General features: G+C 64.8%; 85 protein-coding genes. 19 read left to right on the forward strand and 66 right to left on the reverse strand.

Annotated features, from left to right (window positions below; translation table 11 throughout):
* Together CHB96_RS24790 and CHB96_RS24795 are read left to right on the forward strand one after the other, a co-directional pair.
* Nucleotides 1-648 (forward strand): cytochrome c oxidase subunit I (locus CHB96_RS24790; RefSeq protein ID WP_176444494.1); only part of this gene is annotated, 648 nt, incomplete at its 5' end.
* A gap of 144 nt (nt 649-792) precedes the next feature.
* Complete coding sequence (locus tag CHB96_RS24795) at nt 793-1,677, forward strand: HAMP domain-containing protein (protein ID WP_245866152.1); 885 nt, start codon at nt 793-795, stop codon at nt 1,675-1,677.
* On the opposite strand, the gene CHB96_RS24800 is transcribed toward CHB96_RS24795, so the two are convergent.
* The 6 genes from CHB96_RS24800 to CHB96_RS24825 all read right to left on the reverse strand — a co-directional run bounded on the left by CHB96_RS24800 (nt 1,663) and on the right by CHB96_RS24825 (nt 9,300).
* Nucleotides 1,663-2,175: a metallophosphoesterase family protein gene (locus CHB96_RS24800; protein ID WP_089251349.1), complete on the reverse strand. Its 513-nt coding sequence runs from the start codon at nt 2,173-2,175 to the stop codon at nt 1,663-1,665. The two genes, CHB96_RS24795 and CHB96_RS24800, sit on opposite strands and share 15 nt — an antisense overlap.
* A 17-nt stretch (nt 2,176-2,192) precedes the next feature.
* On the reverse strand, nt 2,193-2,951 hold the full coding sequence (locus CHB96_RS24805; RefSeq protein ID WP_089251351.1) for an iron ABC transporter ATP-binding protein: 759 nt from the start codon (nt 2,949-2,951) through the stop codon (nt 2,193-2,195).
* Nucleotides 2,948-3,961 carry an iron chelate uptake ABC transporter family permease subunit gene (locus CHB96_RS24810; RefSeq protein WP_245866154.1) on the reverse strand — a complete coding sequence of 338 codons (1,014 nt, stop codon included), beginning with the start codon at nt 3,959-3,961 and terminating at the stop codon, nt 2,948-2,950. Before CHB96_RS24810 ends, CHB96_RS24805 begins: the two co-directional genes overlap by 4 nt.
* Entirely contained in the window at nt 3,948-4,916 is a 969-nt protein-coding gene (locus CHB96_RS24815) for an ABC transporter permease (RefSeq protein WP_089251355.1), read from the reverse strand. The genes CHB96_RS24810 and CHB96_RS24815 overlap by 14 nt, the downstream gene beginning before the upstream one ends.
* Nucleotides 4,917-4,973: 57 nt before the next feature.
* A complete protein-coding gene (locus CHB96_RS24820) occupies nt 4,974-5,924 on the reverse strand; it encodes a siderophore ABC transporter substrate-binding protein (protein WP_245866156.1) in 951 nt (316 codons plus the stop codon).
* Between the two features lie 97 nt (nt 5,925-6,021).
* Nucleotides 6,022-9,300: an error-prone DNA polymerase gene (locus tag CHB96_RS24825; protein WP_089251357.1), complete on the reverse strand. Its 3,279-nt coding sequence runs from the start codon at nt 9,298-9,300 to the stop codon at nt 6,022-6,024.
* 138 nt (nt 9,301-9,438) lie between these two features.
* On the opposite strand from CHB96_RS24825, the gene CHB96_RS24830 reads away from it, so the two are divergent.
* The gene (locus CHB96_RS24830; RefSeq protein ID WP_089251359.1) at nt 9,439-11,568 is read left to right on the forward strand and encodes an MMPL family transporter; all 2,130 of its coding nucleotides are present in this window, start codon (nt 9,439-9,441) and stop codon (nt 11,566-11,568) included.
* A gap of 284 nt (nt 11,569-11,852) precedes the next feature.
* Nucleotides 11,853-13,853 carry an SDR family oxidoreductase gene (locus CHB96_RS24835; protein WP_089251361.1) on the forward strand — a complete coding sequence of 667 codons (2,001 nt, stop codon included), beginning with the start codon at nt 11,853-11,855 and terminating at the stop codon, nt 13,851-13,853.
* On the opposite strand, the gene CHB96_RS24840 is transcribed toward CHB96_RS24835, so the two are convergent.
* From CHB96_RS24840 to imuA', 3 genes are read right to left on the reverse strand one after another with little or no spacing between them, the layout of a single operon-like run.
* Nucleotides 13,854-14,381 (reverse strand): hypothetical protein, encoded by a 528-nt coding sequence (locus CHB96_RS24840; RefSeq protein WP_089251480.1) that lies wholly within the window; start codon nt 14,379-14,381, stop codon nt 13,854-13,856. It abuts the gene before it with no gap.
* A 20-nt stretch (nt 14,382-14,401) separates the two neighbouring features.
* Entirely contained in the window at nt 14,402-15,955 is a 1,554-nt protein-coding gene (locus tag CHB96_RS24845; protein WP_089251363.1) for a DNA polymerase Y family protein, read from the reverse strand.
* Nucleotides 15,952-16,800: a DnaE2-dependent mutagenesis accessory factor ImuA' gene (imuA', locus tag CHB96_RS24850; protein ID WP_245866158.1), complete on the reverse strand. Its 849-nt coding sequence runs from the start codon at nt 16,798-16,800 to the stop codon at nt 15,952-15,954. The genes CHB96_RS24845 and imuA' overlap by 4 nt, the downstream gene beginning before the upstream one ends.
* 216 nt (nt 16,801-17,016) lie before the next feature.
* On the opposite strand from imuA', the gene CHB96_RS24855 reads away from it, so the two are divergent.
* Nucleotides 17,017-18,234, forward strand: coding sequence for a serine/threonine-protein kinase (locus CHB96_RS24855; RefSeq protein ID WP_245866160.1), 1,218 nt, complete (start codon nt 17,017-17,019; stop codon nt 18,232-18,234).
* 63 nt (nt 18,235-18,297) lie between these two features.
* On the opposite strand, the gene CHB96_RS24860 is transcribed toward CHB96_RS24855, so the two are convergent.
* From CHB96_RS24860 to CHB96_RS24870, 3 genes are all read right to left on the reverse strand, one after another.
* Complete coding sequence (locus tag CHB96_RS24860; RefSeq protein ID WP_089251366.1) at nt 18,298-18,945, reverse strand: response regulator; 648 nt, start codon at nt 18,943-18,945, stop codon at nt 18,298-18,300.
* A complete protein-coding gene (locus tag CHB96_RS24865) occupies nt 18,942-20,237 on the reverse strand; it encodes an ATP-binding protein (RefSeq protein ID WP_089251368.1) in 1,296 nt (431 codons plus the stop codon). The genes CHB96_RS24860 and CHB96_RS24865 overlap by 4 nt, the downstream gene beginning before the upstream one ends.
* A 63-nt stretch (nt 20,238-20,300) precedes the next feature.
* Complete coding sequence (locus CHB96_RS24870) at nt 20,301-20,969, reverse strand: NADPH-dependent F420 reductase (protein ID WP_089251370.1); 669 nt, start codon at nt 20,967-20,969, stop codon at nt 20,301-20,303.
* A 134-nt stretch (nt 20,970-21,103) separates the two neighbouring features.
* Between CHB96_RS24870 and CHB96_RS24875 the strand changes: the two genes are divergently transcribed.
* Nucleotides 21,104-22,480, forward strand: coding sequence for a PspC domain-containing protein (locus CHB96_RS24875; protein ID WP_089251482.1), 1,377 nt, complete (start codon nt 21,104-21,106; stop codon nt 22,478-22,480).
* The gene (locus tag CHB96_RS24880; protein WP_089251372.1) at nt 22,473-22,733 is read left to right on the forward strand and encodes a hypothetical protein; all 261 of its coding nucleotides are present in this window, start codon (nt 22,473-22,475) and stop codon (nt 22,731-22,733) included. Before CHB96_RS24875 ends, CHB96_RS24880 begins: the two co-directional genes overlap by 8 nt.
* A gap of 9 nt (nt 22,734-22,742) precedes the next feature.
* Here the strand turns inward: CHB96_RS24880 and guaA are convergent, their stop codons facing one another.
* The 4 genes from guaA to guaB all read right to left on the reverse strand — a co-directional run bounded on the left by guaA (nt 22,743) and on the right by guaB (nt 29,032).
* A complete protein-coding gene (gene guaA, locus CHB96_RS24885; protein ID WP_089251374.1) occupies nt 22,743-24,332 on the reverse strand; it encodes a glutamine-hydrolyzing GMP synthase in 1,590 nt (529 codons plus the stop codon).
* Nucleotides 24,333-24,365: 33 nt separating this feature from the next.
* On the reverse strand, nt 24,366-26,108 hold the full coding sequence (locus tag CHB96_RS24890) for a GMC oxidoreductase (protein WP_089251376.1): 1,743 nt from the start codon (nt 26,106-26,108) through the stop codon (nt 24,366-24,368).
* Nucleotides 26,109-26,318: 210 nt separating this feature from the next.
* Complete coding sequence (locus tag CHB96_RS24895) at nt 26,319-27,458, reverse strand: GuaB3 family IMP dehydrogenase-related protein (RefSeq protein WP_089251377.1); 1,140 nt, start codon at nt 27,456-27,458, stop codon at nt 26,319-26,321.
* A 50-nt stretch (nt 27,459-27,508) separates the two neighbouring features.
* A complete protein-coding gene (gene guaB / locus CHB96_RS24900) occupies nt 27,509-29,032 on the reverse strand; it encodes an IMP dehydrogenase (RefSeq protein ID WP_089251379.1) in 1,524 nt (507 codons plus the stop codon).
* Between the two features lie 289 nt (nt 29,033-29,321).
* Between guaB and CHB96_RS24905 the strand changes: the two genes are divergently transcribed.
* Nucleotides 29,322-29,726 carry a DUF5319 domain-containing protein gene (locus CHB96_RS24905; protein ID WP_089251484.1) on the forward strand — a complete coding sequence of 135 codons (405 nt, stop codon included), beginning with the start codon at nt 29,322-29,324 and terminating at the stop codon, nt 29,724-29,726.
* Between the two features lie 80 nt (nt 29,727-29,806).
* Here the strand turns inward: CHB96_RS24905 and CHB96_RS24910 are convergent, their stop codons facing one another.
* The 3 genes from CHB96_RS24910 to CHB96_RS24920 all read right to left on the reverse strand — a co-directional run bounded on the left by CHB96_RS24910 (nt 29,807) and on the right by CHB96_RS24920 (nt 32,373).
* Nucleotides 29,807-30,832 (reverse strand): anti-sigma-D factor RsdA, encoded by a 1,026-nt coding sequence (locus CHB96_RS24910; protein WP_089251381.1) that lies wholly within the window; start codon nt 30,830-30,832, stop codon nt 29,807-29,809.
* Nucleotides 30,825-31,403, reverse strand: a complete 579-nt coding sequence (locus tag CHB96_RS24915; protein WP_068432163.1) for a sigma-70 family RNA polymerase sigma factor — start codon at nt 31,401-31,403, stop codon at nt 30,825-30,827. The genes CHB96_RS24910 and CHB96_RS24915 overlap by 8 nt, the downstream gene beginning before the upstream one ends.
* Before the next feature lie 88 nt (nt 31,404-31,491).
* Nucleotides 31,492-32,373, reverse strand: a complete 882-nt coding sequence (locus CHB96_RS24920; protein WP_089251383.1) for a hypothetical protein — start codon at nt 32,371-32,373, stop codon at nt 31,492-31,494.
* A 719-nt stretch (nt 32,374-33,092) separates the two neighbouring features.
* Between CHB96_RS24920 and CHB96_RS24930 the strand changes: the two genes are divergently transcribed.
* The 3 genes from CHB96_RS24930 (at nt 33,093) to ahpF (ending at nt 35,929) form a co-directional block, all read left to right on the forward strand.
* A complete protein-coding gene (locus tag CHB96_RS24930) occupies nt 33,093-33,386 on the forward strand; it encodes a WhiB family transcriptional regulator (protein WP_089251387.1) in 294 nt (97 codons plus the stop codon).
* Nucleotides 33,387-33,645: 259 nt separating this feature from the next.
* Nucleotides 33,646-34,209, forward strand: a complete 564-nt coding sequence (ahpC, locus tag CHB96_RS24935) for an alkyl hydroperoxide reductase subunit C (protein ID WP_089251485.1) — start codon at nt 33,646-33,648, stop codon at nt 34,207-34,209.
* A 133-nt stretch (nt 34,210-34,342) separates the two neighbouring features.
* The gene (ahpF, locus tag CHB96_RS24940) at nt 34,343-35,929 is read left to right on the forward strand and encodes an alkyl hydroperoxide reductase subunit F (RefSeq protein WP_089251389.1); all 1,587 of its coding nucleotides are present in this window, start codon (nt 34,343-34,345) and stop codon (nt 35,927-35,929) included.
* Between the two features lie 70 nt (nt 35,930-35,999).
* Here the strand turns inward: ahpF and groL are convergent, their stop codons facing one another.
* The 3 genes from groL to CHB96_RS24955 form a co-directional block, all read right to left on the reverse strand.
* Nucleotides 36,000-37,613, reverse strand: a complete 1,614-nt coding sequence (gene groL, locus CHB96_RS24945; RefSeq protein WP_089251391.1) for a chaperonin GroEL — start codon at nt 37,611-37,613, stop codon at nt 36,000-36,002.
* A 95-nt stretch (nt 37,614-37,708) separates the two neighbouring features.
* Nucleotides 37,709-38,008 (reverse strand): co-chaperone GroES, encoded by a 300-nt coding sequence (gene groES / locus CHB96_RS24950; protein ID WP_008718149.1) that lies wholly within the window; start codon nt 38,006-38,008, stop codon nt 37,709-37,711.
* A 274-nt stretch (nt 38,009-38,282) separates the two neighbouring features.
* A complete protein-coding gene (locus CHB96_RS24955; RefSeq protein ID WP_089251393.1) occupies nt 38,283-38,822 on the reverse strand; it encodes a potassium channel family protein in 540 nt (179 codons plus the stop codon).
* Nucleotides 38,823-39,052: 230 nt separating this feature from the next.
* Between CHB96_RS24955 and CHB96_RS24960 the strand changes: the two genes are divergently transcribed.
* Nucleotides 39,053-40,711: an Hsp70 family protein gene (locus CHB96_RS24960; protein ID WP_089251395.1), complete on the forward strand. Its 1,659-nt coding sequence runs from the start codon at nt 39,053-39,055 to the stop codon at nt 40,709-40,711.
* A gap of 5 nt (nt 40,712-40,716) precedes the next feature.
* Here CHB96_RS24960 and tsaD read toward each other — a convergent pair whose 3' ends face one another.
* From tsaD to glmS, 8 genes are all read right to left on the reverse strand, one after another.
* A complete protein-coding gene (gene tsaD / locus CHB96_RS24965) occupies nt 40,717-41,760 on the reverse strand; it encodes a tRNA (adenosine(37)-N6)-threonylcarbamoyltransferase complex transferase subunit TsaD (protein ID WP_089251397.1) in 1,044 nt (347 codons plus the stop codon).
* Nucleotides 41,757-42,236 (reverse strand): ribosomal protein S18-alanine N-acetyltransferase, encoded by a 480-nt coding sequence (gene rimI / locus CHB96_RS24970; protein ID WP_089251399.1) that lies wholly within the window; start codon nt 42,234-42,236, stop codon nt 41,757-41,759. The genes tsaD and rimI overlap by 4 nt, the downstream gene beginning before the upstream one ends.
* On the reverse strand, nt 42,233-42,895 hold the full coding sequence (tsaB, locus tag CHB96_RS24975; RefSeq protein ID WP_089251401.1) for a tRNA (adenosine(37)-N6)-threonylcarbamoyltransferase complex dimerization subunit type 1 TsaB: 663 nt from the start codon (nt 42,893-42,895) through the stop codon (nt 42,233-42,235). The genes rimI and tsaB overlap by 4 nt, the downstream gene beginning before the upstream one ends.
* A 32-nt stretch (nt 42,896-42,927) precedes the next feature.
* Entirely contained in the window at nt 42,928-43,434 is a 507-nt protein-coding gene (gene tsaE, locus CHB96_RS24980; RefSeq protein WP_245866162.1) for a tRNA (adenosine(37)-N6)-threonylcarbamoyltransferase complex ATPase subunit type 1 TsaE, read from the reverse strand.
* Nucleotides 43,427-44,467, reverse strand: a complete 1,041-nt coding sequence (locus CHB96_RS24985) for an alpha/beta fold hydrolase (RefSeq protein WP_089251405.1) — start codon at nt 44,465-44,467, stop codon at nt 43,427-43,429. The genes tsaE and CHB96_RS24985 overlap by 8 nt, the downstream gene beginning before the upstream one ends.
* Nucleotides 44,464-45,672: an alanine racemase gene (gene alr / locus CHB96_RS24990; RefSeq protein WP_089251407.1), complete on the reverse strand. Its 1,209-nt coding sequence runs from the start codon at nt 45,670-45,672 to the stop codon at nt 44,464-44,466. The genes CHB96_RS24985 and alr overlap by 4 nt, the downstream gene beginning before the upstream one ends.
* A gap of 46 nt (nt 45,673-45,718) precedes the next feature.
* Entirely contained in the window at nt 45,719-47,158 is a 1,440-nt protein-coding gene (locus CHB96_RS24995) for an NAD(P)H-hydrate dehydratase (protein ID WP_089251409.1), read from the reverse strand.
* Between the two features lie 86 nt (nt 47,159-47,244).
* A complete protein-coding gene (glmS, locus tag CHB96_RS25000) occupies nt 47,245-49,107 on the reverse strand; it encodes a glutamine--fructose-6-phosphate transaminase (isomerizing) (RefSeq protein ID WP_089251411.1) in 1,863 nt (620 codons plus the stop codon).
* Nucleotides 49,108-49,228: 121 nt separating this feature from the next.
* On the opposite strand from glmS, the gene CHB96_RS25005 reads away from it, so the two are divergent.
* On the forward strand, nt 49,229-50,083 hold the full coding sequence (locus CHB96_RS25005) for a dienelactone hydrolase family protein (RefSeq protein ID WP_089251413.1): 855 nt from the start codon (nt 49,229-49,231) through the stop codon (nt 50,081-50,083).
* Here the strand turns inward: CHB96_RS25005 and CHB96_RS25010 are convergent, their stop codons facing one another.
* Genes CHB96_RS25010 through CHB96_RS25020 form a run of 3 tightly spaced genes read right to left on the reverse strand, consistent with a single transcriptional unit; the run spans nt 50,084 to nt 52,415 of the window.
* A complete protein-coding gene (locus CHB96_RS25010; RefSeq protein ID WP_089251415.1) occupies nt 50,084-50,329 on the reverse strand; it encodes a hypothetical protein in 246 nt (81 codons plus the stop codon). It lies immediately after the preceding gene.
* Complete coding sequence (locus tag CHB96_RS25015; RefSeq protein ID WP_089251417.1) at nt 50,326-52,125, reverse strand: hypothetical protein; 1,800 nt, start codon at nt 52,123-52,125, stop codon at nt 50,326-50,328. Before CHB96_RS25015 ends, CHB96_RS25010 begins: the two co-directional genes overlap by 4 nt.
* Nucleotides 52,122-52,415, reverse strand: coding sequence for a hypothetical protein (locus CHB96_RS25020; RefSeq protein WP_141136553.1), 294 nt, complete (start codon nt 52,413-52,415; stop codon nt 52,122-52,124). The genes CHB96_RS25015 and CHB96_RS25020 overlap by 4 nt, the downstream gene beginning before the upstream one ends.
* A 144-nt stretch (nt 52,416-52,559) precedes the next feature.
* Here CHB96_RS25020 and CHB96_RS25025 point away from each other — a divergent pair, with 144 nt between their 5' ends.
* On the forward strand, nt 52,560-53,600 hold the full coding sequence (locus CHB96_RS25025) for an LLM class F420-dependent oxidoreductase (RefSeq protein WP_089251421.1): 1,041 nt from the start codon (nt 52,560-52,562) through the stop codon (nt 53,598-53,600).
* A gap of 9 nt (nt 53,601-53,609) precedes the next feature.
* On the opposite strand, the gene glmM is transcribed toward CHB96_RS25025, so the two are convergent.
* The 8 genes from glmM to eccCa form a co-directional block, all read right to left on the reverse strand.
* A complete protein-coding gene (gene glmM / locus CHB96_RS25030; protein WP_089251423.1) occupies nt 53,610-54,944 on the reverse strand; it encodes a phosphoglucosamine mutase in 1,335 nt (444 codons plus the stop codon).
* Between the two features lie 113 nt (nt 54,945-55,057).
* Nucleotides 55,058-55,531: a 30S ribosomal protein S9 gene (gene rpsI / locus CHB96_RS25035; protein WP_371829051.1), complete on the reverse strand. Its 474-nt coding sequence runs from the start codon at nt 55,529-55,531 to the stop codon at nt 55,058-55,060.
* A gap of 74 nt (nt 55,532-55,605) precedes the next feature.
* The gene (gene rplM / locus CHB96_RS25040) at nt 55,606-56,049 is read right to left on the reverse strand and encodes a 50S ribosomal protein L13 (RefSeq protein ID WP_089251427.1); all 444 of its coding nucleotides are present in this window, start codon (nt 56,047-56,049) and stop codon (nt 55,606-55,608) included.
* 187 nt (nt 56,050-56,236) lie between these two features.
* On the reverse strand, nt 56,237-56,584 hold the full coding sequence (locus CHB96_RS25045; RefSeq protein WP_089251487.1) for a TraR/DksA family transcriptional regulator: 348 nt from the start codon (nt 56,582-56,584) through the stop codon (nt 56,237-56,239).
* A gap of 74 nt (nt 56,585-56,658) precedes the next feature.
* The gene (locus tag CHB96_RS25050; protein WP_089251429.1) at nt 56,659-56,949 is read right to left on the reverse strand and encodes a WXG100 family type VII secretion target; all 291 of its coding nucleotides are present in this window, start codon (nt 56,947-56,949) and stop codon (nt 56,659-56,661) included.
* Nucleotides 56,950-56,997: 48 nt separating this feature from the next.
* Nucleotides 56,998-57,306: a WXG100 family type VII secretion target gene (locus CHB96_RS25055; RefSeq protein ID WP_089251430.1), complete on the reverse strand. Its 309-nt coding sequence runs from the start codon at nt 57,304-57,306 to the stop codon at nt 56,998-57,000.
* A gap of 163 nt (nt 57,307-57,469) precedes the next feature.
* Complete coding sequence (locus tag CHB96_RS25060) at nt 57,470-58,981, reverse strand: type VII secretion-associated protein (protein ID WP_141136554.1); 1,512 nt, start codon at nt 58,979-58,981, stop codon at nt 57,470-57,472.
* Nucleotides 58,978-62,964: a type VII secretion protein EccCa gene (gene eccCa / locus CHB96_RS25065; protein WP_176444497.1), complete on the reverse strand. Its 3,987-nt coding sequence runs from the start codon at nt 62,962-62,964 to the stop codon at nt 58,978-58,980. The genes CHB96_RS25060 and eccCa overlap by 4 nt, the downstream gene beginning before the upstream one ends.
* 280 nt (nt 62,965-63,244) lie before the next feature.
* Here eccCa and CHB96_RS25070 point away from each other — a divergent pair, with 280 nt between their 5' ends.
* From CHB96_RS25070 to mycP, 3 genes are all read left to right on the forward strand, one after another.
* On the forward strand, nt 63,245-64,234 hold the full coding sequence (locus CHB96_RS25070; protein ID WP_089251491.1) for an LLM class flavin-dependent oxidoreductase: 990 nt from the start codon (nt 63,245-63,247) through the stop codon (nt 64,232-64,234).
* Nucleotides 64,235-64,326: 92 nt separating this feature from the next.
* Nucleotides 64,327-65,748, forward strand: a complete 1,422-nt coding sequence (gene eccD, locus CHB96_RS25075) for a type VII secretion integral membrane protein EccD (protein ID WP_089251434.1) — start codon at nt 64,327-64,329, stop codon at nt 65,746-65,748.
* Nucleotides 65,745-67,196, forward strand: coding sequence for a type VII secretion-associated serine protease mycosin (gene mycP, locus CHB96_RS25080; protein WP_371829052.1), 1,452 nt, complete (start codon nt 65,745-65,747; stop codon nt 67,194-67,196). Before eccD ends, mycP begins: the two co-directional genes overlap by 4 nt.
* Here mycP and eccB read toward each other — a convergent pair.
* Nucleotides 67,138-68,589, reverse strand: coding sequence for a type VII secretion protein EccB (eccB, locus tag CHB96_RS25085; RefSeq protein WP_089251438.1), 1,452 nt, complete (start codon nt 68,587-68,589; stop codon nt 67,138-67,140). The genes mycP and eccB overlap by 59 nt on opposite strands.
* A gap of 130 nt (nt 68,590-68,719) precedes the next feature.
* On the opposite strand from eccB, the gene eccE reads away from it, so the two are divergent.
* Nucleotides 68,720-70,402 (forward strand): type VII secretion protein EccE, encoded by a 1,683-nt coding sequence (gene eccE, locus CHB96_RS25090; RefSeq protein ID WP_245866164.1) that lies wholly within the window; start codon nt 68,720-68,722, stop codon nt 70,400-70,402.
* Here eccE and CHB96_RS25095 read toward each other — a convergent pair.
* The 9 genes from CHB96_RS25095 to infA form a co-directional block, all read right to left on the reverse strand.
* Complete coding sequence (locus tag CHB96_RS25095) at nt 70,390-70,959, reverse strand: NADPH-dependent FMN reductase (protein ID WP_089251440.1); 570 nt, start codon at nt 70,957-70,959, stop codon at nt 70,390-70,392. The two genes, eccE and CHB96_RS25095, sit on opposite strands and share 13 nt — an antisense overlap.
* Nucleotides 70,960-70,981: 22 nt before the next feature.
* Entirely contained in the window at nt 70,982-71,872 is an 891-nt protein-coding gene (truA, locus tag CHB96_RS25100) for a tRNA pseudouridine(38-40) synthase TruA (protein WP_089251442.1), read from the reverse strand.
* Nucleotides 71,873-71,879: 7 nt separating this feature from the next.
* Entirely contained in the window at nt 71,880-72,452 is a 573-nt protein-coding gene (gene rplQ, locus CHB96_RS25105) for a 50S ribosomal protein L17 (RefSeq protein WP_089251444.1), read from the reverse strand.
* A gap of 34 nt (nt 72,453-72,486) precedes the next feature.
* Nucleotides 72,487-73,551 carry a DNA-directed RNA polymerase subunit alpha gene (locus CHB96_RS25110; RefSeq protein ID WP_089251446.1) on the reverse strand — a complete coding sequence of 355 codons (1,065 nt, stop codon included), beginning with the start codon at nt 73,549-73,551 and terminating at the stop codon, nt 72,487-72,489.
* A gap of 128 nt (nt 73,552-73,679) precedes the next feature.
* Nucleotides 73,680-74,285 carry a 30S ribosomal protein S4 gene (gene rpsD / locus CHB96_RS25115; RefSeq protein WP_089251448.1) on the reverse strand — a complete coding sequence of 202 codons (606 nt, stop codon included), beginning with the start codon at nt 74,283-74,285 and terminating at the stop codon, nt 73,680-73,682.
* A 21-nt stretch (nt 74,286-74,306) separates the two neighbouring features.
* Entirely contained in the window at nt 74,307-74,720 is a 414-nt protein-coding gene (rpsK, locus tag CHB96_RS25120; RefSeq protein ID WP_089251450.1) for a 30S ribosomal protein S11, read from the reverse strand.
* The gene (gene rpsM, locus CHB96_RS25125; protein ID WP_068432265.1) at nt 74,720-75,094 is read right to left on the reverse strand and encodes a 30S ribosomal protein S13; all 375 of its coding nucleotides are present in this window, start codon (nt 75,092-75,094) and stop codon (nt 74,720-74,722) included. Before rpsM ends, rpsK begins: the two co-directional genes overlap by 1 nt.
* Nucleotides 75,095-75,293: 199 nt before the next feature.
* Nucleotides 75,294-75,407, reverse strand: a complete 114-nt coding sequence (gene rpmJ, locus CHB96_RS25130; protein WP_025347279.1) for a 50S ribosomal protein L36 — start codon at nt 75,405-75,407, stop codon at nt 75,294-75,296.
* A gap of 109 nt (nt 75,408-75,516) precedes the next feature.
* Complete coding sequence (gene infA / locus CHB96_RS25135) at nt 75,517-75,738, reverse strand: translation initiation factor IF-1 (protein ID WP_005140011.1); 222 nt, start codon at nt 75,736-75,738, stop codon at nt 75,517-75,519.
* Nucleotides 75,739-75,962: 224 nt separating this feature from the next.
* Here infA and dtd point away from each other — a divergent pair, with 224 nt between their 5' ends.
* Entirely contained in the window at nt 75,963-76,400 is a 438-nt protein-coding gene (gene dtd, locus CHB96_RS25140; RefSeq protein ID WP_089251454.1) for a D-aminoacyl-tRNA deacylase, read from the forward strand.
* Nucleotides 76,401-76,559: 159 nt separating this feature from the next.
* Here the strand turns inward: dtd and map are convergent, their stop codons facing one another.
* The 15 genes from map to CHB96_RS25215 all read right to left on the reverse strand — a co-directional run.
* Entirely contained in the window at nt 76,560-77,357 is a 798-nt protein-coding gene (gene map / locus CHB96_RS25145) for a type I methionyl aminopeptidase (RefSeq protein WP_089251456.1), read from the reverse strand.
* Entirely contained in the window at nt 77,357-77,911 is a 555-nt protein-coding gene (locus CHB96_RS25150) for an adenylate kinase (protein WP_089251458.1), read from the reverse strand. The genes map and CHB96_RS25150 overlap by 1 nt, the downstream gene beginning before the upstream one ends.
* Nucleotides 77,908-79,230 (reverse strand): preprotein translocase subunit SecY, encoded by a 1,323-nt coding sequence (secY, locus tag CHB96_RS25155; RefSeq protein ID WP_089251460.1) that lies wholly within the window; start codon nt 79,228-79,230, stop codon nt 77,908-77,910. The genes CHB96_RS25150 and secY overlap by 4 nt, the downstream gene beginning before the upstream one ends.
* 332 nt (nt 79,231-79,562) lie before the next feature.
* On the reverse strand, nt 79,563-80,006 hold the full coding sequence (gene rplO / locus CHB96_RS25160; protein WP_089251462.1) for a 50S ribosomal protein L15: 444 nt from the start codon (nt 80,004-80,006) through the stop codon (nt 79,563-79,565).
* Nucleotides 80,007-80,008: 2 nt separating this feature from the next.
* A complete protein-coding gene (gene rpmD / locus CHB96_RS25165) occupies nt 80,009-80,188 on the reverse strand; it encodes a 50S ribosomal protein L30 (RefSeq protein ID WP_019663565.1) in 180 nt (59 codons plus the stop codon).
* Nucleotides 80,188-80,850: a 30S ribosomal protein S5 gene (rpsE, locus tag CHB96_RS25170; protein ID WP_089251464.1), complete on the reverse strand. Its 663-nt coding sequence runs from the start codon at nt 80,848-80,850 to the stop codon at nt 80,188-80,190. The genes rpmD and rpsE overlap by 1 nt, the downstream gene beginning before the upstream one ends.
* A gap of 31 nt (nt 80,851-80,881) precedes the next feature.
* Nucleotides 80,882-81,295: a 50S ribosomal protein L18 gene (gene rplR, locus CHB96_RS25175; RefSeq protein ID WP_089251466.1), complete on the reverse strand. Its 414-nt coding sequence runs from the start codon at nt 81,293-81,295 to the stop codon at nt 80,882-80,884.
* 1 nt (nt 81,296) lies between these two features.
* Nucleotides 81,297-81,836, reverse strand: coding sequence for a 50S ribosomal protein L6 (gene rplF / locus CHB96_RS25180; RefSeq protein WP_089251468.1), 540 nt, complete (start codon nt 81,834-81,836; stop codon nt 81,297-81,299).
* Between the two features lie 14 nt (nt 81,837-81,850).
* A complete protein-coding gene (gene rpsH, locus CHB96_RS25185) occupies nt 81,851-82,249 on the reverse strand; it encodes a 30S ribosomal protein S8 (protein WP_089251470.1) in 399 nt (132 codons plus the stop codon).
* A 447-nt stretch (nt 82,250-82,696) separates the two neighbouring features.
* Complete coding sequence (locus tag CHB96_RS25190) at nt 82,697-82,882, reverse strand: type Z 30S ribosomal protein S14 (protein WP_019663559.1); 186 nt, start codon at nt 82,880-82,882, stop codon at nt 82,697-82,699.
* A gap of 4 nt (nt 82,883-82,886) precedes the next feature.
* Entirely contained in the window at nt 82,887-83,450 is a 564-nt protein-coding gene (gene rplE, locus CHB96_RS25195; protein ID WP_089251472.1) for a 50S ribosomal protein L5, read from the reverse strand.
* 1 nt (nt 83,451) lies between these two features.
* On the reverse strand, nt 83,452-83,769 hold the full coding sequence (gene rplX, locus CHB96_RS25200; RefSeq protein ID WP_068432297.1) for a 50S ribosomal protein L24: 318 nt from the start codon (nt 83,767-83,769) through the stop codon (nt 83,452-83,454).
* Nucleotides 83,770-84,138, reverse strand: a complete 369-nt coding sequence (gene rplN, locus CHB96_RS25205) for a 50S ribosomal protein L14 (RefSeq protein WP_068432300.1) — start codon at nt 84,136-84,138, stop codon at nt 83,770-83,772. It lies immediately after the preceding gene.
* A 155-nt stretch (nt 84,139-84,293) separates the two neighbouring features.
* Complete coding sequence (locus tag CHB96_RS25210; RefSeq protein WP_089251474.1) at nt 84,294-85,214, reverse strand: glycosyltransferase family 2 protein; 921 nt, start codon at nt 85,212-85,214, stop codon at nt 84,294-84,296.
* 242 nt (nt 85,215-85,456) lie between these two features.
* On the reverse strand, nt 85,457-86,308 hold an 852-nt coding region (locus CHB96_RS25215), incomplete at its 5' end, for a glycosyltransferase family 2 protein (RefSeq protein WP_089251476.1).

Raw genomic sequence — 86,308 nt, forward strand, 5'->3', positions numbered from 1 at the left:
GCCAGCCCGCCGATCGATTTCCATGTCACCGACACCTACTTCGTGATCGCGCACTTCCACTACGTGGTGTTCGGCACGGTCGTGTTCGCCACCTACGCCGGTATCTACTTCTGGTTCCCGAAGATGACCGGCCGGATGATGGACGAACGCCTCGGTAAATGGCATTTCTGGTTGACGTTCCTCGGTTTCCACGGCACGTTCCTGGTGCAGCACTGGCTCGGTAACGAGGGCATGCCGCGCCGGTATGCGGACTATCTGGCCTCGGACGGGTTCACCACGCTGAACATCATTTCCACGATCGGTGCGTTCGTGCTCGGTGCTAGTACGTTGCCGTTCGTGTGGAATGTGTTCAAGTCCTACCGGTACGGCGAAGTCGTGACGGTCGACGATCCGTGGGGCTACGGCAACTCGTTGGAGTGGGCCACCTCCTGCCCGCCGCCGCGGCACAACTTCACCGAACTGCCGCGGATCCGGTCCGAGCGTCCGGCGTTCGAGTTGCATTACCCGCACATGGTCGAGCGGATGCGCGCCGAAGCCCACGTCGGGCCCGGCAGCCACGGCGGACACACCACCGAAGTACTCGAACAGACTCGCAGGGCGCCACTGAGTACCAGCGACCACGAACATTCGGGAGATCCCGACGCGTAGGGCTCGCTCTCAGATGGCTCTCAGCAGCAGGGGCGATACTCGATCGATGTCCGATCACCCCGCGCCGAACCTGTCGGCATGCCGATAGCCCGGCGCGGGCGGCCCTTGAACTTCTCATTGCACAGTCGCATCCGCATCCTGATCATGAGTGTCGCCGCACTGGCCGTGGCGGTCAGTGCTCTGGCGATCTACGCCGTCACCGAGCAAGCGCTCCGAGCACAGGTCGCCGACCGCGTCAGTCGGAACGCCGACGCCCTGATCGCCGGTGCGACGTCCGGTGTTCCGTCGACACTGTTCGGATTCGGCGTCGGCAACACCGAAGGTCCGGCGATCAAAGTCGCTCTCGTCTCCGCTGACGGTGAATTGATCACGTTCACCGCGGAGTCCAGGCCGTTCACCGGTTCGGGCGGCGTACTCGACGCACCCGAACAAGCGGTCGCCGACGGCACGACGGACACGTCACTCCGAGAAGTGCGCGGCTACATGATCTCTGCGAAACGCACGGTGTCGGGCGAAACGGTCATGGTGGCCGAATCACTTCAGACCAATGCACCGCTGCTGGGAAAGCTAACTCTTGCGCTCGTCATGATCGGAGCATTCCTCGTCGCACTCGCCGGTATCGCAGGCGCAGCCGTCGCGAGGACCGGTCTCCGCCCGGTCAAGAGACTCCGAAGTGCCACCGAACGCGTCGCCCGAACCGGTTCCCTCGAACCGATCGCCGTGACGGGTGACGACGAACTCGCCTCACTCGCCACGAGTTTCAACGAGATGCTGCTCGCGCTCGACAAGTCAGGCGCGCGCCAGAACAAACTGATCACCGACGCGGCCGAGGAACTGATGGAGCCGCTGAACACTCTGCGATCGAAGATCGACGTCCTGATGGCCGTCGACACGCAGAATCCCCCGCTGACTCCGGCGGACCACGACGAGCTTCGCGTCGGAGTCATGGCCGAGATGGACATGATCATTCGGCTCGTTCAGGAACTCGTCGATCAGGCCCGAGAGGTTCCCGAGTCAACGAATTCGTGAGTCTTTCTCGATCCGATGCACTTCGACGTCGGCGAGAACACCATCGGTGATCGTCGCAGTCATATAGGTGCAGAATGGCTGGCGGCGACGGTCGGTCAGCGATCCAGGGTTGAGCAATCTCAGACCGGAATCCGCCACCGTGTCCCACGGAATGTGGCTGTGCCCGAACACCAGGACATCGGTGTCGGGGTACAGCGCGGCCATCCGTTTGTCGCGTCCTGCTGCCGCACCGGTCTCGTGGACGACGGTGAACTGCAGCCCGTCGAGTGTCACATCGGCTCGCTCGGGCATCCGTGTGCGTAGGTCGTCGCCATCGTTGTTCCCCCAACACGCGATCAAGCGGGACGATCGGGCCTGCAGCGTCTCGAAGAACTCGAGGTCCACCCAGTCGCCGGCGTGAATCACCACATCTGCAGCGTCGACGGCCGACCACACCTCGGCGGGCAGGTCCTTCGCGCGTTTCGGGATGTGGGTATCGGCGAGGATCAGCAGCTTCACGTACCCAGTGTGCCCCGTCAGCGAACGTAGACAGCCGTTTTGCGGCCCTCGATCGTGTGCACACGAACCGGAGTGTCGAACACGTCGCTGAGAATGTGGTCCTGCATCATCTCGTCGGCGGTGCCACCCGTGACGATGACGCCGTCGCGCAGCGCGATGATGCGGTCGGAGTACGCAGCGGCGAAATTGATGTCGTGCACGATCAGCACGATGGTCTTGCCGAGCTCGTCCGCAGCGCGGCGCAGTTGCTTCATCATCAGCACCGAGTGCTTCATGTCCAAGTTGTTCAGCGGCTCGTCCAGCAGAACATACTTGGTGTCCTGCGCGAGAACCATTGCGACGAAGGCACGTTGACGCTGGCCACCCGACAACTGGTCCAGAAACCTGTCGCCGAGCGACGTCAGATTGAGGAACTCGAGGGCAGTGTCGACGTGAACGGCGTCGTCGGGTCCGAGGCGCCCCTTCGAGTGCGGGAAACGACCGAACCCGACGAGTTCACGGACCGTCAGTCGCGCGGTGATGTGATTGTCCTGGCGCAGGATCGACAGATGCTTGGCCAAATCCGCCGATTTGGTCGTGCGAATGTCCATGCCGCCGACCGTAACCGTGCCCGTCGTGGGATCGAGGAGTCGTCCGATGACGGTCAGCAATGTCGACTTGCCCGCACCGTTCGGCCCGACGAGCGACGTGATGCCGCCGTCGGCGATCGTGCCGGAGACCGGCCCCAGCACACTGTGGTCCTGATAGGACTTGGTTACATCCGAAAAATTGATCACAGCTTGCCTTTACGGAGAATCACGGCGAGAAACAGAATGCCGCCCACGAATTCGATGATGACGGTGAGGAATCCACCGGCGTAGAAGATGTGCTGCATGACGAACTGCCCGAGGACGAGCGTCAACAATCCCAGCAGGAATGCCACCGGCAGAACGTAGATGTGCTTGTAACTACCCGTGAATTGGTAGGCCATGGTGGCGACGATGAATCCGAAGAACGTCATCGGCCCCACGAGCGCCGTCGAGAACGCCACCATCAATGCGATGAGGACCAGCATCAACGTCAGTTCACGCTTGTGCGAGACACCGATTGCCATGGCCGCCTCACGCCCCAGCAGCAGGGCGTCGAGGTGGTGTCGGCGTGTCCACAGGATCACTCCGACCACGATGCACACCCCGAACGCCAGCGGAAGGTAGTCCCCCTTGACTGCACTGAGGCGCCCGAACAGCTCGACCGACAACATGTCGTACTCGGTCGGTGACAGCAATCGTTGCAGGAATGTCGAAATACTGTCGAACGCAAGGCCTATGACGACTCCGACGAGAAGCATCAGGAACAGACTGCCGGTCTTGCCGGAGAACATCCACCGATACAGGATGGTGGCGAAGACGACCATCAGCGCCGTCTGCGCGAGCAGTTTCGGTATGCCTTCGGTGTTGGCGATGACCGTGCCGCCGAAGACGAACACCATCAGTGTCTGCATCAGCGTGTACAGGGAATCGAACCCGATGATCGACGGTGTCAGGATGCGATTGTTGGTCACGGTGTGGAAGACAACGGTTCCCACGCCCTGGGTGAACGCCGCGATCACCATGGCGCCCACCATGTTCAGGCGTCGGGGAAACGCGAACGAGAACGATCCCTTGACGAACAGGAACAGGAAGCAGATCGTCGCGACGACACATGCACCTGTGAGAAGTGCGATGCGCATGCGCGGGGACAACGACGGCCGAGGGATCCGACGCGACGCGCCCTGCTCCAGCGTGGCGCGTGAATCAAGCACTGACATAACGACGCTGCCTCACGATCAACACGATGAATACGACGGCGCCCACCACACCGAGAATGACAGATGCTGGAATCTCCATGGGCGCGACGACGATTCGACCGATCAAGTCACAGATGAGCAGTAGTCCCGCGCCGATGACGGCAACCCACGGGAGATTCTTGTGCACGTCGTCGCCGAGAATCATCGACACCAAATTGGGGACGATGAGCCCGAGGAACGGAATGAAGCCGACGACGACCGTCGTGACGCCGGTGGCGATGGCGACCATCGTGACACCGATGAAGACGATCTGCTCGTAGCGCAGTCCCACGTTGGTCGCGAGATCCTTGCCGAGGCCTGCGACGGTGAACCGATTCGCGAGAACGTAGGCCAGAATCGCGATGATCAGCACCGCCCACAGGGGTTCGTAGAAGCCTCGGACCACGCCGCTGAAACCGCCCGAGCGCCAGGCGGACATCGATTGCAGTAGGTCGAAGGTGCCGGCGAGGAACGTGGTGATCGCGCCGATGACGGCGCCGAGCATGATTCCGACGAGCGGCACGACGAGGGACGATTTGACGGAGATCCTGTTCAGCACAGCGATGAACACGAAGGTGCCGACGAACGCGAAACCGGTGGCGACGACCATTTTCGCCAAGGGGGTTGCCGCGGGAAGCACGATGAACGTGAACAGCACGCCGAGCCCCGCCCACTGCGCGGTTCCGGCCGTGGTCGGTTCGACGAACTTGTTCTGCGTGATCATCTGCATGATGACGCCCGAAATGCTCATCGCCATGGCGGCGAAAATCAGTGCGAGAGTGCGGGGTACACGCGAAATCAGGAACATGTTTCGCGCTTCTGGATCGCTCATCAGCGTGTCGAGCGTGATGTCGTAGCCGCCGACGAACAACGAGACCACGGCGAGAACGCCGACGGTGACCGCTATCGATGTGAGCAGCAGGGTGCGGTGAGCCATGATCGAACAGACCACTGCGCCGGGAGTCGAGTGCCGACCCCGGCGTCAGAGATCTTCCTATGCGGCGTTCGCGAACGACGTTGCGATCTGCTCGAACGCCTCGGTGTACGCCTGGATGCCCTCGCGTGTGTAGAAGTACGGATCGAGGTAGATGATCTGATCCTGCGTCACGAAGGTGGTGTTGGCGAACGCTTCCTGAGCATCGATCACGGCCTTGGCGGGCGATGCACCTTCTTCGCCTGCAGCGGCGTCGCGGTCGAGGACGATGACCCAGTCGGGGTTGGCCTGCGCGATGGTCTCCGGCGCCAGGCCCGAATCACCGTGCACATCACCGGCTTCGCCGGCGAACACGTCGGTCAGAGTCAGAGGTTCGAGCAGTCGCCCGATACGTCCGGCCCCGTTGTCGATCTTGCCGCCGCTGACGTTGGCGAGGAACACCGTCTGCCCTGTCGTCTGTGCCGCAGCGTCACTTTCGGCGGTATCGAGCGCCGCGATGATGTCCGCAGCCTGTTCTTCCTTGCCGAAGATGGTGCCCAGCGTCTCGGTCTGAGTCTTCATCGTCTCGACCCAGTTCTCCTCGTCCGGAGCGATGTCGATGGTCGGCGCGATCTGGTTCAGCTCGTCGGTGTACTCCTGGAATCGGTAGCCCCCGATGATCAGGTCCGGCTCCGCTTCGCTGACGAGTTCGAGGTTCGGCTCACGGTGTGTCCCGACATCGAGGATGTCCTCGTTCGCAATCCAATCCTCGAAGCCTTCGTCGGGCATGATCGGCTTCGGCAGAGCGACGGGTTCGATGCCGAACGCTTTCAGGGTCTCGAAGGACGTGTTGTCGAGTGCCGCGATGCGCACCGGGTTCGCCGGGATCTCGACGGCACCGTTGGTCGTCTCGACGGTGACCGTGTCCGAGGACGATGCCGCGTCGGTGGACGATTCACCACACGCCGACAGGACAAGCATCGAGGCGGCGGCGCTGGCCACGACCAGCATCGACGTACGGGAAATCTTCACGCGGTTGTCCTCACCAGGTTTGTTTACGAACTCTTTAGTTGACGAGAAAAGTAGCGGTTCAGGTGAGGCTAGGCAAATCTAAGAACGGTGACACCGGTCACTGGAAGTCTCGGGACTTCGACCGCACACGAAGATCCATCAGTTGCAGGTGATCGGCCACGACCGTCACCGCCCCTTCGGCGTTCTGGACCTTGCCGCGCACGAACAGGGCAGGTGCTGTCAGAGCAAGTTTGCGGAACTTGGCCCACAACCCCACCGAGCAGACGACGTTGACCATGCCCGTCTCGTCCTCGAGGTTGACGAACGTGACGCCTCCTGCTGTCGCCGGCCGCTGCCGATGCGTCACGGCGCCGCCGACGAGAACACGATCCCCGTCCGGCACCTGAAGCAACCTGTTCGCCGGGATCACGCCCATCTCGTCGAGTCTGTCCCGAAAGAACTGCGTCGGATAGGAATTGGGCGACACGCCCGTGGCCCAGACATCCGCCAACGCAAGGTCGAGATCGCTCATCCCCGGCAGCACGGGCGCCCGCGTCGATGCACCGAGACCCGGTAGCAGGTGCGCTCGTTCACCCGCGGCGGCGCCTGCCGCCCACAGAGCTTCCCTTCTGGTGACGCCGAAACATCCGAGAGCACCTGCAGTGGCAAGAGATTCGGCTTGCGACGTCGACAGTTCCACTCGTCCGGTCAGATCCACGAACGACGTGAACGGGCCGCGCAGAACTCGTGATTCGACGATGCGCTCGGCGAGATCCTGCCCGATGTGTCGCACGTCGGCGAGACCCATTCTGATTTCGAGGCCGCCGCCGGTGAGGTCGGCGTACCAGGAACTGGCGTTGACGTCGGGTCCGTGGACTTGGACGCCGTGGCGACGCGCATCGGCGACGAGTGACTGCGGCGAGTAGAAACCCATCGGCTGCGCCCTGAGCAGACCGGCACAGAATGCCGCGGGATGATGCAGCTTGAACCACGACGAGTAGAACACCAACGACGCGAAGCTCTGCGAATGGCTTTCGGGGAAACCGAAATTCGCGAACGCCGCGAGTTTCTCGTAGATGCGGTCGGCGATGTCGCCGGTGACACCGTGCAGGTTCTTCATACCGTCGTAGAACCGCTCGCGCAGCAGGTCCATCTTCTCCGGAGACCTCTTGGAACCCATCGCGCGACGCAACTGATCCGCTTCGGCGGCACTGAAGCCAGCGACGTCGATGGCCATCTGCATCAGCTGTTCCTGAAAGAGTGGCACGCCGAGGGTGCGCTCCAGAGCCTTCTTCAGAGACGGGTGATCGAACGTGACGGGTTCGAGTCCGTTGCGGCGCTTGATGTACGGATGCACCGAACCACCCTGGATGGGTCCCGGCCTGATCAGGGCGACCTCGACCACGAGATCGTAGAACTCGGACGGTTTGAGCCTGGGCAACGTCGCCATCTGCGCACGGGACTCGACCTGGAACACACCGACCGAATCGGCACGCTGCAGCATGTCGTAGACGGCCTTCTCGCTCAGATCGATCTCTGCGAGATCCACGTGAACGTTCTTGTGTTCGGCCACGAGATCGATCATGTAGTGCAACGCCGACAGCATGCCGAGGCCGAGCATGTCGAACTTGACCAATCCCACTGCAGCACAGTCGTCCTTGTCCCACTGCAGCACACTGCGATCGGCCATCGTCGCCCATTCCACCGGACACACGTCGGCGATGGGCCGATCGCAGATGACCATTCCGCCCGAATGGATTCCGAGGTGGCGCGGAAACCCTTCGATCTGCTGCGCCAGGTCGAGTACGGACGTCGGAATCTCGCTGTCCTCCTGGTCCCCTACCTTGGACCACCTGGTGACCTGTTTGCTCCAGGCATCCTGCTGCCCTTGCGAGAACCCCAACGCACGAGCCATGTCTCGCACGGACGACTTGCCTCGATAGGTGATCACGTTGGCGACCTGAGCCGCGTACGAGCGGCCGTACTTCTCGTAGACGTGCTGAATTGCCTCCTCCCGACGATCGGACTCGATGTCGATGTCGATGTCGGGCGGCCCGTCTCGCTCCGGTGCGAGAAATCGCTCGAACAGAAGCTTGTTCGCCACCGGATCGACGTTGGTGATGCCGATCGCGTAACACACTGCAGAGTTGGCGGCCGATCCCCTTCCCTGACACAGGATGTCGTGTGTCTTGCAGAAGTCCACGATGTCGTGGACGACGAGGAAGTACCCGGGGAACTCGAGGCGCTCGACTATCTCGAGTTCGTACTCGATCTGTGCGTACGCCGACGGATGCGACTGACGCGAACCGTACCTGCGCGCCGCGCCGTCCATCGCGAGTGCGCGGAGATAACTGATCTCGGTGTACCCCGCCGGAACGTCGAACGGAGGAAGTTTCGGTGCGATCAAGTGCAGATCGAACGCGCACTCACGCCCGAGGTCCACCGCTCCGCGCACAGCGCCGGGATGGTGCTCGAACAACCGCGCCATCTCCGTACCGGAACGCAGATGCGTCCCTCCCGTCGGCGCAAGCCATCCCGCGGCGTCGTCCAGGCTGCTGCGCGCGCGGACCGCCGCCATCGCCATCGCGAGACGGCCGCTCTCCGGCGTCGCATAGTGCGCAGCCGTCGTCGCCACGATCGGTAGCGCATACCGCCTGGCCAGCTGCGCCAGGTCGTCGTTGCGCTCGTCGTCCTCGGCGATGCCGTGGTGTGTGAGTTCGACGCTGACTCGATCCGCACCGAATCGATCGACGAGATCACCCAGCGCGGCATCCGCTGCAGACAGTCCCCCGGTGTCCAGAGCTCGTCGGACATGGCCTTTTCGGCAGCCCGTGAGAATCTGCCAGTGACCGCCCGCGGCGTCGGACAGCCGATCGAAGTCGTACTGCGGTTTGCCCTTCACTCCTCCTCGCAGATGCGCCGCGGCAATCTCGCGCGACAACCGCCGGTACCCCTCCTGTCCCCGCGCCAACACCAGAAGATGGGAACCGTCCGGGTCCAACTCCCCCGCCCGCGAACGAGCCGTACCCAACGACAACTCGGCACCGAAGATGGTTCCGATGCCGAGAGTCCGCGCAGCCTCGGCGAAGCGCACGACGCCGTAGAAACCGTCGTGATCGGTGATCGCGATGGCTTCGAGCCCGAGACGTACCGCCTCCTCGACCATCGCCTCCGGCTGGCTCGCGCCGTCGAGGAAACTGAATGCAGAATGGGCGTGCAGCTCGGCGTACGCCGTCGTCGGCTCCGACGGACGCGACACCTCCTTCTCGTACGAAGCCCGCTTACGGGACCACGCCGGACTGTCACCCCCGTCGCCGACGACCTCCGGACGCGCCGGACGGCCCGACAGGACACGCTCCATCTCCGACCACGTAGGTGGGCCGTCGTTCCAACCCATGGCCACCTCCTGAATGTTTCGAACGTATGTTCCCATTACACCTCGAGCCACCGACACGAATCAATCGCCCGCTCGTGGCACCGATAGGCTCGCCCGGAACGAATGCGCATCCCCTTCGACAAGAGCCGGAGATCTCGAGTGACACGTTGGGCCTCTTTCGTCGTCGCGAGGAAACGATGGGTCCTCACCATCGCCGTGGTGCTCGTCGCACTCAGCGGCATCTGGGGTCTCGGAGTGTTCGGCAAACTCAGCGAAGGCGGGTTCGTCGACCCCGGTAGTGAAGCGGCGCAGGTCAGCTCGCTCGTCGCGAACCTCGGCCAGCAGAGCCCCGACATCGTGGCCATCTACACACCGCCCGAGGGCAAGACCGTCGACGACATCGCCCCCGACGTCGAGGCCGTGCTGAACGACTTCCAGGGCGACTACACGGTCGAGAACGTCACGTCGTACTGGACGGCGAACGAAGCCGCCAAGCCGTTGCTGCTCTCGAACGACGGCACCAAGGCCCTCGCCACCGTCACGCTCGGCCCGAACTCGGGCGTCTCCTTCGCGACGTTCGGTCAGCTCCTCCCGCACCTCGAGGTACCCGGCGTCACCTCTCAGTTCGCAGGCGGTTCCGTCGTCGGCGTCTCGTTCAGCACGACCCTGCAGAACGATCTGGTCCGTTCCGAGGCCATCGCGATCCCCATCACGCTCGTGCTGCTGATCGTCATCTTCGGCGGTGTCGTCGCCGCAGCAGTTCCAGTGTTCGTCGGAATCCTCAGTGTCGTCGCCGCACTCGCGATTCTGCGCGTGCTGACGACGTTCACCGAGGTGAGCTCGTTCTCCATCAATGTCGCCTCCCTCCTCGGACTCGGCCTCGCGATCGACTACGGCCTGTTCATCGTCAGCCGCTTCCGGGAAGAAATGCGCGAAGGCAAGAGCCCCGCCGACGCCACCGTGCGCACGGTGCTGACCGCCGGACGGACGATCGTCTTCTCCGGCCTCCTGCTGATCTGCGCCTTCGCCGGGATGCTCGTGTTCCCGCAACCGGTCGTCAAATCGCTCGGCTTCGGCGCGATGGCCGCCGTCGCAGGCGCAGCAGTTCTGTCATTGACGGCCGTACCCGCCCTGCTCGCGATCCTCGGACCCCGAATCAACTCGTGGACCTGGAGCAAGACCGCGTCGGATCGCGGCGACGCGCGCGCACGGAAGTTCTGGGGAGGCGTCGTGACCCGGGTGATGCGCAAACCCGGAATCGTCGCCACCGTCATCGTCGCCGGACTACTGGTGCTGTCCGCACCGATTCTGAAGGTGGCACTCGGCGAAGTCGACTACACAGCACTTCCCGCGGACGACCCCGCACGCGTCGCCGTCGAGACACTCAGCAGCGAATTCCCGACGACGGGCGACGGCGCGACCGTCGTCCTGCGCGGCACGGACGGCACCAAACCACAAGGCAGCCCGATCGCCGACGTCACTCGCCAAGCCGGAGACGTCGCCGGAATCGCCAGTGTCGAGTTCCGTGGTTCGTCGGACGATTTCGTCGTCCTGCAGGCGTCGTACAGCGAACCGAGCGACGGAAGCACCGAGGCCGAATCGCAGAGCTCCGCCGTCCGAGGACTCCGCGACATCACGCCGCCGGACGGCACCGAGATACTCGTCGGCGGCAACAGGGCACTCACCGACGACGGCAACGCCGCGATCGCAGCCTGGCTACCCGCGATGATCGCGATCATGGTGACCTCCACGCTGATCCTGCTGTTCCTCGCGTTCGGTTCGATCGTGCTGCCGATCAAGGCAGTTCTCATGGCCGGACTCAGCCTGGGCGCCACCTTCGGCGTACTCACGTGGGTGTTCCAGGAAGGACACGGCGCGGGTCTGCTGGGCGTGACACCAGCTCCACTCGAAGCGACGTTCGTCGTGCTCATCCTCGCCGTCGTCTTCGGCCTCTCGACCGACTACGAGGTGTTCCTGATGTCCCGCATGGTCGAAGCTCGAGCAGCAGGTGCGACGACGGAAGAAGCCGTCGTCATCGGTGCCCAACGCACCGGACGGATCGTCACCGCGGCAGCACTGATTCTCATCGTCGTAACCGGGGCGTTCACCATCTCCGAACTGTCGATCATGCGATTCCTCGGCCTCGGCATGATCGTTGCGCTGATCGTCGACGCCACCATCATCCGCATGCTCCTCGTGCCGTCCCTCGTCAAGCTGATGGGCGAGGCGAACTGGTGGGCTCCCGCCTGGATGAAGAAGGTGCACGACAAGGTGGGTATCGGGCACTGAGTGGGTCTGGGCTCGCTGCTCCCGAAGTGACCGAATGTCACCCTCGCTCACTCTGAGTGACTGAATGACGCCCTCGCTCACCCAGCCCACCCCGCCAAGTGACCGAATGTCACCCTCGCTCACTCTGAGTGACCAAATGACGCCCTCGCTCCCCCAGAGTGACCGAATGACGCCCTCGCTCACCCAGCCCACCCCGCCGAGTGACCGAATGTGACATTCGGTCACCCCAGGAAGGGACCGAACCGGACTGGCCGCGGAACTTACCAAGGAGTAAGTTGTCGACCATGGCGAACTACATCGTTACCGGCGGTACGGGTTTCCTCGGGCAGAACGTGCTGCCGTTGCTGTTGGACCGCGACCCGTCGGCGCAGATTCACGTTCTCGTTCGCCCGCACTCGATCGGGAAGCTCGAGCAGCAGGTCGCCGGCCTCGACGGTAAGGATCGGGTACATCCGATCGTCGGCGATCTCACCGAACCCGAACTCGGTCTACAGGACACCCCCGAGGGCATCGACCACATCGTGCACCTCGGCGCGATCTACGACATGACCGCAGGCGACGAGCAGGCGGCAACCAACGTCGAGGGCACACGTGCGGTCGTGGAACTCGCGGTACGGACCGGCGCTCGGCTGCACCACGTCTCGTCGATCGCCGTTGCCGGTGACCATCGGGGCACGTTCACCGAGGACGATTTCGACGAAGGACAAGGCTTCCCGACGCCGTATCACCGGACGAAGTTCGAATCGGAGGCGATAGTTCGCGAATCCGCGACGGATTGGCGGGTATACCGGCCGTCGGCAGTGGTGGGGCGGTCGGACACGGGTGCCATCGACAAGATCGACGGGCCGTACTTCTTCTTCCCGTTGTTCGCCGAACTGGCAAAACTGCCCGACGCGTTTCCGGTCACCGTTCCCGACATCGGCGCCACCAACCTGGTCCCCGTCGACTACGTCGCGGCGGCCCTCGTCGAACTGATTCACCGTAACCCGCTGCAGCAGCGAGTATTTCATCTCGTCAATCCCGATCCTCAACCGATGACCGAGGTCTACCGCGCATTCGGACGCGCAGCGGGGTCAGGCGCGAAGGTCGTCGGGATACCGGGTCTCGTTGCGGCACCGGTCGTCTCACCCCGCTTCGACGTCGTCAGATCGGGCCGTGACGCGATCATGTCGCGTCTCGGCGTACCACCCGTGATGCTGGATCACCTGACACTACCGACGACCTTCGACTCCACGGCCACACAGAATACGTTGCGCGACAGCGGAATTGCACCACCTCCACTGGCATCGTACGCAGATGTTCTCTGGGACTTCTGGCAACAGAACCTGGATCCCGATCGAGCTCGTCGTCAGGATCCGCGCGGCCCGCTGGTCGGACGCCACATCGTCATCACCGGTGGGTCGTCGGGAATCGGCGAGGCAAGCGCAGCCGCCGCTGCCCGCAAGGGCGCGACGGTCATTCTCCTCGCCCGCGGAGCCGAGCAACTCGAATCGGTCGTCGCGCATATTCGGTCGAAAGGTGGTGACGCATACGGCTACCCGTGCGACGTCACCGACACCGAATCCGTCGACCAGACGGTCAAGGCGATTCTGAGCGAACACGGCCACGTCGACATGCTCGTCAACAACGCGGGACGCTCGATCCGCCGGTCCCTGTACCGCTCGACCGATCGGTTGCACGACTTCGAGCGAACGATGGCCGTCAACTACTTCGGCGCTGTCCGACTCGTCCTCGCACTGCTGCCACATATGCGCCGACGACGCTTCGGCCACATCGTCAACATCAGTAGCGCTGCGGTGCAAGGGCATACGCCGAGATTTGCAGCCTATGTCGCGAGCAAGGCCGCACTCGACGGGTTCGCCGACGTCGCGGCGGCCGAAACCCTGTCCGACGGAATCACGTTCACGACCATCCACATGCCACTCGTCGCGACACCGATGATCGCGCCGACCGGAGACAAGAACGTCGGCCCGGTCGTATCGCCGGAGAAGGCCGCGGCGATGGTGATTCGAGCGCTCGTGGACAAGCCGAAACGTATCGACACTCCGCTCGGAACGCTTGGCCAGTTCAGCAGCATCTTCGTTCCGGGGCGCAAGGACCGCACGATGCACCAGTTCTATCGGCGCTTCCCCGATTCCGCCGCAGCCAAAGGGGAATCGACCGCCACGCCGTCGATGCCTGCCGGTTATCGGCACCCAGCGGAGTACGACGCGTCCAGTGCGGGAGCTCGCGTCGCGAAACTGGCACGACGACTCGGCCGCTTGGTACCCGGCGCCAACTGGTGATCAGGTTCGGCGACGGAGAGCTCGCGACCAGATTGTCGTGAACCCGACTCCCAAGTAGGTCAGGCATCCCAGTGCCAGGGCCCATTTGCTCACGCTCACAGCGGTTGTCGCGCGCACGACGGAATCGGTGATGTGCTCGGGGTGATCCAACAGATGCAGTCCGACGACATTCTCGACGTAGTCCCCGGCCGCGGAGATCACCGGTGCCGCTGCGAGTATCTTCGCGGTCCGCGGGTGCAGGTCCGAGAGTTCGCCGAGCCTCGTCGCCCCGGCGCGCAGTGCCATCGCATAGAGGGCCGGGTGCACGAAGTCCGGATAGTAGTGACTGCGGAAACGCGCTGTCGTCACACCGTCCATCGAATTCAAGATCTGTCGATAGCGGTCGGCCGACCAGGCCGTCTGAACTTCGAGTACGCGTGGCCCGGCAGGACCGAGCATCCGTACGATATTCGCTTGCGACACAACGAAAATGGCCGACCAGGCGATGAGCGGCACATCCCGTTTCGTGATCGTCCTACGCAATTCCATATGCAGATGGTAGAGCGTCCTCACTCGTAGAAACCTTCGACGCGCCACCCGTCGGTGTCGTATGCCAGCAACAGCATCCGGTTCTCCTCGATGTACACCTGCAGCCGCGCACCACGGTTACCGACGGCGGGGTCCCACCAGCGCTCGTCGACCGACCACGGGCCTGCCCACCCCACCACTGCCCACTTCTTGCTGCCCCATCGAAGGACGGCAGGCTTCCGATCGAAATCGCCTCGCTCCTCGACGTGTACCGACGTGCCGAGTGAATCCTCCAGCATCACTTCGGGACGTGACTCCATCACCGCAGCGGGTGCCGGTTGCGGCAGCTTTCCCGGCCACGGCGCCGACGGATCACGTCGAGGAACCAATTCGTCTCCCAACGACCGAAGCGTGACTCGTTCGGCGGGACTTCGGCCACCGCTGAGCACACCGATCTTCACGGCGTCTCCGCCGAGAAGGCCCTGCACTCGCACCAGCGCACGACGCGCCCTCTCGTCCTCGTCTCCGACGCTTCCCCAAAGCCCCAACTGGAGCTCACCGGCAGCGACGACCTCGACGGGTTCGAGCCGAAGGGTCGTGATGCCCGCGGTCGGTTTGCTCTCGCTGCGGCCGGTGAGCCACCCGTCGAGTTGCCATCGCACCCGATCGGCCGTGCCCTCGGGAGTCAGCGGTTCGGCACATCGCCAGATGCGAGAGAGGTTCTCGCCGTTGCCGGTGGATGCATGCACCAGCAGTCGTGTGCACGCGACACCGGCTGCAGCGAGCTTGGTGTGCAGCTTCTCGGCCATCCCGCGGCCTGCGAAGGCTGCGGCGTCGACACGATCGATCGGCGGATCGCACGAATGCTCGATGTTCAGATCGGGCGGCAGTGCACGAGCGGATGGAGGTCGCTCCGGCTCGCCGCGAGCGCTGCGATGAGCCAACACGGCATCGGTCCCGAACCGCGACGCCACGTCACCGGGAGTGAGCGCGGCGAAGGCCCCGATGGTGCGAAGTCCGAGTCGCCGCAACAGGTCGATCAACTCGCCCCTGTCCTGTGCGGCGAGACTCGGCTCCGCGGCGAGTTCGGCCACCGGAAGCGAGGACAGGAACTGCGCACCGCCACCACGCGGAACGACGACCGCATGACGCGCGGCGATGACAGCCGTCGTCAACTCGTCGGCGATGCCGATCTGACACTCCACCCCGGCGCTCGATGCCTGGTCGATGAGTCGTTCGGCGGCAGAGTGTTCCGATCCGAAGTACCTGCTCACCCCGCGGGCTCCGAGTATCAGCAGCCCGGGCCGCAGAATTTCCACGCCGGGCGCGACGGCATCGATGGCCGCTGCGACGGGCTCGAACAGACGCCCGTCACGATCCGGGTCCGCGGTCGTGACGTACACACCGGGGCATCGCGCCTGCGCTTCTCGCTTGCGCAACCCTCGACGAACGCCCTCCGTGCGAGCCGTCGCCGAACACGCGATCACCCGATTGCCCGACGTCACCGCCACCGGGTGCGTCGCGGGAAGATCCGCGACGGCCGCAGCAGCCACCGCGGGCCAGTCCGGACACCACAGCGCAAGAACGCGACTCATGCCAGCACCGCGAGATCACCGGCGGTGGAATCGAACGCGGTGGAATCGAACGCGGCAGTGCGGCTTTCGGATGCCACCGACCACTGCATTCGCCCCTGCTCGGATCGAAGATCGAAACACGTGGTGCGCGGACGCATCGCCTTGCCCTGTGCGCGCACTTCCAACTGCAGATTCCGCAGTCGTCCACGTCCGGACCGAGCGCCGGTGCCGACCCCTCCGTAACTCCGCACCACGGCGTCCAGACGTAGTTCGACGCCGTCCCACTGGCCGTCCGTCACCACCAGCGTTGCCCCTTTGCTTCGGGCACGCGCCACCACGGCACGTGCCCGCGACGGTGGCACCGACCTCCCGCCCAGTCCGAGTACGACGAGGTCCAGACCGTCGAGCAGGATCGCCGCCACCTCGACCGGATCCTCACCCGGATCGGGTACGACGGCCAATCTGTGCAGCTCGGCACCCATCTCGGCGGCTGCGAGCAAGCCGAACCTCGGCTGACCGACCACTGCGACATGTCTGCCCGACGCCGTGACCGCAGCCACCATGCCGAGCAACAGCGAACCCGCACCGGACACTGCAGCCACCGATCCGCGTACCAAGCCTCCGTGCGGAAGGATCGAAGCAAGAGCATCGGGAACCGGCAACACCGCTTTCCGTGGAACATCCGGCTCGGGTTCCGGCCGTTGTCGGACCATGGGTGCAGGATGAGGTGCCGGGTGACGAACAGCGCGTTCTTCACCCCTCGCGGGGACCGACGCCATGCGACGCCTCAGATACTCGACACGCTCCGGCAACGACATGTCCGCCATGGCTGCGTCGTCGCCCGGTGCACCAGCTGGAACAGGCATGCGAACTCCCCGAACAATCGACGAAATATGACACTCGGGCCGATCCGGAAGGCGGCGGGGAAGTACGCCTTTCGAACAGACTTTCGAACTCCTATCCAGTAAAGCCGGTGCGGCGACGCTCGTCAAGACGGCTCCGAAACCGCAGGTGAAAGAGCCGACGCGCACTCCTGTGATGCCTCGTCGGCACGGAGTACAGCAGTCAACTAACCTGTGGTCGTGACAGAGCAGAAGCGCGCCGCCCGGGTCGTGGGACCCGACTACCTCCTCGCCGGCCGATACCGTCTCGCCTACAAACTCGGCGGCGGCGGAATGGGTGCGGTCTGGCTCGCACAGGACACGCTCATGGGCCGCAAGGTCGCCGTCAAACAGGTCACCTCGACCGTCGGATTGAGCGAGAAGGCCGCACGCGAGATCCGCAACCGCGCCATGCGCGAAGGTCGTATCGCAGCGCGACTGTCCAGTTCGCACGCCATCGCCATGCACGACGTCGCGATCGAGGACGGCGAACCGTGGCTCGTCATGGAGTACATGCCGTCGCGGAGTCTCGCGCAGGCGCTCAATGCCGTCGACACGCTGCCGCCGTACGAGGTCGCGCAGATCGGTGCACAAGTCGCCGACGCACTCACCGAGGCACACCAGGCAGGCATCGTGCATCGCGACATCAAGCCGGGCAACATCCTGATCGCCGACCGCGGACGGGAACTCGGCGTCGTGAAGATCAGCGACTTCGGCATTTCACGCGCGAAAGGCGATGTGGACGAATCGGATTCGTCGGTCATCACCGGCACGCCCGCGTACTTTGCCCCGGAAGTGGCTCGCGGTCAGGATCCGACCGAGGCCAGCGACGTCTTCTCCCTGGGCGCGACGCTGTACACGGCCATCGAGGGAAAGCCTCCGTTCGACATCGACCAGGACTCGATCGCGTTGCTCCATCGCGTCGCCAAGGGGCAGATCATCCCGCCCTCCCGATCGGGTGACCTCACGAATGCGTTGCTGCACATGCTCGAACCCGATCCAGCGCGTCGCCCGACGATGGCGGCGGCTCGCGACGAGATCATCAGGAGTGCGATCAGCAGCCGAGGCAGCATCGCTCAATTACGTGGTGTACCACTGACTTCCGCCGACGGTTCGGTGCCCTCGTGGGCGCACCGATCGACACCCGTCGCCGACACGAGGCGCACGTCTCGTGAATTCGGGAGCACGATCGCCGGCTTGCCCGCGGTGCGCTCTGACGGCCTGTACGACAACAATCCGCCGAAACCCTATGCGCCGCCGCCGTTCGACCCACCCAAGAAGAAGAACCCGCTCGATCTCGTCCTGGACTGGATCGACGACGTCGTCGGCGACAAGACGGACCTGTCCCCCGGCGTGATCCTGGCGGGCGCAGTGGCGGTCGTCCTCGTGATTCTCGTGCTCCTCGCCCTGCTCTTGTAGCCCGTACGTGCACGGAAATACATAGCCCTCTATGCATTTCCGTGCACGTGCGGCGAAGCCGCCTCAGTCGATCCGACGCTTGTGCGCCCACCTCGTGAGCGCATTCCTGTTGGACTGCTGCGTCTTTCGCAGCACGTTCGACGCATGCGTCTCGACGGTCTTGACCGAGATGAACAAGTCCTCTGCGATCTCCCGGTACGTGTAGCCGCGCGCGAGCAACCGCAGTACCTCGAGCTCACGAGGAGTCAACGAATCGAGCTCGGGGTCCAACGGGGGTTCCGGTGCCGCGGACTTGCCCGTGAACGAATCCAGCACGAAACCCGCGAGGCGAGGCGAGAACACCGCATCTCCGCCGGCGACGCGTCGTACACCGTCGGCGAGCTCCGATCCGGAGATCGTCTTCGTGACGTAGCCCCGCGCGCCTGCGCGGATGACGGCGATGACGTCCTCCGCCGCATCGGACACCGACAGCGCCAGACACACCGGCCCCTCCGAGATCCGGCCCAGCACCGCGACGCCGCCACCGTCGGGCATGTGCACGTCGAGCAGAACGACGTCGGGCTTGGTCGACTCGATTCCGGCTACCGCGTCGGCGACGCCCCCTGCCTCTCCGACGACCTCGATGTCGGCCTCCCGGCCCAACTCCGCGCGAACGCCCGAACGAAAAACTGCGTGGTCATCGACGAGAAACACGCGAAAAGGGTCGGTCACCTCGGCTGCTCCTGCGGTATCGGTTCGGTGGTCTCGGTTCGAGTCTGTTTGACAGTATCCCTACCGTTGCCATTGCGCGGCATCATGATTCGAACCTCGGTCCCCTTGCCGACGCCGGAGCGCACCGACACTTCACCGCCTCGGCGTTCGATTCTGCCGCGAATCGACTTGGCGAGACCGCGACGGTCCTCCGGCACGAGATTCTCGTCGAATCCGCTGCCGCGGTCGCGCACGAACACGGTGACCTTGTCGTCCTCGGTCTCGGCGAACAGGTCGACGTTGGTCTCGCCGGAATGCTTGGCCGCATTGACGAGCGCTTCACGGGTAGCGCCCAGCACTGCGGTGAACGTCTCGCGGGTCAGTCCCGAACTCGAATCGTCCAGCGTCAACTGCACATCACCGACCGTGATCGGCCGCACGGTGATGCCGTGCTGATCCTCGACTTCTCCGGCGATCGTCTTGAGCGCTTCGGCGAGGGAGGAATGATCGGGATCGCCTTCCTCGAACAGCCATTTGCGTAGCTCGCGCTCCTGACTGCGTGCGAGGCGCATCACCTCACCGGGCTGATCGGACTGCTTCTGAATCAACGCCAAAGTCTGCAATACCGAGTCGTGCAGGTGCGAGGCGATCTCCTCGCGCTCGTCGTTGCGGATACGTGCCGAGCGCTCTGCGTTCAGCGCACGCCACATACGCAGCCACACCGGCACCGTCAGCAGACCCGCACCGACCAACGTGACGATGACCGCGAGCAACGACGACCGCAGCGACGCAAGATCCACCCGGGCCAGCACGACGACACCGAGACCGAGCACGATCAGCGTGGCACCGCCGACGACGCGTGCCCATCCGAGAACTGTCGGTTTCTTCGCGAGACCGAGCGCCGAACGTGGACCTTCCGAGTCGAACTCGCGCCAGACCAGCGCCGCCCCGACGACCACGACCACGATCGGTACGAGCGCCGACGCGGCGGTGCCGTTGAGCAGCCAGGCCAGCGCTGCCGCGAGCCCGAGCCCGACGGCAGCGAGGCCGAGCGCGCGCTGACGCTCCACGCTGCTCGGCCGATCGACGTCGTCTCCTGCCGGACTGAAGATCCATAGCAGGCCGTACGCGAAGATTCCCGCCCCGGCCATGATGGCCAGAAGCGCGAACGCGACGCGCACCTTGAACACGTCGACGCCGAGGTGGTCCGACAGGCCACCGGCGACACCACCCACGATGCGTCCACCACCGCGCCGATGGAACTTGGCGGGTTCGTAGCCTCCGGGGGAGGCCGATTGGTCGACAGGGTGCACTCCTCGATCCTGGCACGAATCCCTCGACCACCGCATCAGGGTCTCCCCTGATCTTCTACCGGATCAGGCTCGCCATTCCGCGGTACGCTCGGCGGTCGCTTCCGCGAGTGCCTTCTTCACGCCGTCGGCGTCGTAGTCCTTGCCGTAGACGGGAGTCCCCGGGTGCTGACGCCACGATTGTTCGAGCGTTCCGCCGTCGACCGGGTCGAATCCGAGCTGATCGACGACGTCGAACACGAGCTTCTTGCCCGCGCCGTCCGCGCCTGCGATCGGCAGTGCGATGCGTCCGTCGGTACCGGCCGGAACGCCCTTCTCCAGGAGATGCTTCCAGTAGATACCGTTGAACACCTTCACCACGTCCGCACCTCGATCACCGAGATGCTGTGCAACCCAGACACTTTCGGGAGTGCCGTTCTCGATGTCGGCGATCAGGCCGTCACGTTGTTGCGGGTAGTAGTTGTTCGTCTCGATGATCGGCGCCCCCGGTTTGGCCGATTCCACGATGTTCGACGGCAGATCCGGGGTGTTCTTCTGCGGGATACTCACGATCACGAGATCCGCGTCCTGAGCCGCTTCGGTGCTCCAGACCGCCGTCGCGCCCGTTTCGGCCGCCAGTTCGGAGAGAGTCTCGGGTGCACGAGAATTGGACACACGTACCTCGTGCCCCAGTTCGGCGAGCTTGCGCGTCAACGTGCCGCCGATGAATCCTGCTCCGATGATGCCGATCTTCATGTCGAGGCTCCTCAAAAGTCGAGTGAACAGTTCTCTGGTTCCAAGCCGATGGGTCGACGGTTCATTCCACCCCGCGGCAGAAGATCAGGGCGATCCCTGATGTGTTCGCCGCCGCCGAGAGCGACGATGGTTCCATGAGCCAAGCAACTGTCTCCGAACAGCTACAGCAGATGTGGCGGACCCGTCCGTATCGGTTGCCTCAGCGTGGTCACATCGCGGGTGTCGCCGCGGGCATCGGTTACCGCTACAACGTCGATCCGGTCCTGATCCGGGTCGCTTTCGTCGTCGGAACGATCTTCGGTGGCGCCGGGATCGTCCTCTATCTCGCGGCCTGGCTGCTCTTCAGCAAGGCAGGCGACACCGCGTCACCGGCGGAGTCCTTGGTCGGCAAGGGCAACAGTTCGGAGTCGAACACCAAGATCGTCGTACTGGTGGTTGCTCTGATCATCGCCGTCACGACGCTCGGCCCCGTCGGGGTCGGACTCGGCGGATCCGGTGTCATCAGTATGCTCGCGCTTCTCGGCGGCCTGTGGTTGCTGCACCAACGCACGCCGGAACCACCGGCCTTCCTGCCGGGTGGAACTCAGACGTACACGCAACAGGGATTCCCCATCTCGTTCAACACGCCGTACACCCCGAACCCGTGGGCAGGCGCCAATTACCGCCCGCCGCAGTACGAGTCACGCACGGCGGCATACAACCAGTACACGCCGTACACGCGCCTGCCGGAGAGCTATGTCCCCAAACCGGCTCCCCCGCAGACCGAATCCACGAATCCCGTGGATCTCACCAAGCACGAATCCGCGACCGAGCAACCGGCAGTGCCGAACGCTCCGACCCCGCCGTCATGGGACCCCCTCGGCGTCGCACCGTTCGCGTGGGATCTGCCCGAACCCACAGTCGACGCCACACCGGTCGTCGCCGAGAAGAAGCGACGCTCACGATGGACGTCGAGCTTCATCGGCCTGGCGCTCGTGGCCGCCGCGATCACCGGAGCCGTTGCGGCCGCGACGGATTCGGAATGGTTGTCGCCCGCTCGCATTGCAGCCGTCGCACTCGTCGTCGTCGGCACGGGCCTCGTCGTGGGTGCGTTCCTACGCAAGGGCTACGGACTTCTGATCGTCACGGGACCGCTGCTGGCGTTCGTCGTCTTCGCATCGATCGTCGGGCCCGTTCAGTTCGACGGCCAGTACTCCGGCCAACAGAACTACGCGCCGACGACCGTCGCCGGACTCCAGCCCACCTACACCGTGCAGGGCGGAGATCTCCAGCTCGACCTTCGTGGGCTTACGTTGACCGAGGACAAGACCATCGAGGTCGACGTCACAGCAGGCAACGCGACCATCATGCTCCCACCGAGCATGAATTATTCGACCGAGTGCGTCGCGATCGCAGCCAGTACGAACTGCGATGAACCCGGTGTGCAGCAAGGCAATTCACCGGAGAACACCGCCGTTCTGACCATCGACGCAACCGCGCGCGCAGGCAACCTGGAGGTTATTCGTGACTGACACATGGCAGTACGGCGACAGCGACGCCGACACGCCCGAGGAGAACAGCGCGCGGACGCGTCCGTCCGCGCTGCTGTTCCTCGTCGGACTCGCAGCTCTCGTCGTCGGCGTCAGTGCCCTGATCGGGCCGTCGGCCATCCAGACCCTCGGAGACGTTCAGTTCCGATGGGTATTCATCGTCGCCGCGATCGTCGTCGGACTCGCACTACTGCTGGCCCCGTCCCGGGGCGGGCGAGGATGCCGGGGCAGATAGCAGCACCGATCACTCCCACTCGATGGTGCCCGGCGGCTTGCTCGTCACGTCGAGTACGACTCGGTTGACCTCCGACACCTCGTTGGTCACCCGAGTCGAGATTGTTTCCAGGACGTCGTACGGCAGTCGCGTCCAGTCGGCCGTCATCGCGTCTTCACTGGAGACCGGACGCAGCACGATGGGGTGACCATAGGTGCGACCGTCGCCCTGCACGCCCACGCTGCGCACGTCGGCGAGAAGGACGACCGGGCACTGCCAGATCTGCTGATCCAAGCCCGCGGCGGTCAGTTCTTCGCGAACGATCGAGTCGGCCTGACGCAACGTCGCGAGCCGGTCGCGCGTGATCTCACCGACGATGCGGATGGCCAGTCCCGGGCCGGGGAACGGCTGACGGTTGACGATCTCCTCGGGCAACCCGAGCTCACGACCGACGGCACGGACCTCGTCCTTGAACAGGGTGCGCAACGGCTCGACGAGCTTGAACTGCAGGTCGTCGGGCAGTCCGCCGACGTTGTGATGGCTCTTGATATTGGCCGTGCCCGATCCGCCACCGGACTCGACGACGTCGGGGTACAGCGTGCCCTGGACCAGGAATTCGACCTCGGCGCCGTGGGCCGCATTCTCCCCCAGTACCTCCGTGACGGCACCTTCGAAGCTGCGAATGAACTCGCGGCCGATGATCTTGCGCTTCTCTTCGGGATCGGACACGCCTTCGAGGGCCGACAAGAACGTGTCGACGGCATCGACGGTCACAAGCTTGGCACCGGTCGCGGCGACGAAGTCCTGTTGGACCTGCTCACGCTCACCCTCGCGCAGCAAACCATGGTCGACGAACACACACGTCAGACGATCGCCGATCGCGCGCTGGACGAGAGCGGCCGCCACACCGGAGTCGACACCACCCGACAGTCCACAGATGGCCTGGCCCGTCGGACCGACCTGCTGCTGAATCTGCTCGACGAGAGCGTCGGCGATGTTCGCCGCAGTCCAGTCGCCCTTCAGTCCGGCCGTCTCGTGCAGGAAACGGCTGAGCACCTGCTGCCCGTGCGGGGAGTGCAGCACCTCGGGGTGGTACTGGACACCGGCAAGGCGACGCTCGGAGTTCTCGAACGCGGCAACCGGAGCGCCGGCGCTGGTCGCCGTGACGGTGAAGCCCTCGGGTGCGTCGGTGACCGCGTCACCGTGGCTCATCCACACCGGCTGGGACGCAGGAAGACCGTCGTGCAGCACGCCGCCGTCGACGGACAGCTGAGTGCGGCCGTACTCCCGAGTTCCGGTGTGCGCCACCGTCCCCCCGAGAGCCTGCGCCATCGCCTGGAAGCCGTAGCAGATGCCGAAGACCGGCACGTCGAGGTCGAACACGCGCGGATCGAGTGCGGGCGCACCCTCGGCGTAGACGCTGGACGGACCGCCGGACAGCACCAGAGCAGCCGGGTTCTTCTCGGCGATCTCCTCGACCGTGGCGGTGTGCGAGATGACTTCGGAGTACACGTTGGCCTCACGCACTCGGCGTGCGATCAGCTGTGCGTACTGCGCACCGAAATCGACGACGAGTACTGGCCTGGGCAGCGCGGGGTCGGGCTGTTGCGTAGCGGTCACCGGGTCAGTCTAGTTGCGCGTAACCGACGTGGATTACGCAGCACCCGTGGTCGCGGGCTTCGGTGAGCGAATCTCGACAATGGGCAGACGCAATGCCGCCGGTGCCTCCGCCGGGACAACGGGACTGTTCGGTGCAATCGGCTCGACTCGCTCGTACGGCAGGCCCTGCCGTGGGCGAAGGTCCTGCTCTCCCTTGTTGGGCCACAACGCAGCCGACCGCTCCGCCTGGGCGCTGATCGTCAGCGACGGATTCACACCCAGATTGGCCGACACGGCCGAACCGTCGACGACGAACATCGTCGGGTACCCGTGGACGCGGTGATACGGGTCGATGACGCCGTGCTCCGCGTCCGACGCGATGGCACAGCCGCCGAGGAAGTGGGCGGTGAGCGGAATGTTGAACAACTCTCCCCACGTGCCACCCGCGATGCCACCGATCTTCTTCGCGATACGCCTCGTGGCGTCGTTACCCTCGGGAATCCACGTGGGGTTCGGTTCACCATGGCCCTGTTTGCTGGAGACCTTGCGCCCGAAGACCCCCCGCTTGGTGAACGTGGTGATCGAGTTGTCGAGGTTCTGCATGACGAGCGCGATGATGGTGCGCTCGCTCCAGTTCTTGACGCTGACGACGCGGAGGAACTGGCCGGGGTGCGCGATCACGAGGAACAGGAATTTGAGCCACCGCGGGATGCGACCTCCGCCGTCGGTCATCAGGGTCTGCAGCATTCCCATCGCATTGGAGCCCTTGCCGTAGCGGACGGGTTCGATGTGGGTGCTCGGCGAAGGGTGGAACGACGACGTGATCGCCACTCCCCGCGTCAGATCCATCGCTGGGTCGACCTTCATCTTCGCGGCGCCGACGATCGATTCGGAGTTGGTACGCGTGAGTTCACCGAGCGTGTCGGACAGCCTCGGCAGTGCGCCGTCGTCCTTCATCGTGTGCAGTAGATTCTGCGTACCCCACGTGCCTGCTGCCAGAACCACATTCGCGGCGGTGTACGTCTTCGGGCGCTTGCGCACCCAGGCACCCGTCCGCTCGGTGGCGACATCCCAGGTGCCGTCGGGCAAGGCTCGAAGGCCACTGACCGTCGTCATCGGGATGATCTCCGCGCCCGCGCGTTCGGCCAACGCGAGGTAGTTCTTCAGCAGCGTGTTCTTGGCTCCGTGACGGCATCCCGTCATACATTCGCCGCACTCGATGCATCCGGTCCGCTCGGGGCCAACGCCGCCGAAATACGGGTCACCGACCTTCTTGCCGGGCTCGTCACCGAAGAACACACCGACAGGCGTCTGGATGAACGTGTCGCCGACGCCCATGTCTTCCGCGACGGACTTCATGACCTCGTCGGACGGAGTCATGTGCGGGTTGCGGACGACGCCGAGCATCCGCGTCGCCTGGTCGTAGAACGGCGCCAGCTCACTGCTCCAGTCGGTGATGTGCGCCCACTGCTTGTCCTTGAAGAACGACTCCGGGGGCTGGTAGAGCGTGTTGGCGTAGTTCAGCGAACCGCCGCCCACTCCGGCGCCCGCCAGGATCAGGCAGTCACGCAGCAGGTGGACGCGTTGAATACCGAAGCAGCCGAGCTTGGGCGCCCACAGGAATCGCTTCAGGTCCCAGCTAGTCTTGGCGAAGTCCTTGTCCTCGTACCGGCGACCGGCTTCGAGAATGCCGACCTTGTAGCCCTTCTCGACGAGACGTAGTGCCGTGACACTGCCACCGAACCCCGATCCGACGATCAACACGTCGTAGTCAGTGGTGCGAACCTGTGATCCCATACTCGACCTCCGCCTCGTCCGCGACCGGTCAACGAGGTGACCGGAGTCACAGCCTAGGTGACATTATCTCCGAAGTGCCAACGATCGTGTGACAGTCGGCACAAGCCACTGTAGCTGTAACTTCAGGTATCACCAAGTGATGCGCTTCGCGCCTGTGCGTGCGTAGTGACACTGGGGACCAACTCTCCGCGCACGGGCGCCGAAGGCGCACTACGCGCGGACGTTCAGGCCCACCTTCTGGAACTCCTTGAGGTCCGAGTAGCCGGACTTGGCCATCGACCGACGCAGCCCACCGACGAGGTTGATCGACCCGTACGGGTCATTCGACGGACCGTGCAGAACCTGATCGAGGCTCGGACGCTCGCCTGCGGCCACCGGCAGCAGTGCGCCGCGCGGCATCGAGGGATGCGCTGCCGCCGACGGCCAGTACCAACCGCCACCGGGCGCCTCCGCTGCCGCCGCGAGCGGAGCGCCGAGCACCGCAGCATCGGCACCGCACGCGATCGCCTTGGCGAGATCTCCTGAGGAGACGATGTCACCGTCGGCGATGACGTGAACGTAGCGACCACCGGTCTCGTCCATGTAGTCGCGACGCGCGGCGGCCGCGTCGGCGATGGCCGTTGCCATCGGAACACCGATACCCAGCACCTCGCCGGTCGTGGTACCGCCCTCGACGGATCCGTATCCGACGATGACGCCTGCAGCACCGGTACGCATCAGGTGCAGCGCGGTGCGGTGGTCGCTGACGCCGCCTGCAATGACCGGCACGTCGAGGTCGGCGATGAACGTCTTCAGGTTCAGCGGCGTCTCGTCGCCGTGCGCAACGTGCTCGGCCGAGATGATGGTGCCCTGGATGACCAGCAGGTCGATGCCTGCAGCGACGAGGGCAGGCGTCAGGCTCGCCGCGCTCTGCGGACTGACCCGCACTGCGACGGTGACGCCTGCATCACGCACCTGCGCGACGGCAGCAGCGAGCAGATCCGATTGCAGCGGTGCCGCGTGCAGCTTCTGCAGGAACTTCACCGGGGCATCGGCGTCGAACTCGTTCTCGGCAATGGCGACCAGCTCGTCGAGCTTGGCCTGCACGTCGGCGTGACGACCCCACAGGCCCTCGCCGTTGATGACGCCGAGCCCGCCCTGCTTACCGAGTTCGATGGCGAACTCCGGCGACACCAGTGCGTCGGTGGGATGGGCGAGTACCGGAATGTCGAACCGGTACGCGTCGAGCTGCCACGCCGTCGAGACCTCCTTCGACGACCGAGTACGGCGCGAAGGCACGATGTCGATGTCGTCGAGCTGGTAGGTACGTCGGGCTTCTCTGCCCATGCCGATTTCAACGAGGTCGCGCACGCGCGCCCCTTTCCCTTAGAAGTTCGTCTGGAATTCTGGCCGAAGTCGGATCAGCGCGTGGTGTAGTTGGGCGCTTCCGCGGTCATGGTGATGTCGTGCGGGTGGCTTTCCTTCAGACCCGCAGCGGTGATCTGCACGAACTGTGCCTCTTGCAGATGCTCGATCGACGTCGACCCGGTGTACCCCATCGCGGCACGCAATCCACCGGTCAGCTGGTGGATGACCTGCGACAGCGGGCCACGGTACGGAACCCGGCCTTCGATGCCCTCGGGCACCAACTTGTCCTCGGCGAGGACGTCGTCCTGGAAGTAGCGGTCTTTGGAGTAGGACTTGGCCGCGCCGCGTCCCTGCATGGCCCCCAGCGAACCCATTCCGCGGTAGCTCTTGAACTGCTTGCCACCGACCAGGATCAGCTCACCCGGGGACTCCGCGGTGCCGGCGAGCAGCGAGCCGAGCATCGCCGTCGACGCGCCTGCGGCAAGCGCCTTGGCGATGTCACCGGAGAACTGCAGACCGCCGTCGGCGATGACGGGGACACCGTGCGGCTTGCACGCGGCGACCGCTTCGAGGATCGCAGTGATCTGCGGTGCGCCGACTCCGGCCACGACACGGGTGGTGCAGATGGAACCGGGTCCGACACCGACCTTCACCGCGTCGGCCCCGGCCTCGACGAGCGCCAGCGCGCCCGCACGCGTCGCCACGTTGCCGCCGACGACCTGAACGCGCTCGCCCACTTCCGATTTGAGCTTGCTGACCATCTCGAGCACGCCCGAGTTGTGCCCGTGGGCCGTGTCGACGATCAGAACGTCGACACCGGCGTCGGTCAGTGCCATGGAACGAGCCCAGGCATCCTGACCGACGCCCACAGCCGCACCGACGAGCAGACGGCCGTCGCGATCCTTGGTGGCGTCGGGGTGCTGCTCGGTCTTGACGAAATCCTTGACCGTGATGAGGCCGGTGAGCGCTCCCTGGCCGTCGACGATCGGAAGCTTCTCGATCTTGTGACGACGCAGCAGCCCGAGCGCGGCTTCGGCGGTGACGCCTTCCTGAGCGGTGATGAGAGGTGCCTTCGTCATCACTTCCGAGACGCGGCGGTTCTGGTCCACCTCGAAGCGCATGTCGCGGTTGGTGATGATGCCGACGAGCGCGCCGGTCTCGTCGGTGACCGGAAGACCCGAGATGCGGAAGCGAGCACACATCGCGTCGACTTCGGCGAGCGTGTCGGTCGGCTTGCACGTCACGGGGTCGGTGACCATGCCTGCTTCGGAGCGCTTGACGGTCTCCACCTGCGACGCCTGATCCTGCAGGGACAGGTTGCGGTGCAGGACACCCATGCCGCCCGCACGTGCCATGGCGATGGCCATACGTGCTTCGGTGACGGTGTCCATCGCGGAACTGACCAGCGGGACCCGGAGGCGGATCTCGCGGGTGAGCTGACTCGACGTGTCGACCGCGCTGGGAATCAGATCCGACGCCGCGGGAAGCAGCAGAACGTCGTCGAACGTGAGACCGAGCATGGCGACCTTGTTGGGGTCGTCGCCACCGGTACGGACATGGGCTCCGGAACTACTCATCTAAGTCTGGCCCTCCCTAGAGCCTGGGTGCCTCTCCTCGCGCGTGGACGGATGCGCCGAGAGAGGCGGTGTTCGAGAACGGATGGAGACAGTGCGGGATCGAAACATGACGCGTACGTGCGCTCGGCCGCAGCGCCTCGTTCCATGGTATCGGCTCCGTCGTGCCAGCGTGAACGCGCATCGGGCACGCTGCCGAATGCACCAGGAACGGTCCGTGGGCAGTCGTATATTCCCGGGCACAGAGTCGAACGGCTGGCGCATACCCACCAGTCCTGCGTACCGTGGAGGCGTGCGCGATCAATTGCCTCCAGGTCTACCGCCGGACCCCTTCGCCGGAGACCCAGCCGACCCCTCGGCCGCTCTCGACGCGATCGAGCCGGGCCAGCCGCTGGATCCTCAGGAGCGGCTCGCCGTCGAGGAGGATCTTGCCGACCTCGCGGTGTACGAAGCTCTGCTGGGTCACCGCGGCATTCGCGGCCTCGTCGTATGCTGCGAGGACTGCCAGCAGGATCACTACCACGACTGGGACATGCTGCGGGCCAACCTGTTGCAGCTTCTCGTCGACGGCACGGTTCGCCCCCACGAGCCTGCCTACGACCCCATTCCCGACGCCTACGTCACGTGGGACTACTGCCGCGGATACGCCGACGCGTCGATGAACGACGCGCTTCAGGGCGACGGTTTCGACAACTAGACACCCCGAACATACGACAGGGCCCGACTACGGATTCGTAGTCGGGCCCTGTCGTATGTTCGGATGTCGATCCAGCGGACTTAGCCGCCGTTCTGCGAAGTGTCGATCCTCGACGGCGACTCACCGGTTCCGGTGCCTGTGCCCGTCGACCCACTCGCCGACGCCGTCGTCGGGCTCGGCTCGTTGAGAATGGTCGGCGGAACCGGCGCGGTGGTCTGGGTGACCGGCGGTGACGACGGTTCCTGGCTGATCGGTCCGCTCGTGTCCGTCGGCGGCAGAGGAACGCCGGTGGACGTCTGCGGCAGAGGCACGTCGGGTACCGAGGTGACCGGGATGCCCGGCTGGACCGGAGGCACGAAGACATCGGTCGGTGGCAATTGCGGATCGAACGAGGGCAACGGCGGGATCGACGGGAACGTCGGGATCAATGCCTGCAGCTGCTCGGTGAGACGCTGCAACCAGATCTCGAGGTCCGACTTCTGAGCCGGGTCGATGACGCCGCCGCTCGTCTCGGTTGCACCGTCGAGAAGTGCGCGCGCACCCTCGACGTCACCGGCAGCGATGAGTTCCTCTGCCTGCGACAGCTTCGACGTCGTATCGATCTGCGCCACAGTGGAATCCGCCTGCTGCGAGAAGACCACGGACTTGACGCTCCACAGCGGATCGCCCGGCGCGGAGTTGTACGAGAAGACGACCAATCCACCGAGAACGACCGCGATCGCGGCGGCTGCGCCTGCGACAGGTCGGAGCAGACTGGGTCGGCTACGTTCCTTGGACCTGCGGTTCAGGCCTGCTGCACGAATCTCTTCGTCGACCGCGGCGACCACGTCGTCGAGCTCGGGACCGGACGGAAGAGCAGGCGTGGTGATCTCGGCGCGCCAACCCGCGAGCAACAGCGCGAGTTGGTACTCGTCGGCGTTGTCGGTGGCTACCGGGCCGTCACCACGGATGGCCTCGATGAACTCGTCGTCGCGGCGCACGGAGGCGATGTCGACAGGACCGGTCTCGGGCGCCGGATCGGAGTATGCACCTTCGGCAGGCTTGGCAGCCGACCGGTCGGGTCGACCGATACGGGGAATGCCATCACGGCCGTTGTTCCTAGCCATACATTTCACCCGCCTTCACGACTTCGTTCTTCAACTTCGCGATGGCTCGGTGTTGAGCCACGCGGATGGCACCTGCAGTACTACCGACCGCCGCTGCTGTTTCCTCCGCCGACAATCCGACGATGAGGCGGAGCACGAGAATTTCTCGATGCTTCGCCGGGAGGGTGTCCAGCAGTGCGGTCATCTGTCTACTCGACTCGGACTCCAGAGCGCGCTGCTCGGGTCCGTGTTCCGTGGACACGACATCTGGTACTTCGGCAGCCGGGTCCGATTTGTTACGTGACGCGCTTCGATGCGCATCCGCGACCTTGTGTGCTGCAATTCCGTATACGAAGGCCATGAACGGTCGGCCTTGATCCTGATAGCGCGGCAGGGCGGTCATGACTGCCAAGCAGACCTCCTGCGCGACGTCGTCCGCCGAGAGCTGACCACGCTCGGCGGACCCCACGCGTGCACGGCAGTACCGCACGACGAGTGGACGGATGATTTCCAGTACCCGGGAGAGTGCGGCACGTTCGCCCTGCGCTGCTGCAGCGACGAAGGAGTCCAACTCCTCACCCGTGTTGTTCATCGCTCAAGGAATCCCCGCGTTACAGTGACGCCGCCGGACATCGACAGGCGCTTCCACCTGCAGGTGGAACCTAGTAAGGATAGCGACCTCACCGGTCCCCGATCGAACCACTCGGTCCGCCATCTCGAGAACCAGCGAGGATGCCCCCTCGACGGCCGAGTACGGCCTCGCATTCGGCGACGATCGCTCGCGCCGGTGTTACCGCGCCGAGACCGTCCAGAAGCATCGCCGACGCCCAGCGCAACGGAACGAGTCCATGCTCGGAACAGGCCCCGAGCACCGCTTCGGCGCCTGCGGTCGCCGATGCGAGGTCCCCTACCGAGCTGTAGGCGGCGGCCACTATGAGGTCCGTCTTCACCCTGTGACGTAACGAATCGATATCGCCGGCAACCTCGCGCGCGTCGAGTGCACGACGCACCGCAGTGGCACCGTCGCCCGACATCATCGCGAGCTCGGCGGACACCCACTGCAGCCTCAATCGTGGACGCCAGAGCTCGGAGTCGCCGTCGCACTCGGCGAGGACACGCGCGCACCGCGTCAACAAGGTGGCCGCGCGCCCGAAGCCGCCGGACCCGAGCGCGTCCGCGGCAAGTCCGGTCAACGCGTCGCATCGAGCCTCCACGACGAGATGCGACGACGCATCGCGCGTGAGCCCGATCGTCGCAACGGCCGCGCCGTCGTACCGGGCCGCCTCGCCATGTCGACCGATCTGACGCAGCCACGACGCCCGGGTGGACAAGGCGAGCGACGCGAGTGCGTCGTCGAGCGCCGTGAGATGTTCGAGAGCGTCGAGTTCGGCGATGCCGAGGCTGTACCGTCCCTGTCCGCCGAGAACGACGGCCCGATCCCATCGCTGCGCGGCCGTGCGTGCAGAGGGCAACGGCCAGATGCCTGGGGCTCCACCCCATGCGGCCTCGTGTAGCGCGGACGGACCGCCACCGGTCCTTCGATCCGCTTCACGAACGAGCACGACGCCACAGTACTGGTCGGCTGATCGTTGTCGCCGTCGCCGACCGAATTCGCGCCCGGGTTCGGTCGAACACCCGCTTGTCGACGTCGATTCGGCTATTTCACGTTTTGTTTCACGGAATTAACAAAATCTCTCGGTAACGAGTGAGTGAGGTTTTTCTGACGTTCATGTAGCCGACAGGTTAATCGCAGTCGTCGCGGCGCACGCGCTCCGCCGAACTGCGAACGGGCACGTGCGGTGATGCAGAGAATGCCGAGTGTCTTTCGAGATCGACCACTCGATGGCCGTCGATACGACCACGACGTGTCACCGATGTCGACTTCACGTCGGTGAGCAGCAGAAACATTCGAACAGCCGACACTCGTCGACCGACGGTCGGTCGAGCACAGGAGATATCGACCGATTCCACGCGCACTCATGCTCTCGCGAGTCCGGCGGTTTTTCAACACGAAACGCACGCACGGAAATGTTCCGAAGTAAATGTCGGGCGAGTTAAATTCTCGCGTTCGCCTATGCAAATGACCACGATGATCAAGCATTGACGCGATTTCATTGCCCAACATAACGTGGATCTCGTTCGAAGGAGCAGTGAGAACTCCTACGAATGTGCACCGTCGGTGCACATGTCAGCAGAAATGGCCTGCGACTCATGAGGCGCCAGTGGTACCGAACATGCACCACTGCCCCGCACGAGGCGAGCACACACCCTAGGAGTTCCCATGCCACAGCCGAATCACCTCCCTGGGCCCAATGCCGACATCTGGGATTGGCAGATGCACGGCTTGTGCCGTGGAGTCGACTCGTCGATGTTCTTCCATCCGGACGGAGAACGCGGACGCGCCCGCGCTCAGCGCGAGATGCGCGCCAAGGAAATGTGCCGCAGCTGCCCCGTGCTCGCTCAGTGCCGAGCGCACGCCCTCAGCGTCGCCGAACCCTATGGAATCTGGGGCGGGATGTCCGAGACCGAGCGTGAGATGCACGCACGCCATGCCCGCCGTCGCATAGCGGTGTAGATCCACGGACGAACAATCGCAGCGGCCCCCTTCCTCACCCGGAAGGGGGCCGTTGTCGTGTGCGCCACAACTCGATGCTGGGTCGACCTCTATGGAGTCGCTCACACTCCGAGCTTGTTTTGACTCGTTCCAGAAACAGTTCCAGCGGTTATAGCCGAGTGCTATCGATCTCGGAGAGGTTATCGATTGGTGCGATCAATCCGTGATCGTTAGGGTCGAAAACCGACACACCAACAACCGAGAACGAATGAGGCTGTACATGTCGCTCATCAACAAGAAGATCAAGCCCTTCACCGCGGAGGCCTTCAAAGACGGTGCCTTCGTTACCGTTTCGGACGAGGACATCAAGGGGAAGTGGGCAGTCTTCTACTTCTACCCGGCCGACTTCACGTTCGTCTGCCCCACCGAGCTCGGCGACCTGGCCGACCACTACGAAGAGCTGCAGCGACTGGGCGTCGAGGTGTTCTCCGTCTCGACCGACACCCACTTCACGCACAAGGCGTGGCACGCATCGTCCGAGACCATCGGCAAGATCCAGTACACGATGATCGGCGACCCGACCCTCAAGATCAGTACGGATTTCGAGGTTCTGCGCGAAGAGCAGGGACTGGCCGATCGCGGCACGTTCCTCGTCGACCCGGACGGCGTCGTCCAGTTCACCGAGGTCACGGCAGAAGGCATCGGCCGCAACGCATCCGAGCTGCTCCGCAAGGTCAAGGCCGCCCAGTACGTTCGGACCCACCCGGGCGAGGTCTGCCCCGCGAAGTGGGAAGAGGGCGAAGACACCCTCGCGCCGTCGCTGGAGCTCGTCGGCAAGATCTGATTTTCTCGGGGATCGACGCGACGGCACGGGACATTTCGTCCCGTGCCGTCCGCGTCTCCCCTGTCGATCCCTCGGCTCGAGCTGAGAAGTTCGCCGACTCCATGACCGCCCTTCAATTCCAGGAGTAACCCTCGTGCTCGAAGCCGCCCTCGCCAACCAGCTGAAGTCCTTGCTCGAGAACGTGACTCAGCCGATCGAGCTGATCTCGTCGCTCGACGACCGCCCGAAGTCCACCGAACTCGGCGAACTGCTCGACCAGATCGCAAGCCTGTCCGACTCTGTCACCCACTCGCGTACCGGCGACGACCCACGCCGTCCGTCCTTCGCAATCCGTCGCGTCGGCACCGACATCGAGGTCCAGTTCGCCGGCATCCCCCTCGGCCACGAGTTCACCTCACTGGTGCTCGCGCTGCTTCAGGTCGGCGGGCACCCGTCGAAGGAAGACGCCGCTCTGCTCGCCCAGGTGCGAGATCTGGAGGGCGACTTCTACTTCGAGACCTACTTCTCGCTGTCCTGCCAGAACTGCCCCGACGTGGTGCAGGCGCTGAACGTGATGTCCGTCCTCAACGCCAACGTCAAGCACATCGCGATCGACGGTGCACTGTTCCAGGACGAGGTCGACGACCGTGGCGTCATGGCCGTGCCGTCCGTGTTCCTCAACGGCGAGCCGTTCGGATCCGGCCGCATGACGCTCGAACAGATCGTCGGCAAGCTCGATACCGGCTCCGCTCAGCGCACCGCCGCCGCGATCGCCGAGAAGGATCCCTTCGACGTGCTCGTCGTAGGCGGCGGCCCTGCAGGCGCGACCGCGGCACTCTACGCAGCCCGCAAGGGAATTCGTACCGGAGTGGTCGCCGAACGCTTCGGCGGACAGGTACTCGACACGATGGGGATCGAGAACTTCGCGTCGGTCGCATACACCGAGGGCCCGAAGTTCGCCGCCGAGTTGGAGAACCACGTCCGTCAATACGACGTCGACATCATGAACGTCCAGAACGCCGTCAAACTCACCCCGGCGCCCACCGAACAGGGCCTCGTCGAGATCGAGCTCGAGAGCGGCGCACGTCTGCTGTCTCGCAGCGTCATCCTGTCCACCGGTGCACGCTGGCGGTCGATGAACGTTCCCGGTGAGACCGAGTACCGCAACAAGGGCGTCACCTACTGCCCGCACTGCGACGGTCCGCTCTTCAAGGGCAAGCGCGTCGCAGTCATCGGTGGCGGCAACTCCGGCGTCGAGGCCGCGATCGACCTCGCCGGCATCGTCTCGCACGTGACGCTCGTCGAGTTCGACTCCGCACTACGCGCCGACGACGTGCTGCAGCGCAAACTCCGCAGCCTGCCGAACGTCGACATCCTCCTGAGCACGCTGAGCACGGAGGTCCTCGGCGACGGCTCCAAGGTCACCGGGCTGTCCTACACCGACCGTACGACCGATGCGTCGCACAGCATCGAACTGGACGGCGTGTTCGTTCAGATCGGATTGCTGCCGAACACCGAATTCCTGTCCGGCACGGTCGATCTCACGGCGCGCGGCGAGATCGTCGTCGACGACCACGCTCGGACTTCGGTGCCAGGCGTCTTCGCGGCAGGCGACTGCACCACTGCGCCGTACAAGCAGATCATCGTCGCCGCCGGATCCGGAGCCACCGCGGCACTCGGCGCATTCGATCACCTGATCCGCACCAGCACGCCGGCCGAGGAAGCCGTCACGGTCGGCTAGGTCCGGACGAACGACAGAACGGCCCCCTTCCGAACCGGAAGGGGGCCGTTCTTCGCGTTACTGCGTGCGATCAGTGGCTGTGACCGTGGCCTGCAGCCGGCTCTTCTGCGTCGACCGGCTTCTCGACGACGGCACTCTCCGTCGTCAGGATCATCCGTGCGACCGAGGCAGCGTTGACGACAGCGGAACGCGTCACCTTGACCGGATCGACGACACCGTCGGCGAGCAGGTCACCGTAGGTGAGCGTCGCAGCGTTGAAGCCGTGTCCTGCACCGAGTTCGGCGACCTTGCTGACGACGACAGATCCGTCGATGCCTGCGTTGGTGGCGATCCAGAACAGCGGCGCGTTGAGCGCGTCACGCACGACGGCCACACCGGTGGCCTCGTCGCCCGACAGTCCGAGGTTGTCGACGAGCGACAGTGCAGCCTGCGTCAGCGCGGAGCCGCCGCCGGGGACGATGCCCTCTTCGACTGCTGCCTTGGCTGCGCTCACTGCGTCCTCGACGCGGAACTTGCGTTCCTTGAGCTCGGTCTCGGTTGCGGCGCCGACCTTGATGACGGCCACGCCGCCGGACAGCTTCGCGAGGCGCTCTTCGAGCTTCTCACGGTCCCACTCGGAGTCGGTGGCCTCGATCTCGCGACGCAACTGGCCGACGCGAGCGTCGATGTCGTCCTGCGTGCCTGCACCGTCGACGATGGTGGTCTCGTCCTTGGTGACGACGACGCGGCGTGCCTTGCCGAGGAGCTCGAGACCGGCTTCCTTGAGGCTGAGGCCGACGTCGGCGGTGATGACAGTGCCTGCGGTGACGACGGCGAGGTCGTCGAGGAACGCCTTGCGACGGTCACCGAAGAACGGCGCCTTCACTGCGACGGCCTTGATGGTCTTGCGGATCGAGTTCACGACCAGCGTCGACAGAACTTCGCCTTCGGTGTCCTCGGCGATGATCAGCAACGGCTTGCCGCTCTCGGCGACCTTCTCGAGCAGCGGAAGGAAGTCGGGAAGCGACGTGATCTTCTCGCGGTACAGAAGCACGAAGGCGTCTTCGAGGACAGCCTGCTGAGCGTCGATGTCGGTGACGAAGTACGGCGACAGGTAACCCTTGTCGAACTGCACTCCCTCGGTGACGGACAGCTCGGTGTCGAGAGTCGAGGACTCCTCTACCGTGACGACACCGTCGGCGCCGACGCGGGTGAGTGCCTCGCCGACGAGCTCGCCGATCTCGGGATCACGCGAGGACACGGTCGCGACCTGTGCGATGGCTTCCTTGCCGTTCACAGGGGTCGACGCCGCGAGCAGAGCCTCGGCAACCTTGTCCGCTGCCTGGGCGATGCCGGCTCCGAGTGCGATCGGGTTCGCACCGGCGGCGATGTTCTTGAGGCCGCCGCGTACCAGTGCCTGAGCGAGGACGGTAGCGGTCGTCGTTCCGTCACCGGCGACGTCGTTCGTCTTGGTGGCAACGCTCTTGACGAGCTGTGCACCGAGGTTCTCGAACGGGTCTTCCAACTCGATCTCGCGAGCGATGGAGACACCGTCGTTGGTGACCGTCGGGCCACCGAAGGCCTTGGCCAGCACGACGTGGCGACCACGCGGGCCGAGCGTGACCTTGACTGCGTCGGCGAGCTTGTCGACGCCGCGCTCGAGAGCGCGACGTGCGTTCTCGTTGAATTCGATTTGCTTGGACATCTTCTGGGGCTACTCCTTCGAGGAGAGAAAAGTACGTGAACGCAGTCCGCCCCGGGACCGAATGGTTTCGGGCTCCGGGGCGGAATGCAAACGGCTTACTTGGCGATGACAGCCAGCACGTCGCGTGCCGACAGGATCAGGTACTCCTCGCCGGCGTACTTGATCTCGGTGCCGCCGTACTTGCTGTAGATGACGGTGTCGCCTTCTTTGACGTCGACCGGGATGCGGTTGCCCTTCTCGGTGACACGGCCTTCGCCCACGGCGACGACGGTGCCTTCCTGAGGCTTCTCCTTGGCTGTGTCGGGGATGACCAGACCAGAGGCGGTCGTCGTCTCGGCCTCGTTGGCCTGGACGAGGATCTTGTCCTCGAGCGGCTTGATTTTCACGCTCGCCACGTTGAGCCCTCCATTGGGTACGGGGTACGCGTTCGGGGTCGGATCCCCGAACTGCTGTATCGGTCTTCTACATCTACTGCTCTGTGCTGGGTCCCGTCGTCGCGGGTGCCGGGACTTCGCTCAGCGCTGACTAGCACTCTATACACGCGAGTGCCAGCACTCAAGGTCTAGGTTCGCCAGAATTGCAGTTGCCGCTACGCCGAGGGCGAAAACCGACAGGACTCGTGCACGAGCCGCGCCCGGCGATGATCTCCACGCGGCCCGACGACATGGGTCAGTGCGCTCGCCGCGCCTGTCCCCGCTTGACAGCGGCGACCAGCAACCTGCCACCCAACGCGATGATCAGCAGATTGCCGACCATCTGCACCGTGACAATCGCGCGTGCCAAGTCCGTCGATGCAGCGATATCCCCGAATCCGACCGTCGCGAAAACGGACAGCGTGAAATACAAACTCCCCATTCGCGACACGGGTTCGGTGAAATTCTGTGACGAAGCAGCGTAAACGAGGTAATAAACGGTGGAAAACCCGATCAGATATGCCGGAACCACAGCGGCAAGGGCTTCGACTGCCTGCACGGCCGGATAGTCCGCTCGAACCACTTTCGTGACCTGCCACACGCACACCACTCCGACGACGACGAGCACCAGAACAAGCAGTGCGACCGTGGTCACGTCGCGAATGTCCTTCAACGGAACGACGAAGTACAGCGCCGTCAGCGCCACCGCAGTGAGGATCGGCCGCCCGACTGCCCGGCGCAGCAATACACGACGCTGGCGGTCGGACAGCGCCGAATAAGGATCGTGTTCGGCCATGGGGACACCTCGATGGTTCCGATGGAAACAGCGAACTTCCTTGTCATAGCGCTTTTCGAGTGCCGAGTTTCACATTCTCCGGAATTGTTCTGTAACGTTAAGATAACGAGGCGTGATAGTCCGTGTATCGACGCCGGACGAAAAGAGCCGGAGATCGAAGAACGCTATTCGCCTATCCGCACGGAACGGTTCCAGCGGAGTTGGACCACGAACAGGGCAGGAGGTGCACGATGCGCGTCGGACTCGGAGTATCCACCGGAACCGAAGTCGTGTGCGCAGCCCTGATCGTGGCGGAAGACGACGGTTCGTACTCCGTCGAGTACCGCACCGTGTCGGCGGACACCCAGGCGAATACCGACATCGGCGACCTCGTGTCGTCCGCCGTGGAGCTGATGAGTTCGCTCGCACCCGTCGAACCCGGCCACGGGGCCCATTCCTCGGAACGCCGCGAACCGGACACCGTTGCGGTGTCGTACCGGACACCCGAGCAGGCCTCGTCCATCCGATCCGCGTGCGCGCACTCGAACCGTGCCATCGCGCTGATCCCGGAATCGGCGGCGGCGCACGCCTTTCTCGCCGAGTCGGGCCTGATCGCTCGCTACCGCACTGTTGCGGTCGTCGACATCGGAGCGTCGGGCACGACGATCTCGATCCTGGATTCCCACTCCGGCACCGTGCTCGCGACCGAGCGCACCGAAACGTTCGGCGGCAACGTCGTCGATGCACTCGTCAAAGATCTCGTGCACGGCAACCCTGTGCGCAGCCGTGACGTCCGAGACGATCTTCGCGACGAGCGTGGAATCGGATCCGCCCGGTACCGCGCTGTCAAGGAACACCTGTCGACACACGATTCGGCGGATCTCGATCGCAACGACGGCGCATCGGCCGTCGACCGCGCCGATCTCGACGCGGCGATCCTCCCGCTGGTGGCGACCGTCGGGCATTCCACTGCCCGCCTCGCGGCGAACCACGAACTCGAAGCCGTCGTTCTCATCGGCGGAGGTGCTAACACTCCGTCCGTCCGCACGGCGTTCGAGGCGACACTGCGGCTGCCTGTTCTCGCCGTATCCGAGCCGGATGCGGTCCTGGCACAGGGCGCCGCACAGGTATCTCTCTCCGGCAACGCACACCTCTACCCCACCGTCGGCGCTCGTAGCGACGGCCAGACGAAGTCCGTCGGCAGGTTCTCGGGAGCACTCGTCGGGGCACTCGTCGTCGGCGGCATCGTCCTGGCGTACGGCGTCCAGACGCTGACGCCGTCCGACGACTCCGGCTACTCCCCCGCGGGGTCGGCGGTCCCGTCCGAGCCGCAGACGACGGTCGACGAGCAAGTTCTGAACACCACGACCCGCGACGCGTCGAGCGGCAACTCCGGGCAGCAGTTGCCTGCGACATCGACCCGAAGCGACGCGTCGTACTCGCAGCGGCCGACATCGACGACCGCGGCCGTGGACCCGTCGTCGCCCGGGACGACGTCGACGAGGACGCCGACGCTGCATCCGGCGCCCGACCTTCCGGTCATTCCGTACCCGGCACAGCCGACCGAACCGTCGCCGCCGCCGGTCACCCAGACTCCGGAACCGTCGACCTCTCCCCCTGCCGAGAGCACCACCGAACCCGTGACGCCTACGCCGTCGCCCGAGGAGTCGTCGGAAAGTCCGTCGGACACCCCGTCGGATTCGCCGTCCGAGACCCCGTCGAGGTCGACGGCTGTTGTGCCTGCGCCGTCGATACCGACGACGGACGTCGATCGCGCGCCGCTGTCACCTGGGCTGGAACCGCCGCCGACCGTGTGGTCGCCGCCGGCGCCGTCGCCCACCACGGCCCCGAGCGTGGCTCCCGAGTCGTCGACGACAGTTCAACCGAACCCGACGACCACGACCGAATAGCGTCTCTACCCGCGTCCCGAGACGATGGACGTCGACACTTCGAGACCCGGGTCTGTGGCCGCCGTCAAGTCGGACGGTTCCGCGCCCCCCGCCACGAGGTGCGCACCGAGCGAGGCGATCATGACGCCGTTGTCCGTGCACAGCCTCGGCTTCGGAATGCGCAAACTCAATCCTGCTGCCGCGCAACGCGATTCGATCATCGAACGAATTCGAGAGTTGGCGGTGGCGCCGCCGCCGAGCACCAGCGTGTCCACCCCGACATCCTCGGCTGCCCGAACCGCCTTCATCGTCAGCACATCGGCAACGGCTTCTTGAAACGAAGCGGCGATGTCAGCGACCGGTATTGGATCTCCCGCGCGACGACGGGCTTCGACGAATCGGGCGACCGCCGTCTTCACTCCGGAGAAGGAGAAGTCGTAGCGCGCATCGCGCGGGCCGGTCATTCCGCGCGGGAATGCGATCGCATGTGGATCACCCTCGCTCGCAGCCGAATCCAGAGCGGGACCACCGGGGAAGCCGAGCCCGAGCAACCGTGCAACCTTGTCGAATGCCTCGCCCGCTGCGTCGTCGACGGTGGTACCGAGCTCGGTGATCGGCGAACCGAGATCCTTCACGTGCAACAGGTGGGTGTGACCCCCGGAGACCAGCAGCGCCACGCACGACGGCATGGGCCCGTGCTCGATGGTGTCGACGGCGACGTGCCCACCGAGATGGTTGACGGCATAGAACGGCACGCCCCACGCAGCCGAATATGCCTTGGCCGCAGCAACTCCCACCAGAAGAGCACCCGCGAGACCGGGACCGATGGTGACCGCGACGGCGTCGGGACGGTCGATGTCCGCAGCAGCGAGTGCACGACGCATCGTCGGCACGATCGCCTCGAGGTGCGCTCGCGACGCGACCTCCGGGACGACGCCGCCGTAGCGCGCATGCTCGTCGACACTCGAGGCGACCTCGTCGGCGAGCATCTCGCACACACCGGGCTCCCGCCAGCGCACGACGCCGACACCTGTTTCGTCGCACGAGCTTTCGATACCCATGACGATCACGACGGTTCACCTTCACTTCCAGCTGACGGACGCCGCATCGTGTACGCATCCGCGCCGCTCGGCTGATAATAGTTGCGCCGCGTTCCCATCACGACGAAGCCTTCGCGGCCGTACAGTTCGATGGCGGCGACGTTGTCCGTACGCACCTCGAGGAACACCGGGCCACCGTGCTGATCTGCCGCTGCGAGAAGGTCGTTCAGCAGGGCGCCGCCGATTCCGCGCCGATGCGCTGACGGGTCGACACCGATGGTGTGCACCTCGGATTCGGTGGCGTCGCCTCGTCCGAGCAGCGCGATGCCCGCGTATCCCACCAGGACGCCGTTCTCACGAGCGGCAACGTAATGATTGTGCGGTGCAGCGAGTTCCGACCGGAACGCATCGGCTGTCCACGGGCCGTCGCCGGGGAACAACACCGTCTCGAGCCAGGCACACGCGTCGGCGTCCGCGGGAGTCAACGGCGACAGCGCGACGCTCACGAGGACGCCTTCTTCTCGGCCGCACGCTCATCGAGCGTCTTGGCATCCGGCCGACGCAGATACAGTGGAACCAGCGGAGCGGGCACGGCGCCTGCTGTGAGCAGATCGCGTGCTGCGTGCACGAGGCCGGTCGGGCTGGGCGAGCTGACGTCGCGCGCGTGCAGATCGAACAACGCGGTGTGGGCCGCGGATCCAGCCGTCGCCGTCGCACCGGCGATGTCGAGGACTGCGGGGGCACACACGTCCGGACCTGCCACTCGGACACCGCGATGGTAACGCGCCCAATAGATTTCGCGTCGTCGAGCATCGGTGACGACCACCAGGGCAGGCTCGTCGCCGACATCGGCAGCGATCGCGTCGAGACTGCACACACCGTGCACCGGAATCGACAACGCGTCGCCGAACGCGGCTGCGGTGGCCATTCCGACACGCAGTCCGGTGAACGGGCCAGGACCGACGCCCACCACGACTGCGCCCAGATCGGCGGGCGCAAGACCACCGTCGGAGAGGCATTCCAGGATGTTCGGCGTCAGGATCTCGGCGTGCAGACGAGCATCTACGACGATGCGCTGAGACACCGCTGTCGCAGTTCCGTCGGTGAGCCGCACCACACCGGCGGTGACGGCGGGCGTGGAGGTGTCGACGGCGAGAACAAGCACGGTAGTTCAGGGTACCCGCATGTCAGAAACGCCTACGACGCCGCATCCGACGATTCGACGCGTCGGAGCTGGACCGTTCTGGTATCGGATTCGGGGTCACGCCTGATTCGCACCGAGATGTGGCCGTCGCTCAGCTTCTCGACCAGCCCCTCGCCCCATTCCACGACGACCACGGCAGCGGTGAGATCGGTGTCGAGATCCAACGCGTCGAGTTCGTCGACCGCCGACTGCCCCGTCATGCCGAGACGATACGCGTCGACGTGCACGAGGGCGACGGGAGACGACCCGTCGGGACGCACACCGGGTCGGTGCTCACGCGCGATCACGAACGTCGGCGAGCTGACTCGACCCTGCACGCCCAGGCCTGCCGCGATACCCCTCGTCATCGCGGTCTTGCCTGCACCGAGGGGCCCGTCGAGCACCACGAGGTCACCGGCGACCAGTACCTGCGCGAGCCGGAACCCGAACGCTTCGGTGTCGGCCGCCTCGGCAAGAGATATCTCCCGCCCGTCGAACGGCAGCTCCTGATGCTCAGCCAATGCCCCGCCGCCCCGAACGTCGACGACTACGCAATTCGGTTGCGCGCGTAGCCAATCGAACGAGCGCCGCATTCACCTTGTCCGGGAACTCGAGCTGGACGAGGTGGCCCGCCTGTCGAATGCGCACCATTTCGGACTCCGGCAACGCCTCGGCGAGAGCCTTGGAACTGTCGAACGGGATGATCCAGTCGTCATCGCCGCAGATGACCGACACCGGGATGCGGGCCAATTCGGCCAAAGCGTCCTTCTCGTCGTGCAATTCGAGTGTCTTCAGGAAGTTGACGATGGTCACGACGGATGTGTCGTCGATCATCGACTGAGAGAACTCGACGAGCCGCGGACTCACACGTGTCCCGTACGACGCTGCCCGCAGCACCGGAGCGATCAACGCGCGCACCGCACCTCGCCCGAACTGCACGACTCCGGGCGACGTCCTGACCGCGAGCCGGAACGCGGACACGACAGGGTTGTCGAGGCTACGGCCGAGTCCCGTCTCGGCCAGACCTGCTGCCGTCGTGGAGATCAGTCCGACACCGATGACTCTGTCCCGCACCAGTTCCGGACGCTGACCTACCATCGCGAGGATGGACATGCCGCCCATCGAGTGGCCGATCAGCATCAGGTGACCACGCGGCGCGACGGCACGAACGACTGCATCGAGGTCGGATCCCAACTGCTTGATCGTGCAACTCTCCGGCGTCGGGATACCCGATCGTCCGTGTCCGCGCTGATCGTAGAAGACCATGCGCATCGACGACCCCCACTCCTGCTCGAGGGCTTGCCGCTGGAAATGCCACGACGCCATCCGCAGGCAGTAGCCGTGTACGAACACGACGGTGATCGGTGCGTCGGACGGACCCACCTCGCGCACCGCGAGGGGAACACCGTCGTCGGCCGTGACGATCGATCCACGATCGGCGTCCATCAGCTCGAGATTCTCGGTAGCCAGCGGATCCTTGTTGGAGCGCAGCACCGTCTCGCGCAACGCTATTCCGACGCTGCTGACGATGCCGAGATCGGTAGTCCACTTCACGCCGACGCCTCCCCTGTGTCGGTTCGCCGATACTCCCTCCGGACACGACCGCCGATACCGGTGACCACCTCGTAGTGGATGGTGTCCAGCGTGTCGGCCCAGTCCTGAGCGAGCGGTTCCCCGTTCTCCCCGGGGCCGAACAGTACTGCAGTGTCGCCGACTGCGACGCCTGCGCCGTCAGGACCGAGGTCGACGACGAACTGATCCATACAGACACGTCCGACGGCAGGGAATCGACGACCGCCGATCCCCACCTCGAAGCGACCGCTGAGGTTGCGTCGCACGCCGTCGGCATAACCCATCGGAATCAGTGCGACGACGGTGTCAGCAGGTGCGTTCCACGTATGCCCGTAGGAGACGCCCGCGCCCGCTGGAACGTTCTTGACGAGGGCGACCTTCGTCGACACCGTCATCGCCGGCCGCAGCCCGAAGTCGCCGAGTTCTGGAATCGGTGACAGTCCGTACGCCGCGATGCCCGGTCGCACGAGGTCGAAATGCAGGTCGGGCCGCGTCAGAGTAGCCGCGGAATTCGCGAGGTGCGTCACTTCGGGATGCAGACCCGCGGCATCCAGCCGCGCGACCACAGCCCGCAGCACGTCGGCCTGGCGATCGTTGGCCGGGTGATCTGGAACGTCGGCGCAGGCCAGGTGCGAGAAGACGCCGCGCAATCGAACCGAGTCGGCGGCCACCGCCCGGCCGAGGACGTCGATCACGTCGTCGAGAATCACGGGGTCGATGCCGTTTCGGTTCAGGCCGGTATCGATCTTGAGCGTCACCGTCGCCGTCGCGTTCGCATCGGTCGCCGCGGCCACGACAGCGTGCACCTGCTCGACCGACGACAGTCCCAGTTCGACGTTCGACGCGATCGCAGGGGCGAAGTCCGTGCCGTCGTGATGCAGCCACGCGAGGATCGGCGCCGTGATGCCGTTGCTGCGGAGAACGAGGGCTTCCTGAACGGTGGTCACACCCAGTTCGCGGGCGCCCGCCGAAAGCGCGGTGCGGGCCACCTCGACGGCACCGTGGTTGTACCCGTCGGCTTTGACGACGACCATCACACCGGCGTCACCTGCGTGATCACGCAGGATGCGCACGTTGTGGGCTATGGCGTCGAGATCCACGGACACCGTGGATCCGGTGCTGGGATCACCGTGATCCCTACCGGCCACTTCCGTCGTTCCACTCTGCACAGCATTCGATAGTGCCATTGGACCCCGTCGAATCCCCATTCGGCCCGGCGAGTGCCTTCTCTCCTCAGTCCAGCGCCGTGACCGACCGCACAATCCTGATCGCGTCCGGAACGGCCGACAGCAGTGGACTGGCCGAGATGGGCGCCGCGAATTCTCCGTCGACACCGTGAGCGGCCGTCGCCGCCGCAAGCGAGTGCACACGCGTCGCGCATGCCGCTGCCGTGGACGGTGTCAGCCCGGACGCCAGTAGGGCGCCCAGAATCCCGGACAGCACATCGCCGGATCCCGCCGTCGACGCGGCCGACCCGCCCGCGTCGTTGACGAACACCGTGCCGTCGGGGTCGGCGATGACGGTGGCGCGGCCCTTCAGAAGGACGGTGACGCCCCACGTCGACGCCAGTTCGCGTACGGACGCGACTCTGTCGGGTCCAGGCTTCTCGCCGGTGAGCCGCTCGAACTCGCCCGCATGCGGCGTGAGCAAGGTGGGAGCCGTACGGCCGGTGACCGATTCGGGTGACGACGCGAGAATCGTCAAGCCGTCGGCATCGACGACCACGGGCAGATCCGAGCCGAGGATGTCGGTGAGCCACTGCTTCGAGACGTCGTCGGTGCCGAATCCCGGACCGACTGCCCACGCCTGCACGCGGCCGGTACTGCTCGGAACCGCGGCGGCGATGACCTCGGGGTAGTGCGACACCACCTCGCCCGCAGCGCTTCCCACGTACCGAACCATGCCCGACGTCGCCGCGACGGCCGCGCCGGTACACAGCAGGGCCGCCCCGGGATAGCGGTCGCTGCCCGCGGCCACCCCGACGACTCCCTGGGAGTACTTGTCGTCCAACGCCGTCGGTATGGGCCACTGTGCGCCGACGTCGGCAGGTTCGAACGATCGAAGGTAGGGCTCATGAAGCTCGAGCCCGATATCGACGAGTTCGACTCGGCCGCAATAGGGTACGGCGAGCACGTGAGCGGGTTTGCGCGCTCCGAACGCGACGGTGACGGCCGCGCGCACGGCGGGGCCGTCGACGTTGCCGGTCAGCGGGTCGACGCCGCTGGGGATGTCCGCGGCGACGATCGGCGCGTCGATTCCCGACACGAGCGCGTCGGCGTCGGGCCGCAAGGGTCCCTTCCCAGAGATACCGACGATCGCGTCGACCACGAGGTCGGGAGTACCGGGGGCGTCGACGATCCTTCCGCCTGCGGCACGGAACGCGGCCAGACCCCCCGCGTGAGCCCGGTTCGGCTTCAGCAGAACCGCATTCATCGCAACGCCTCGACGGCGGAGCATCGAGCCTGCCCACAACCCGTCGCCGCCGTTGTCTCCCGAGCCGACGAGAATGCACACCTCACGGCCGACGACGCCGCCCGTGCGGGCGCGGAGTTCACCGATCACGACACTCGCCAAACCGAACGCCGCCCGGCGCATCAGCGCCCCGGGCGCTCCCGACGCGAGCAGCGGCCGTTCAGCGTCCCGAACTTGATCGGGTGTGTAGTAACTCCGCATGCTCGTCCCTTCTGTGCGGCTGCGCCGCCCGTGCGTGCAACGTCGGCGTCAGGACCAACTATGCGCGCACGGGCGCCGAAGGCGCATTATTCGACGGTGACGGACTTGGCCAGGTTTCGCGGCTTGTCGACGTCGTATCCACGCGTCTGCGCGACCTCGGCAGCGAATGCCTGCAACGGAACGGTGGACAGCAACGGCTGAAGCAGAGTCGGTGCCGCGGGGATCTCGATGAGGTGATCCGCGAACGGCCGTACCGCCTCGTCGCCCTCTTCCGCGATGACGATGGTCAGCGCACCACGTGCCTGGACCTCGCGAATGTTGGACAGCAGCTTCGAGTGCAACACCGCGCGACCCTTGGGCGACGGCATGACGACGATGACCGGCACGCCGTCCTCGATCAGCGCGATCGGGCCGTGCTTGAGCTCGCCTGCTGCGAAGCCCTCGGCGTGCATGTAAGCGAGCTCCTTGAGCTTGAGCGCACCCTCCAACGCCACCGGGTAGCCGACGTGCCGTCCCAGGAACAAGATCGTCGACGTGTGCGCGAGTTCCCTGGCCAGCTCACGGATGGGCTCGACCGTGTCGAGAACGCGCTGTACCAATTCGGGCATCGCTTCGAGGTCGGCGAATTCGCGGGCGACCTCGTCGGGGTATTTGGTGCCGCGTGCCTGTGCGAGGGCCAGACCGACGAGGTAGTTCGCGGTGACCTGCGCCAGAAACGCCTTGGTCGACGCGACGCCGATCTCCGGCCCGGTACGGGTGTAGACGACGGCGTCGGCCTCGCGCGGGATCTGTGAGCCGTTGGTGTTGCAGACGGCCAGAACGCGAGCGTTCTGTTCCTTCGCATGCCGAACGGCTTCCAGCGTGTCCGCGGTCTCACCCGACTGAGAGATCGCGACGACGAGAGTCGAACGGTCCAGGACCGGGTCGCGGTAGCGGAACTCGCTGGCCAGTTCGACCTCGACAGGAAGCCTCGTCCAGTGCTCGATCGCGTACTTCGCGAGAAGGCCCGAATGGTACGAGCTACCACAGGCGACGACGAACACCTTGTCGACGTCGCGCAGCTCCTGCTCCGACAACCGCTGCTCGTCGAGCACGATCCGACGGTTCTCGAAGTGACCGAGGAGCGTGTCCGCAACGGCGGCAGGCTGCTCCTGGATCTCCTTGAGCATGAAGTAGTCGTAACCGCCCTTCTCGGCGGCCGCGAGATCCCAATCGATGTGGAACGGACGTCCCGTCGCCGGGTTGCCGTCGAAATCGGTGATCTCGTAGCCGGCGGCGGTGATGACGACGACCTGGTCCTGGCCCAGTTCGACGGCCTCGCGCGTGTGCTCGATGAACGCGGCGACATCCGAACCGAGGAACGTCTCGCCCTCGCCGACACCAACGACCAGAGGCGTCGAACGACGGGCAGCGACGATCGTGTCCGCGTGATCGGTGTGCGTGAAGACCAATGTGAACGCACCTTCGAGGCGTCGGAGTACGGCCTTGGCACTCGCGACGAAGTCTCCCGCGGTCGGTCCCTTCGCGTAGGCCTCCGACACCAGGTGCACGGCGACCTCGGTGTCGGTGTCGCTCTTGAACTCGACGCCGACGGACTCGAGTTCGGCTCGCAGAGGGCCGAAGTTCTCGATGATGCCGTTGTGGACGACCGCCACCGCTCCGGATGCGTCACGGTGCGGATGGGCGTTCCGATCGGTGGGACGGCCATGCGTCGCCCACCGAGTGTGGCCCATTCCCGTCGTACCGACGAACCTGTCGGTTCCCACTTCCTCGAGCTCGGCCTCCAGGTTTGCGAGACGCCCTGCCTTGCGCTCCACCGCCGTGGTGCCCTGACCGTCGAGTATCGCAATTCCTGCGGAGTCGTAGCCCCTGTATTCCATACGCCTGAGCGCCTCGACCACAACACCGAGAGCGGGGCGATGACCGACGTATCCCACGATTCCGCACATGGTCGTTCAGGCTACCCGCGTGCGACGTGGGGCCCGAATTCGTTCGTCCTGGGTCACTTTCTCCCGGCGAGTCGGCTCCGCTCACCCCCGGCTGCGGCCCGATCCGATAGCGTCTACATCCGTGGCGGCATCATCGAAACTCGCAGCACAGTTGACCAAGCGTGGCCCGTACAAGGTGCTCCGCGGTGACCTGGCTCTGGCCGGGCAGCCCGGTGTCGTCTACACCCCTGCGGAGGGGTACAACCTGCCCGGGGTGGCATTCGGACACGGCTGGATGCTCGGCGCCTCCCGCTACTCGAACACACTGAGCCATCTCGCGTCCTGGGGCATCGTCGCAGCAGCGCCCGACACCGAACGCGGTCCCGTTCCCTCCCATCGAGGTCTCGCCACCGACCTCGGCACGGTCCTCGACATCATGACCGGGGTACGCCTGGGTACCGGCGACATCAGCGTGCACCCACAGAAGCTGGCCCTCGCCGGTCACGGCATGGGTGCCAGCGTCGCGGTTCTGGCTGCAGCCGCACGATCCGACGTACTCGCCGTCGCCTCACTGTTCCCCGCACCCAGCGCCCCGAGCGCGGAGGACGCGGCGTCGGGGCTGACCATCCCGAGTCTCGTTCTCGGCGATGCCGCGCTCACCGACTCGCTCGACGACAACACCCTCGCGCTCGCAGGTGCGTGGGGCGGACCGTCGGTGCTGCGACGCATAGACAAGGCGTCGTCCGACGGCATGGTCGAGGGCAGACGACTCCTCGCCCCCATCGGAGTCGGCGGTACCGAGAAGTCGACGGTGCGCGCGGTGCGGTCACTGCTCACCGCTTTCCTTCTCTTCCACGTCGCGGGCGACAAGAGATACGAGGAGCTGGCCGGGTCGGTGGAGTTGAAGGGCAGCCGCGTCGTCGACCCGCATGCGCCTATCGAGGATCACCCCAAGCCGAGCCCACTGTCGGCTGCACGCGCACTGATCGGTCGCTAGTCAGACCAGCCAGCTGGAACGCGGTTCGTCGATAGCGGGCCGCGTCACTGTCTCCCGTCTGTCGAGATTGGCCGGGACAAGAAACGACGCCGTCGCGTCCACCGAATCCGTTCGACGCGCGTCCAACGGTAATTCTTCGGGCACCGTCATGGGCCTCGATGCGCTCTCCAGTCGGTTCGACGCCCGGTCCACCGCGACCCGATGTGTTGCTCGTATCGAGTTCAGTCGGGCTTGCCACTCGTTCACAGCGGACCCGCCTCGACGAGGCGTGCACCCGACGCGCCTGGGTCATCAGCGGTCGCGGGTGCTTCCACGTTCGTCGGTTCGTCAGTAGGCGTCGGTGCCGCGGGAGGGGCGGACGGAGGTGCGGGCGGGCACTGCTCCGCCCCAGCGTCATCCGGTTCCAGGGCAATCGGCGAGGGCGCCTGCTCGACTTGTGGCGTGTGCGGCGCTTGCGGCTCCGCGGACGGTGAAGACTGTTCGGGCTGCTGAGATTCGAGCGTCGGCGTTTCTGCTGCGGATGGGGCGACGTCGTCGTCGAAGGTCTCGACGACGACGGGCAGCCCGAACGGGCCGACACGGAGCTCGAACCGCCTGCTGCCGCCGTCGGGAGTACCGACGTTCATCGACACCGTCCCGTCGTGCGCCAGCGCGATACGTGCGTGATATCCGTCGAGCTCTGCTTCGAGATGCCCACGTTCGGCCGAGCCCGTGGCCGGTCCTGGAGCAAGCGGTGGCGGGTGCGCACCTTCTCGGCCCGAATCGGGCTCGGCCGCAGACGTTTCCGGCGTCTCTCGCGCTGGCCCGGAAGAGTGCGGCCCGCTAGCTGGCGGGGTGGGTTGCTCCGAATCCTCTCGCGGAGTAACGCTCTCACGAGGAGGAGTGTCGACCGGAGCCTGGCTCTCGAGCTGCGCGCGGAAGTCATCCATAGCGACGCGCACCTGCTCGGCGATGTCGTCGGCGACGCCTTCCATCGCCGCCTCGACCAGCGCGGCGAATTCGGCGACGCTCGGGATACGTTCGGGCACACTCGATTCGGTAGCGTTCGGCGGCGAGGGCGCGCGGCCCGATGACGTCAGTTCGGATTCCGACGGTCCGGAGTGCATCTGCTTCTCGGGTCCCGCCTGCGCCGAGGACGGCGGACGGTTCGGTGGATTCGGGTCGCACGGTTGCTCTCGACCGGACGCTGCGGGTCGCACCTCTGTGTGGGGCGCATCCTGGTCCACGCGGGCCGCGTTCGGGAACGGAGATGCGTCGACGTCCTCCGCAGCACTCGCAACGACGGTCAACGCGTCACGCACAGCGGTATCCGTGGCCGCGCACAGGTCCACGAAAGCGCTGCACGTTTCGGTCACTGCGTCCACGAACACCGATTCCACCCATTCGGTGCACAGTCGCTGCACGCGCCGCAATGCCTCGTCGTCGAGTTGGCCCCGGCCCGCGACGTACTCCGCCACCGCAGGAAGAGACTGTGCCAAGAGTGGGACGTCCAGATTCGCGACAGTTCCGATCGTCGCGCCGCTGCCGATGGTCGCCAGCGAGAACTTCACGATGGTGGGCAGGGCGACTGCTGGGACTCCGCCGATCTGCGTCAGATCGATTCGCCCCACCGTATCGGCCTTGTCGGCCACGCAGTCCGCGATCACGTCGACGCTCTCGTGCATCGCCAGAGCCAGCGTGTTCATCGCGACGAGCCTGTCGGCGCCTCGGCTCGTGTCCTCACGTACATCAGCGGCGGCTGCACGACCACCGATGCCGGTCCACGACCGTTCGAGCATCGACACGAGCTCCTCGCACTCGGCGATCTGCTGCTCGGCGTCGAGCACTACCGAGCCGAGCGCCTCCGCGTCGGACCTCAGCGTCGACAGATCGAGGCCACGCTGCTCGTCGTAGCGCGCGCACAGTTCCGAATAGCTCCACTGGGCGGGTCGACCGACAGCTGCCAGCAGCGGCAAATGCCGCTCGAAGTACAGGAGCCCACATGCACCGGCGTCGAGGACTCGATCGACCGACACTGCTGCGTCGACGACCGGTGCACTCACCGCGGCGCCCCGATCGTGCCGGCTGCACCAGAATCGACCGACCGGTAGCCGTCGATGCTGGCTCGAATCCGACCGACGTCGTCACCGATGGCCTCACTCCATCCACGCAGGGATGCCCCGACCCGGCTGTACCCGGCGACGATGCGATCCGCGGCCTCGTCGTAGTTGCGTCCCGCAGTCGACGACGAGAACGCGAACTGTCCCGGGACGCCGGCAAGCCTCTCGACGATTTCCCTTGTTTCATCGAACGAGTTCACGACGCCGATCACCGCGTCGACGTCGATGTTCATGCCGTCCCCCATGTGCCAACCCTCCCCCGCGTTTCCTCTGTGATGTTGGACGCATCCCAGGTGACATCGGTTCCCTCGGGTCGGCTAACGTCCGAGAGAAGAAACTCGGGTTACAGATACACGCTCACACCTGCGAGGAGTCTCATGCACATAGGAACGATGCTCAATTACTCGGGCGGATTCAACGAAACCGTCGCCGAGGTGGCAGAGCTCGAGAAGGCCGGGCTGGACATCATCTTCGTCCCCGAGGCGTATTCGTTCGACGCCGTCAGTCAGCTGGGCTTCCTGGCGGCCAAGACGTCGACCATCAAGATCGCGTCGGGCATCTTCCAGATCTACACACGCACCCCATCTCTGACGGCCATGACCGCTGCAGGCTTGGATTACGTCTCCGACGGCCGGTTCGTGCTCGGCCTCGGCGCGTCCGGACCTCAGGTCGTCGAAGGCTTCCACGGCGTCAAATACGACGCTCCCATCGCCCGCACGCGCGAGGTCGTCGAGATCTGCCGCCAGGTATGGCGTCGCGAGAAGGTCGAACACCAGGGTAAGCACTATCAGATCCCGCTGCCCGCAGAGAAGGGCACGGGCCTCGGCAAGCCGCTGAAGCTGATCAATCACCCAGTGCGCGAGCGCATTCCGGTGGTCATCGCCGCGCTCGGCCCGAAGAACGTCGAACTCACCGCCGAGATCGCGGAAGGCTGGCAGCCGATCTTCTACTACCCGGAGAAAGCCCAGTCGGTATGGGGCGACGCACTCGCCGCCGGCCGCGCCAAGCGCGACGAGTCACTCGGTGATCTGCAGATCTTCGCGAGCCCGACGCTCGCCATCGGCGAGGACGCCGACAAATACCTGCCGTGGGTCAAACCGCACCTCGCGCTGTACATCGGCGGCATGGGCGCCAAGGGCAAGAACTTCTACAACGACCTCGCTCAACGCTACGGATACGAAGCCGAGGCCGAAGCGATCCAGGACCTCTACCTGGCAGGAAAGAAGGAAGAGGCTGCCGCAGCAGTGCCCGACGAACTGGCACGCGCAGTCAACCTGATCGGGCCCGAGAGCTTCGTCAAAGAGCGGGTCGCGGCCTTCGCCGAGGCGGGCGTGACGACTCTCAACGTCGCACCTCTCGCCGAGAACACCGCAGGCCGCGTTGCACAGCTGACTGCGCTACGCGGCCTGATCGACTGACGCCGCGGCTCAGACCTGCCCGACCCGGTCCGCGAGATCCTGCGCGAGCCGGCGGGCCAGGTCGGGCTCGGCGGCCTCGACCATGACTCGCACCAACTGCTCGGTACCACTGGGACGCAACAACACTCGACCACTGTCACCCAACGCGCGCTCCACCTCGGCAACACCCTCGACGACGATCTTGGACGAAGCGACCGCAGCCTTGTCGGACACCTTCACGTTGATCAGTACCTGAGGGAGTGTCTGCATCACCGCCGCGAGATCCGCGAGAGGACGGTCGGTCTGCGCCATTCGCGCCATGACACGCAACGCCGTGAGAATTCCGTCGCCGGTCGTTCCGAAGCCGGGCAGAACGACGTGCCCGCTCTGCTCGCCACCGAGTGAGTAGTGTCCGGCTCGCAGCTCTTCGAGAACGTACCGATCACCGACGGCAGTGGTCCGAACGTCGATTCCGGCCTCGCGCATACCGATGTGCAGCCCGAGGTTGCTCATGACCGTCGCGACGAGTGTGTTCTCGGCAAGCTCGCCGGCCTCCTTCATCGCGATCGCCAGCACGGCCATGATCGCGTCGCCGTCCACGATGGCACCGGAGGCATCGACGGCGAGGCAGCGGTCGGCGTCTCCATCGTGTGCGATTCCGAGATCGGCGCCGTGCTTCACGACGGCCCTCTGCACATCCTCCATGTGCGTGGACCCGCAGTTGTCGTTGATGTCGAGCCCGTTGGGCTCGGCATGAATGGCAATCACGGACGCGCCTGCTGCCGCATAGACCGCTGGTGCCACCTTCGAAGCGGCCCCGTTCGCACAATCGACGACGACGGTCAGGCCTGCGAGACTGACGTCGACAGCATCGCGAAGATGAGCGATGTATCCATCCGCAGCATCGACGTCCAGACGGACACGGCCGATCGAGGCACCCGTCGGCGCGGGCAGTTCACCGTCACCGCTGATCAGCGACTCGATGCGATCCTCGACGTCGTCGTCCAGCTTGTGACCGCCGGCTGCGAAGATCTTGATTCCGTTGTCGGGCATCGGATTGTGCGAGGCGGAGATCATCACGCCGAGAGCCGCGTCGTACTTCGCCGTCAGGTATGCCACTGCAGGCGTCGGGAGTACGCCGACATCGATGACGTCGACACCCGATGCTGCGAGTCCTGCGATCACCGCTGCCGACAGCATCTCGCCACTGGCTCGCGGATCGCGGCCGACCACGGCGACAGGACGAGATCCGTCGACCGGTGCAAGAACAGCTGCTGCGGCCCTGGCGACCTTCACAGTCAACTCCGGCGTCAGCAGGTCGTTGGCCAACCCCCGCACGCCATCGGTACCGAACAGTCGAGCCATACGAACCCGTCCCCCTTGCCGCAAACGAACATGATCTTTCGATGAAAAGCCACGAGGGCAGGCATCCGGTCGTTCCCGGGCGCCTGCCCTCGCAGGTGAAACAGTGAGACGCGTCAGCGCTTGGAGTACTGCGACGCCTTACGGGCCTTCTTCAGGCCGTACTTCTTACGCTCGACGGCACGCGCGTCACGCGTGAGGAAGCCGGCAGCCTTGAGCGGCGGGCGATCCTCGGGAGTGACCTCGATGAGTGCACGCGAGATGGCGAGACGCAAGGCGCCTGCCTGGCCGGACGGGCCGCCACCGTGCAGCAGCGCGATGATGTCGAAGGACTCCGCGCGATCGACGAGCACCAGGGGAGCCTTGATGAGCTGCTGGTGAACCTTGTTCGGGAAGTAGTCCTCGAGGCTGCGGCCGTTGAGCGTGAAGCCGCCGGTGCCCGGTGCGAACCGGACGCGAGCAACAGCTTCCTTACGACGACCGACGGTCTGGACCGGGCGGTCGAACAGGATCGGTGCAGGCGCTGCAGCCGCCTCGATCTCGTCGACGACCTCGGGCTCTTCCACGGACACGAACTCGTCCGCAGCGATCTCGACCTCGGTAGCAGCAGCGTCGACCTCTGCTGGGTTTTCCTGCGACGTCACGTCATTTCCCTCCGGCGCCGTCACTGGGACACCTGCTTGATCTCGAACGGAACGGGCTGCTGTGCTGCGTGCGGGTGGTTCGGTCCCGCGTAGACCTTCAGCTTGCTCGCAATGGCATTACCGAGCTTGTTCTTCGGGATCATGCCCTTGACGGCCTTCTCCACGAGACGATCGGGGTTGTTCTCCAACACCTGACGCGTCGAGCGCGACTTCAGACCGCCCGGGTGGCCGGAGTGGTGGTGGTGGAACTTGCCGTCGAGCTTGTTGCCACTGATGGCAACCTTCTCGGCATTGATGATGACGACGAAGTCGCCACCGTCGACGTTGGGTGCGTACGTGGGCTTGTGCTTGCCGCGAAGCAGAGTCGCGGCCTGGACGGCAAGCCGTCCGAGCACGACGTCCGTCGCGTCGATCACATGCCACGTCCGGGTGGTGTCCCCGGCCTTCGGGCTGTATGTAGACACGTAAAGGTCCTGTCTTCATGATGTCGCTGCTGGCCAAGGCGTGTGAATGATCTCGGCGGCCAGTTGAGACCCGAGATCAGGAACTCGTTGCGCACGACAGCACGCGGCGAGCCCATACACGCCAACGAAGGACGATACCGGCTGTCACCCGCCCAGGTCAAAACGCCTCGGACGCGGTCACCGTTGTTCAACGGCGGCCTGTGCACCGGATGCATCGACGAGCCGTCACCAACGCCTCCAGCCGCGCGTCCGAGATCGCGTCTCCGCAGCGTTCGCACAGGCCGTACTCTCCTTCGGCGAGTCGCGTCTCAGCTGCGTCGAGTTCTCGGAGCTCGTCCTCGGCGTCCCGCGCAAGACCGACGATCTTCGCGCGCTCGAACGCGATGGTGGAACCTTCGGGGTCGTGCTCGTCGTCGTCCGTGGTCCATTCGGAACCCGCGACGATCGCGGCGAACTGCTCCCGAAGAGAGGCAAGACGCGCGACGGTGGCGGCACGAACCTCCTCGATGAGATCTCGCGCTGTAGCAGGGTCCATCGGACCAGTGAACACCACTGTGCCCGGCCCCATCGATGACGTCGGGACCGGGCACGAGAATCGAAGGCCGTCGGTCAGGCGAAACGCGACCGGTTCAACGCCTCCTGCTCGATCATCTTCTGGTTGCCGGCGCTGACAGCACCGATGAGGCTCTGCAACACCGTGTTCAGCTCCGCCTGAGCGGCATTCCATTCACCCTGCCGGACTTGATACGCATCCGCGTCGGCGCCCTGCCACGTCGCGACGAGCGGCTGGATCGAGGACTTGATCTCGTCGAGCTTCTCGTTGAGCGACTGCCACTTGACCGTCATGCCGCTCGTCAGATCGGCAATCGAGCCGAAGTTGTATCTGATTTCGCCGTCCATGGTCTCTCCCCCTGCTGTCGTCTGTGTTCGGTTCGGTTGTCGGTCCGGTCAGAGATTGAGCGTGCCCGCGACGGAGTTGATGGACGAGACGTTGTCCTGCTCGGACTGGTCGTATTCCACACCGGAGGTCTTGATGGCCTGGCTGATACCGGCCAGCGCGTTCTCGAGCTTGAAGGCACTGGAATCCCAATTGACCATCACCTGCGCGAAGGTGGTCGAAGCCGCGCCCTTCCAGATTCCGGATGCAGCCAAATCCACATCACCCCTGAGCGCCCTCAACTGGCCGGCGATCTGATCTCGCAACCCGTCGACCTTTGCGGCGACGGCGAGCATGGTGTCGATATTTGCATCTGCCATGTCAGCTCCTAGCTTTCGAATGAACGATCGTGGCGCCCGTGTTCGCGGTGCCCCCTGGCTGCGCGGCACTCGCCGCAATGGACGAATTCAGGCTTTCCCTACACCTCCTTGGACGCACCTGCTGCAGCTTTCGGTTCCGTCGATTCCGAACTTTCTCGAGTCGTCACGTCGGTTCGACAGTCAGCGTCGCGGCTACACGCTCACAGTGGGCCACGAGCAGTTCTTCCTCGCCCTTTTTCGACTGACATCCGACAGCGATCTGCAGGTCGTCTTCCACGAAGATGCGCCACACCACGACGGACTCCTCGTCCGGTGATTCGACGTACGACAACGCCACACGTCCGCCGACATCCGTTGCCCGCGTGAGATCCTCGATGGACGAAGCGTCCCCGCGCGAGGCCGCCTCGGCGAACAAGTCGTCGGCGACGTCGTCGAACGTCGCGCCTGGCGTCAATTCGATCGTCGTGACCACGATTCGCCGGTCCGGTAGATCGGGCGGGACCAGCACGAGCCGGTCCGGTTCCTCACGCGCCGTCCACGTCGACAGCACCTCGACTCGTGCACGCCCCTGGGCGACACTGTTCGTCTCGACCACCGGAGCACTGGGCGATGCGGAGACCTCCGTGGTCGAGACTGTCGAGGGCACGGCAGTCGGTGGCGCGCGTCCCACGGTCGTAACCGGCTTCGCCGCAACCGAAGTCACCGATGCGACCGACGACGTGAATGCTGGTGCGTCGCGCATGAAGAACACGACGAGACCGACAAGAGCCACGACGGCGACGCCACCCAACGCCGCTGGAACCGCACCCGACCGTCGAGCCGTGTCGTCGTTCTCCGTGGTCGCCTCGGCCAACCACGCCGCAGATCGAACGGGCAGTGGTGGATCCGAGACATGTTCTGCCACAACCTCGTCGAGCACAACACCCCCATGGGCGATGCCAGCCCTACCCGCCATCGCCCGCACGATGTCCACCCCGTCGAGCCGGTGGATCACGTGCGATGATCCGACGAGTAGGTCGGCCTCTCCTGCGTCGACGACGAACACTCGAACGGCATCGCGGCCGGGACGCGTCGCTGTCGCTGCGGTGACGCGGTCCTCGATCGACGTCGATGCCGTGCCGTCCGCAGTGCCCACCGCGGCCCAAGCCCCGGCTGTCGTCGCTCGCCCGTCGCGGTCGATCCTCACCGTGGACACCACCGACTCGAGGCGCGACATCTCCACGACGACACCGAATTCGGGTGCACGCTCGCCGACGCTGTGCACGGCCGCGACTGCAGTGTCGACCATCAGCACTTCCCTGGCGTGAGGCTGTGCGGCCGTCCGGAGGACCCGTCGCCGATGCCGTCCCCACGACGCCGGACAGGCGAGTTCCAACACCTCGAGGTCGCCGGCAGCCCCTGCTGCTGCCAGCGCCGCAGCCAACGTTCCGGCCAGGACGTCGATGGTGGACACGACGGTCGATCCGATGATCGTGTCGACGTCGTCGATCGTTCGGGAGAGGTGCACGACGTGTGCCTCGCCGACATCGGACCCACTCGGGAACGACAACGTGCCGTCCCGCATCACTGCGGCTGTGGAGTGGCGAATCTCGACCACGTCCTCACCGCGAGCGGACAGCACGGACATGACCCCGTCGCCGAGATGCACTGCGGCGTAGGTTCGATCGCGCCTCACTCGGGGATCCACGCCAACTGGACCAGCGACTGACCGCGTCGGTCCACGAGTGTGCCTCGACCCACAGGCAGAGTGCTGGGTTTGACCGATCCGATCAGGTTGCCCTCGTCTCTGCTTCCGCTCATGACGAGGCCGGTCGACACCAGATCGCGCATACGCGACACCACGGGATCGTACAGCGCACGCGACGCTCCCCCGGACCGCCTGGCGACGACGAGATGCAGTCCGATGTCGCGCGCATGCGGTAGGTACTCCACGATGACGGACAACGGATTTCCCGACGGAGTCGAAACGAGATCGTAGTCGTCCACCATCACGAAGATCTCCGGCCCGCTCCACCACGACCGCTCGCGCAACTCGCGTTGCGTCACGTCCGGTCCTGGCATTCGGGCAGCGAGCTTGGTGGCCAGTTCACCCATCAGGGTCGTCAGAACCGACTGCGACGCAGCATAGCCCGCGAGATGATCCCCCGTGACGGTACCGAGCATCGTCCGTCGATAGTCGACGAGGAGAACCCTGACCCGGCTGGGCGTATTGGCTTCGACGAGCGATGCACACATCGAGCGAAGGAGTGAAGTCTTGCCGCATTCGGTGTCACCGAACATCAGGAAGTGGGATTGTTCGGCGAAATCGATGTACACAGGCATCAATTCGGCTTCGTCGACTCCGATGGGCACCGACAATTCGGGCCGGTCCGTACCCGCGCGGGGCCACAACCCGGCGACCATTCCGAGAAGTTCTGCGCGACCGAGGTTCTCGGGGAGCATACGAACCTCGGGGGCCGGACGCCCGGTGGACGACCGTGAGATCGCCGTGACCGCTGCTTGGACAGCGATACCGAGATCGTCGGTCGACGGCGTATCGTCCACGCGCGGCAACCCGACGAGGAGATGCAGTCCCTCCTTGGTGATACCCCGACCGGGACGATTCTCCGGGACCCGAGCAGCTTTCGCGCGGCCGAACTCCGAATCCGACGCGTCCCCGAGCTTCAATTCGATGCGCGTACCGACCAGATCCTTGGTGGCAGGCCTGACCTCGGCCCATCGGGATGCGCTGAGCACCAGATGCACACCGTAGGACAGACCTTGGGCAGTGATGGCAGCCAGCGCCGGTTCGAGGGATTCGAAATCGGACCTGATACTCGCCCAACCATCGACGACCAGGAAGACGTCACCGAACCCGTCGACGGCGTCCGCCGGGTTCTCCGACCGCCGACGCCGATAGTCGACCATCGAATCGATACCTCTACTGCGGAACAGGCTTTCGCGTCGCGCGATCACCGCGGCCACTTCCGCCACCGTCCGACGGACGCGGTCCACATCCGACCTGCCCGCCACTGACCCGACGTGCGGCAACCCCGACAGTCCACCCAGCGTTCCGCCGCCGAAGTCCAGACAGTAGAACTGCACCTGTTCGGCGGTGTGTGTCAGAGAAAGCGACATGATCAGAGTGCGCAGCACCGTCGATTTGCCCGACTGCGGCCCGCCGACGATGGCGACATGGCCGTGCGCGGAGGACAGATCGACCCACAACAGATCACGCCGTTGGTCGTAGGGCCGGTCGACGACACCGATCGGCACACGCAGCGAGGTAGGCGTCGGACGCGATCCGCTCGAATTCGGAATCAGGCGATCGAGTGTCGGCGGAAGGTCGAGCGGCGGCAACCACACCTCGTGCGCGGACGAACCCCGACCGCGAATGCGATCGACCACGACGTCGAGCACCGTCCTGCCGTCGGAACGCGGCTCCGGCGGAGGCTGCCTGTCGGCAGACGTGACGAGCGCGGGAGCAGCCTCCTCGTGTCGGACCTGCACGGGAAACGCGCCGAACACCGTCGGCCGAATATCGACTGCCGCCCGCCCGGATGCGCGTTCGTAGCCTCGCGGAGGCACGTACGGACCCGACACGTACGACGCGGCGAATCGCACGATCTCCGCCGAATCGCACTTGAGATAGCCGACGCCGGGCTGGGCAGGCAAGTGATAGGCGTCGGGAACTCCGAGGACGGAACGGGACTCGTTCGCAGAGAAGGTCTTCAGACCGATCCTGTAGGACAGGTGGCTGTCGAGTCCACGTAACTTTCCCTCCTCCAGTCGTTGGCTCGCCAAGAGCAGGTGCATGTGCAGCGACCGCCCGAGGCGTCCGACGGCGACGAACAACTCTGCGAATTCGGGTTGCTGACCGATCAATTCGGAGAACTCGTCTACGACGATGAACAGCGCAGGCAACGGTGCCAGGGCTGCGCCCGCGGTACGCGCCTTCTCGTAGTCCGTCACGTTCGCGAAATTGCCTGCGTCGCGCAACAACTCCTGACGGCGGTTCATCTCACCCGCGATCGCATCCTTCATTCGATCGACCAGCGCGAGGTCGTCGGACAGATTGGTGATGACCGCCGCCACGTGAGGTGCATCCTCGAGTCCGGCGAACGTGGCACCGCCCTTGAAATCGACGAGGACCAGATTCAGCTGATCGGGATCGTGCCGAGTCACCATACCCAGCACCAATGTTCGCAAGAACTCCGACTTTCCCGATCCCGTTGCCCCGATGCACAATCCGTGCGGACCCATCCCGTTCTCGGCCGACTCCTTGAGATCGATCTCGACTGCGCTACCGTCGGGGGCGATGCCGATGGGTACACGCAATCGGTCTCGTCCTCGGCGCGGCGTCCAGACCTGGTCGGTGTCGAGCGCCCCGACGTCAGCGACACCCAGGAGCCGGTTCCACTCGGACGAGGATCCCGCATCGTCCGCTGCGGAATCGTGTGCCGCGTGCGTCGTCGTTCGATAAGGCGACAGACGCCGAGCGACGGTCTCGGCCTGCGCGACACTCAGCTCGTCCACCGAGCCGAAGACCTCCACGCGATTGGCTGTGACCGCCCCGACGGATCCGTTCTCGATTACCAGCCGGAGCCCACGACTGGCGGCCAGACCGGCCGCGAAGTCGGAAAGGTCGACGACGGTGACGGCATCGAGACCGGTGCGCGCGACGTCGGTACTCGAGTTGTCCAGAAGCCCACCGTCGACGACGATGACGAGTTGCGGCACACCCTGTGTCGGCGCAGTTCCACGGGCGAACCGATTTCGCAGCGAAAGATACTCCGAGAGAGCAGTTTCGAGATCGAGAAACGACTCGTAGATCATCCGGGCGGATCCTGCACCGTCACGGGCGGTGTCGTGCTGAGTGTGCGGTAGCCACTTGGTCCAATCCCAGTACGCCACCGTGTCCGGACCACATACGACGGCGACGCGGACCTGGTCGGGGTCGTGGAAGGTACACAGCGATGCGATCATCGCCCGCACCATCGCTCGCCCGGCATCCCGGTCCCCGGCGATCGACAGGGCTGCGAATCCCCGCATGGACACCGCCGTGGGGAGTTCCGACACCACCGAGTGCGCGCGCACGAACCTGCGCAGCGACACCGCCGACACGGGCTCCAATTCTTCCACCGGACCGGTCTCGGGAGGCACGAGACGTGTCGCGAGGCGTTGGTCGCCCCGGCCGAGGCGCACGTGGCAGAAGTCCGGATCGGAACTACGTCGTTCCCACATTCGCGCCGTACCGGGATACGTCCACAGGACGGACGGAGCGGGGTGTGCCCATTCCAGTGCTGTGCGTTGGCTTTCCGCCGTCGACTTCACGTCACGGCGGAGACCGTCGAGGTACCGCAGATAGTCCTTGCGGTCCTCGTTCGCTTCCGCGGTCCGGGCTCCGTTCCCACGGCCCCCGCCTGCAACCATGCCGAGCATCGACACCAGCATCATCGCGGGGAACATCAGCATCATCGGGTTCGCCGCCATGCCCGAGGTGAACATCAGCGCGACCATGCCGACCATCGCGGCCACCATGACGACGGGCATCATCTTGGTCATCAGGTTGCCCGGAACGACCCGCGGAATCTCGGGCGGAGTCTGCAGAGTCACCTCGCCGCCGGGCGTGCGAGGCACTGCACGACGTTGCCCGCGCACGAAACGAACCGTGCTCACGACGCTCCGACCGAGACGCAGGACGTCATGGCACTCGGTGCGATGCCGCACGGAATCACGCTGCAGAAAGTCACGCTGTCGATGCCCCCACCGTCGGTATCCCCCGTTACCGCAGACGCTCGTTCCCAGGCGAGCGGTCTGTTTCCGCGACAGACTAGCCCATGTTCGACGCGTCTGCGAGCGAACCCCTCCCTCGATCGAACCGGAATAGTTGCACGCGCGGACTGGTTGTGCGGTGGAGACGACGAGTACCGCAGCGACGAAAGGTTGGCGTCATCCGATGTCCGTACCCCTCTCCATTCTCGACCTGGCCCACATCGGCAACGGTGAAAGCGTCAAGGACAGCTTCGACGCGAGCGTGACGCTCGCCCAGCGCGCCGAGGATTGGGGATATCGCCGAATCTGGTACGCGGAGCACCACAACATGAGTTCCATCGCATCGTCGGCGACGAGTGTGCTGATCGGTCACGTCGCCGCCAACACCAGCCGGATCCGGCTCGGCTCGGGCGGAGTGATGCTGCCCAACCACGCTCCGTTGACGATCGCCGAACAGTTCGGCACGCTGGCGACGCTGCATCCGGGGCGAATCGACCTGGGACTCGGCCGCGCTCCTGGCAGCGATCAGCAGACGATGCGTGCGATGAGGCGTGACCCGTCGTCGGCCGAGCGATTCCCACAGGACGTCCAAGAGCTACAGGCCTTCCTGTCCGACGACTCGCGTGTCTCGGGCGTTCGTGCGACGCCGGGAGCAGGCACCAACGTGCCGCTGTACATCCTCGGATCGTCTCTGTTCGGTGCGCAGCTCGCTGCACTTCTGGGTCTGCCGTACGCGTTCGCGTCGCACTTCGCACCGGACGCACTCGAGCAGGCCATCGAAATCTATCGACGTGAGTTCCGCCCGTCCGAGCAGCTGGACTCTCCGTATGTCATCGCGGGGGTGAACGTCATCGCGGCCGACACCGACGCGGATGCGCAGCAACAATTCCTCGCAACCAAGCGCAGTCGTGTGAGCCTCCTGCTCGGCCGCGGCCGTACTTTCACCGACGACGAGGCCGACATGCTTCTCGACGCACCTCAGGGCCGGCAGATTCTGCAGATGACCAAGTACTCCGCAGTCGGCACACCGACCGTCGTCAAGGACTATCTCGACGAGTTCGCCAAGCACGCCGACGCCGACGAGCTGATCGTCGCGTCGGGCGTCGTCGATCGTCCGTCGTGGCTCCGTTCGTACGAACTGTTGGCCGACGTCAGCGATCTCGCCTCCGTCTGACTCGTGTCTCCCCCTGTGTCGGAGTGATGTCGTAGAGTCTGACGCTGCCAGGCACGCAGGTTCCTGGAGACGACGATTCCGGGGGGAATTCGATGGCGGGGGATCAGGCAGGTCATGCGGCAGCGGCGATGGACCTGTGCAGGCTCACCGTCGTCGCCGAATCGGTACAAGTCGACATGGCGTTGCCGACGGATGTACCACTCGCCCTGCTGCTTCCGGGAATCGTCGACATCCTCGAACGCCGATCAGGCGGGCCCCCGGCGGCGCGTCGCCAACCGTTGGTGCTCGGACGCGTCGGTCGCCCGCCGTTGTCCGGCACGCGGACTCTCGACGAGTCCGGTGTACGCGACGGCGAGTTGCTCGTGCTCGGTGACGCCGAATCACCGGCTCCGGCACCGCTGTTCGACGATCTGATGTTCGCGGTCGCGACGACGGGCGCCGACGGTGTGTCGTTGTGGTCGGCGAAGACGGCACAGACCGTCGGTTTCGTGGTCGCCGCCGTCGCACTCGTGCTCGGATGCTCGGGAGCATTGCTCACAGCCCTTCGTCGCAGCCCTGACGAGGCACCGGCTCTTGCGATCCTGGTGGCGACGACCGCGACGGTGCTACTCGTGGCGGGTTCTGTCTCGACCCGTATCGGACGCGATCGACGCACAGGTGTCTTCCTGTCCGCCAGTGCTGTGACCCTCGCCGGCACCGCCGGTGTCTTGTTCGTTCCGATCCCACTCGGTGCTCCACATCTGATGCTCGGCGCCACCGCCGTCGGCGTGTTCGCGGTCTTGGCATTACGTCTCGGCGGAGACGGCTCGGCGCTGTTCACCGGAACTGCGGTCACCGCATTCATGGCCGGAATCGCCGGAGCAGTCGCCGAATTCACCGGTCTACCGATCGCGACCATCGGCGGCGGGACCGGAGTCGTCGCGCTGGCCGGACTGACGTTCGCACCGCGGCTGTCGATGATGCAAGCCCGCCTACCGCTTCCTCCGGTACCGACGGCGGGCGCGCCTCTCGACACATACGACGAGGACGACGCGTCGTCGTACGACGATCTGCACGTGACGGCACGCGATGCCCGCAGCTACATGACCGGACTCGTCTGCGCAGGATCTCTGGTGACCGCAGTCGGAGTGCTGGTCGCAGCGTCGACGCACACGGGCGACACCTATTGGCCTGGAATCACTCTCGCAGCACTGACGGCATCGGTCCTCCTCCTCCGCGGACGCACCTTCGCCGAGGCACATCAAGCGGTACCGCTGGTCGCGGCCGGCGCTGCTGTCGTTCTCGGTCTGCTCGCCGCAGCGATCCTTCGGTTCACGTCGCAACCGATGACCACCTTCCTCGTCGCCACCGCCGCCGCGGTGCTGGCGCTTCTGTTCGGCTCCGTCGTGCCGAGACGGGAGTACTCACCAGTCCTCCGGCGAGCAGCCGAACTCGTCGAATACGCAGCAATCGCCGGAATCGTCCCTGTCGCGTGCTGGGTCTGCGGGCTGTACTCGGCCATGCGTGCGCTGTGACGGCTCGGCTACTGCGCGGATGTTGCCTGGCCGGCGTAGCACTGCTCGTGGTCGCCCTCGGCCCTGATGTCGGCATCGCGGGAGCTCAGCGACCTGTCGTCGACGCCTCGCTGCTTCCGGAACCCGCGCCACCGATGCCGCCGGACCCGACCGAGCAGCGGAACGCGTGTGTGCCGGTCACATCGGCGGTCGACGGTCCCGCGCTACCCGCCGCACAACGCACCCTGGACTTCGAAGCGGTGTGGCCGATCACTCGCGGTGCCGGCCAGCTGGTGGCCGTCATCGACACCGGAGTCACCCCACATGCACGCTTGCCAGGGCTTCGTCCGGGCGGCGATTACGTCTACACCGGTGACGGGTTGTCCGACTGCGACGCGCACGGCACTGTCGTGGCCGGCCTCATCGCTGCTCGGACCGAACCGGGTAGCGGATTCGCCGGCGGTGCACCCGAGGCGCAGATCGTGTCCATTCGACAGTCCAGCAATGCGTTTCAGAAAGAAAGAACGCCCGAGGAACAAGAACGACCGCTTGCCGAGAACTCGACGGGCTACGGCAATGTCATGACGATGGCTCGTGCGGTACGCACCGCGGCGGACCTCGGCGCCACCGTCATCAACATTTCCGAAGTCGCCTGTGTGCCGGCGTCGGGTGGCATCGCCGACGGCCCTCTGGGCGCCGCGATCGACTACGCGGCCCGAGTCAAGGACGTCGTCGTCGTGGCCGCCGCGGGTAATACAGGAGGCGCGGGTGCAGGCCAGTGCAGCGCGCAGAACCCTCTACCCGATCCGGTCGATCCCTATGCGGATCAATGGAATCGAACAGCGACGATCGCAACGCCTGCATGGTTCGACGACCAAGTGTTGACGGTCGGCTCGGTCGATCCCGACGGCGCGCCGTCGAGCTTCACACTCGCAGGGCCGTGGGTCGACGTCGCGGCACCCGGCACCGCGATGACATCGTTGTCGCCGACCGGACACGGCCTCACCGACGGGACAATCGACAACCAAGGAAACGTCCACCCGATTCAAGGGACGAGCTTCGCCGCCCCGCTCGTTTCGGCGATCGCCGCACTCGTCCGATCTCACCGGCCCGAACTCACCGCAGCGCAGGTCATCGAACGCATCGAAGCCACAGCACACAAGCCTGCGGAAGGGTGGAACCCGTTGATCGGCAACGGCGTCGTCGATCCTCTCGCGGCCGTCACCGCGGAGGTCGACGGCATGCCTGCCATTGCCGCTGCGGCCCCGGTCGCCGTTGCGGCTCCGGCCCTACCCGATCCCCCGGACCTTCGCCCTCGGTCCGCGGCACTGTGGGGAACCGCCGGGGTCGGCGTACTTCTTCTACTCGGTCTCGGGATATCCGTTCCGTTGCGCTCACACCGTGGCGCGGTTACTTCACGGGGAGCGCGGCAGCGTTCGGGTTCGGATCGACTCCATCGTGTGCCGTGAGCGCGGCCGAGCGGCTCAACACGGGGCCGATCCCGAGCAGTTCCACGATTTGCCACGGGGCGTCCACCGGGGTGACCAATCCGAGCGCCGTCGCCGACTCCGCATCCGGCACACCGAATCTCACACCCGTGTCGGCCACGAAGAACGACGCATCCCGACGCGTACTGTTCGGCTCTATCCCCGTCGTCCGGACGAATCCCCCGCTCCCCGGTGCCAGATACACCGCGTCGGCCGCAGGTCCACCACCGTCCGCCTGAGCAAGTCGAACCGGCTGCGCCTCCGCAGCCAGCGGCAGCGCACTGCCCGCGGAAGTCACGATACGAGCCGTCGGACCGCCGTCGGTTGCCGACATCGGAACCCATGTCACACACCCGACTGGAGCGGTTTCGGTGTCGACGATGGACGGCGCGACGACCGGAAACGTCTCGACTGCAAGGTTCGCGACCGTGGGCGCTTGCGACAGAACATCCGGCGAAAGCGAATCGATCTGTTGGTTGCCCTGAGAATCGGCGAACGTGATCAACTGCGCAGTCGACTCCGTGATCGATTGAATACCGTTCTCCAGCACCACGTAGTACCGAACGTCGACACCGGACACTTTGACGACGGACCCGATCGTCTTTCCGGCCAAGGGGTACGACGGCAACTCGCCTGCACGCGGTATGAACGGCGGAGTGATCGGCGGGGCCACCGGGATCGCGTCGGCGACACCGGGACTGACGGACGACGGGACGGCGTCGTCGAGACCCAGAGCTCGAACCACGGCGCGATTCCCGAGATCGATCCGGGCGCGAACACCGCCGTAGACGAGAAACGTACCGTCCGATGTCTGCCACAGGAACGCTTCGTCCTCACTGAGCGGCGCTGTCTCGTTGCTGTACAACGGATCTCCGACGATCACCGTCGTCGCGGTCACCCCTCCAGTACTGCCGAGGGTGTCGCACACACTCCACGCTTGCGCGGCCGCGTCGTCGTCCTGCGGGAGCGCCGAGGGTGCACCGGGGATGCCGACGAGCGAACCACGGGGTCGACCATCCAACTCGGATTCCGCGACGATCGTCGGGGTCTCGGGTCTTCCCACGATCAATCTCGCCGATGCGAGGTTCAGCACCGGATGGAAGGACTCGTCGACGCGAACGAACATGGCGCCCGAACCTTTCGCCACGACGATCGTCGAATCCCCGATCTTGTCCTGAGGTCTCAGCAGTGCCAGGGCAGCACATCCGGCGAGGCCGATGCACGCGATCACCACACCGACCGACAGCGCGCGGGACTGCGATCGCATCGGATCGTGCGACATCCGCACGTCACGGCGCACCAGCGCGTGTTCCATCCGCCGGACGAGAAATCGATACCCGCCGACCTGCCATTTCGTTGTCGGCGTAGCCGCCACGAAGCCTCCCCTGCGCCGCGTTCGACTCGACCCCCCGAGCCGTTTCCCCGGCCGACACAGTACAGTGCCTTGCATGAGTCGGGGTCGCCTGTACTCGACTGCACGCCTTCGGGGGGAGGATCGGTCTGCCATGTCCACGTCCACGCGTCGACGCGCGACGTTCACCGATCGCCGGTTCGCATTCCGCATGCCCAGTCCGTCACGGGTGGTGTGGCTGGAGTCGGTGTCGGCGCTCTCCGCGGCCACCGCTGTGGCGCTGGGCATTTCACCCGCTGTCGCGATCTGGTCGCTGGCCGTGATCGCGGTACTTCCGTTCGTCGCCGTTGCCGGTCGCGGGGTGATCGACTGGCTGTGGACCATCGCGCGCTTCGTCGGTCGTCGAGTCCCCGATTTCGGGTCCACCACCCATCGCACCGAGAACGACGGCCGCTCGTTCGGAGTGCATTGGCACGGCAGACAGGCAACATGTGTTCTCGAACTGGCGCCGCCGCGAGGTGTCGTCACAAAGCTGGGGCGGTCCGAAGCACGCACCGATTCTTTGATCGACCTAGCAGTACTCGCCGAATGCTTACGCCAACATGACATTTCACTCAGTGGCATCGGCGTGGTCTCGCACGGCACGCGGACGGACTCGGGCTCTCCTGCGACCGATGTCTACGAGCGGCTCATCGGTCCATTGCCCGCCGTCGCGACTCGGCGAGTGTGGATATCGGTGTCACTGGACATCGGTTCCAATCGACTCGCTATCGATGCACGAGGAGGAGGACGCACCGGAGCCGCGCGCGCGATCGGCATCGCCACCGAACGGGTGTCGCGGGCCTTGGCCGGCAGCGGCACGAACTCCCGAGTACTGACGTCCGCCGACATCGGGTCGATGGCGTCGACGCTGTGTCGCGGAGTCGACGCGGACGCACTCACCGAGAGCTGGTCGGCTGCACCACTTCCCGGGGTGTCGACCACCGGCTACGGACTCGATGCGCGGCGGCTCGACTCCGCGGTCCTGGCCGACGTCTGGTCCGTGCCATCGGTCTCCACGACCGTCTCCCTCCGACTCACTCCGGGCACAGGACCGGACACGGTTCGTGTCGACGGCGAATGCAGATTCGTTTCGCGGGGCCCTCGACCCGCGCCGCACATACCGGGCGCAGTGTCGATGAACGGCCGTCATCGCGAGTCTCTGCTGACGTCACTTCCGCTCGGAATCACTGCCTTCGGCCACGAGCAGCCGGTACGCGAGATGTCGTACGAACGGATCGGACGTCTCAGGCTGCCTGTCAGCGGCTGCGGGCAGCTCGTAGGATCCGATATCGCGGGACTCGGAATCGCCGTCCGAGTTCACGGACCCGATCTCGCTACGGTTCTCGTCTCGGGTGAGCTGTATCTGGCGCAGCAAGTGGTGTTCCGAGCGGTCGCTACAGGTGCGCGCATTCTGATCAGAACCGACCGAACACATGCCTGGGCCCCGCTGGTCGATTCGGTGGCAACTCCGGACCGCCTGAGTATCGAGGGAGGCCCGTTCCGCACCGATGTCGGTTTCGACGTCGTCGTGCACGACTACGTCGACGCATCACTGCCTGCCGACAGACGTCCGCACGACGGGGTGACGACGATGATCCTCACGGAGCATCTGCCTCGCACTCCGATGCCGGACCCCGACCTCAGTATCGTCCAGCCCGGCGCCACGGGCGACCGCGTGTTCGTGCGCACAGGTTCTGCCGATATCGAACTGGTCCTGGTCACCATCGCGCAGGAGACCGCGTTCATCGGGCGGCCGCGGAGCGTTCGACCGGTACCTGCCGCTCAGCCGGGATAAGGATCGACGACGCGCTGCGCCTTCGATGCCGTTGCCCACCAATGCAATTGATCGAGCATCTTCGACGACGCATCGTGCGCGACGCGGTCCGTCGTCGATCCTCGGTCGTCGAACGCTGTGCGTACCCGGTGAAATCCGACACCGGTCCGTACCGAGACCATGTGAAGTTCGGCGACGACCTGACGCAGTTGCTCGGCTGCCCGTAACCCGCCTGCCATGCCGCCGTAGGACACGAAACCGATCGGCTTGCCGCGCCATTGGTGTTTGACGCTGTCGAGAGCGGTCTTCAACGACGCTGGATAACCGTGGTTGTACTCGGGAGTCACCACGACGAACGCATCGGCAGCGTCCACTGCGGCGGCGAATCGCTCACCATCGGTCGACGGGCTCAGATTCGTGGGTAGATCGAAGTCGAGCAAATCCAGTGTGGTGACGTCGAAGTCGGAACGCTCCGCGACGCGGCTGAGGAACCACTGCGCGACGACGGGCCCGACCCGCTCCGGCCGGACACTGGCAACGATGACCGCCAACTTCACCGAACCGCCGCTCCTCGTCATATCACCCAGCGTATCGGGCCCTTCAGCAACACCCTGTCGCGGTCGGCGGAATGGTCCCCCGTACTTCGCGGGTCGCGCGGTTGCGTGCCGCGAGGTCCTCCGCTGCCGGGTAGTCCACCCGAACGAGCGACAATCCGTGTGCGGGTGCCACCGTCACCGAACTCGAACGGTCCCGAGTCTCGAGCAGGGCGGCGGTCCACTCCGGGGTTCGACGGCCCTCCCCCACCGCTTGGATCGCGCCGACGAGGCTGCGAACCATCGACCAGCAGAACGCGTCGGCGCTGACGAAAGCCGTGACCTGATCTCCGACGCGTTCCCAATCGAATCTTTGTACTTCACGCACAGTGGTCGCGCCGTCACGCCGTTTGCAGAACGCGGCGAAGTCGTGGAGCCCCAGGAGGCGCGCGGACGCGTCGCGCATCGCGGCGAGGTCGATATCTCGCGGCCACGAAACGATACCGCGCACGTCCAACGGGTCGACGCCGTAACGCGCTGTACTGAAACGATATTCGTAGTGGCGTCGCAGCGCGGAGAAGCGGGCGTCGAATTCGTCGGGCACCGATGTGATCCGCTTGACGCGGACGTCCTGTGGCAGGAATCGGGCCATGCGTCGTATCAGTCGTTCCGGCTCCTCGATGACACCGGCGACATCGAAGTGCGCAACCTGCCCGCTCGCATGTACCCCTGCATCGGTGCGGCCGGCGACGGTCAGCTCGACCGGCTCGCGCAATACCGTCGAGAAGGCTTCTTCCAGAACTCCGCACACCGTGCGGATGCCGGGCTGTCGTGCCCAGCCGGAGAAGTCGGTCCCGTCGTACGAGATGTCGAGACGGTATCTGTGGGAGACCGAAAAAGCGGACCCGCCGCTCCCAGTGGGAACGACGGGTCCGCTTCGGTCTGTCGAAGACGTCAAGAGGAAACTAGTCCTTCTTGGCTTTTTCTGCCTCGGATGCGTCCGCAGCAGTGGCGGACTCGTCCTCGATGGCGTCGACGACTGCGTCGGCGTTGTCCGCTTCGGCCTCCGTCGCGTCGGCTTCGACAGCCTCGACGACGTTGTCCTCAGCCGGTGCCTCGGCAGCGGGTGCAGCCTGCGAAGCCTTCACACGGCGCGCGCGATCTGCTTCGTTGGACACCGTCTGCTCGTTGACGAGCTCGATGATGGCCATCGGCGAGTTGTCACCCTTGCGGGGGACGGTCTTGATGATGCGCGTGTAGCCACCGTCGCGATCGGCGAAGAAAGGCCCGATCTCGGCGAAGAGCTTGTGTACGACATCTTTGTTGTTGATGGTCTTCAAGACCTCACGGCGATGTGCCAGGTCACCCTTTTTGGCGTGGGTGACGAGCTTCTCGGCGTGCGGACGAAGGCGCTTGGCCTTCGACTCGGTGGTCGTGATGCGACCGTGCTCGAAGAGTGCCGTCGCCAGGTTGGCCAGGATGGCCTTCTGGTGCGACGCCGACCCGCCGAGACGGCGGCCCTTGGTGGGCTTGGGCATGATGAATCTCCTAGTAAGAGCTCCAGCGAGCTGATTACAGCTGTTCTGTCTCGGCGTAGTCCTGCTCGGTTCCCTCGGTGTCCGAGAAAGAACCGGCATCGGTGTCGCTCCACGTTCCCGTGGTGGCGTCGTATCCGGGCACGGTGGTCGGATCGAAGGACGCGGGGCTGTCCTTCAGCGAGAGGCCGAGCGAATGCAGCTTGACCTTCACCTCGTCGATGGACTTCTGTCCGAAATTACGGATGTCCAGCAGATCGGACTCGGTACGACCAACCAGCTCGCCGACGGTGTGAACACCCTCGCGCTTGAGGCAGTTGTAGGAACGGACCGTCAGGTCCAGATCCTCGATGGGGAGTCCGAAGGAAGCAATGTGATCGGCCTCGGCGGGCGAGGGTCCGATCTCGATTCCTTCTGCTTCGACGTTCAGCTCACGGGCGAGGCCGAAGAGCTCAACCAGGGTCTTGCCCGCCGAAGCGAGCGCGTCCCGCGCGGTGATGGAGTTCTTGGTCTCCACGTCGAGAACGAGCCGATCGAAGTCGGTGCGCTGTTCGACGCGGGTGGCCTCCACCTTGTAGGTGACCTTGAGGACCGGCGAGTAGATCGAGTCGACCGGGATACGGCCGATCTCGGCGCCGGACGCCTTGTTCTGAACGGCGGGGACGTAGCCGCGACCGCGCTCGACGACGAGCTCGATCTCCAACTTGCCCTTGTCGTTCAGGGTCGCGATGTGCAGATCCGGGTTGTTCACCGTGACGCCGGCCGGGGGAACGATGTCGCCTGCGGTCACAGAGCCGGGGCCCTGCTTGCGGACGTACATGGTGACCGGCTCGTCCTCTTCGGAGCTCACGACGAGTCCCTTGAGGTTCAGGATGATGTCGGTGACGTCTTCCTTCACTCCGGGGACGGTGGTGAATTCGTGGAGAACGCCGTCGATACGGATGCTGGTGACAGCAGCGCCGGGGATCGACGACAGCAGGGTACGGCGGAGCGAGTTGCCGAGGGTGTAACCGAAGCCAGGCTCGAGCGGCTCGATGACGAATTTCGAGCGGTTGTCGGCGATGACCTCTTCGGTCAACGTCGGGCGCTGTGAAATGAGCATGTTGTGTTCCTCCTGTACGGACGTCCGCTATTTGACGTCCATCGGGGGCTCCGCCCCCGAAGACCCCCGAGAGGGCTCCGAGGGGCTTTGCCCCGCCACTTTTACACTCTGAAGCTGCGCTTCGAGTGTTACTTCGAGTAGTACTCGACGATGAGCTGCTCCTGGAGCGGCACGTCGATCTGTGCGCGCTCCGGTACCCGGTGAACCAGGATGCGAAGACGGTTCGGGACGACCTGCAGCCACGATGCAACCGGACGATCGCCGTAGCTCTCGCGAGCGATCTGGATCGGCAGAGTCTGTGCGGACTTCTCGCGGACATCGATGATGTCGTACTGCGAGACCCGGTAGCTGGGGATGTCCACTCGCTGGTTGTTCACGAGGAAGTGACCGTGCGTGACCAGCTGGCGTGCCTGACGACGCGTACGTGCCAGTCCGGCACGGTAGATCACGTTGTCGAGACGAGTCTCGAGGATGGTCAACAAGTTCTCACCGGTCTTGCCGGGGCGCTTGTTGGCTTCCTTGTAGTAGAGACGAAATTGCTTCTCCATGACGCCGTAGGTGAAGCGTGCCTTCTGCTTCTCCTGCAGCTGGAGCAGGTATTCGCTCTCCTTGATCCGCGCGCGACCGTGCTGGCCGGGCGGGTAGGGACGACGCTCGAACGCCTGGTCTCCTCCGACGAGGTCGACGCGCAGACGACGCGATTTGCGGGTAGCAGGACCGGTATAACGTGCCATTTTCTAAACCTTTCCTTCCCGCTAGACCCGACGCCGCTTCGGCGGACGGCAACCGTTGTGCGGCTGGGGGGTGACATCGGAGATGGTGCCGACCTCCAGGCCAGCGGCCTGAAGCGAGCGGATTGCGGTCTCACGGCCTGAGCCGGGACCCTTGACGAACACGTCGACCTTCTTGACGCCGTGCTCCTGCGCCTTGCGCGCAGCGTTCTCGGCTGCGAGCTGTGCGGCGAACGGAGTCGACTTACGCGAGCCCTTGAAGCCCACGTGGCCCGAGGACGCCCACGAGATGACGTTTCCTGCCGGGTCGGTGATCGACACGATCGTGTTGTTGAACGTGCTCTTGATGTGCGCAGATCCGTGCGGGACGTTCTTCTTGTCCCTGCGACGCGCCTTCTGCGTCTTCTTCGGACCGGTACCGCGTGCTTTAGGGGGCATTACTTCGCCTTCTTCTTGCCGGCAATGGTGCGCTTCGGTCCCTTACGGGTGCGCGCATTGGTCTTGGTGCGCTGTCCACGGACGGGCAGACCACGACGGTGGCGAAGGCCCTGGTAGCAGCCGATTTCGATCTTGCGACGGATGTCGGCCTGAACCTCGCGGCGCAGGTCGCCCTCGACCTTGAGGGACTCCTCGATGTACTCGCGGAGCTTCGTCAGATCTTCGTCGGACAGATCCTTGCTGCGCAGGTCCGGGCTGATGCCGGTTGCGTCGAGGATCTCCTTCGAGCGGGTACGGCCGATGCCGTAGATGTAGGTCAGTGCGATCTCCATGCGCTTTTCGCGCGGAAGATCCACACCTGCGAGACGTGCCATTTGGCAATCCTTATCTTGTTCCGGAGGTCTGCTCCCAGTCCGTCCCCTGTGCCTCTGTACTGCGAAAAACCGAGGTTTTCCAAAACTCAGTGGGGCCCCGGCCTCCGTGCCGGGGGTGTGCCGCAACGCGAGTGTCGCGGTTGGTGCTGAGAGGTCTTCTTCTAGCTATGTGCCAAGCAGAAACGCGAATGCTCGGTGGTTATCCCTGACGCTGCTTGTGACGCAGGTTGTCGCAGATGACCATGACTCGTCCGTTACGACGAATCACCTTGCACTTTTCGCAGATCTTCTTGACGCTCGGCTGAACCTTCACGTCGCTGATCTCCTGTGTGTAGCCCGCGCGCACCGCACTGTCGCCTCTGGAGGCATCCGGTGAATCACGGGCATGGTTCTCTCCGACCGGACCTGGCCGGAGAAGCTTTTTACTTGTAGCGGTAAACGATGCGCCCACGCGTGAGGTCGTACGGAGAAAGCTCCACTACGACGCGATCCTCTGGGAGGATACGAATGTAGTGCTGGCGCATCTTTCCGCTGATGTGTGCGAGCACCTTGTGGCCGTTCTCCAGCTCAATGCGAAACATCGCATTGGGCAGGGGTTCGACGACCCGGCCCTCGACCTCGATGGCACCGTCTTTCTTAGCCATATCCTCCGCGTCCCTGGCTCTACGCCTGGTTGATTGCATCTGTTTCCGTTACCGTGATGCTCACTGCCCGCCGACGTGAAAGCCGACGAAGCCAACCGGTCGCACGAGCGCCGGCTCACGCAGGCATGCGGACAACCGGTACGCAGAGCGCACCGTCGACCTATGTTACCGGCAAAGTCCCACCAGGCCAAATGACGTTCGATCGCTGATGGCAAGCTACGTGCATGCGTGCGCTCATCCAACGAGTATCTTCGGCATCGGTCCAGGTAGACGACGCTGTGGTCGGCTCACTCGCTCTGTCCGACGGACAACAGGGCCTCGTGGTACTCGTCGGTGCAACACACACCGACACTGCGGAACAGAGCGATGCTGTCGCCGACAAGGTGTGGAAAATGCGAATTCTCGACGGCGAGAAATCCGCCTCCGACGTCGGCGCTCCTCTACTGGTCATCAGCCAGTTCACGCTGTATGCGAACACCGCCAAAGGTCGACGTCCGTCGTGGAATCAGGCCGCGCCGGGTGCTGCGGCGGAACCGCTCGTCGCGCGAGTAGTCGATCGTTTACGTGCCCACGGTGCCACCGTCGAGACCGGTCGATTCGGCGCGCACATGAAGGTGGCCCTGGTCAACGACGGACCGGTCACCGTGTCGATCGAAGTGTGATTACGTCACCGGTCCCCCCGCGAGCGAGGGTGACATTCGGTCACTCAGAGTGAGCCAGGGCGTCATTCGCTCACCCGAGCTCGGCCGCGCCCCGCGAGCGAGGGTGACATTCGGTCACTCAGAGTGAGCGAGGGCGCCATTCGCTCACCCCTAGGCCTGCTACTCCGGACGCAGCGTCAGGATCCGCGGCCCGTCCTCGGTGACCGCGACGGTGTGTTCCCAGTGGGCGGCACGCGAACCGTCGGTGGTGACCACCGTCCAGTCGTCGGCCAGGATTTCGGTCTCGTAAGTACCGAGTGTGAGCATGGGTTCGATTGCAAGCGTCGATCCGACGACCAGTTCGGGTCCCTTGCCCGGTGCACCCTCGTTCGCGAGGAACGGCTCCATGTGCATTTCGCGGCCGATGCCGTGCCCGCCGTAACCGTCGACGATGCCGTACTTGCGGCCGTGCGCCTTCTCGGCGGCATGGGTACCGTTCTCGATTGCATGCGACACATCCGTCAGACGATTGCCTGCGATCATCGCCGCGATACCTGCCTCCATCGACAACCGCGTCGCCTCACTGAGCAACTCGTCGGCTTCGATGATGGTGCCGACACCGAACGTCCAAGCCGAATCGCCGTGCCAGCCTTCGAGAATCGCTCCACAGTCGATCGAGACGAGATCGCCTTCGACGAGAATGTCCTCGGCCGTTGGAATGCCGTGCACGACACGATCGTTGACCGACGAACAGATGCTGCCGGTGAAACCGTGGTATCCGAGGAACGACGGCACGGCACCCGCGTCGCGGATCACGGCTTCGGCCACCCGATCGAGCTCGAGCGTCGAGACTCCAGGCTTCGCCGCATCACGCACAGCAACCAATGCAGCGCCGACGACAGCACCGGCCGCAGCCATGGCGTCGAGCTCTCCCGGGCTGCGGAACGGTACTACCTTGCGCTTACGACCGAACGCCATTATTTGTCGAGACCCTCGATAGCTTTCAGAGCGCGTGAACTGACTTCGTCGACCTCACCGATGGCGTCGACCGTGACGATCGCGTCTGCGTAGTAGTTCAACAGCGGAGCGGTCTCGTCGCGGTAGACGTTGAGACGGTTGCGGATGACGTCCTCCTTGTCGTCTGCACGACCGCGCGACAGCATCCGTTCGACGACGACATCCTCGTCCACGACGAAGGACAGCACACCGTCGAGCTTGGCGCCCAGATCTGCCAGGATGCCGACGAGCGACTCCGCCTGGTTGACCGAACGCGGAAAACCGTCGAGCAGGAATCCGTTGACGGCGTCCGGCTCGGAGAGCCGGCTGCGAACCATGTCCACCGTCAGCTCGCTCGGAACGAGGTCTCCCGCATCGAGGTACTTCTTCGCCTCGACGCCGAGCGGGGTCTTCTCACTGATGTTCGCACGGAACAGATCACCGGTGGAGATGTGGGGAACGCCCAACTTCTCCGACAGGATCGTTGCCTGGGTGCCCTTGCCGGCACCGGGAGGACCAAGAAGAACGAGTCTCACTTGAGGAACCCTTCGTAGTTACGCTGCATCAGCTGACTTTCGATCTGCTTCACGGTATCGAGGCCGACGCTCACCATGATGAGCACAGCCGTGCCGCCGAACGGCAGGTTCTGCGCGCCGCCCGAACTTCCGATGTCGAGGAACAGGTTGGGCAGCACGGCGATGGTGCCCAGATAGATCGCGCCCGGCAATGTGATGCGGCTGAGCACGTAGTTCAAGTAGTCGGCGGTCGGCCGTCCCGGACGGATGCCGGGGATGAACCCACCGAACTTCTTCATCTCGTCTGCGCGCTCCTCCGGATTGAAGGTGATGGCGACGTAGAAGTAGGTGAAGAAGACGATGAGACCGAAGTAGATGGCGATGTACACCGGGTTCGCCGGGTTCACCAGGTACTCGTTGATGATTCGCTGCCACCAACTCGGATCCGTCGCGGTACTGGCGGACGTGAGCTGGGCGATCAAGTTGGGGAGGTACAGAAGTGACGACGCGAAGATCACCGGGATGACACCTGCCTGGTTGACCTTCAACGGCAGATACGTCGACGACCCGCCGTACATCTTGCGGCCGACCATGCGCTTGGCGTACTGCACCGGGATGCGGCGTTGTCCCTGCTCGACGAACACGACGCCGGCGATGATCAGGAAGGCTGCCACGCAGACGAGGCCGAAGACCAGTCCACCGCGGCTGTCCAGGATGGACTTGCCCTCGGACGGGATGCGCGACGCGATGCCGGCGAAGATCAGCAGCGACATACCGTTGCCGACGCCGCGTTCGGTGATGACCTCGCCGAACCACATGACGACGGCTGCACCTGCGGTCATGACGAGCACGATGATGATCAGACCGAAGATGCTCTGATCGGCGATGATGTCCTGTTGGCAGCCCTGCAGCAGCTGTCCGCGCGACGCCAGTGCGACGAGACCCGTCGCCTGCAGGATCGCGAGTGCGATCGACAGGTAGCGGGTGTACTGGGTCATCTTCGCCTGGCCCGCTTGGCCCTCCTTGCGGAGTTCCTCGAACTTGGGGATGACGACCGTCAGCAACTGGACGATGATGCTGGCCGTGATGTACGGCATGATGCCGATCGCGAACACCGACAATTGCAGAAGCGCGCCACCGGAGAACAGGTTGATCAGCGAGTAGATACCCGCCTGGTCACCACCGGAGACCTGATCGATACATGCTCGGACGTTGGCGTAGTCGACGCCCGGAGACGGCAGCGTAGCGCCGAAGCGATACAGAGCCACCAATCCGAGGGTGAAGAGGATCTTCCGTCTCAGGTCAGGAGTCCTGAGGGCCGACACGAAGGCGGAAAGCAAAGATCCTCCTGGCACAAGGCGCGTTGGCGTCGAGATCCGTCGGACCGGATTCGGTCCGGCCGAGCTTCGACCATGGACAGCGGACAACATGAATCGTCCGCATGAAAGCAATGAAAGTGAACTCTAGAACTCTAACAGTGCGGCGCCAACCGACTGACGGTCAGTCGGCGCGCTACCCGGTCGGGCACCTTCGAGGCTGCCCTGGAAGCGTCGTTTCACCGACCCGGTAAGTCGCAGATGGCCGCAGCGCGAGGCCCCGAGAGGCAGTGCACTGCGGCCATCTGTCGGTGTGCTCACTCGGCTCCCACTCGTCGAGTGGGAGCCGAAGCAGGCTAGACCTCGGTTGCAGAACCGCCGGCAGCGGCGATCTTTTCCTTGGCGGAGCCGGTGAACTTGTTGGCGGAGATCTCGACCTTGACCGAGATCTTGCCGTCGCCGAGCACCTTGACGGGCTCGTTCTTGCGCACTGCGCCCTTGGCGATCAGGTCAGCGATGCTGATCTGGCCACCCTCGGGGAACAGCCGCTCGATGTCGCGCAGGTTCACGACCTGGAACACGACGCGGTTCGGGTTGGTGAAGCCTCGCAGCTTCGGCAGACGCATCTGCAGGGGCATCTGGCCGCCCTCGAAACGCGCCGGCACGTTCTTGCGTGCGCCGGTTCCCTTGGTACCGCGACCGGCGGTCTTGCCGCGCTTGCCGCCTTCACCACGGCCGACGCGAATCTTGGCCGACTTGGATCCGGGGGCGGGACGCAGGTGGTGCAGTTTGATGGTCATGGTTAGACCTCCTCAACAGTTACGAGGTGGCGCACAACGTTGACCAGTCCGCGAGTCTGCGGGGTGTCCTCACGGACGACCGACTGACGAATGCCCTTGAGACCGAGGGTCCGCAGGCTGTCCCGCTGGTTCGACTTCTGGCCGATGGTGCTCTTGATCTGAGTGACCTTCAGCTGTGCCATTACTTCACCGCTCCTGCCTGTGCACGCGCACGGAGCATGCCTGCGGGAGCAACCTCTTCGAGGGTCAGGCCACGGCGAGCCGCGACTTCCTCGGGACGCTGCAGTTCCTTCAGAGCCTGCACGGTGGCATGGACGACGTTGATGGCGTTGTCGCTACCGAGCGACTTCGACAGCACGTCGTGGATTCCGGCGCACTCCAGCACGGCGCGAACAGCACCACCGGCGATGACACCGGTACCGGCGCTGGCCGGACGGAGCATGACGATGCCTGCTGCAGCTTCACCCTGAACGGGGTGCGTGATGGTGCCGCCGATCATGGGAACGCGGAAGAAGCCCTTGCGTGCTTCCTCGACGCCCTTCTGGATCGCCGCGGGAACTTCCTTGGCCTTGCCGTAGCCGACGCCGACCAAGCCGTTGCCGTCTCCGACGATGACGAGAGCGGTGAAGCTGAAGCGACGACCACCCTTGACGACCTTGGAGACGCGGTTGATCGCGACTACGCGCTCGATGAAGTTCGACTTCTCGGCAGCGTTTCCGCCACGCGAGTTGTCACGACGGTCGCGTCCACCACGGTTGTCACCGCGATTGTCGCCGCCGCTGTTCGGTCCACTGTTCTGTCCGGCGGGGCCGTTTCCGCCGTCACGCCGTTGACGTCCCGGCATCAGGCTGTCCTTCCGTTGTCGATAGTCATCATCAGAATGCCAACCCGCCTTCGCGGGCAGCATCTGCCAGAGCGGCGATGCGGCCGCTGTAGGTGTTGCCGCCACGGTCGAAGACGACCGTGTCGATTCCGGCTGCCTTCGCGCGACCGGCGATCAGCTCGCCGACCTTCGCGCTCTGCGCCTTCTTGTCGCCGTCCAGCGCACGCACGTCTGCTTCGATGGTCGACGCGCTGGCCAGCGTGTGGCCCGCGAGGTCGTCCACGATCTGGACGTGGATGTGGCGCGAGGAACGGTTGACGACCAACCGGGGACGCTCGGGCGTTCCGGAGATCTTCTTGCGAAGGCGGAAGTGGCGGCGCGCCTTCGACAGGCGACGCTTCGTCGAGACGTCGGTTCCGCGAGGCGTGCGGTCGACCTTCGCCTTGTCTGTTGTCTGCTGGCTCATATCACTTACCCGTCTTTCCGACCTTGCGGCGGATGACTTCACCCTCGTAGCGGATGCCCTTGCCCTTGTACGGGTCCGGACGCCGCAGACGACGGATATTGGCAGCGATCTGGCCGACTGCCTGCTTGTCGATGCCGCTGATGGTGAATCGCGTGGGCGACTCCACCGTGAACGTGATGCCTTCCGGTGCTTCGATCAGCACGGGATGGCTGTACCCGAGTGCGAACTCGAGGTCCCTGCCCTTGAGGACGACGCGGTAACCGACGCCGTGGATCTCCATCTTGGTGGTGTAACCGTTGGTGACACCGGTGATGAGGTTCGCAACGAGGGTGCGCGAGAGGCCATGCAGCGAGCGGCTACGACGCTCGTCGTCCGGACGGGTGACGGCGATGCTGCCGTCCTCGGCGCGGGCGATCTGGATGGGCTCGGCGATCGTCAGGTTGAGAGCACCCTTGGGGCCCTTGACCGCGACGTTCTGGCCGTCGATCGTGATGTCGACGCCCGCGGGAACCGCGACCGGCAATTTTCCAATACGTGACATGGTGGTGGCCTCCCCTACCAGACGTAGGCGAGGACTTCTCCGCCCACACCCTGCTTGGCCGCCTGACGCTCTGTGAGCAGACCGGTGGACGTGGAGATGATCGCCACGCCCAGGCCGCCGAGAACCTTGGGCAGATTGGTGGATTTCGCGTACACACGAAGACCGGGCTTCGAGATGCGACGCACGCCGGCGAGGCTGCGCTCACGGCTGGGTCCGTACTTGAGGTCGACGACGAGGGTCTTGCCCACCTCGGCATCCTCGGTACGGTAATCGGCGATGTAGCCCTCGCGCTTCAGGATCTCGGCGATGTTCGCCTTCAGCTTCGAGTGAGGAAGCTTCACCTGGTCGTGGTACGCCGAGTTGGCGTTGCGCAGACGGGTCAAGAAGTCTGCGATTGGATCGGTCATCGTCATGGTGTGACCTGTGCACCTTTCTCGCAGCGGTTCCCATGCAGCACGTGCGGGCTGGTGCCCCTGGGTCCGAAGACCTGGAGGGCCTGGCTCGTCACATCGTGGGCCTACAGCGAAGTGAACATGTCCTGACCGACTGTTGCCGGTCAGGGGTTGCGCTCCAAGCAATGCATCGCTGCACTGCCAGGTGTTACGAGCTCCCGCGTGGAAGACTCGAGGTTGCGTCAATATTGCAAGGGCTCGTGTGCAGGCACGACGAAGCCCGGGCAACCGCCCAAGTGTAGGCAATCGACCTGCGATCTCCAAATCGCGGTTCGACATCGCCCGTGTGCGCATGGTAGGAACCTGCACCGACTACCCACGCACGGACGCACAACGCAAAGACGGGCGTGGGTTCCTTTCGGAACCCACGCCCGTCAGCGTGGTGCGATGAGGCCCGAAGGCCTCAGATCACCAGGAGCTCTTGTGAACGCCGGGGAGCTCACCGCGGTGCGCCATCTCGCGAACGCAGATACGGCACAGGCCGAACTTGCGGAACACCGAGTGGGGACGGCCGCAGCGGTTGCAGCGCGTGTAGCCACGCACAGCGAACTTCGGCTTCTTGTTGGCCTTGTTGACCAATGCCTTCTTAGCCATGGACTCAGTTCTCCTTGAACGGGAAGCCGAGGTGCTTGAGCAGCGCGCGGCCTTCTTCGTTGTTGGTTGCGGTGGTCACCACAGTGATGTCCATGCCGCGCGGACGATCGATCTTGTCCACGTCGATCTCGTGGAACATCGACTGCTCGTTGAGGCCGAACGTGTAGTTGCCGTTGCCGTCGAACTGCGTGCCGCTGAGGCCGCGGAAGTCCCTGATTCGGGGAAGGGCAATGGAGGTCAAGCGGTCCAGGAACTCCCACATGCGGTCACCGCGCAGCGTGACGCGGGCGCCGATGGGCATTCCTTCACGGAGCTTGAACTGTGCGATGGACTTGCGAGCCTTGCGGATCTCCGGCTTCTGACCGGTGATCGCAGCGAGGTCGGCAACCGCACCGTTGATGAGCTTCGCGTCACGGGCAGCGTCGCCGACGCCCATGTTGACGACGACCTTCACGACACCGGGGATCTGCATGACGTTCTCGTATGCGAATTCGGTGTTGAGGGCGTCTTTGATCTCGGCGCGGTAGCGCGCCTTCAGCCGAGGCTGCGTGTTCTCAGTGGTAGTCATCTCAGATGTCCTTCCCGTTCTTCCGGGAAATCCGAACGCGCTTGCCGGTCTCTTCGTCGGTCCGGTATCCCACGCGAGTGGGATTTCCGTCCGAGTCGATGACCGCGACGTTCGATACGTGGATCGGGGCTTCCTGCGTGACGATGCCGCCCGAGGAGGCGCCACGCTGGTTCGCGGAGACCGCGGTGTGCTTCTTGATGCGGTTCACGCCCTCGACGAGGACCTTGGAGTCAGCCGGGTAAGCCTGGATGACCTTGCCCTTGGCGCCCTTGTCCTTGCCTGCGATCACGAGAACGGTGTCGCCCTTGTGCACCTTCATTTACAGCACCTCCGGGGCGAGCGAGACGATCTTCATGAACTTCTTCTCGCGGAGCTCGCGGCCAACCGGGCCGAAGATACGAGTTCCACGGGGATCGTTGTCCGCCTTGATGAGCACGGCAGCGTTCTCGTCGAAACGGATGTACGAGCCATCCGGACGGCGACGCTCCTTGACAGTGCGGACGATGACGGCCTTGACGACCTCACCCTTCTTGATGTTGCCACCGGGGATGGCGTCCTTCACCGTAGCTACGATGACGTCGCCGATTCCGGCGTAGCGACGTGACGAGCCACCGAGAACGCGGATGCAAAGGATTTCCTTCGCGCCCGTGTTATCAGCAACGCGTACTCGCGACTCCTGCTGAATCACTAACTTCTCCTAGACCTGGATGTGCATACGTGCCGGATTTCCGTCCCGACACGCGCGGTCGGCTGCCGTCTGCGCGGGCACACGAAGGCACACCGCTGCGACAGGCAACTGGTCAAGTGTAGGGAAGTGCGAAGCCGATTCCAAATCGCGGTCCGTCACCATACGAAAGTGCGGTACTTCACTCCCCCGCGTACTTCGCCGACATGCGCCGCGACGGCGCGCAGCCATTGTCCTCTGGATATCTTCGTGACGAAGCGCGGCACGAGCGGATTGCCGAGGAGCAGAAGTCCCCACCACCGCATCGCACGCCGCAAGTGAACAGGCGGACATCCCTGCGCGCGATAGATGCCTTGTACCTGAGCGAAGCCGTAACCCAATCTGTACGACTGCTTGATCAGTGGAACAAGGCGATCACGTAAGCGATACCCGACCAGTTGTTTTTGTGCGAAGGCAAGTGTGTAGCCCTTCAATTGCGCACGCCAGCAGAATTCGACGTCTTCGCTGGCTTGCAATTCACACGACATTCCGCCGAGCGCTCGATAGACGGACGCCCAGCATCCGAAACTCGCACCGATCGCAAAAGGTAGAAATGTCGTCTTGCCCTGCGTCTCGGGCGGAGAGGTCGGTGTCCAGTCGAGCGCACGGGGAGTATTGATCGACTCCGTCTCCACCGCGGTGCCCACCACGTCGTTCGTCTGCGCGAGATCCACCAACGTCGTCAACCAGTCCGGATGCACGACGTCATCCGCGTCGCAGAACGCAAGAAACTCCCCGCGTGCAGCATTCGCGCCCTGGTTACGCGCGTACGACGCGCCGGCGGTACCCGACGCATCCACCCATCGCACGTCGAGAAGGTCCCTGCGAGCGTACTCGCGGACGTGGTCGACGAGGCCGTCGTCCGAGCCGTTGTCGGCCACGATGACCTCGACCGGTCCGTCGTAGTTCTGCTTCGTCAGGCTGTCCAACTGATCGTCGAGATCCGGCAGCGAATTCATGGCAGGAATGACGACCGAGACCAGAATTGCACCGCTATCGAGTTCGGATTCCGAATCCGCGGGTGCGTGCAGGTCGGTCATGGAAACCCCGATCGAGTCGATAGCTGGAAATCGATGGTCGGATCACGAGAACGATTCGACACTAAACGACGTACCCCGAATTCCGCATCTCATGCCGAATTCAATCGAATTGAATTCGTCCATTGAACGATTCCAGGCGCCCGCACCGATACGAATCCTTGATTTCCGGTCGTCGACGAATCATTCGACCGATTTTCGAGCGCCACGCGCGCGTCCAGTCGCGAGACCGATACTCACCCGAGTCAGAAGTAGAGAACGCGATGACGAACCGAGCCTTGCCAGTTGCCGACCAAGAACGCCACCAGCGACACCCACCTGCCCCGATCGATCCGGGAAAGCGATTGCGGCACAAGCGGATTGTTCACAAGAAGGGTGACCACTGTCCAGAACAGGTCGGACCAGGTCGCGCGTGGCATCCCGTATCCCCGGTAGCTCTTGAACAGACGAGCGTCCGCAACGCCGTACCGTCGCGTCTGGTGCCACAGTCCGCGCAATGTGGCGCGGCTCCTGTACGCGACGACAGATCGCTTCTCGTGCGCCAACGTCCCGCCGGCAAGTTGTATTCGCCAGCTCAGATCTACGTCTTCACCACCATGGACCAGGGTTTCGTCGCAGCCTCCGACGTGCATGTACAGCGCGCGGTCCACGGCGAAACCGGCTCCGAACACGAACGGTAGGAATCGGGCGTGAAAACGCTTGTCGCTCGGATACAGAGGTCGCCATTTGTGAACGGCAGGCGGGTTGATCGTTTCGGTTTCTACAGCGCAACTGACGATGTCCGCCGAGCGGGCACGGTCGACGAGCCACCGCAACCAGTCGACGTGCACCCGATCGTCGGCGTCACAGAACACGAGCAGCTCGCCTCGCGCCCGTGCTGCGCCGACGTTCCGCGCGTACGACGCACCTCGCACGTGCGATGCGTCGACCCAGGTCAGTTCGTGTGACGTCGTGGCCGCACGACTCTCGATGTACGAGCGCAGGCCGTCGGTCGAACCGTTGTCGCTCAGTGATACTGGAGTTGTTCGTCGATGCAGGAGTTTGACTCGTTTTCGCTCTGACGCCGATGGCTGTCTTCCTCGTGATGTGTCTGCTGC

This window comes from Rhodococcoides kyotonense, from assembly GCF_900188125.1.
Classification (GTDB): Bacteria; Actinomycetota; Actinomycetes; order Mycobacteriales; family Mycobacteriaceae; genus Rhodococcoides; species Rhodococcoides kyotonense.

Bases quoted from the DNA above. Each gene is read 5' to 3' on its own strand.
- CHB96_RS24795 (WP_245866152.1), top strand. From the start codon at position 793: ATGAGTGTCGCCGCACTGGCCGTGGCGGTCAGTGCTCTGGCGATCTAC.
- CHB96_RS24810 (WP_245866154.1), bottom strand. From the start codon at position 3,961: ATGTCAGTGCTTGATTCACGCGCCACGCTGGAGCAGGGCGCGTCGCGT.
- CHB96_RS24815 (WP_089251355.1), bottom strand. From the start codon at position 4,916: ATGGCTCACCGCACCCTGCTGCTCACATCGATAGCGGTCACCGTCGGC.
- CHB96_RS24825 (WP_089251357.1), bottom strand. From the start codon at position 9,300: ATGGGTTGGAACGACGGCCCACCTACGTGGTCGGAGATGGAGCGTGTC.
- CHB96_RS24835 (WP_089251361.1), top strand. From the start codon at position 11,853: ATGGCGAACTACATCGTTACCGGCGGTACGGGTTTCCTCGGGCAGAAC.
- CHB96_RS24840 (WP_089251480.1), bottom strand. From the start codon at position 14,381: ATGGAATTGCGTAGGACGATCACGAAACGGGATGTGCCGCTCATCGCC.
- CHB96_RS24845 (WP_089251363.1), bottom strand. From the start codon at position 15,955: ATGAGTCGCGTTCTTGCGCTGTGGTGTCCGGACTGGCCCGCGGTGGCT.
- imuA' (WP_245866158.1), bottom strand. From the start codon at position 16,800: ATGCCTGTTCCAGCTGGTGCACCGGGCGACGACGCAGCCATGGCGGAC.
- CHB96_RS24870 (WP_089251370.1), bottom strand. From the start codon at position 20,969: ATGAAGATCGGCATCATCGGAGCAGGATTCATCGGCGGCACGTTGACG.
- CHB96_RS24875 (WP_089251482.1), top strand. From the start codon at position 21,104: ATGAGCCAAGCAACTGTCTCCGAACAGCTACAGCAGATGTGGCGGACC.
- CHB96_RS24890 (WP_089251376.1), bottom strand. From the start codon at position 26,108: ATGGGATCACAGGTTCGCACCACTGACTACGACGTGTTGATCGTCGGA.
- guaB (WP_089251379.1), bottom strand. From the start codon at position 29,032: ATGAGTAGTTCCGGAGCCCATGTCCGTACCGGTGGCGACGACCCCAAC.
- CHB96_RS24910 (WP_089251381.1), bottom strand. From the start codon at position 30,832: ATGGCTAGGAACAACGGCCGTGATGGCATTCCCCGTATCGGTCGACCC.
- CHB96_RS24915 (WP_068432163.1), bottom strand. From the start codon at position 31,403: ATGAACAACACGGGTGAGGAGTTGGACTCCTTCGTCGCTGCAGCAGCG.
- CHB96_RS24930 (WP_089251387.1), top strand. From the start codon at position 33,093: ATGCCACAGCCGAATCACCTCCCTGGGCCCAATGCCGACATCTGGGAT.
- ahpC (WP_089251485.1), top strand. From the start codon at position 33,646: ATGTCGCTCATCAACAAGAAGATCAAGCCCTTCACCGCGGAGGCCTTC.
- groL (WP_089251391.1), bottom strand. From the start codon at position 37,613: ATGTCCAAGCAAATCGAATTCAACGAGAACGCACGTCGCGCTCTCGAG.
- CHB96_RS24955 (WP_089251393.1), bottom strand. From the start codon at position 38,822: ATGGCCGAACACGATCCTTATTCGGCGCTGTCCGACCGCCAGCGTCGT.
- CHB96_RS24960 (WP_089251395.1), top strand. From the start codon at position 39,053: ATGCGCGTCGGACTCGGAGTATCCACCGGAACCGAAGTCGTGTGCGCA.
- alr (WP_089251407.1), bottom strand. From the start codon at position 45,672: ATGGCACTATCGAATGCTGTGCAGAGTGGAACGACGGAAGTGGCCGGT.
- CHB96_RS24995 (WP_089251409.1), bottom strand. From the start codon at position 47,158: ATGCGGAGTTACTACACACCCGATCAAGTTCGGGACGCTGAACGGCCG.
- glmS (WP_089251411.1), bottom strand. From the start codon at position 49,107: ATGTGCGGAATCGTGGGATACGTCGGTCATCGCCCCGCTCTCGGTGTT.
- CHB96_RS25020 (WP_141136553.1), bottom strand. From the start codon at position 52,415: ATGAACATCGACGTCGACGCGGTGATCGGCGTCGTGAACTCGTTCGAT.
- CHB96_RS25025 (WP_089251421.1), top strand. From the start codon at position 52,560: ATGCACATAGGAACGATGCTCAATTACTCGGGCGGATTCAACGAAACC.
- glmM (WP_089251423.1), bottom strand. From the start codon at position 54,944: ATGGCTCGACTGTTCGGTACCGATGGCGTGCGGGGGTTGGCCAACGAC.
- CHB96_RS25045 (WP_089251487.1), bottom strand. From the start codon at position 56,584: ATGGACCCTGCTACAGCGCGAGATCTCATCGAGGAGGTTCGTGCCGCC.
- CHB96_RS25050 (WP_089251429.1), bottom strand. From the start codon at position 56,949: ATGGACGGCGAAATCAGATACAACTTCGGCTCGATTGCCGATCTGACG.
- CHB96_RS25055 (WP_089251430.1), bottom strand. From the start codon at position 57,306: ATGGCAGATGCAAATATCGACACCATGCTCGCCGTCGCCGCAAAGGTC.
- CHB96_RS25070 (WP_089251491.1), top strand. From the start codon at position 63,245: ATGTCCGTACCCCTCTCCATTCTCGACCTGGCCCACATCGGCAACGGT.
- eccD (WP_089251434.1), top strand. From the start codon at position 64,327: ATGGCGGGGGATCAGGCAGGTCATGCGGCAGCGGCGATGGACCTGTGC.
- eccE (WP_245866164.1), top strand. From the start codon at position 68,720: ATGTCCACGTCCACGCGTCGACGCGCGACGTTCACCGATCGCCGGTTC.
- CHB96_RS25095 (WP_089251440.1), bottom strand. From the start codon at position 70,959: ATGACGAGGAGCGGCGGTTCGGTGAAGTTGGCGGTCATCGTTGCCAGT.
- rplQ (WP_089251444.1), bottom strand. From the start codon at position 72,452: ATGCCCAAGCCCACCAAGGGCCGCCGTCTCGGCGGGTCGGCGTCGCAC.
- CHB96_RS25110 (WP_089251446.1), bottom strand. From the start codon at position 73,551: ATGCTCATTTCACAGCGCCCGACGTTGACCGAAGAGGTCATCGCCGAC.
- rpsD (WP_089251448.1), bottom strand. From the start codon at position 74,285: ATGGCACGTTATACCGGTCCTGCTACCCGCAAATCGCGTCGTCTGCGC.
- rpsK (WP_089251450.1), bottom strand. From the start codon at position 74,720: ATGCCCCCTAAAGCACGCGGTACCGGTCCGAAGAAGACGCAGAAGGCG.
- rpsM (WP_068432265.1), bottom strand. From the start codon at position 75,094: ATGGCACGTCTCGCAGGTGTGGATCTTCCGCGCGAAAAGCGCATGGAG.
- infA (WP_005140011.1), bottom strand. From the start codon at position 75,738: ATGGCTAAGAAAGACGGTGCCATCGAGGTCGAGGGCCGGGTCGTCGAA.
- dtd (WP_089251454.1), top strand. From the start codon at position 75,963: ATGCGTGCGCTCATCCAACGAGTATCTTCGGCATCGGTCCAGGTAGAC.
- map (WP_089251456.1), bottom strand. From the start codon at position 77,357: ATGGCGTTCGGTCGTAAGCGCAAGGTAGTACCGTTCCGCAGCCCGGGA.
- rplO (WP_089251462.1), bottom strand. From the start codon at position 80,006: ATGACCATCAAACTGCACCACCTGCGTCCCGCCCCCGGATCCAAGTCG.
- rpmD (WP_019663565.1), bottom strand. From the start codon at position 80,188: ATGGCACAGCTGAAGGTCACTCAGATCAAGAGCACCATCGGCCAGAAG.
- rpsE (WP_089251464.1), bottom strand. From the start codon at position 80,850: ATGCCGGGACGTCAACGGCGTGACGGCGGAAACGGCCCCGCCGGACAG.
- rplR (WP_089251466.1), bottom strand. From the start codon at position 81,295: ATGAGCCAGCAGACAACAGACAAGGCGAAGGTCGACCGCACGCCTCGC.
- rplF (WP_089251468.1), bottom strand. From the start codon at position 81,836: ATGTCACGTATTGGAAAATTGCCGGTCGCGGTTCCCGCGGGCGTCGAC.
- rpsH (WP_089251470.1), bottom strand. From the start codon at position 82,249: ATGACGATGACCGATCCAATCGCAGACTTCTTGACCCGTCTGCGCAAC.
- CHB96_RS25190 (WP_019663559.1), bottom strand. From the start codon at position 82,882: ATGGCTAAGAAGGCATTGGTCAACAAGGCCAACAAGAAGCCGAAGTTC.
- rplE (WP_089251472.1), bottom strand. From the start codon at position 83,450: ATGACTACCACTGAGAACACGCAGCCTCGGCTGAAGGCGCGCTACCGC.
- rplX (WP_068432297.1), bottom strand. From the start codon at position 83,769: ATGAAGGTGCACAAGGGCGACACCGTTCTCGTGATCGCAGGCAAGGAC.
- CHB96_RS25210 (WP_089251474.1), bottom strand. From the start codon at position 85,214: ATGACCGACCTGCACGCACCCGCGGATTCGGAATCCGAACTCGATAGC.